Here is a 110,874-nt window from a genome sequence, read left to right on the forward strand (position 1 = left end):
AAGTTCTGTGGATGTCAAGACCAGGTAAGGTTCTTCGCGTTGCATCGAATTAAACCACATGCTCCACCGCTTGTGCGGGCCCCCGTCAATTCATTTGAGTTTTAACCTTGCGGCCGTACTCCCCAGGCGGTCGATTTAACGCGTTAGCTCCGGAAGCCACGCCTCAAGGGCACAACCTCCAAATCGACATCGTTTACGGCGTGGACTACCAGGGTATCTAATCCTGTTTGCTCCCCACGCTTTCGCACCTGAGCGTCAGTCTTTGTCCAGGGGGCCGCCTTCGCCACCGGTATTCCTCCAGATCTCTACGCATTTCACCGCTACACCTGGAATTCTACCCCCCTCTACAAGACTCTAGCCTGCCAGTTTCGAATGCAGTTCCCAGGTTGAGCCCGGGGATTTCACATCCGACTTGACAGACCGCCTGCGTGCGCTTTACGCCCAGTAATTCCGATTAACGCTTGCACCCTCCGTATTACCGCGGCTGCTGGCACGGAGTTAGCCGGTGCTTCTTCTGCGGGTAACGTCAATCGACAAGGTTATTAACCTTATCGCCTTCCTCCCCGCTGAAAGTGCTTTACAACCCGAAGGCCTTCTTCACACACGCGGCATGGCTGCATCAGGCTTGCGCCCATTGTGCAATATTCCCCACTGCTGCCTCCCGTAGGAGTCTGGACCGTGTCTCAGTTCCAGTGTGGCTGGTCATCCTCTCAGACCAGCTAGGGATCGTCGCCTAGGTGAGCCGTTACCCCACCTACTAGCTAATCCCATCTGGGCACATCTGATGGCATGAGGCCCGAAGGTCCCCCACTTTGGTCTTGCGACATTATGCGGTATTAGCTACCGTTTCCAGTAGTTATCCCCCTCCATCAGGCAGTTTCCCAGACATTACTCACCCGTCCGCCGCTCGTCACCCGAGAGCAAGCTCTCTGTGCTACCGCTCGACTTGCATGTGTTAGGCCTGCCGCCAGCGTTCAATCTGAGCCATGATCAAACTCTTCAATTTAAGTTTGATGCTCAAAGAATTAAACTTCGTAATGAATTACGTGTTCACTCTTGAGACTTGGTATTCATTTTTCGTCCGAGGACGTTAAGAATCCATGTCACTTTGAGTGCCCACACAGATTGTCTGATAAATTGTTAAAGAGCAGTTGCGACGCGCTTTAGCGCTCTGTCGCGAGGTCCCGTATAATACGTTTTCCTCATTCAGAGTCAAGCGCTTATTTTGCTTTTCTCTGTCGGTTTTCAACGTTGCTTTCGCTGTTGAATCCTACTGTCCCGGCGGCTTGCTTGCCGTTGTTCCGTGTCAGTGGAGGCGCATTATAGGGGGTAATTCTGAAGTGACAAGGATAAATTCAAAAAAAGAATTCAACCGCTCACTTTTCAACCAAATCAGGTGTTGAGCTTTAATTCTTGCCTGGTTTTTAAACAAAAACGAGCCCGCTGGGCCCGTTTTTGTCGTTTTGTGACTTACTGCACTGCCACGATACGGTCGTCTTTCACTACCAGCTCGACGGTTTTACCCGGAATCAGCTCACCAGAAAGGATCTGCTGGGCTAACGGGTTCTCAATCTGCTGCTGAATAGCGCGTTTCAGTGGCCGCGCGCCGTATACCGGATCGTACCCGTTGGCGCTTAGCAGCTTCAGCGCCTCATCGGACATCCGCACTTCATATCCGCGCTCTTCCAGACGTTTATACAGACGCTGCAGCTGGATCTGGGCAATAGAAGCAATGTGTTTCTCACCCAGCGGATGGAAGACCACCACTTCATCGATACGGTTGATGAACTCCGGACGGAAGTTCTGGCTGACCACTCCCAGCACCAGGTCTTTCATATGTCCGTAATCCAGCTCGCCGAACCGTTCCTGAATCAGATCAGAACCGAGGTTCGAGGTCATGATGACCACCGTATTACGGAAGTCGACCGTTCTCCCCTGCCCATCAGTGAGGCGCCCGTCGTCGAGTACCTGCAGCAGAATGTTGAACACATCCGGGTGCGCTTTTTCCACTTCATCCAGCAGGATGACGGAATAAGGACGACGGCGCACCGCCTCGGTCAGGTAACCGCCCTCTTCATAACCGACGTATCCCGGAGGCGCACCGACCAGACGCGAGACGGAGTGTTTCTCCATAAACTCGGACATATCGATACGCACCATCGCGTCGTCGCTGTCGAACATAAAGTTAGCCAGCGTTTTACACAGCTCGGTTTTACCGACCCCGGTCGGACCGAGGAACAGGAATGAACCAATCGGTCGGTTCGGATCGGATAGCCCAGCGCGGCTGCGGCGAATAGCGTTAGATACCGCTTCAACCGCCTCATCCTGGCCAATTACCCGATGATGCAGTTCCTGCTCCATACGCAGCAGTTTGTCACGCTCGCTTTCCATCATGCGGGAGACAGGGATACCGGTCCAGCGGGCCAGCACTTCGGCGATTTCAGCATCCGTCACTTTATTACGCAGCAGACGCATGGTTTTCCCTTCGGACTGAGTGGCTGCCGCCAGCTGTTTCTCCAGTTCCGGAATTTTGCCGTACTGCAGCTCAGACATCCGCGCCAGGTCACCGACGCGACGCGCCTGTTCGATGGCGATTTTCGCCTGCTCCAGCTCGGCTTTGATGGTCTGAGTGCCGGAGAGGGACGCTTTTTCCGCTTTCCACTCTTCTTCCAGCACCGAGTACTGCCGTTCTTTATCCGCCAGCTCCTCGTTGAGCATATCAAGGCGCTTCAGACTCGCCTCATCAGACTCTTTCTTCAGCGCCTGCTGCTCCAGTTTCAACTGGATGATACGGCGATCGAGACGGTCCAGCTCTTCCGGCTTCGAGTCGATCTGCATACGGATGCTGGACGCCGCCTCATCGATAAGGTCGATGGCTTTATCCGGCAGCTGACGGTCGGCAATGTAACGATGCGACAAGGTCGCCGCCGCCACGATTGCCGGGTCAGTGATCTGCACGTGGTGGTGCAGTTCATAACGTTCTTTCAGGCCGCGCAGAATAGCGATGGTATCTTCTACCGATGGCTCGGCGACGAACACTTTCTGGAAGCGGCGCTCCAGCGCAGCGTCTTTTTCAATGTACTGACGGTATTCGTCAAGCGTCGTCGCCCCGACGCAGTGCAGTTCACCACGCGCCAGCGCCGGCTTCAGCATGTTGCCTGCATCCATCGCGCCATCGGCTTTACCCGCGCCAACCATGGTATGCAGTTCATCGATAAACAGAATGACGTTGCCTTCCTGTTTCGACAGGTCGGTCAGCACGCCTTTCAGACGCTCTTCAAACTCACCGCGGTACTTCGCCCCGGCCACCAGCGCGCCCATATCCAGCGCCAGCACCCGGCGGCCTTTCAGCCCTTCCGGCACTTCGCCGTTGACGATACGCTGCGCCAGGCCTTCGACGATAGCGGTTTTACCCACCCCGGGTTCACCAATCAGCACCGGATTGTTTTTGGTACGGCGCTGCAGTACCTGAATGGTACGGCGGATCTCTTCATCACGGCCGATAACCGGGTCCAGCTTGCCCTGCTCGGCACGCTCGGTGAGATCGACGGTAAATTTCTTCAATGCCTGACGTTGGTCTTCGGCACCCTGATCGTTCACGCTTTCACCTCCGCGCATTTGTTCAATCGCCTGGGTCACGTTGGCGGTTGTTGCTCCGGCGGATTTTAAAAGGTCGGTCAGCGTACCGCGTGATTCAAGCGCCGCCAGAACAAACAGTTCTGACGAAATAAAATTGTCCTTTTTCTTTTGCGCCAGCTTGTCGCAAAGGTTCAGGATCCGCACTAAATCCTGAGAAGGTTGCACATCGCCGCCGGTGCCTTCCACCTGCGGTAAACGGCTCAGAGCCTGTTCGATGTCAGTGCGCAGTTTCCCGGCATTCACGCCCGCCGAGGTTAATAAAGGACGTACCGATCCCCCTTCCTGATTCAGCAAGGCGCTCATTAAATGAAGAGGTTCGATGAATTGGTTGTCGTGCCCGAGTGCGAGCGACTGGGCATCGGCAAGAGCAAGCTGGAATTTATTGGTAAGACGATCCAGACGCATAACTCCTCCCATAACAGGTCAAATTTGCTACTGGAGATTAAATGAGGTCATCCCTCAATTATTCAAGGTTAAAGACCTGAACTATGCGAAAAATAAGTTTGCCTTCTGGATCGTCTTGATTCTCTAGGTTATATCAGCCAAATGAAACTTGCCATACGACCGGTGGTCTTGTCGCGCCGGTAAGAGAAAAAATCATCCTTTTCGCTTAGCGTGCAGCGATCGCCGCCGAAAATCTGCTCAACGCCGACGTTTGCCAGACGCTGCCGAGCCAGTTGGTAGATATCAGCAAAATATTTTTCGCCTGCCGGACGAAAAGCACGGTGCGCATTCTCATCCTTCGCCATAAAAGCGTCGCGAACTTCTGGCCCCACCTCAAACGCCTGCGGACCGATGGCGGGCCCCAGCCACGCCATAATGTTTTCGGCTTTATCGGCGAAACGGGCGACCGTCTCTTCCAGAACCCCTTCGCATAAGCCGCGCCATCCCGCATGCGCCGCGGCGACTTCGGTACCGGCGCGGTTACAGAAGAGGACCGGCAGGCAGTCAGCGGTCATCACCGCGCAGACAGTCCCTGTCGTACGGCTATAAGAGGCATCCGCGCGTTTCGACGGATAGGGTCCGCCGTCCAGCGTGAGCACATCGGTACCATGAACCTGCTCCAGCCAAACCGGGTAAGACGGCAAGCCGCCGGCGGCAAACATCCGCCGCCGGTTTTCTTCGACATGCTGCAGATTGTCGCCGCAATGGGCGCCCAGATTGAGCGAGTCATAGGGCGGCAGACTCACGCCGCCGATGCGGGTAGAACTACAGGCCGCCACGCTGCCGGGCATTGGCCACTGCGGTACAATCAGTTTAGTCATAACCAGTCAATATCGTCCTTATGGGCTTCAAAATCGGCGCGCATCGCCTCGATGAGCTCGACCATATCTTGTGGGATGGGCGCATGCCACTCCATTTCAATACCGGTAATCGGATGGTACAGACGCAGCATGGTGGCGTGCAGCGCCTGGCGGTCGAATTTACGCAGCGCGGTGATGAATTCCTCCGACGCGCCCTTCGGCGGACGCGGGCGGCCGCCATACACCTGGTCGCCTACCAGCGGATGGGTAATATGCGACATATGCACGCGGATCTGATGCGTACGCCCGGTTTCCAGACGCAGGCGCAGACGGGTATGAATGCGGAAATGTTCCATAATGCGGTAGTGGGTCACCGCCGGCTTGCCCATAGGGTGCACCGCCATATGGGTACGCTTGGTCGGGTGACGGCTGATCGGCTCTTCCACCGTACCGCCGGCGGTCATATGACCGATCGCCACCGCTTCGTACTCACGGGTGATCTCGCGCAGCTGCAGCGACTCCACCAGCCGGGTTTGCGCTGGAATGGTTTTCGCCACCACCATCAGACCGGTGGTGTCTTTATCCAGACGGTGGACGATACCCGCACGCGGCACATCGGCAATAGGCGGATAGTAGTGCAGCAGCGCATTCAGCACAGTACCGTCGGGGTTGCCCGCGCCAGGATGTACAACCAGATCGCGCGGTTTGTTGATCACGAGGATGTCGTCATCTTCGTAAACGATATTGAGCGGAATATCCTGCGGCTGGAAGCGCGCCTCTTCTTCGATTTCCACATCGATAGCGATGCGTTCTCCCCCCAGCACTTTTTCTTTCGGTTTATCGCCAATGGCGCCATTGACTAATACGCGTTGGTCGAGGATCCATTCTTTTATCCGCGATCGCGAATAATCAGGGAACAATTCGGCCAAAGCCTGATCTAAGCGTTGACCGAGTTGATTTTCGGTCACCGTTGCGGTGAGTTGTACTCGTTGTGCCATATACAGCTTCTTCGTTTAACGTTGGGTTTTACGGCTTTGCCGTTTAATATAGTGTGCTATTGTAGCTGGTCTTAATCGGGAGCAGGAACAGAGATTCTCCCGCATAAACATTTTGAGGAAGTCAAAACGTCATGACGCGCATGAAATACCTGGTGGCAGCCGCCACACTGAGCCTGGCTTTGGTGGGTTGCTCCGGCTCTAAGGAAGAGGTGCCTGATAATCCGCCGAATGAAATCTACGCGACCGCCCAGCAAAAACTGCAGGACGGTAACTGGAAACAGGCGATAACGCAACTGGAAGCGTTGGATAACCGTTATCCATTCGGCCCTTATTCCCAACAGGTACAGCTGGATCTGATTTATGCGTATTACAAAAACGCCGATCTGCCGCTGGCTCAGGCCGCCATCGATCGCTTCATGCGCTTGAACCCCACCCATCCGAACATCGACTACGTCATCTATATGCGCGGCCTGACCAACATGGCTCTGGATGACAGCGCCCTGCAGGGCTTCTTCGGCGTCGATCGTTCCGACCGCGATCCGCAGCACGCGCGCGATGCCTTCAATGACTTCTCCAAACTGGTACGTGGCTACCCGAACAGCCAGTATGCCACTGACGCCTATAAGCGCATGGTGTTCCTGAAAGATCGCCTGGCGAAGTATGAGCTGTCGGTGGTGGATTACTACACCGACCGCGGCGCATGGGTTGCCGTCGTTAACCGCGTGGAAGGTATGATGCGTAACTATCCGGATACCCAGGCCACCCGCGATGCCCTGCCGAAGATGGAAAACGCCTATCGTCAAATGCAGATGAACGCTCAGGCGGACAAAGTCGCGAAGATTATCGCCGCGAACAGCAAGAATACCTGAGCCTGATTCATAGATCGCAAACGGCAGCCACTGGCTGCCGTTTTTTTATCCATTACCCTGGCTAGCTGAAGCGGTTTAGCGCCGGGTTAACTCATCAAATATGGCCTGCTTTGTCGGGTTCGACAAGTAAAATCTCATCTCTTCCTGCCCTGTCTCACAAAATGAATTCGTTGACAAAAAGTGACAATAAAATGTGATTTAGATCACACATTTTGACATTGGGAAAGGTATGCTGGATTCACCAAGACGGGAAAGACAAGAGGTAAAATTTATGACAATGAACATTACCAGTAAACAAATGGAAATTACTCCGGCAATCCGCCAGCATGTCGCAGACCGTCTCGCCAAACTGGATAAGTGGCAAACTCATTTAATTAACCCGCACATCATTCTGTCTAAGGAGCCGCAGGGTTTTATCGCTGACGCAACCATTAACACGCCAAACGGTCATCTGGTTGCCAGTGCGCGTCATGAAGATATGTACGCCGCCATTAACGAATTGATCAACAAGCTGGAACGGCAGCTCAATAAAGTGCAACACAAAGGGGAAGCCCGCCGCGCCGCGACGTCGGTGAAAGAGGCAGGCTTTGTGGAAGAAGAAGAGTAATCCTTAACTTAAGTTGTGTCATGCCACGCGCCTTCGGGCGCGTTTTTTATTGACAGAGTGAAAACAGTACAGGTACTGTAATCCCCACTACTTAAAGGAATTCATCATGAAACTCGTCCCGTTCTTCTTCGCATTCTTTTTTACCTTCCCCTGACCGGGAGGCAATTCGTCGTATAAGAAAGAATGCGAAGACGAACAATAAGGCCTCCCACCCGGGAGGCCTTTTTTATTTGATAACAACAAAGGCAACATCTATGACCGAGGAAAACCCATTACTGGCGCTGCGCGACAAGATAAGCGCGCTGGATGAGAAACTGCTTGCTCTGCTGGCGGAGCGTCGCGGGCTGGCTGTTGAGGTTGGTAAAGCCAAACTGGCCTCCCATCGTCCGGTGCGTGATATTGACCGCGAACGCGATCTGCTGGAGCGTCTGATGACCCTCGGCAAGCGTCATAATCTGGATGCACACTACATCACCCGCCTGTTCCAGCTGATTATCGAAGACTCTGTTCTGACCCAGCAAACCCTGTTGCAGCAGCACTTGAATAAAATTAACCCGCATTCGGCTCGCGTGGCGTTCCTCGGTCCCAAAGGCTCTTATTCGCATCTGGCGGCGCGTCAGTACGCCGCTCGCCACTTTGAGCAGTTTATTGAAAGCGGCTGCGCGAAGTTCGCCGATATTTTTAATCAGGTGGAGACCGGTCAGGCCGATTACGCCGTAGTGCCGATTGAAAACACCAGCTCCGGCGGGATCAACGACGTCTACGATCTGCTGCAGCACACCAGCCTGTCGATCGTTGGCGAACTGACGATCCCTATCGATCATTGCGTACTGGTCAGCACCTCGACGGATGCCGATAAAATTCAGACCGTCTACAGCCATCCGCAGCCGTTCCAGCAGTGTAGCCAGTATCTGAGTCGCTACCCGCACTGGAAGATTGAATATACCGAGAGCACCTCAGCGGCGATGGAAAAAGTCGCGCAGGCGAACTCCCCGGCCGTCGCGGCACTGGGCAGCGAAGCGGGCGGCGCCCTGTACGGTCTGCAGGTGCTGGAGCACTGCCAGGCCAACCAGACGCAGAACATTACGCGCTTCCTCGTTCTGGCGCGCAAAGCGGTGAACGTCTCCGATCAGGTTCCGGCGAAGACCACGCTGTTAATGGCGACCGGTCAGCAGGCGGGCGCCCTGGTGGAGGCCTTACTGGTGCTGCGCAATCACAATCTGATCATGACCAAACTGGAGTCTCGCCCAATCCATGGCAATCCATGGGAAGAGATGTTTTATCTCGATATTCAGGCAAACCTGGACTCGCTGCCCATGCGCAAGGCGCTGAAGGAGCTGGCGGAGATCACCCGCTCCATGAAGGTTCTCGGTTGCTACCCCAGCGAAAACGTCGTGCCGGTGGATCCGGTTTAGCGTTCGCGGAACGGCAATTTCTTCATCCCTGCCACCGCCACCGGCAGGGTGAAGATAGCGCCGGACAGCGGATACTGCGCCAGCTCATCGTCCGCCATGTTTTCCCGGGTGGTGGTGATGTAGAGCGTTTTCATATCCGCCCCGCCAAAGCAGACCATCGTCGGGCAACGTACCGGCATCGGGTAGGACTCTAGCTCCTCGCCCTGCGGAGAAAAACGGGCGATCCGCCAGCCGTCAAACATTGCGCTCCAGTAACATCCCTCCACGTCAATCGCCGCCCCGTCCGGGATCCCTTCGCCCGGCAGAAAACGGCGAAAGACTTCGCGCCGGCCAGGCTCACCCTGCTCATCCAGCGGCGTACGGTAAATCACGGCGTTAGGCGTATCGGAGGTATACATCCAGCGCCGGTCGGCGCTAAACGCCAGACCGTTGGCGCCATGGATGTCGCACTGGATCACCGTCGGTTTCAGGTCGTTATCGACCCGCATCAGCAGCGCGCCGTTGTAATCCCCCGGGCCCCAGAAGGTGCCGGCATAAAAGCGCCCGTCGCGATCGGTCCCGCCGTCGTTAAACCGCGCCAGTTCCGGGTTGCTCGGGTTATCGCAGACTTTCCGCCGCAGCAGACCGTGGGCGTCGGTCAGCCAGATACCGCTGCGCAATGCAACGATAAAACCGCCCTTCTCGCGCAGGGAAAAACAGCCGACCTCCTCCGGAAACTGCAGCACCTGGTGTTCGCCGCTGCGGGTATCGTAGCGGTGAATTTCACATTCCATGATATCGGCCCAGTAGAGGGCCTGCTCTGCCTCACTCCAGGTCGGGCATTCCGGCAGGTATCCGGTGTAGTCAAACAGCGGTTGTGGTTCAGCCATCGTTATCATCCCTATAAAAAAAGCCAGCGGTCGCTGGCTTTATTGTATACATCTTTTTCGCTTTACTGCCGATTATCGTTCGCCTGACGCAGCAGCGTGCGGCTCTCGCTCTGGAAACGCTGGGCGTAATCGCCAAACCAGTGTTCGACTTTACGGAAGCTATCGATAAACGCCTGCTTATCGCCCTGCTCCAGCAGACCGATCGCCTCGCCAAACCGCTGGTAGTAGCGCTTAATCAGCGCCAGGTTGTTTTCCGAGGACATAATAATGTCGGCGTAGAGCTGCGGATCCTGGGCAAACAGACGGCCCACCATCGCCAGCTCCAGCCGGTAAATGGGTGACGAGAGCGCCAGCAACTGCTCAAGGCGCACATTCTCTTCCGCCAGATGCAGACCATAGGCGAAGGTGGCAAAGTGGCGCAGCGCCTGAATAAAGGCCATGTTCTGATCGTGCTCCACCGCGCTGATGCGATGCAGGCGCGCGCCCCAGACCTGAATTTGCTCGAGGAACCACTGATAGGCCTCCGGCTGGCGGCCATCGCAATAGACCACCACCTGCTTGGCAAGGCTGCCGCTGTCCGGACCGAACATCGGGTGCAGGCCGAGTACCGGGCCCTGATGCGCCGCCAGCATCGCCTGCAGCGGCTCTGCTTTAACCGAGGCAAGGTCGACCAGAATGCAATCCGCCGGCAGCGGCGGCAGCCTGGCGATCGTCTCCACGGTGGTGTGAATCGGCACGCTGACAATGACCATACCGGCATCGGCGACGATATCCGTCGCCCGCGCCCAGTCCTCTTTTTCCAGAATGCGCACCTGGTAGCCGGACAGCGTTAACATCTTCTCAAACAGACGCCCCATCTGCCCGCCGCCGCCGACGATCACCACCGGCCGCAGATTTGGGTAAAGGGTTTTGAAGCCTTTGTCGTTTTCGCTGGAATAGGATTCCCGCATCACGCGACGCAGAACGTCCTCGATCAGATCCGGCGGAACGCCGAGCGCAGCCGCCTCTTCACGCCGGGAGGCGAGCATCGCCGCCTCGCGTTCCGGGACGTAAATCGGCAGGCCATACTGGCTCTTCACCTCGCCGACTTCGGCCACCAGTTCCAGGCGCTTAGCCAGCAGGCTAAGCAACGCTTTATCCACTTCATCAATTTGATCGCGTAACGCGGTCAGTTCAGCAACCATACTTTCCTCTTACACCAAACGGGCCGCCAGGTGGCCGCGGAGATCCTTATCCAGTTCACGCAACAGCGCATCGGTGGTTTCCCAGCTGATGCAGGCATCCGTTACCGAAACGCCGTATTTCATCGCCTCACGCGGCTGTTCAGAGGACTGATTGCCCTCGTGGATATTACTCTCGATCATCAGGCCGATAATGGAGCGATTGCCATCTTTGATCTGCGCGACAACGGATTCAGCCACGGCCGGCTGGCGGCGGAAATCTTTATTGGAGTTCCCATGACTGCAATCTACCATCAGCGACGGCTTCAGTCCCGCCTGCGCCATCTCTTTTTCACATTTCTCCACATCTTCCGGACCGTAGTTCGGCGCCTTACCGCCGCGGAGGATCACATGGCCGTTCGGGTTACCCTGCGTTTGCAGCAGGCAGACCTGCCCGGCCTGGTTGATACCGACGAATCGGTGCGGCATCGCCGCGGCGCGCATGGCGTTGATAGCCGTGGCCAGGCTACCGTCGGTGCCATTTTTAAAGCCTACCGGCATGGAAAGACCAGAGGCCATTTCGCGGTGCGTCTGAGATTCCGTGGTTCGCGCGCCGATGGCGGACCAGCTGAACAGATCCCCAAGGTACTGCGGGCTGTTGGGATCCAGCGCTTCCGTCGCCAGCGGCAGTCCCATATTCACAAGCTCGACCAGCAGACGACGCGCAATCTTCAGGCCGCCTTCAACATCAAACGAACCATCCATATGCGGATCGTTAATCAGCCCCTTCCAGCCGACGGTGGTACGGGGTTTTTCAAAATAGACGCGCATCACCAGGTAGAGGCTATCGCTGACCTCTGCGGCAAGGGCTTTAAACCGACGAGCATATTCGATCGCCGCTTCCGGATCGTGAATGGAGCAAGGACCGCAGACCACCAGCAGGCGCGGATCGCGACCGGCGATGATATTGGAGATGGTTTCACGGGCGTGCGCGATCTGCGCTTCCTGTTCAACGCTCAGGGGGAATTCCGCCTTCAGTTGCTCCGGGGTCATTAATACATGTTCGTCGGTAATATGTACGTTGTTCAGCGCGTCTTTTTGCATGATTGCGATCCTGTGTAGCTCGTTTGCGATAAGGGTTGCCTCAGCGGGCATGACGTAACGATACCATACGAAGTAAAGAATTCAATCCATATTCCGTAAATTTTACTTTACAGTGATAAATTAATTGGCCATTACCACGGCATTAACCGTACAATAATATTTACAGATGGTGAAATCGCGCCAAAATTGCTCGCCAGCGCCATCGGCATTACGAAAAATCCTGGTGAGATTTGTCCCAAAGCAAAGGGCGCATCTAATGACGGGTTTTGCTATCAGTGGTATTCTTCGCCGGGCATCGGCAGCGGCTATTCCCGCGCTATGGCGAATTTGACGGAAGCGTTAATGACAGTATTACACCGTCTTTTATTGACTGTATTTTTTCTCATCGCGGTATCTCCTGTTTTTGCTGCCGGACCTTCAGAACATGTTCGCGCTATTGTTTCCGGGATCGTGACCTACACCCGTTGGCCGTCATTAACAGGGGCGCCGAAGCTATGCATTTTTGCCTCATCACGCTTCACCCATAGCCTGGCTCATGAAGCGCCGGATGCATTGCCTTATCAACCGGTGATAGTACGTAATAGTGAAGAAGCGTTAAAAACGACCTGCGATGGTTTTTATTTTGGCAGCGAAACGCCGACCCAACAGTCGGAATTAACTCGCCGCTATGGCTCGAGGCCGCTGTTACTCATCGCAGAACAAAATACGGATTGCTCAATTGGTAGCGCGTTTTGCCTGATCATCAACGACGACAGGGTCCGCTTCTCCGTTAATCTGGACGTTCTGACGCACAGCGGGGTTCGGGTTAACCCGGACGTCCTGATGCTTGCCCGGAAGAAACCACATGAATAAGGACTTTTCACAGACATCGCGCCCGACGTTCAAACGCGCGCTGCGTCGCATTAGCGTGATAAGCGTGGTGATCTCCATGACGCTGGTCTGGCTGCTGCTGAGCACGGCCTCTATTTTCACGCTCAAGCAGTACGCGCAGAAAAATCTTGAGCTCACTGCCGCGACCATGGGCCGCAGCCTCGAAGCCGCCCTGGTGTTTGGCGACAGCGCGGCAGCAGAGGAGACCCTCGCTTCGCTGGGGAAGCAAGGGCAGATTTCCCAGGCGATCGTGCTCAACGGCCAGAAGCAGCACTTCGCCGCCTGGCGCCACGAACCGCTGGCCAACAAAGAACAAGTGAGCGGCCTTATCAGTAAATGGCTGTTTCCGGAGCCCACGGTGCAGCCCATCTGGCACCAGGGGAAACAAATCGGCGAGCTGCGACTGACCGCGCTTGACGAACTGATTAGCCACTTTCTCGGCATCTCGATTCTGGTACTGACCGGCAGCATTCTGCTCGCCTCGTTCATCGGCCTGCTGCTGACCCACTCCCTGCACCGGGGGATCGTCGCCGCCCTGCAGAGCATCACCGAGGTCGTGCATGATATTCGCGAAAACCGCCACTTCTCGCGGCGGGTGCCGGAGGAGCGTATCGAGGAGTTCCATCTGTTTGCCCAGGACTTTAACAGTCTGCTGGGGGAGATGGAGGACTGGCAGCGCCAGTTGCAGGCCAAAAATGCTCAGCTGTTGCGCAGCTCGTTACACGATCCGTTGACCGGTCTGGCTAACCGCGCCGCCTTTCGCAACGCGCTCGCCGAGCTGATGAAAAATGAAGTGGATCACCAGACCTCAGCGTTACTGTTTCTCGATGGCGATAACTTCAAATTGATCAATGACAACTGGGGACATGCGGCGGGCGATAAAGTGCTGATGGAAGTCGCCAGCCGCCTGATGACTTTCGCCGGTAAACGCCATCTGGCGTGGCGTCTTGGCGGCGACGAGTTTGCCGTTCTGCTGCGCGAGGTGCGCTCGGAAGCAGAAGTCCAGGCCCTGTGCCAGGCGCTGTCAGAACAATTTCTTCCGCCATTCAACCTGCACAATGGCCATAGCGCCACGCTCTCGCTGAGCGTCGGTTATGCCCTGGCGTGGGAACACGCCACGGCGGAATCACTGCAAGAACTTGCCGATCAGAATATGTATCGGATGAAAAACCAACGTATCCAGCAGATGCTGAAATAATAAAGGACGCATTATGATCAGGAAATATTTCGCCCCCGCCCTGATGGCGGCGGCGCTTTTGACAGGTTGCCAGGCTCCTCAGGGAAAATTTACCCCCGAGCAGGTGGCGGCGATGAAATCTTATGGCTTCACTGAAAGCAATGGCGATTGGTCCCTGGGCTTATCCGATAGCATCCTGTTTGATAAGAATGACTACCGACTACGTCCCGACAGCCGCCAGCAGATCACCCAAATGGCCTCGCGGCTGGCGACAACCGGGATTACACATAGCCGCCTTGAAGGCCACACCGATAATTATGGTGAGGATAGTTATAACGAAGCCCTGTCGCTTAAGCGGGCCAACAGCGTAGCCGATGCCTGGGCGGAAGGCGCCCATATCCCGCGCAGTAATTTAGTCACCCGCGGCCTTGGCAAAAAATACCCGATCGCCAGCAACGATACCGCGGCCGGGCGCGCTGAAAACCGCCGGGTCACGGTGGTCATCAGCACGCCGTAGACGTCCGCTTAATCGCTGGACTTCGCTATCCTCATTGCCGTTGCCGCGCGCCAGCGCAGGTAGTCAACGGCAATGAACAGCACCAGGCTGATCCCCATCAACGGCATGGCCAGCCCCAGGGCTAACGCTATCCCCAGCACCAGCCCACGGGCAGGCCAGGCGAGCGACAGCCATGCCTGCAGCAGGGAAAGCGCCGGATCCCAGAGGGCCTGTGGCGGACGGCGTATCCACCACAGCCGGTACCCCACGCCGATGGTTACGCACAGCGCGCAACCAAACCCCACCAGCAGCAGCTGATTCGCCAGACCAAAGAGGATCCCCATATGGAAATCGACGCCCCAGCGGGTAAGCTTCGCCATCAGCGGAAAGTCGGCAAAATGGGTGCGATCCACCACCTGCATCGTGGCGCCATCGATCGCCACCGCGTCCACCTGCGTCGGCCAGCGGCGGTCGATCTCATTCACCGTCCAGGCGCGTTCGTCTGACACCGGCGGACGGATCTCCAGCCGGCTGGCGTTCAGCCCCGCCTGACGGGCCACCGCCAGCGCCTGGTCAAACTGCGCTGGCTGATGCTGGTTCATGGCCATCGCCTCCCTATGATGCCCGGCATGGGGATCGTGCGCCATCGGCGCCTCACCGTGCAGCAGGGTATTGACCTGCGGCGTCCACCAGCCGAAAGCCGCCCGCATTTTATCCACGTTGCCGCCGGCCCATTGCGACCAGGTCAGGCCGGTGGCGGAGAAGAGCAGCATGCCCAGCAGTAAGCACCAGCCCAGCGTCACGTGCAGCCGACGATGATTCTGCAGGGCGTTATTGAGCCGCCGTTTTGGACGCGTCATCGCCCACAGGGCAACGCCCCCCAGCGCGGCCACCCACATCCATGAGGCAGCCAGTTCGCTGTAGAGCCGCCCGCTGTCGCCCAGCAGCAGCGAACGATGCGCATAGTCAATCCACTGCCGCAGCGGCAGGATGCCGCTGGTGCCGTAGACCGTCATATCGCCCTTCACCCGCAGCGCGATCGGATCGACAAAAATGGCCCGGGATTCCGACTCCCCGAGACTCGGATCGGCAAACATAATGCGGGTGGTCTCGCCCACCGCGGAGGCCGGACGTACCGCCAGCAGCCGCAGATTACCCTGGGTCGCTTCTTCTGCCACCGCAATCTGGGCGCTGAGCGGCTGCGGGGTGCCTTCGGGAAGGCCATACAGCGCATCGTGATAGAGCCAGTTTTCCAGCTGCGGCGTCGCCACGTACAGCGTGCCGGTCAGGGCAGCGACAAAGATAAACGGTCCGATAAACAGCCCGATATAGAAATGGAGGCGACGCAGCAGGTTCAGCCATGCCGCGCGCGAGGTGCAGGTTGTCATACTTTTCCTTTTTCAAAGCAAAAATAGGTCGTTGCGCAGTGCGCAGATTCATTTTTATTAAAGGGAAAAAGCAGACAGCCGCGGCGGGGCGCGGGTTTCGGGGTAAAGCCAGGGAAAGTAGCGCCAGTGTTTTAATACCGGCCGAGAAGCCGGCAGGCGAATGCGCCGCAGGAGCATGGCGACGAACAGCGCCAGCGCGAAAAGCAGACCCGGGACATGGGCTAACAGCACGCAATAGCCGCACGCTTCGGCATGATCCAGCGGCAGTTCGTGTCCGGTATGCGTAGCGCCGTCTGCGCTATGCGTCATCGCCATCTCGTGGCCAGGCATCTGCGCCATACTCGCTGGCGAGCTGTCCATCATCATGGCGTGGTGCATGCCGGGCATGGCGCTCATGGGGTCTTTTTGCAGGGAGACGGAGATCAGGGGAGCCACGACGATCAGCAGGATCGCCAACAGCGCCAGCCAGGCGGCTCGCCGTTTAGGTGTCGTTTGCTGAAAACTGTTGCTGACCACCGCCCCTCCGAATAGAGGGCGTATTGTAAATGATTTACATCACGATGGTTACAACAAAGATAAAAAAGGGCCGGCCCTGAGGCCAGCCCTTTTTGTCAGGATGTCGCGAAAGCGAATCTTAGTTAAGACGCTCTTTGATACGAGCAGACTTACCAGTGCGCTCACGCAGGTAGTACAGTTTAGCTTTACGTACAGCACCACGACGTTTAACAGCAATGCTGTCAACTACCGGAGAGTGAGTCTGGAAGACACGCTCAACGCCTTCGCCGTTGGAAATTTTGCGAACAGTGAATGCAGAGTGCAGACCGCGGTTACGAATAGCGATAACCACGCCCTCGAATGCCTGCAGACGTTTTTTGGAACCTTCAACAACCCATACTTTCACTTCCACGGTATCACCCGGACGGAAGGAAGGTACGTCCTGCTTCATCTGTTCTTGTTCAAGTTGCTTAATAATGTTGCTCATAATTTAATCTCTTATCCTGGGTAAACTGATATTGGGGGCTCACGCCTGCCCATCATGTTTATGCTGCTGTTGCGCGTGTTCAGTTTTGAACTCCGCCAGCAGCTTTGCTTGCTCTTCAGTCAGAGCCAGGTTTTCCAGAAGTTCAGGTCTTCTAAGCCAGGTTCGGCCCAGCGACTGCTTCAGACGCCAGCGACGTATCTCAGCATGGTTTCCCGACAGCAATACTGGCGGTACTTCCATCTCTTCTAACACTTCAGGACGGGTATAGTGGGGACAATCCAGCAACCCATCAGCAAAGGAATCTTCCGTTGCTGATGCTTCATGGCCCAGTACCCCCGGAATAAACCGGGAAACGGAGTCAATCAGCGTCATTGCCGGTAACTCACCACCGCTGAGAACGTAATCGCCGATTGACCATTCTTCGTCAATTTCGGTTTGGATTACGCGCTCGTCTATCCCTTCGTAGCGACCGCACACCAGAATCAGTTTCTGATTCGTTGCCAGTTCGCTGACGCCCGCTTGATCAAGCTTGCGTCCCTGAGGTGACAGATAAATCACCTTCGCGCCTTCACCTGCCGCGGCTTTTGCTGCATGAATGGCATCCCGTAAGGGTTGCACCATCATTAGCATCCCCGGTCCGCCGCCGTAAGGACGATCGTCCACGGTACGGTGCCGGTCATGCGTGAAGTCGCGAGGACTCCAGCTTTCGATGCTCAGCAGGCCATTTTTTACTGCCCGGCCAGTTACCCCGTAATCGGTAATTGCGCGGAACATTTCAGGAAACAGGCTAATTATGCCAATCCACATAGCGCCGTCTTTTACCGTTTATCCGGAGAATTTAAAAACCAGGATCCCAATCTACTTCGATAGTACGCGTAGTGAGATCGACTTTCTTGATAACCTGCCCATCGAGGAACGGAACCAACCGCTCCTTGATACCAAATGCATCTTTCAGGTTTGCCTTGATGACGAGCACGTCATTAGACCCGGTTTCCATCATATCGATGACTTTACCGAGGCTATAGCCTTCCGTTGTCACTACCTGGCAGCCCATCAGGTCTTTCCAGTAGTAGTCACCCTCTTCCAGCTCCGGCAACTGCGATGAATCCACGATAATTTCGCAATTAGTCAGTAGATTCGCGGCATCACGATCGTCAACGCCTTTCAGCTTGATGATGATGTCCTGATTGTGGTGGCGCCAGCTTTCCAGCTCAACGACCTGCCACTGACCCGCCTTCTGGATTAACCAGGGCTGATAGTCAAAAATGCTTTCGGCGTCTTCGGTGGAGGAAAACACTCTGAGCCAACCACGGATACCGTAGGAAGAACCCATTTTCCCCAATACGATCGGATCAACAGGTGCTTGTGCGGTGTGTTGCTTGCTCATCATGACCACCGTGACAGATTAAGCTGCTTTGTTAGCGGCTTTGATCAGCGCGGCAACGCGATCGGAAACAGTAGCGCCCTGGCCAACCCAGTGAGCGATACGATCCAGATCCAGGCGAGTCTCTTCTTCCGCACCGTTAGCGATCGGGTTGAAGAAACCAACGCGCTCGATGAAGCGACCGTTGCGTGCATTACGGCTGTCGGTGACAACAACCTGGTAGAACGGACGCTTTTTAGCGCCGTGACGTGCTAAACGAATAGTTACCATAACATCCTCTTGTGTGAATAAAACAACCGGGCCCCATCGAGGAACGGAGCCCGGTGTCATATTAAAAGCCCGAAAATTTTACTGATTTCTGTGCAAAAATCAATTCAAAACTACATACGCTAAATAATTCGAGTTGCAGGACAAAACGCGAAAGCGTTTTGAACAGCGCTTGCGCTGGCCCCGAAGGGGTGAGGCCGAATGGCCGAATCACGCGGCAAGTGAGTAAATCCCCGGGAGCGTACACAAGTACGTGACCGGGGTGAACGAACGCAGCCAACGCATCTGCGGCTTGAATTATGACGCGTATTAGCGGCCCGGGAAGCCTGGAGGCATCATCCCTTTCATCCCGCGCATCATCTTCATCATGCCGCCTTTCGACTTCATCTTCTTCATCATGCGCTGCATGTCGTCGAACTGCTTGAGCAGACGGTTCACATCCTGCACCTGCATTCCGCAGCCGGCGGCGATACGGCGCTTACGTGAACCTTTGATGATTTCCGGCTTGGCGCGCTCTTTCAGGGTCATCGAGTTGATGATCGCTTCCATACGCACCAGCACTTTGTCATCCATTTGCGCTTTCACGTTGTCCGGGATCTGGCCCATACCCGGCAGCTTGCCCATCAGGCTGGCCATGCCGCCCATGTTTTTCATCTGGCGCAGCTGCTCAAGGAAGTCGGTGAGATCGAAACCGTCGCCTTTCTTCAGCTTGGAGGCCAGCTTCTCGGCCTGCGCGCGGTCGACTTTGCTCTCGATATCTTCGATCAGCGACAGCACGTCGCCCATGCCGAGGATGCGGGAGGCGACGCGGTCCGGATGGAACGGCTCCAGCGCTTCGGTTTTCTCGCCGACGCCGAGGAATTTAATCGGCTTGCCGGTAATATGGCGAATCGACAGCGCCGCGCCGCCGCGGGCGTCGCCGTCCACTTTGGTCAGCACCACGCCGGTCAGCGGCAGCGCTTCGTTAAAGGCTTTGGCGGTATTCGCCGCATCCTGGCCGGTCATCGCATCGACGACGAACAGGGTTTCAACCGGATTAATGGCGGCGTGGACGTGCTTAATTTCGTCCATCATCGCTTCGTCAACGTGCAGACGACCGGCGGTATCCACCAGCAGCACGTCGTAGAATTTGAGCTTCGCTTCTTTCAGCGCCGCGTTGACGATATCAACCGGCTTCTGGCCGACGTCGGACGGGAAGAAGTCGACGCCGACCTGCTCGGCCAGGGTCTCCAGCTGTTTGATCGCCGCCGGGCGGTAAACGTCCGCGGAAACCACCAGCACTTTCTTCTTGTGCTTCTCGCGCAGGAATTTCCCCAGCTTACCGACGCTGGTGGTTTTACCGGCGCCCTGCAGGCCCGCCATCAGCACCACCGCCGGCGGCTGCGCCGCCAGGTCGAGGGTCTGGTTCTCTTCGCCCATCGCCGCCACCAGCTCGTTGCGGACGATTTTGACGAACTCCTGACCCGGGGTCAGGCTTTTATTGACTTCATGGCCGACCGCGCTCTCTTTGACGCGGCTGATGAAATCACGTACCACCGGAAGCGCAACGTCCGCTTCCAGCAGCGCCATGCGCACTTCGCGCAGGGTGTCTTTAATATTGTCTTCTGTAAGGCGTCCGCGGCCGCTAATGTTGCGCAGCGTACGCGACAAACGATCGGTTAAATTATCAAACATTGTCTCTCGCCTGAGGTGGAAACGGTCGGTCGCCGCAGCGACACACAAAACGAATGTGGCGGAGTATAACACGACATCAATCTGAATGTGCTGCAACGGTTGGAGCAGAGGCCTGCTGACGTTATACTGCTTCTCTTTCTTATTTATCCAACAGCCGACACCTATGCCTGTTTTTGCTCTACTCGCCCTTGTCGCCTACTCTGTCAGCCTCGCGCTGATTATCCCCGGCTTGCTGCAAAAAAACAGCAGCTGGCGGCGAATGGCGATTTTATCAGCGACTATCGCGTTGATCTGCCATGCTTTTGCGCTGGAAGCACGGATATTCCCCGGCGGCGAGAGCGGGCAAAACCTCAGCTTACTGAACGTCGGGTCGCTGGTGAGCCTGATGATCTGTACGGTCATGACTATCGTGGCCTCGCGCAATCGCGGCTGGCTGCTGCTGCCTATCGTCTATGCCTTCGCGCTGATCAATCTGGCCTTCGCCACCTTCGTGCCTAACGAATATATCACCCACCTGGAAACCACCCCGGGGATGCTGGTGCATATCGGCCTGTCGCTCTTCTCCTACGCCACGCTGATCATTGCCGCGCTGTATGCGCTACAGCTGGCGTGGATCGACTACCAGTTAAAGAACAAAAAGCTGGCCTTCAGTAGCGAAATGCCGCCGCTGATGAGCATTGAGCGCAAAATGTTCCACATCACCCAGGTCGGCGTGGTGCTGCTGACCCTGACGCTGTGTAGCGGTCTGTTCTATATGCACAATCTGTTCAGCAGCGAAAACATTGATAAAGCGGTGCTGTCGATTATTGCGTGGTTCGTCTATATCGTCCTGCTGTGGGGCCACTATCATGAAGGGTGGCGCGGACGTCGTGTGGTCTGGTTCAGCGTCGCTGGCGCCGGTCTGCTGACGCTGGCCTATTTTGGTAGCCGCGTGCTGCAACAGTTCGTGAGCTAAGTCTTTTAAGGAATCCTACGTGGAACATATCTCCACCACCACGCTGATCATAACGCTGATCGTCATGGTGATTATCTCTGCCTATTTCTCCGGTTCCGAAACCGGCATGATGACGCTGAACCGCTATCGGCTGCGTCATATGGCGAAACAAGGCAACCGCCCCGCCAAGCGCGTGGAGAAGCTGCTGCGCAAGCCGGACCGCCTGATTAGCCTTGTGCTTATCGGCAATAACCTCGTCAACATTCTCGCCTCGGCGCTGGGCACCATCGTCGGCATGCGCCTCTACGGCGATGCCGGCGTCGCGATCGCCACCGGCGTGCTCACCTTTGTGGTGCTGGTGTTTGCCGAAGTCCTGCCGAAAACCATCGCCGCCCTCTATCCGGAAAAGGTCGCCTACCCCAGCAGCTTCCTGTTGGCGCCCCTGCAGGTGCTGATGATGCCCCTGGTGTGGCTGCTGAATACCATCACCCGCATGCTGATGCGCATGATGGGCATCCGCACCGATACCGTCATCAGCAGCGCCCTGAGTAAAGATGAACTGCGCACGATTGTGAATGAATCCCGTTCACAAATCTCACGACGCAATCAGGATATGCTGCTGTCGGTGCTGGACCTGGAGAAGGTCAGCGTTAACGACATCATGGTGCCGCGCAATGAGATTGTCGGCATCGACATCAATGACGACTGGAAATCTATTGTCCGCCAGCTGACCCACTCCCCACACGGCCGCATTGTGCTCTACCGCGATTCGCTGGATGATGCCATCAGCATGCTGCGCGTCCGTGAAGCCTACCGCCTGATGACGGAGAAGAAAGAGTTCACAAAAGAGATCATGCTGCGGGCGGCAGATGAGATCTACTTTGTTCCGGAAGGGACGCCGCTCAGCACCCAGCTGGTGAAATTTCAGCGCAATAAAAAGAAAGTCGGCCTGGTGGTTAATGAATACGGCGATATTCAGGGGCTGGTTACCGTTGAAGATATTCTTGAAGAGATTGTCGGCGACTTCACCACCTCCATGTCACCCACCCTGGCGGAGGAAGTGACCCCGCTCAACGACGGTACGGTGATAATCGACGGCAGCGCCAACGTTCGCGAGATCAACAAAGCGTTCAACTGGAACCTGCCGGAAGATGAAGCGCGCACCATCAACGGTATCATCCTTGAAGCGCTGGAAGAGATCCCGGTCCCGGGCACCCGCGTGCGCATTGAGCAGTATGATATTGATATCCTCGACGTGCAGGACAACATGATCAAACAGGTGAAAGTGATGCCGGTGAAATCATTACGCGAGAGCGTCGCGGAGTAGCGCGAGCGAAGGAATTAACATCACGGTGGGCTGCGGCCCGCCGTTTTTTTTCTCGCGCCGGGAGCGATGGCATAAAAAACGGCCGCCCGCGGGCAGCCGTTGAGCAAGGCAGCAAACGTTATTTCGCTTTTGCTACCGTCACCATCGCGGCGCGAATGGTGCGGCCGTTCAGGGTGTAACCTTTCTGCATCACGGCCAGCACGTTGCCCGCCGCCACGTCTTCAGACTCGACCATCGCAATGGCCTGGTGGACGTTCGGATCCAGCGGAACGTTGGTGTCGGCGATCACTTCCACGCCAAACTTACGCACTACGTCCAGCATAGATTTGAGGGTCAGTTCGATCCCTTCCACCATCGGCGCCAGCTCCGGGTTAGCCTTGTCGGCCACTTCCAGCGCGCGGTCCAGGCTGTCGATCACCGGCAGCAGTTCATTGACGAATTTTTCCAGCGCGAATTTGTGCGCTTTCTCGATATCCTGCTCGGTACGACGACGCAGGTTATCTTCGTCGGCTTTGGCACGCAGCATCACTTCACGTTCACGTTTCTGCGCTTCAGCCAGCTGGGCTTCCAGATTCGCAATTTTTTCATCGCGCGGATCCACCTGCTCAGCCGAAACTTCAGGCTCTACCGCCTCAACGTCGTCGTGCTGCTCCGTGATAATTTCTTCCGGGGCTTGCCCCTCAGGCGTTTTCTGTTCTTTACTACTCATGAATTTCTCCGCGTTTTTTTCGCATTCATCTCGCTAACTTCGCTTATTATGGGGATCAGTTTCCGGGTTTCAAGGGAAGCGGACAGATTGTCACTATTTCATTTAACGCAAGGACATCCAGATCATGAAGAACCATTTCAAGTGTATCGGCATTGTGGGACATCCTCGTCACCCCACCGCCCTGACCACACATGAAATGCTCTGGCGCTGGCTGTGCAGCAAAGGGTATGAAGTGCTGGTTGAACAGCAGATCGCCCATGAACTTCAGCTCAGCAACGTGAAAACCGGCACGCTGGCGGAGATTGGCCAACAGGCCGACCTCGCGGTGGTAGTGGGCGGCGACGGCAATATGCTCGGCGCGGCGCGGACCCTGGCCCGTTACGACATTAACGTCATCGGCATTAACCGCGGCAACCTCGGCTTTCTCACCGACCTTGACCCGGACAACGCCCTGCAGCAGCTCGCCGACGTGCTGGAAGGCCACTACATCGCCGAGAAACGCTTTCTGCTGGAGGCCCAGGTGTGCCAGCAGGATTGCCAGAAACGCATCAGCACCGCCATCAACGAAGTGGTGCTGCACCCCGGCAAAGTGGCGCATATGATTGAGTTCGAAGTCTATATTGATGAAGTCTTTGCCTTCTCCCAGCGCTCTGATGGCCTGATAATCTCCACCCCGACCGGCTCCACCGCTTATTCATTGTCGGCCGGCGGCCCGATCCTCACGCCGTCGCTGGACGCTATCACCCTGGTGCCGATGTTCCCGCACACCCTCTCGGCGCGACCACTGGTGATCAACGGCGACAGCACCATCCGCCTGCGCTTCTCTCACCGCTGCAGCGATCTGGAGATCAGCTGCGACAGCCAGATTGCCCTGCCGATCCAGGATGGCGAAGACGTTCTCATTCGCCGCTGTGATTATCACCTCAATCTGATTCACCCTAAAGATTACAGCTATTTCAATACATTAAGCACCAAGCTCGGCTGGTCGAAAAAATTGTTCTGATTTACATCGCTGCCTCTTTACTGGATAAAAAACCAGTCTATACTGTACGAAAACACAGTATTGGTTTTTCATACAGGAAGGCAGCTATGTTGGCGCAACTCACCATCAGTAATTTTGCTATCGTTCGTGAACTGGAAATTGATTTCCACAGCGGCATGACCGCCATCACCGGGGAAACCGGCGCCGGGAAATCCATTGCCATCGACGCGCTGGGGCTGTGCCTCGGCGGCAGAGCGGAAGCCGACATGGTGCGTCGCGGCGCCACCCGTGCCGACCTGTGCGCGCGCTTCGCGCTGAAAGATACCCCGGCCGCCCAGCGCTGGCTGGAAGAGAACCAGCTGGAGAGCGGGCGTGAGTGTTTACTTCGCCGGGTGATCAGCGCCGACGGCCGCTCGCGCGGCTTCATCAACGGCACCGCCGTCCCGCTCTCGCAGCTGCGCGAGCTGGGCCAGCTGCTGATCCAGATCCACGGCCAGCATGCGCACCAGCTGTTGACCAAACCCGAACACCAGAAAACGCTGCTCGACGGCTATACCGGTGAGTATGCGCTCACTCAGCGCATGGCAGAGCACTATCGCCAGTGGCACCAGAGCTGCCGCGAGCTGGCCCAGCATCAGCAGCAGAGCCAGGAGCGCGCCGCCCGCGCCGATCTGCTGCAGTACCAGCTTAAAGAGCTGAACGAATTTAACCCGCTGGCGGGAGAGTTTGAGCAGATTGACGAAGAGTACAAACGCCTGGCCAACAGCGGTCAGTTGCTCAGCACCTGTCAGCACGCCCTGACGGTACTGGCGGACGGCGAAGAAGCCAACCTGCAGAGCCAGCTTTATACCGCGAAGCAGCTGGTCAGCGAGCTGGTGGGTATGGACAGCAAGCTTTCCGGCGTGCTGGATATGCTGGAAGAGGCGGCCATTCAGCTCAGCGAGGCCAGCGATGAGCTGCGCCACTATCACGACCGTCTGGACCTCGATCCTAATCGTCTGTTCGAACTTGAGCAGCGGATTTCCCGGCAAATCGCGCTGGCGCGTAAACATCAGGTGATGCCGGAAGAGCTGCCGGCGGTTTATCAGGCGATGCTCGAAGAGCAGCGCCTGCTGGACGACAGCGCCGGCTCGCTGGAATCCCTCAGCCAGCAGGTGGTCGAACATCATCAGCAGGCGCTGGAGACCGCGCGCCAGCTGCACGCCCTGCGCCAGGCCAGCGCCGACGAGCTAACCCAGCTTATCACCGAGAGTATGCACTCACTTTCTATGCCGCACGGGGTCTTCGCGATTGAGGTCGCTTTTGATGAACGCCATCTCACCGCCGACGGCGCCGATCATATTGAGTTCCGCGTCACCACTAACCCGGGTCAGCCGCTGCAGCCGATCGCGAAAGTGGCCTCTGGCGGCGAATTGTCGCGTATTGCGCTGGCGATTCAGGTGATCACCGCACGTAAAATGGAAACCCCGGCGCTGATCTTCGACGAAGTGGACGTCGGCATCAGCGGCCCGACCGCAGCGGTGGTCGGCAAGCTGCTGCGCCAGCTGGGCGAGTCCACGCAGGTGATGTGCGTTACCCACCTGCCGCAGGTCGCAGGCTGCGGCCACCATCATTTCTTTGTCTGCAAAGAGACCGATGGCGAGATGACCGAAACCCATATGCAGCCGCTGGATAAGCGTGCTCGTCTGCAGGAGCTGGCTCGCCTGCTGGGCGGCAGCGAGGTCACGCGCAACACCCTGGCGAACGCGAAAGAGTTGCTTGCGGCGTAAACTTTTTGATTTTCACAGGGTCATAGTGAACAGCAAATTGCCTGCTGACCGCAGCCGGAGGTTTCCATCGGCGCGAAGGTCTATTATTATCGGCATATTACAGATGAGCCACGTACTGCTCGGGCCCAAAAAGGAATCAAATCACTATGCGCTGTAAAACGCTGACTGCTGCCGCAGCGGTTCTTCTTATGTTGACCGCAGGCTGTTCCACTCTGGAACGAGTGGTTTACCGTCCTGACATCAACCAGGGTAACTATCTGGCACCTAACGATGTAGCAAAAATACGTGTCGGTATGACGCAACAGCAGGTTGCTTATGCTCTCGGAACGCCAATGATGTCGGATCCGTTCGGCACCAACACCTGGTTCTATGTATTCCGTCAGGAGCCGGGCCACGAGAAAGTGACTCAGCAGACCCTGACCCTGACCTTCAACAATGGCGGCGTGTTAACCAACATTGATAACAAGCCCGCGCTGACCAGTCAGTAAGGCCCGGAAAAGCAAAAAGCGCTCAATGAGCGCTTTTTTTATGGCCGATAGCGGGTCTGCTGCTGCCGGTTACTTCGCGGCGTTTTTCTCCGCCCGCTGGCGACGCAGCTCTTTCGGATCTGCGATCAGCGGGCGATAGATTTCCACCCGGTCGCCGTCATGGACTTCGTCGTGCAGCTTAACCGGACGACTGTAAATACCCAGCTTGTTTTTCGCCAGATCGATGTCATCACGCAGCGCCAGCAGGCCGCTGGCGACAATCGCCTGCTCGACCGTCGCCCCCTCGTCCAGGGTGACCCGCTGCAGGTACTGCTTTTCAGGCAGCGCGTAAGCGACCTCAACACGAATATTAGCTGGCACTGTAGACCTCTTTGGCGCGCGAGGTGAACGCCTGCACCATGTTGGCGGCCAGTTCCTTAAAGACCCGGCCAAAGGCCATCTCAATCAGCTTATTGGTAAACTCAAAATCGAGATGGAACTCGATTTTGCACGCCTCCGGGCTCAGCGGAATAAACTTCCAGCCGCCAATCAGCTTCTTGAACGGGCCATCCACCAGGCTCATCAAAATACTCTGGTTGCTGGTCAGTGTATTCCGGGTCGTGAAGGTCTTACTGATGCCGGCTTTGGACACATCAACCGCCGCCGTCATTTGCGTCGGCCCGAATTCCAGCACGCGGCTACCGGTGCAGCCTGGCAGAAAATCAGGATAGGACTTCACATCGTTTACCAGTTGATACATCTGTTCCGCGCTGAAAGGCACCAGCGCAGTACGGCTAATCTGAGGCATAGCAGGTTCCACATTTAAACACAGTGCAAATAATATCATTTATCTGCTGCTAAAAAAAACGCTGTGCCGCAACTCGTGCTAAGATGCGCAGTACACCTCGCAGGATGCGATCGAGGTAACTGTGTATAAGACGATGACTTCAGGACATTATGACTAAGAAAAAAGCCCACAAACCTGGATCAGCCACCATTGCGCTGAATAAACGCGCCCGTCACGAATACTTTATCGAAGATGAATACGAGGCTGGTCTCGCCCTGCAGGGCTGGGAAGTCAAATCCCTGCGCGCAGGCAAAGCCAACATCGGCGATAGCTATGTCATCCTGAAGGATGGCGAAGCCTTCCTGTTCGGCGCCAACTTTACGCCCATGGCCGTGGCTTCCACCCACTATGTCTGCGACCCGACGCGCACCCGTAAGCTGCTGCTCAACCAGCGCGAACTCGATACGCTGTACGGCCGCATTAACCGCGAAGGTTACACTGTTGTCGCCCTGTCGCTGTACTGGAAGAATGCCTGGTGCAAAGTGAAAATCGGCGTCGCCAAAGGTAAGAAACAGCACGACAAGCGTACCGATCTGAAAGATCGTGAATGGGCGCTGGATAAGGCGCGTATTATGAAGCACGCCGGACGCTAACCCCCTCCCCTGAGGGCCAGCTCTCGCTGGCCCTTACGCTATATCCTTGTTGATGCTGCTTTTTCGTCCACCCCTGCTGAAAGAATCCTGCGTTATGGGGCTGGTAACGACATTCACAAATCTGTTATACTTGACCTACACATTGGGGCTGATTCTGGATTCGACGGGATTTGCGAAACCCAAGGTGCATGCCGAGGGGCGGTTGGCCTCGTAAAAAGCCGCAAAAAATAGTCGCAAACGACGAAAACTACGCTTTAGCAGCTTAATAACCTGCTCTGAGCCCTCTCTCCCTAGCTTCCGCTCTTAAGACGGGGATCAAAGAGAGGTCAAACCCAAAAGAGATCGCGTGGATGCCCTGCCTGGGGTTGAAGCGTTAAATCTAATCAGGCTAGTTTGTTAGTGGCGTGTCTGTCCGCAGCTGGCAAGCGAATGTAAAGACTGACTAAGCATGTAGTGCCGAGGATGTAGGAATTTCGGACGCGGGTTCAACTCCCGCCAGCTCCACCAAATAAAACAAAGGGTTACGTGAAAACGTAGCCCTTTTTTTTTGGACTGTGGCGGCAAAATGGCGGCAGACATTTATCCATGCAAAGGACTACTGATTTGAAAAAATTTCTTTTGATGCTGTTACTCTTGACTTCATGTAACGCTTTCGCCGACAAGATCCCGGACTCGATAGAAAATTTAATTGCTGTATTTGACACAAGGACGCATAGCCTGGAAAGCGGAGTACTCTCGATCAAATACAGCAAACAGAAGTTGCACCCTGATGCAGCTGATGCAATGTTTGAAGGCATTTGCAATGACCTATCAATGCATAAGTGGAAACCCGAAACAATTAAGAAGATTAGGTTACTCAACGTCTCACTTGATCAAGGTTTTGAGATAGATGCTGGCGGTGCTGAATGTAAAAACACGGGCAAGATGACTTTTGATGAAGCGCGGGCTTACAGGCAAAGCTTTATCAAACCTATTCCGTAAACCCTCTTCGATTTGTAGGTTAAAAGCTCAAAAATTCATATGCCCCTGCCCGCTTGTTGCCGGATGCGGCGGGGCGTTATCAATTACACCTGGCGTCATGATGAACCTCACGACGGTTTCGTGAGTAATAAACGTAGCACCGCAATTGATGTTCTGGCACTGACAATACCGCTCTTTTGTCTGGTCTGTTACTCGAAAGCTACTTCGTGTATGCGCCGCATGTCCGCATTTTGGGCAATTCATCATTTCCGTTTCTCCGCCGCCTCTGAAGTCGCGTTAATAATACACAACATCAATATAGAGAACCAACTATTCAATATTGAGATCATCTATTTTCACTTCCAGTTCGATGCTGGTCGTGAATCCGCTATCCGGGTTGACCGTGTGCGTTAACGTTGTGATAGTCCATTCCGCATCATCAATGGGCTGTTTAAAACCGCTGACCTTAACGGGCATTTCCGTATAGAGATCCGCGCGGCCTTCTGCCAGCTGAAGAGAAAATGACGCCACACCGCGCTGCAGCCGCTCCCAGTTCATTTTTGCAGCCCGTTCTGCATTACTGCGGTTCGCATAGGTACGGTTCAGAACCAGCACATTCTCATCCGTTCCGACCAGGTAATCCCCCTGCTTTGCTTCCGGCTCTTTGGGTTTTGTCGTCCTCCGGCGGCGCTTCACCTTTGCAGTTTCTTTCTTTTCCGGTTCCCGGGTATGCAGCCAGTGAGCGATAACACCCGTATATGCTCCCCTGTCAGCCAGGCTAAACCGGTGACTGTCTCCGTCCTTACGGGTAATAGTGATGACCGGCAACGGTTTACCACTTGCTGTTTTCCCCTGCCCCTGCCGGATAAATAGCAGATTACCGTCCTTGACTGAGGCAATCGCGCCATACTGCCGCGCCAGCTTCATTAAAAAGCTGGCGTCGCTTTCGTTGGTCTGGTCCAGGTGATCCAGCGCCATCGCAGCAACATCATTTCCTATAGCAACTTTAAGGCTGTGCCGTGCGGCAATGTCTTTCACCACATCGCCCACTGTCGTTTTGTGCCAGGACTTCTCACGCCGGACATTCAGCGTTTCCCTGAAATCAGCACTACGGGCACGGATTGTCAGCCTGTCCGGGCTGCCGCTATGCTCTATTTCGTCAACGGTAAACTTACCTTTTGAGTACAGCGGCTCGCCTTTCCATCCCAGCGCCAGAGAAATCACTGCGCCACGACGCGGCATAATTACCAGGCCGTCGGCGTCGTCCAGCTCCAGATCAAGCTGGTCAGCTTCAAATCCGCGGTTGTCGGTCAGTGTCATACCCAGCAGACGTTTATCCAGCGTCTGCGTGGCATCTTTACCTTCAATCACGATCCGAAAGGCCGGGGTCTTGCTTCCGAGGTTGAGTAAATCAGCCATCTCGCTCACTGCAGCAACCCTCCTACCGTGGATCTGATGTTCCCTACTGCGGCGGCGGCAGAATCCTGCAGACTGCTAAGCTGATCGCTCAGACTGCCGAACATTTCAGACAGGGACTCATCCACCCGTTTAAGCCCCAGCGAAAACTCTATTTTCCTGGCTTCCCCACTGGCGAAAAATTCCGTTTTCGTCTGGTTAAGGCTCTCAATCACATACATGCCGTAGATAGTCCCACCCCCCTCGATCAGCGGCCACGCCTTCCCCTGCTCTGCCATCAGCTCCAGCGCCAGCAACGACAACCGGCCGCCGGTCACTTCCGGCATGAGGACGCCGGAGAGCGTCAGCTGATCGTTATCTGGCCCCAAAAATTGCGTTGTCGGACGGCGATTAACGCGGTTGTTGGTCACATGGCGCCAGTTCCGCTGATACTGCAGTTGCTGATAGGGAACCGTGCGCAGCTGAAACACAAACAAGCCCAGGACCATCATCATGAATCGTACCCCCCTTGATCACTGAAATTGCTGCGGGCCTTCGCCTTCATGCGTCGCTCGCGCACATCAAGCTGCCGTGCAACTTCCTGCGCAATATCCTGCGCGCTCTGACCGGGCAGAGCCTGGATAATAATTTGCGCATGGGTTTCAAACTGGAATACAGGCTGGCTGCCTGCTGGCTTATCAGTTACAGGACAGTATGAAGCTGCCGGCAGACTCATGGGATGAAGCGGGGCGGCCTCTGCTGGCATTGCTCCCCCCATCATTCCGGCGATTACGGACGCCAGCGCGGCCGTTCTCCTGCGGCTGGTCACATAGGCCGGACCGTTAATCAGCTCCGGGCCATTCTCGCCAGCAATACCCACCTGCCCACGTGGAATATAACCACCGCTGTCATACATCCCCGCGAAAAATCCTGGGGTCTTTTTCTGCGGTGAGGCGCCCTGCGAATTATCGCCGCCGGTCATCCAGTCCGGGAGATAGCTTTTGACCGATGCCAGCTTGCTCTTAAGCGTTTCCCATTTCTCATTGATACCACTCAGGATGCCGTCAATAATCGCCCCGCCCACCTCTTTAAATTTTGCGGGCAGCGCGGCAACATCACTCAGAATTTCATCCCATTTGCTGCTTATGGTCTGCTTAATCACAGCCCAGGCTACTGACACCCCTGACGTGATGGCATCCCAGAGTGCTTTAAACTTCGGCCCCAGCGTTTCCCAGTTCTGCCAGATATAGATGGCTCCCATCGCAATCAGGCCAACTATCGCCAGAAGGGGGTTAGCCATCATCAACCGGCCTAACCAGATGACCGCCTGGCCTGCACCGCCAATTACTCTTGTGACCAGACCAAACGCAGAAGCAAATTTCAGCTGGAGAATGCCAGCACTTACCCGCACTATCGCCATAGGACCCAAAATGGATGCCAGGGCCAGTGACACCACACCCGCTGCGGTAGCTACCACGGCAAATACGGCCGCAATTTTAAATAGCGCCGCCGTCAGTTGCGGATGACGCTTCACAAAACCATCCAGCGCGGACGCCAGATTACCCAGCCAGTCCGCAATATTTTTCAGCACCGGCGCGACGGTTTCACCGATGCTCGCCATGGCGTTGGTAAAGGAGCCGCCAGCTGCTTCCCATTTGTTGCCCAGGGTATTAAGCGATGCATCGACGCGCTCGCGCAGGGTTGCCTGATTCTCCAGCTTCGCTACTGTTTCACGATAACCATCAATACCTTTTTGGATCATGATATCCAACGCCTGCAGCGTTTCTGAATCATTGCCAAACAGGTCTTTTTTTGTTGCCATCTGCTTTTCGGGAGTAAGTTTGCTCAGCTTACTTAGCTGGACATACATATTTTCCAGCCCACCAAATCCTCCCTTACCATCAGAAAAATTAAACTTAATGCCGGTCCCTTTTAGATCATCATTAACAGCTTTAATTTTCTTTGCATCTAGGGCAGCCTGGAATATTTTCCGGTACGCATTCCCAGCAGACTCCCCGGCCATACTTGCCTGGTCAGCCATAACCAGCAGGGGGGCAAAGGTTTTAGCTGCATCTATCCCTTTCTTATTTAGAATACTCATCGCGCTACTAATTTTTGAAAAACCCTGCAGCATATTCCCGGGGTCTACGCCCGCATAAAAACCACGCTGGATAAGATCCATCAGGCTCATCATGTCTTTTTCGGTGGTCTGCGTAGCGTCCTGCAATTTTGCGGCAAACTCTGCGGCCTCCGTCGGCGCCATCTGCAGCTGCACGCCAAGGTAAGCCGCCGACTCACCCAGCCCGCCCAGGATAACCTGCGCTGACATCCCCTGACGTCGTAACATGGTCATCATGTTCTGAAAATCTGCCGTAGTACCGGGCAACCGGTCCCCCAGGGCTATCGCCAGCTTGTTCAGCTTCAGGAACTCAGGCGCCACCTTTCCGCCTGGCCCCATCATTGAGCCTGCCAGCTGGTTAGCGGCGTTCTCTGATTCCGAGTAGGCGCGAATGGGCGCCAGCAAGGTCGCGCCCGTTGTCACCCCGGCCGCCATCATCCCGGCCCCGTTCCCCGCCAGGCTGTTACGCACGTCGCGCATCTTGTCAGCTTTGGCCCTGATCGCATTCAGCTTGCGCTGGCGCTCTCCCACATCCCGCAAGCGCCGCTCCTGCTCTGCAAGCTGCTGGTTATAGCGATCCGTTTCGCGGGTAATTCTGGCCGTTTCACGGGCACCGCCGCCCGCAGAGATGCCAAGGCGGTACAGCTCCGCCCTGGTTGCTGCCATCTGCCGCGTTTCCTGCTGCTGCTTTTGTTCCAGGCGTGATACGGCGCGCCATTGCGCCTCAAGCGCCTGCGTCTGTTTTTTCGTGGGGGATTCGAGCGCTGCCAGCTCGCGCGTCATCATCTGCGCACGCAGCCTCGCCTGGTCCAGCTCGTTGCTGGTCCGGTTCAGGCTCTGTGAGAGTTGATCAAAAGATTTTAACTGGCTCCCCGCGTCGTTAAGCCGTTTAAGCTGATCACGGGTCTGCCGGATGCCGGAGGCCAGCTTCTTCGAGCCAGCCAGCGCATTTTTTAAAGGGCGGGTGAGTTTATCAACCGCATTCAGAACCACCTGCAGGCGCAGGTTTTTATCACTCATCGCTGGCCCCGCTACGCATTATCGCTCTGTGCCGCCACTCCAGCACTTCCGTCAGCGGCATAACGTCAGTGACGGACGGCGGCCAGTGAAAGATCGTGGCGATATCCGCCACCAGGTCATCTACCGTCAGGCTGTCGGCAAATCGGCAAGTGCCGACTTCGGCAACAAAAAAAGGACCACCTCGACAGACATCGCGGCCAGGTCTGCCGGGTCGAGGTCCGCCATTTCCTGCGGGGTCAGCGTTGGCGTGGAGATGCGGGGGATCACGGTCATCATAGAGGCCACGTCCATTTCCATTACCGCCTGCAGTCGCGTACCGCGCAGCGCGCCGGATTGCGGCTTACGCAGCACAATTTCCGTAATCGTGGTATCACCGCGCTTAATCGGGCTATCCAGTTTCACCGTTGCTTCTGTTTTCTCACTCATGCTCTTTTCCTGTTATGGGTTGGCTGGCGCGACCTCGCACGCCAGTAAAAAATTACAGACCGATGGCGTTACGGTGTTCTTCCATCAGGTCAACACCATCAACAACTTCAATCATGTTGATCGCATCGACCTCATAGAGCACTTCACCGTTAATGGTCAGCTTCGCGTAACAGTTAACGCTGCTGACTTTGGTGGAATTGCTCTCGCCGGTTTTCCACTCGCCGGAATCCACCTCTTTGTGGCGCCCACGGACGACCAGCTCAACGGCCTGCACTTCGCCGGTGTCGTCGCGCTGAATAGACCCGGTAAAGCGCAGCTGTACGCCGTCCACCGTGGCTTTGCCCATCTGTTTAAACAGAAGCGCCTCCGTACCGCCGATGGTCATTTCCGTATCCAGCGCGCCATCATCCAGCCCCAGATCAATACCGACTGAACCGGGCATGCCGCCGCCGCGGTAGTTTTCCAGCTTGCGGGTGAATTTCGGCAGGGTGACGGATTCAGCAATGCCCATCCAGTTGTTACCGGCGTTAAAAATATTCAGGTGTTTTAACTTGCGTGGTAAGGCCATGGGTCCCCCTTATGCGCTTACGCGGGTGGTGAAATCCACCAGGTAACGGTCAGTGATGCGCTGGCGCAGCATCAGGTTTTCCAGTGGCGGCACTGGCGTATAGTCGTAGTCGATCCAGAGTTTCCCGGCTTTCAGCGTGTCTTTGTCATTCACACTGTCATCAATCCAGCAATCACCGCCGATGAGGTAGCCCTGATTTACCAGGCTGCGCATTTTGGCGCGGATACCTTCGATAATGTCGCGAGCCAGCGAAGGGTTAAGCGGCATGTCCACCGCCCACATATGCGCCTCCGCCATGGTGTCTGCCAGTACCTGCGCGGTACGGGTGTAGTTTTCAAACTGGAATAACGGGTTATCGCTGAGGCAGCGGGAACCCCAGAAGCGGAAACCATCCTTGCGGATCAAGGTGGTGACGTCGTTCTGGTTCAGCAGTCCGGCATCGGTTGCCGGGTCCTGCAGATCCCAGAACACATCCGCAGACAAGCCGGTTACGCCGTTGACGCCCACGTTAGAAAGGGTTTTGTGCCAGCCGGTCTGCTCGTCGATTTTTGCACGCAGACCCAGCGCGCGGGCAGTGGCGTAAGCAGTCGCATCCGCCTGCAGCACCGTGTCAAAGTTGATGAAATCAGGCCAGATCAACATCCCTTCTCGCTGACTGAAATTTTCGCGGTAGGCAATCGCTTCTTCCACGGTTTTACAACCGTAGGCAGACAGATACGCAAAACCGCGCAGGCTCTGCGCCACGCTTAACAGCTCAGTGGAAACAGCCTGCGTGTCATGGCCCGGCACGCCCAGAATGCGCGGCTTCACGCCCAGCTGCGACTGCGCCGAAAGCAGCGCTTTGATGCCCGTTTTCTTACCGTCAGCGGTTACACCGCCGATAATATTGGAGGTGGTTTCCGCTTCGGTTTCGCCCTGGGCAACACGAACCACAACGGTGACGGGTTTTGCCTGGTCGGCGATGGCGTCCAGTGAGCGGGCCAGCGTGCCGGACTCGCCCGCTTTGCCGCTGACGGTCAGTACATCGGTAAGCAGGACCGGCTTATTGAGCGGGAACACAGAGGCATCGGCATCATCGCCGGTGCATACCATGCCCACAATCGCCGTGCTCACCGTCGTGATAGAGCGGGTGCCGTCGTTAACCTCAACAACACGCACGCCGTGGTGATAGTCTTGTGCCATGAATGAATCTCCTGTTTAGGGGTTCACCCATGGTAGGGAAATCATTCACCGCAAGCCGTTGATGGCCGTTGTACCGTCAATGGCACAACCGCAGACAGAAAAAGCCCCTTATCGGGGCAGACTGATACCGGGGTTTATCAGGCAACGCGGCTCCAGCACATCAGCAGTGTGTGGGCCTCAACCACGCTGATTGATTTCCCTTCACCGAGGTTATCGGTTTTGCCAGTGGTTGTGTGTTTGTGGGCTGGCAAGTCCACAATATGGCTATGATCGTCCACCTCATCCGTATAATTTCGTGTGCGTCGGCTGTCGTTATCCGAACCGACAATATAATTATCATCCCAGACCTCACCAGGGGCGAGCATACCACCTTTGTGTTTATGCCGTCCGGCCCCCCTCGTTGTCAGCTCCTGCGCGGGTAGTTCACTGGTTTCGCCACTGACACCAACCTGCACGGCGGGCAGGTTAGCCCGCTGGAGGGTGAAAGTATCACTGCCGCCGATCTGCCCGACGTCCGAACCGTCAGCCTTGCCGATGCGTATCGTTTTATTCTCTCCGGTGTAAACCCATTGCGACCAAGGCCAGCGCTCGTTAGGGTTCAGGTCAGAGTTAAATAATCGCGTGGTCCCGACGGGATTATCTTCTTCCCACGCGTTTCTTACCGCTGCCGTCACAGCAATTCCGATCGCAGCTTTTATCGCCGCAGGGGTTGCTGCCACACTGACACTGTCGCTATCTGTGGCGCTACTCAGCCTCACAAACCCCTTTTCCTCCAGCGTTGCGTCCGGGTGATTCCTGGATTTAGCATGCCCGCTTAACTGACTATCGGTGTAATCTTTGACTTCATTACTGACGGCAATGATGTCCTCAGTTGTGGCAAGTACAATGTCGGAATCAACAACCAGTCGAATATCATCGGTGCTACTTACGGCCAGCCAGATACGCACCACGGTGAATCGGCCTGATCCTTCATCCAGAAGGGGTTTGTATGTTTCCGGGACGCTGGCCATCGCCAGGCACGCCCCAGACTCATCAAAAAGAGCGGCTTCACGGATGGTAAATCCTCCCGCCTCAGGGGGGATAATCATCTCGGCGGAAATAACATTTTTGTCTGCATCCTGTACTTTCAGCCTGTTTAGTTGAGATCTGAACACCTCATTCACCAGGGCGCCCCTGGTTTTATCTACCAAAGGCAATATGCCGTTACCATCACCCACGGCCATCTCCGAAAACCCGACTTTTTCTCCACTGACTGCAGCGGCCGCCAGCTTCTCCAGTCCTGTCTCAGTAAAATATGCAGTGTATTTTCTTGCCATTAATCTTCTCCTGCACCGGCAAAATCAGACAGAGCCATGATTTGCGAGCGCGCCTGACTTAATACGTCCTCATCAGCGCTCGTATTAATTGTGACCGGGTATTCCCCATAAAACTGCATGGCGGATTCGCTAATTCCGGCATGGAGACGCGCCCAGCTCCCCGAAGCCATAACGCTGACACCCTCAACGCGGAAAAATAAATCCATTTCGCGGTTTTCCACGCCCAGGCAGCATCCTGATTCGGTGACCTGACTGACCGCGATTGTTTTTTTCATTCTGAATATCATATTTATTCCGCCCTGAGTGAGATTTGCCGTACCGAGGCTGATGCATAGCCACTGTTTATTTTTGCCTTATTACCTGCCGCACTCACGGATAGCCGGTATCCGGCGGTTCCCGAACCGGAATACATCATTCGGCCGGTATAACCGGCGGTATTACTGATTTTTAATGTGTCAGTGATGGTGCGACTGTCAAATAAACACTGTATTTCCAGTGAATTACCTGCCCTGACGTAAAAGTTATCGAAGCTTGTTTCGGTGGTATTAATGGCCCCCGTCCAGAGCGTCAGATAGTTGATACGCTCTCCCGATGCCCGATAGAACTGGCAACCGGTCATGAGGGCATAACGCGCCAGATTTTTGGCAATGTCATATCCGGCATTCACGGCACCATCGAAATCCGCCATGATGCTCACTCCATGTAAATCTGTCACATGGTTGTCATCGCTGTTACGAACCGGCAGACCTGACGGGCATCGGACCGTACCACCCTGCATCTTCATGTGTATGGTTCCATTAGCAACCTGGCCCAGGTAGCTGTAATCAATGTACTGAAAATCGCAGCCATAAAATTCATATGTACCCCGCTGGGTAAGATTCAGCGGTGGGGCGTTTTCACCCTTTCTGGAATTCATGGCATTGAACACGACAACGCGGGGATTATGCGCCACACCCGCACCTTTAAATGCCATCCTTGCCACATCGATATTGTGAAATTCAATTTGCGATGTGTAGCCTGCTGACAGCGTCGGCGCGGCATTGCTGCTAATGCGCTCATAGTCCTGACGAAAATTTTTAAAATCGATGGCGAAGCCGATGTTGTCGCTGGTATCACCGCACAGATAATCACAGTTCTCAATAAGAACCTTACGCGGGAAATAAACCAGACCATCTGTATTGCTGGAAAAGATACTGTCAAATCGTGACCCTTCCAGGCGTTTACCCCAGCGAATATTTCTGAGGGTAACCGTTTTGAACATCCATGGCGTGACCGGTGAACCATCAGGGACACCGCCAGTGCCGTCAGAGTTTGCACGGATAAAAGCCGAGCGATTACCTGGATCGCCATTGATAACCAACCCGTCAATTTCAAGATGGCAGTCATTAAAGCCTCCCTGATCGTCACGTCCTTTAATAACGCCAGCATCTTCCTGTCCTGATTCAAGAGTAATGGTGGAATCCCTGATAGAAAGCACGTCACCAACACCACAGATACTCAGGGCAAAATTGCCAAGATGACTGCGGAAAATATGACATGAGCCCCAGAAAGGGTTATGAAAATCGATGCGGTTAAAATCCACATTATCAAATGTCACGTCCTGGCAGTTTTCCCCGGCAGTCGCCCCCCACCCTTCTCCCTGAGAAACGGAGTCACTGATATGCAGCCCGGAGACGTTATTATAATTCAGGGTGTAACTGTAAATGCGTGAGCCTGATGCATTGTATGAATCATTAGGCCAGGGAGAATAGACATTCCTGAACCTAACTTTATATCCGCCATCTATGGACAAATCTACGGCACTGCCATTATCAGTCAGGGGGCGGTTGATAACTGTCGGGTTTTCAATAGTTGCCCGGCTGATATCATAAAAAAACAGATTAATTGTATGCGGCTGATTTCTCATATCGAAACAGCCTGGCGAAATAAACAACTCGCCATCACTGACAGGCAAGGCATAAACCGAATCCACCGATGCGGGCATGGGATACTTAAGCGCCCGGTCTAGTTTTCCTTTTTTGGAAACCCGGCTCATGGCAATCCATGCTTTATTTTTCCCCCTTCCTGAATACAGGACTACGGAGGATGATTTAAAAATAACAAAGTGATTATCCAGCGTGGTATCACTGACCAGCCCGGTCAGTTTTGAACTTTGCGCATCGCGGCTTCGCCAGTCTGTGCCGTTGATTTTAGACAATAACAGTGCGCCAGCTTCAGTTGATGCATCATATACCACAGAGTTTTTTTTCTGGGTGAAAGCAAGTTTGCCACTGAAATTCTCGGGCACCCATTTCACACCTGAGAAATTACAGCTACCATAAAAAACAATATCTTTATTGCCACTCAACCTGAACGTTCTGTTCTGACGCTGTTTCAGAGTGAAGCCATATTTTTTCTGAAGCTCACTAATTTCCAGTAATGCGGCAGTCACATCAGCCCCATCTTCGAGGCCAAATGAATCAAGAGAATACCAGTCCAGAACATCGCCCACACTACCGGCAACGGGCATATGCATCAATCGGGTACCGTCAGGAGAAGCCATCCCCTGACGCAACGCTGCATCTGAGGTGTAAGCCCATCCTCCCGCTCCCGTTCCACCAGTTATTTCCGGCGTCGAGCCGGGTGGGACAACTTTCGGAAAGTCTCCTGTCCAGACCATCCTATAATTACCGTACAATATTTCTTCTCTCGGAGAGGTGAGCGTCCCTCCTTCCAGAAAGGTTTTAACCGCCTCGACTTTTCCCGACAGGTCAATATTGTCATATTTTTCTTTCAAATAACGGGTGCGGTTTGCCAGTTGTTTAATCGGGCGGTTAGCGACGCCATCCTGACCTCCGGACACACGCTCTGTTCGGCCAATCAGCTGAATATCATCTTCCCATGATGGTGATTCAAAAATATTAGTCATGGTCTTTACCTGTAATTAAAATTCCCATCGTGGAAAATCACCCCGTTATAGAGGAAATCACCCTCTGGCTGATATCCCTCTGGATAAACACTAATGATTTCTCCACATCCCGAAGATGTTCCGACGGAAACCGGCCCCAGCGTTACCGATGCAATATTCATCTGTGAAATATGGCGACTGACGGGTTTGGCGTCGTTAATCAGGCGATTCAGTTCATCAAGCATTGGCCTGGTAATACCAATCTCACCAATATCCACCTCAAGCCTGAATGTCCCAGCAGGGTCAGCCACACGCCACCACTCTTCAAGAGTTAATGAATACCCCATTTTCTCAGTAACGCGCCTGATGGTGGCAACTGTTCCTTTGCGTTGATGTAGCCAGAACGCCTCACTGATAACGGCTCGTTTCTCCGCTTCTCTCCAGTTCTCATCCCAGCTGTCCACCGAAAAGGCCCACGCCAGATAAGGCAGAAACTTTGCCGGGCATTTCCACGGATTCCACAGGTCACGCAGCGGCACGTTTAAATCACTGATACCTGAACAGGCTTGCGCCAGCCTGCGCTCCAGCGCAGACGACCCCGGCGGTAACAGGCTGTTACTCATCAGAGCCACCAATTTCTGCTTTAAAATCGGTGCAATATGACGCCTGCGTTTTATCTAACACCATGTCCACCAGGGGTTTCATCAGCTCAACGCGCTGGACGCCCTGAACATGCAGAGCGGCATAGATCGCAGACAGCCGCAAATCACGCCCCAGGCGACGCTGCTCGTTGATGTACGCCGTACCCTGCGCTTTCGCGGCCGCCAGGATGGGTTCCTTTGCCGGGCCGGGATAGACATAAAGAACCGCATCAATTTCATAGGGGACAATCTCAGCAGATCGGACACTCACCCGATCCGCCACCGGCCGCACAGCCTCATCATTCAGGGCCTCACCGACGACCTGCAGTAAATCTTCCGGCGCAGTACCATCGCCGTCGCGGGCCAGAATAGTCACCACGACTTCCGCCGGTGACGGGCTGAAAGCCGATGCATCCGCCACCCGACCATCAGAGCTAAGCGCGTGATATTCATAGGCGCCGACTGGCCCGGCAACGCTCATCCCCTCAAAGGCCGCCGGAATGCGCTGGCGATAATCCGCGTCAGATTCCATTACTGCCTCCGTGGGCGGCGTTGTGGTGTCATCTGCAGCCGTAATCACCCGGCGCTGTACGTTGTTATTCGCGCCTAAATTGTCCAGGTCATCCCCGCCGGAATAGGCCACCATCACGGCTTTAGCCGCCTCGTTAATCCGCTGGCGCAGCAGCAGCTCCCGGTACACATTTTCCTGCAGCATTTTCACCACCGGCTCAGATTCAAGCGCTAAAGTGCGGGCCACGGCCTCCTGCTCTTCTGCCGGAAATAACGCGACAAATTCAGCCTTGCGCTCAGACAGCAGGGTTTCAAAATCCGGCACATCCACAATTTGCGGCGGCGGCAGCTGGGAAAGGTCAATAACGGCCATTGTCTGCTCCTGTCGATACGGAAAGGGACACGGGCACGCCGTCATTACGCTGGCCTGCCAGCTCAATAACCATTGCGCCATCCATGCTGCTGCTGTTAACCGTGATGGTGTCCAGCTGCAGCCGCGGCTCCCAGCGCCGCAGCGCCACATACACCGCAGCCATGATCTGCAGGCGCAGCGCCGGGTTTTGCGGCTGGTCAATGAGCGCTGAAAGCAGGGAACCATACTCCCGTCGCGCAAGCCGGCTACCTTGCGGGGTCAGCAAAATGTCACGCACCGACTGACGCAGGTGGTCAGTTTCCGTAATGGCTCTGCCGGTATCGCGGCTCATCCCGATATAGAGCGTCAAAATGGGCCTCCCGTCGTTCCGCCACTGTCGCCAGGGTGTTTATGCTTATCAGCAACGACGCCGTTTGACGTCATCGCGCCGCCGCCGTGGTTCACATCGCCATTCAGGATCACATTGCTGTTAATACGGGTGGTGTCAGCCTCGATCACAAACTCACCGGTTTTGCAGGAGACAACCTGCGAAGACTCAATCAGCACGCTTTTCACGCCGCGAATAATCCAGCGCCCGGTGGCGGGGTCGTATTCGAACCAGCCGCCATCCTCGTATGCGGTCACGTCCGCACTTTCAGAGTCTGACGGCGGCGGGCAGGCGTTGGAGTAGATGGCCGGAAGCGCAAAGGCTGTCTGCAGATTGCCGCCCAGGCTGAACAGCACCACCTGCTCCCCTGGAGACGGGCACCACCAGGTGCGGGATTTACCTGCACGGTAGGTCAGCCAGTTAATCCAGTTGGTTTCGAGGTCGCCTGTTTTCACCCGGCACAGCCAGCCGTCCCGGTCCACTTCGGTCACAATGCCGGTGCGGATCAGATTGGTGATAAGGCGCATGATTTCGGTAAGTTGTACGTTCATATGGCTCATTCTTTCACGCCTTAAGCGATAAAATCGTCCATTCCAAATTGTATGAACACTGAGACAATGCTATGTTTTCAAAAAACTTTGATGGGATGACACGAAAATGGATGAAAACAATCAACCAGAAAAACATACTGACAAGCCAGCTAACTCAGATAAATGGAAACTTTGTGATTTATTAAACCCTTTTATCGAAGTCTTTAAGATTTTTACTTCAAAGGATGAAAAGGCAGTTGAAAATGCAGCTGAAAGCTTTCAAATGCGAATTCAGAAATGGATATTCCTTACATTAAGTCTATTACTTTTAGCCAAAGGTTTTTTTGAAGTATTACAAACCCTATCGTTCCTAGAGCAACCTATTGTGCTAAACATTCCACCATTTAAAGAACCTCTCATTTTTTATAAAGACCATGGTTTAGCAGGTGGATTATTAAGAATAAAAGCACTTGTATTCATTGCCAATGCTCTAGCCCTTTCGTGCGGATTCCAATTAGCATATATGCTTGTAACTAAAGGACCTGATGAAGCTGTTGAACCCATTATGCTAGGTATTGCATCTGCTATTCTCCTCATTCTTTCTGATAGTTCACCAAGTGCATGGGGACAAGGAAAATCTTTAGCAATTTTCCTTTTGATAATTAGCATTCCAATTTTATATTGGTCATCAAGAAAAATGAAACAAGATAGAGACATTGACAAAGAGAACAAAAAAAAGGAGAAAGAAAAAAATGAATCACAATCCGGCCCCATGTGATATCCATAAAAATCAACTAGGCCCTGATAAATAGTCAAATAATTTTCCTTGAATTAACATATCAGTTTCATGGTTCATACCTAATAAACGGCGTTTTGCATAGCGCACCTCCATCCCTTTCCTGCTGACCCGATCACGCAAGCCATAGTGATGCACGCGGGCTATGCGCTGCACCCGGCTCTCAAACTCGACGCTGGCCGCGTCCTGGCTGGCGAGGGCTTTCTGGTATTTTGTGGTGCGGAGTTTTGCAAACATCTGCCGACGGATGCGGCCCTGTTTCGTTCTGGCCGTCACGCGACGCGGCTCGTAAGCCGTCCCGTCGGGGTTGCGCTGCATCCTGATATTTTTCTGCTGGCTGCGGCGCAGCTGCTGCGCCAGCTCCCGCATCATGCGCTTACGTGTGGCAGGCTCCAGACCCGCCAAGAGCGCATCTAACCAGGCGTCAACTTCCTGCAGCTCAGCCACGGCTCACCGCCCACATTTCGTCCGGTTCGTCCGGTTCCGGCACCGCTTCGACGCTGGACACGTCACCGTCAGCGCTGACTATCACACGCTCTGTCAGTTGCAGATTCAGGCTGATATCACAGATATCATTGCGTAAAATATCGACTTCAAAGGAAAGCAACTTTTCCCGCAGTTCCGGGTTATGAATGGCATCCGGCTGATTCTCCATGAGCCAGGCCACCACCGGCGCCATCAATAACCCCTGATCGCCGCTGAAATCCACAATCACCACATTCAGGGTGTAACGATATTCCCATGAAAGTGACGCTGCCCCGGTTGCCACCACCGATCCGTTATCAACGAACAAATGCAGCTTATCCGGGTTATCGCGAACATATGGCACCGCGTTATTCAGGGCGCGGCGTAAAGATTGAGGCTTGTTCACTGTTTCGCTCCTGACAGGAAATTATCGTGTCCACTTTGTCGGCGCAGGCCGCCCAGGCCGCCTCCGCTTCATCCAGCGCGGTCAGCAGATGACCGTTAGTGCGTGCCGCCGACTTTTCCAGGCGGCACTGCGTCACTCTGGGACAACCATTCACGGTAAGCAGCACCTCCGGCGAGGGCTGGACGTTCGCGCATCCTGATAACGTCAGCAGGCAGAAGAGTGTCAGCCCAGCGGCGTAAATCCTCATTTTCACGTTTTAACTCCTCAATTCTGCGCTGACGACTTCGCAGCAGCGCGTTTGTACTTTCTGCCGCCGCGTAAAGCCTTGCCTGTTCCCGGTTATTGGTTTCGGACAGGATGGACAAGGCGATCAGCTGGCTGTTAGTTTTTGCCAGTTTTTCGCCTGTCGTTTTCAGAACCCGCCCTTGCCGCTCGATGGTCTGGCTGGCCTCCTTCATCCGCCATGACTGCCAGCCCAACGCAGCCAGTACCAGTGCCAGAATTATCACCAGTGTCCGCGTCATATGGTTACGCTCCTTTTAAGCACCAGGACAGCTCCCGCGCGCGGCGGTTGTCCAGCCCCGGATTAAATACGCCTTTGACGTATACCCAGCGCGGCAACTGATAGCAGGCATCGCGCCAGCGCTTCTGATTGATAAACTTCACCATGGTTGAACCGCAGGCATTGCCGGTTCCCACGTTGAAGGCCAGCGATACCAGCGCGTCATAGACGTTCTGCGGTACGCTCACCAGGACACAGCGATCCAGCGCCTTCTCCACCCTTAAAATGTTGGTGATGAAACTCCCGGCGGCCTGCCGTTCCGTGATGGTCTTCCCCGGCACCACGCCGGACGTATTGCCAATGCCATCGGTCCACACCCCCGCATCACACTGATACGGCTGCAGGCGACAACCCTCGTAATCGGCTATCAGCTTCAACCCTTCCACTGAGGTATGAAGTTGCTGAAAGCCCGGCAGGGTGGCGGCAATCGCCAGCACCGCCCCTACCAGACAGCGTTTAACGGTTGAAGGATTCATATTCCCCCTGTGTAATTTTTCCGCCGCGCAGCAGCTGGTAGGTTTTGTGTTTGTAGTACCAGTTGATGGCCAGCATCAGCACGCCAATCAACACACCGCCCACTGTCGACACATCCTTAAGCGATAAATCTCCCATCCATGCCAGCAGTACAGCGATGCAGTACGTGATGAAGGCGCTGATCCGTTCAAGCGTCATATTTCAGTCCCATAACTGGACGGTCTGCACCGTGGAAGTGGTGGCAATATCCGGCAGCTCCACCTGCAGCCCGTGTGGTAAGAACGGGCCGTGCTCAGCCAGCCCCGGATTTGCCTGCAGTACCTGCTCCGTGACGCCCTGCGTGCGTCCGTAATGACGCCAGCAAAGCGCGTCCACCGTGTCACCCTGGTACGCACGCACTTTCATCAGATCAGCTCCACCGTACAGTGAGGCGCATCCTGCACCCGACTAATTGCCCAGCGCGCATCACGCCACAGATCGCCGCTGGCCTCCGCCAGCTCATCCCCCCTTTTCACACCGGAGGCCGTGGCGTCGTAGTCCTGGTAACGCTCATTCACCTGCGCGCGTGCCCAGCAATAAACGGCGTTGTGGTAGTGGTGAATGCGTTCGCTTTTACCGTCCAGCAAGTCCGCCGGTACATCGGCCAGCGTCATAAATCCCAGCGCCTGCTGGCGCTTGCGGAAGTCGTACAGCTCCGCATTGACCTCTGACATCGCAGACCGGATGAGTTGTCCGAGACGGGGTGACGTCACCGTGCCATCCGTCCGCATCACGCTGCGAAACTCTGATAAATCAACATCGGGCCAGAACGGCGTATTTTTGATAATTTCCGCCTGTTCCGGCGCCTGCTCAGGCGCAACAAACTTCATGCGGGCTTTCTCCTGAAATAGTGGGCGGTGGACGGGGTTTTGATGTGGCAAAAGCCTTTCGCCACCCCGTGCCGCCCGTGCGCGGGGCACGTTCCGTTAACGGCTGTCATTGCGCAATCTGCGCTCCAGCTGCTGTTTTTCTTTTTTGACGCCACAGCGTGGATCAAGCTGCAGCGCATGATTGATGTGATTCAGGGCGGAGGCCGGGCTGGTTTCGGTCAGTACAGCGCCAATCGCTTTATGCAGGCGTGCCCGTGACTGGTCTGGCATATCCTGGCCGTCTGTCAGCTCCAGTGTCTGCAGTAACAACCCGGCATCGAAAGATTCACCTGCCAGCAGGGCGGCCTGCGCAGCGTCTGCCATTTCCTCTGCCAGCACCGTCTGGACGTTACGGTTTCCGATGGGCATCACCCATCCGTGCCGCAGCGCATGACGCCCTGCATCCAGCGCACCGGCATAATCACCGGCATCGATACGCCAGAGCATTACAAACATCACCACGTCATCCTGCCGGGCACCATCAGCAGCCAGCACCCCCTCCACCCAGGCGGAATAACGGGGCAGCAGCTCCACTTTGATTTGGGCTTTCTTCACGGTGGACTGGATACCTTTCAGCCGGCGGCGGTCCTCCGCCAGCTGCATCAGCATCAGGTCATACCCCGTCGCGTGGCGAACATTGCCGCCCTGTCGGGCGGCCTGTTCAGCCTGGACGCGCAGGCGGTGCTGCCGTGCGGGACTCAGGCTCATGCGTTATGCCCCCTCGCCTTCCGGTACAGCTGGCGCGCTGAAATCCCCCATCTGGATGTTTTCGACCAGCGCCGCGCAGCGGTAATCCTCAACCACATACGCTTCATTGACGGACTCGAAATTCTCGATCCGGTCACGTTTCGGGTTATCGATAACAGAACGACGGCGGGTATCTTCCTGCCAGTAAATTGACAGGTTATCCAGGCGGGTGATCAGCAGTGCATTCGCAGGGAAATACGGCGCGCGTACAGCCTGCAGGCCACCCATGCGTTTCTGGCTGATGATCAGATCAGCGGCCAGCTTCTCCGTGTTCTCCTGGTCTTTGTTAACCAGCGGGAAATACTTGTCAGACAGCAGCTCACGGCCACAGACCACCACCAGATCATCATCATCCTGATACACCGGGTCGATCAGCTCGTTGACCGCATCCATCACCACGGCATCCAGGTTGGCATAATCGCCACCCTTACCAACCTTCACGGCGCCTTTGGTGGTCACGCCTTCTTTGGTTTCGCTGCCCATGACATGATCCGGCGCATCTTCGCGGATTTTTTGCAGCCAGCCCTTATTTACGTCCTGCAGCATCGGGTTGGCTTCGCGGTCAGAGGTTTTGGCACGCTTCACGCCGTTGAACCCGATCATGATGCGGTCCAGAGCCTGGCGCTTCACGATGGCGTTACGAATCCGTACCTGGAAATCCTGGAATTTTGCCCACAGGTCCAGCTTTGCGTAGGTCAGCACCGTATCAAAGTTGGTCTGTTCGCATTTGTATTCCACGTCCGCCATTACTGTCGGGTCAGTTGGTTCGCGCTCTTTGGTGGTGGTATCCGTGGTACCGGCAATTGTGCTACCGACACCCAGACCCAGCAGCTGGCCTGACTGCTCATCCACCGGGGTGATGTTAATCAGTGTCAGAAAGGCAGCGGACTGCTGGATCTGGTCTTCCAGCGTCTGCTGTACCGACGGCTCAACGGTGAATTTGCTGGAAAGTTCTTCCACTTCCACGTTGTTCAGGCGTGCCAGCTGCTGCAGGTAGGCGTTAAAGGCAAAACGGGTTTTCTTTTTCATCGGTTCTTATGCTCCATCAGCAATTGGTCAGTGTGCCTGCCGGTGCGTTTCCGCCTGGCGCGCGCTGGCGATAATCTTTGCGGCTGTCTTCCTGGCTCAGCCGCTGCTCCAGTTCAGCAAAAGCGGTCTGCTGTTCCTGTAGGGAGGCTTCCAGCTCAGCAATGCGCGTATCCTGCGCAGACAGGGAGTGTTCAGTGCGTTCGCTCAGGTTTTGCTGTTCAGTAGCAATCAGCTCAACCGCGCGATGCACGTCAGAAAAACGTGCTTCATCGTTCTGTTCTTTTTTGGTGAACATCGCGGCAACGCGGGAAAACAGGGAGGGTTTATCGTCCTGGACTTCTTCCCACTCGATCAGCGTTTCTTCGGCGGCGGTAAAGAGGTTTTCAGGGTTTTGCTTGCGGCCTGCCAGGGGGTTACTTCTGGCGCTGGCGCTAAACTGCAGCATTTCAGTACCGAGGCTTGCGGGATCATCCGTCGCCGCCAGGCCAACCAGGTAGGCTTTGCCGGTATCGGCAAAACTGGTATTGACCTCCATCGAGGTAAACAGCTTTTGCAGATTACGGGTATACGCCACCAGGTCCTCTGACGGGGTGATCCACGCATACAGGGCCAGCTTCCCTTTCAGCGGGCCGTCTGCAATCTCCTCTGCCTCCAGCTTATCCACGGTCCCGAAACGGCGGAAAGGGCTATCAGGGGTGTAACCCTTGATGTGCTCCAGATTAATCAACGCGGTATACACCTGCGGGTCATAGCTCGCCGCCATCTGTTCCAGCCAGGCGCGCTCAATATTGCGCCCGTCTGTCGTTGCCCCTTCCACACCGATGCGGAAGCGCTTTGCTTTTACAGCCATGTGACCGACTCCATCAAATAACTCTGTGAGGCCTTATGGTTGCTGTGATGGAGGGGGTGAAACAACGCGCGGACCTTGTGCGGTAAACCATACAAAGGCCAGCCGGGGAAAGGCGCCAGGCAAGGCCGTATGTTTGTGCCATGGAAACGATGACCCCCGCAGACCTCGATCCCCGCAGGCAGGCATTACTGCTGTATTTTCAGGGATACCGCGTAGCCCGCATTGCTGAAATGCTGGGCGAAAAAGTTGCAACCGTTCACAGCTGGAAAAAGCGCGACAAGTGGGGCGAATATGGCCCACTCGATCAGATGCAGCTCACCACTGCCGCCCGCTATTGCCAGCTCATCATGAAGGAGCACAAGGAAGGGAAAGACTTTAAAGAAATAGACCTGCTGGCCCGCCAGTCAGAACGACACGCCCGCATCGGTAAATTTAACAACGGCGGTAATGAGGCGGACCTTAACCCCAACGTGCAAAACCGCAACCGCGGCCCCCGCAAGACACCAGAAAAGAACCTGTTTACTGACGAACAGATCGAAAAGCTGGAAGAAATTTTCCGCAACGGAATGTTTGAATATCAGCGCCACTGGTGGGAAGCAGGAATTAAGCACCGCATCCGCAACGTGCTTAAATCGCGCCAGATCGGCGCTACGTATTATTTCGCGCGTGAAGCGCTGATGGACGCCCTGATGACAGGGCGAAACCAGATTTTCCTGTCAGCCAGTAAAGCCCAGGCGCATGTTTTTAAGCAGTACATCATCGAGTTTGCCAAAGAAGTCGACGTAGAATTAAAAGGCGATCCCATGGTGCTGCCAAACGGCGCCACGCTGTATTTTCTCGGGACCAACGCCCGCACCGCACAGAGCTACCACGGCAACCTGTATCTTGATGAGTATTTCTGGATCCCGAAATTTCAGGAGCTACGTAAAGTCGCCTCCGGCATGGCGCTGCACAAGAAATGGCGCCAGACCTATTTCTCCACGCCTTCCAGCCTGACGCACAGCGCTTACCCGTTCTGGTCCGGCGCCCTGTTCAATCGCGGGCGGGCAAAAGCTGATCGCGTTGATATCGACCTGACCCACTCAGCCCTTGCTGCCGGTCTGCTTTGCGCTGACGGTCAGTTCAGACAGATCGTGACGGTGGAGGACGCCGTGCGCGGTGGCTGCAACCTGTTCGACCTCGACCAGCTGCGCCTGGAGTACAGCCCCGATGAGTACCAGAACCTGCTGATGTGTGAATTCATCGACGATCTCGCCTCCGTTTTCCCCCTGGCTGACCTGCAGGCCTGCATGGTGGACAGCTGGGAAATCTGGGAAGACTTTCAGGCGCTGGCCCTGCGTCCGTTCGGCTGGCGCGAAGTCTGGATCGGCTATGACCCGTCGAAAGGTACCCAGAACGGCGACAGCGCTGGCTGCGTAGTCATTGCCCCGCCGACGGTGCCCGGCGGTAAGTTCCGCATCCTTGAGCGTCACCAGTGGCGCGGAATGGACTTCCGCGCCCAGGCAGAAGCCATCCGCAAACTGACTCAGCAGTATAACGTGACCTACATCGGCATTGACTCCACCGGCGTCGGTCACGGTGTTTATGAAAACGTAAAAGGCTTTTTCCCTGCCGTGCGGGAGTTTGTCTATAACCCCAACGTCAAAAACGCCCTGGTGCTCAAGGCATACGACATTATCAGCCACCGCCGTCTGGAGTTTGACGCCGGGCATACCGACATTGCGCAGTCATTTATGGCTATCCGCCGCGCCACCACCGCCAGCGGAAACCGCCCTACCTACGAAGCCAGCCGCAGCGAAGAAGCCAGCCACGCCGATCTGGCCTGGGCAACGATGCACGCACTGTTTAACGAACCGCTGCAGGGCGAAGCCGCCAATACCAGCAACATTGTGGAGATTTTTTAATGACTGAGAATACCGCACAGGATGTGATGCCACCTGACGTACAACCCAATGATGCAGCGACTACCCAGGCGTTCAGCTTTGGCGATCCCATTCCGGTACTGGACCGCCGCGAACTTCTGGACTACGTAGAATGTGTGCAAATGGACCGCTGGTATGAGCCGCCGGTGAGCTTTGACGGGCTGGCGCGGACCTATCGCGCCGCTGTACATCACAGCTCACCGATTGCCGTTAAGCGTGACATTCTCAGTAGTACCTACATCCCCCACCTCCTGCTCAGCCAGCAGGCTTTTGCCCGTTTCGTCCAGGACTATCTTGTGTTCGGTAACGCCTATCTGGAAAAACGGACGAACAGGCTGGGCGGCGTCCTGTCACTGGAGCCATCACTGGCGAAGTACACCCGGCGCGGGATTGACCTTGATACTTACTGGTTCGTGCAGTACGGCATGACCACCCAGCCTTATGAGTTCACCAAAGGGAGCATCTTTCACCTGATGGAGCCGGACATTAACCAGGAAATCTACGGGCTGCCCGGTTATCTCTCTGCCATCCCGTCAACCCTGCTGAACGAGTCTGCGACTCTATTCCGCCGTAAGTATTACATTAACGGTAGCCATGCCGGCTTCATCATGTACATGACAGACGCAGCACAGAATCAGGAGGACGTGAACAACATCCGCCAGGCTATGAAAAGCGCCAAAGGGCCGGGCAACTTCCGCAACCTGTTTATGTATTCGCCCAACGGTAAAAAGGACGGCATCCAGATCATCCCGCTGTCGGAGGTCGCGGCGAAAGATGAGTTTCTGAACATCAAGAATGTGAGCCGCGATGACATGATGGCAGCACACCGCGTACCGCCGCAGATGATGGGGATTATGCCTAGTAATGTTGGGGGATTTGGCGATGTCGAGAAGGCTAGTAAGGTGTTTGTGCGCAATGAACTCATGCCGCTGCAAAGGCGTTTCGAAGAACTGAATGACTGGCTTGGCGAGGATGTCATAAAGTTTTCTTCTTATGAGTTATCAGAATAAAAAAACATAAGCCACCTCAAGTGGCTTTTTTTCTGACTAAAAAATGATATGTTTGAGTTTTACTTTATATTAGAAATATATAAATGAAAGAAGAAAGAACCCTAGAATTTTATGAGAAGCTTTATTTTTCAGAGATAGAAAATAAAGACAAAATACACACGCGTGCTCAGGCAATCTTTGGTTTCACCGTAATAACAGCAACAATATTGACTTACCTTGTAAAAAACACATCATATGAAGAACATCCCGTTTTCGCTACAATTTCGACAGTCTTTACTTTAGTTTCATTTGCTTTGCTTTTTTGGTCATCATTGCTTCTAAAGAATGTGATGTGGGGTAATGAATTTCAGTATTGCCCGACACCGAATGTATTGTATGAACATCATAAGGCGCTTATCGACTATGAGGTTATTTATAGAAAATATTGCGACGATAACGAGATTGAATATGATGATAGTCATAATCCAGACCGCAAGCTTTGGGAATACATCACTACAGAGCTTAGAGAATGCGCAAGCTGGAATACTGAAAAGAATGAACTGAGGTCAAGCAACCTTTTTGAATCGACCAAATACCTAGTTTGGTCATGGATTCCTCTAATCATAGGAGTTATGCTTTTCTTAGGTGCCGATCTGGATGCAGCCTCACCCAGAAAAGACAATAAACCCAATTACCTAATTGTCCCTCTAGAAAATGTCAGGAGAATTTGATGAGTAACATTAGGAATGATCAAAAACCACCACCGCCACCACCTCCAACTCCTCCATTAAGACGTTCTGTGATGGAAGATGATTCTAAATCGAAGGAACATCGAAAAAATATTAAGGATAAACATGGCTGAAACCAAGAAAATAGCAACGCAAAAACCGCCACCGCCACCGCCTCCCGCCAAGCCACCATCAAGGATGGTGCGAGAAAGTTATGGTGATCCAACAACCGAGTCTAAAAGGATTACTAGCAATGAAAAAAAATGATAAGGCAAAGGCACCGCCGCCGCCTCCTCCTCCTCCTCCTCCTCCGAGCAAGCCTCCTTCACGCTTGGCTTTTGATCACAATGATAAAAAGCAGAAAAAGTAGCTCTGTTTTTTGAGCCAACCAGAGCGCCACAGCACCATCCTGCGGGCGCTCTTTTTTTGACCCTCCGACCTGACCCGGCATTACCGAAGCTCCAGCGGCCCTGACATTGCGCCGCATTCTGACCACCAGTCCCCCTCCGCGCGCGCTCGTATCCCCGCCACGCCTGCCCGCTTTGTGTAGTGGTTTTCATGCACCTGCATGAGAAAAGAAAAAGCCCGCCAATACTGGCGGGTCGGAGCTAAAACGATCCTGTAACGATCATGCGGATTCATGCGGCATAGGCATGCACGTTCATTATGTTCTGGTAACGGTATGGGGGAAAAAATTTTTTAGCTTGCCCTGTAGACATCTGCGACTAGTCCCTCAGTATATCCTCATTGGTATCTTTCCGATTATCCTGATTTCCCGATTATCCTTATTAGGGAGACTTTTCCGCCTGGAGGCTATGAGACATTTTCACCCCCTACCCTAGAGACATATGCAACTAGTGGTGAATGCTATAACTTACTGCAATAAGGGTATAAAGTGTGATTATTGAAAACACGGAGAACTTAGATGAATATAGTTACAAGCGATAATGAAAGCAACGACCAAGCTACAGTTTCAAGCAGCCCAGCCAAAGCAAAGTCTGGCCGGGTAGCCGATGAAAAATGGGGAAAAGAAGTGATGAAGGCCGGGTTCTGCATAATCCCATCACTTTTACTACGCTGCCAGCAACGCTTAGGTCTAAACCCTTCCCAACTCGCAGTTCTGTTGCAACTGGCAGATTTTTGGTGGGAGGCAGGCCGAAAACCATACCCAAGCAAGCAAGCGCTATCTGACAGATTAGGGCTAAGTACACGCCAAATTCAACGATATATGGCAGAACTTGAGCAGGCTGGTTTACTCGTCAGGATCGTTCGTTCTGCGGATGATAATGGAAAACTCAGTAACGAATACGATCTGTCAGGATTGGTTAAAAAGCTCCGTGAACTCGCGCCCGAAGTTTTGAAAGCCAAAGAAGATACCAAGCAGGTAACACGCAAAGGTGGATTAAAGAAATGATGGGCGTAAAAAAACCCGCTAAGCGGGTTTCTTTAGTACTGCTGTATTCTTGTGTCCCGGGAGGAGGCTTTCGCCCGCAAGGCCCGTGGCTCTCGGGAAAGATTGTATACGCCTGGAGGGTAGGATGTCAATTATGACTCAAGAGGACATGGAATCCGTTCGTTTTGCACTATCACACGCCCGCATGTCTACCTACGAGGCTGCAATGGCGCATGATTACATGTCAGCACTCAGACTGTACGCCTGGAATGCCCAAGTGTCCGCAGCATTGTTTGCGTCTATACAAATCTGCGAAGTGGTTATTCGCAATGCTGTATCAGATGCTCTGGAAGAAATTTACGGTCAACGGTGGGCTTGGAATGCAACATTCATTAAAAGTTTACCTTTTCGCAGAAGGCAGGAATTAGAAACAGCGAGAGAAGGCTTACAAACGGTGGGCCAAGTTATTCCGGAATTAAGCTTTTATTTCTGGCAGCAAATGTTCACGAACCGACACTTTGGGCGAATCTGGGATAACCACATTGAGCGCATTTTCCCTAATATGGATAAAAAAATGGCAAAACAGCTTAAGCGTATCCATATCCATGATGAACTTGAGCATATTAGGAATCTGCGTAATCGAATAGCTCACCATGAACCGATTTTTCGGAGTGATCTTGAAGCTGACTTCAAAAGGATTGTTAACTTGGTGATGATGAAGTGCTCCACGTCCTCGCAATGGCTGGTGCAAAACAACTTATTCACTACTATCTATTCGCAAAAACCTTAGTCGCATATGCCAATCGACACTCTCCGTTGCAGGCTCGGAATCACCCATCCTAGTCTGAGCCCATGCATTTAATCAAAGAGGGAGTAATTCGCGTCAAATTCATCGCTTCGCTGCTCTATCATGATGACTTCCATCAAAAAGCCCAGACCGTCATACAACAAAACGGGAAATTCCAGCTCAAGCCAGAAGCAGTCCTCATAGGTGCGGCCTAACCCCCCCCCCCGCCGCACTCCTTGGGACGCTGAAAAAAGACCCAGCCGCCAGGGATATAATGCGGAAGAAGCTCACCACGATAAACCACCTGATAATTACTGTCCTTCCCACCCATGGCTAACGCCTCGCGGATCTCGTTGTTCAACCCTGCAGGCGCTAAAAGCCAGTTTTATCGCCTGCCGGGTTTTGGTTAATGCGCTTAATGCGTCCAGCTGTCGTCCTCCCAGACCTGCTGCATTATTTCCATTACGCGCGTTTTATCTTCATCCAGTTTTAACCCGCTTAACTCGATGCCATTGGCGCTGCCTTTTCGAATGCGGATCGTGGTTTTGGGATACAGAGGGCACAGGTTGCGGTAAAGCTCATTTTCAAGAGCTACCAGTGTCGCAGGGCTAATTTTCTGTTCTTTATCAATCATTATTTCGACACGCATAGAGATTCCCCTTAACTGGAAACGTCCATTGACCGGCCATATTCATGGTTACGTATTTTCGCCATTAATTCATCAGTCAGCTCTGAGACCCACTGGATAGCAAGCCGCTTCTCTTCATCGCTGCACTCACTAGCCGCTACAAGCTTGATAAAAAAATCAATACGCTGGAGCTTCAACGACTCCAAAAGATAGTCCTGCATTTTTCCCTCCGATCCTCACTACAGGATATGTAATGCCACATCCCTACATACGGACAACAAATACTGTATATACATACAGTATAATACGTTTTTTAAGTTGTAAAATACTTTTTATCATTCAATCAGATGTGTCCGATGTAGCAGAAAAAAGGCGAAAAATGCGCCCCCATCATCAGTACCACTGGCGCCATTTATCATCTTCCTGCAGCCTTTGGTTCCGGTAAAAGACACGCAGACCGGCACCGGATGGAATACTGCCACCGCGCAGAAGCAGATTGATCTCCGCCTCCGAACCATCAAAGCCTCTCGATTTAAGTTCATACTCCAGCTGCAGGCGCTGCTGATTATCCACATCCTGCCTGTACCCTTTCCGGCGCTTAGGCTTAACCATGCGAAGCCGTGCGTTTAGCTCCCTCAGCTCCTTTTTAGTCATGCTATGGAGATGATCCTGCAGCTCCCGCTCATCCATACCTGTAATATCCGGTAAATCCGGTCCGCTTCCTGCCCCGTTTTCGTTCATTTTTTCCACAGGGGGACAGTTATTGCCACGAGTCCAAGGGGCGCAAGCGCCCTGGTCGGCTGGCGCCTCCTGAACGTCAACGGCCTTACGAACCATTTTCCACTTCATCGCATGCGTGCAAATCCGGCCCTCAATAATCGGGGACCAGATGCCATAAATACGGATGCCGTGATCGCCATAGGCTGATGGCTCGTCATTGAGTTCATAAGCCGTGCGGACCAGGTGATGTTTACGCGGAACCAGTACGCCGCCCTGTTTCATGATGTAGGTGGCAAAACACCCGGCATCGGCTGCCGCCAGCACGGCATCCAGACGCGGGTTATCCAGTACCGGCGCACCTGCTTTTTTATCGGCCTGCTGTCGCGCGGCCTGGCCTGCCAGCAAACGCAGCTCGCGATAAGCCTGGCGGCCCGGTATACCGAAAAAGCGGAATTGCTGGACGCGATGCAGCGAAGCCCAGGCATTGACATGTTCGGCATTGTCCCGCAGTGATCTGCCGGTTTCTTTGCTGATTTCATTACCCAGGCCGCGGCCGTCGATGTTCTTACTGATGTACTTCGCGATGTAGCTGGTAGGCGTCCCCTTGCGCGGGTTGATCAGCTCAGATTTAAAGCGAGGGCCGGTATTATTTCCCAGCTCCTCGCGGTCCTCACGGATGGCAAATTTACGCAGCAGCGCAGTGATGGACTTGCGGTCTTTTTTGCGGATGAAGCAAAGCAGGTGCCAGTGCACGGTGCCGTCATGGTGTGGCTCAGCAACGCGGACGCCATACCAACGCAGCCCGGCTTTGTGCATCGCCTTGCGGAAAGCGGCGAACGTATGCACCAGATAGTCGCTGCTCTGCCGGACCGTTGCACTGGTCCATTTCGGGTTTGGCCTGCCGTTATTGAGCGTTGCGTGAAAGCGTGACGGGCAGGTGATGGTATAAAACACCGCGCAGTCTCCGCGCATTTCCGCGATTAACTCCAGCCCCTTAACACAGGCCATCATTTCATTACGACGGTGCGCCGGATTGCTGCTACTGGCGTTTACCACGTCTTCCATATCCAGCGTATCGCCCTGCTCATTGGTCAGCTCATGCGAGCGGAAGAACTCCAGCGATTTGCGGCGCTGTTCGCGTTTATGGATCACGGCCTCATAGCTGACATACGGGGACGCCTTTTTGTTAACCAGGCAGACGGCGCGCAGCTGTTCTTCCCGCCATTCACACCGCATCTGCCACAGCTTGCGATACCACCAGTCAGCACAGAGCATACGGGCAAGCGAACCCGGAATAAGTTCGTATGGTACCGGGTTACGGCGGTGCTTTTTGCGGCGCAGCTGCTCGAAGGCAGGCGGGATAACATCAAGGCGCATGGCCTCAGCGGCCACCCTTTCCCATGACCGGCGGATCTCTTCTGGCGTAACGTCTTCATCCGTAAACAGCTCACCGCAGGCAGCATCCAGACACATGCTCATGTGTGCCGCCACCAGGGTAGATAACCGCTTAACCTGCTCCTGGTTCATTTCCGGCAGAACCAGCAGGCCCTCCAGCCCGTCGTGGCTCGCCATAAACCGGAATGACGCAGAAACCTGGCTGGCACGCACGCGCTCCAGGCGTTCAAGGCACGACCTGATGGTTTCACGTAGATAGCGGGAATATGCCTTCGGCTTTCCCAGGCCCTCGAAATATTTAATGCGCTCAAGCAGTGGCTTGCTGATATGTGATGGTTCAGCGCTTACGTCTGCCAGAATCACCAGATCGGGATTAAACCGCTGCTGCTCGCGGGCCATTTTGGCACGGCTGATCAGCCGGTCCTGCTCCATTTCACGCTGAACAGGATCACGGGCTTCATTGTAGAAATAGCGTTCCCAGACCTCATCGCTCATCGCCTCACGGCGCAGCTGCTCCTGCTCGTTGTCGCTGGCGTAGAGGGCGATCAGGTTTGAAAGCGCAGACACCGGCGCAACTTCCGCCGGGTCCACATACGGGTTAACCGCTTTTTTCGGGGCATTCCAGACAAAAGCAGTGGCGGCATCATCTGCACCGCCGTAGTTTTTAACGTCGTGATGGCTCACACAAATACTCTCTTTGGAAAGTTTCGTAAGACGCACTCACGACTGGATACGCTGCCAGATCAAACCCGGACCAGATCAGAGGTTGAGAAACAGCGATAATTTCAGTTGCAGACTTACCATCACCACCGGCAACGCCCATACTGCGTTTTGCGTTAATACGGTGGCGGGTAAAACTCTGGTAAATCGAGTTCGTCAGCTCGGTTTCACTGTTCGACACAACAACCTGATGGCCTGCTGATGCCAGTACATCAAGAGTCGTCGCCAGGCGACGCTGTTCAAGCTCATTGAAACCATCAGTGTGATAATCGGTAAATGTACCGTCATAAGGTGGGTCGCAATAAATCACATCACCTACTTTGACCATTGCTAAAGTTTCCTCATAGCTGGCACAAATGAAGGTGGCGCGTTTTGCTTTCTCTGCAAATGCTCTGATTTCGTCTTCCGGGAAATATGGTTTTTTATAATTCCCGTATGGAACGTTAAATTCACCTTTCCTATTATAACGGCACAATCCACGATAACAGTGGCGATTTAGATAAAGGAAAAATACAGCTTTCCAGAAATCGGTGATTTCAGACGAATGATTAAAGTCCTGACGGATGTTGTAATAAGACTCTGCGCTATTTGTGCCTAAAAAGAAATGTTTTGCATTTGAAATGAACTTCTCACAGTCAAATGCAATCTGCTTATAAAGATTAATCAGGTCTGAATTAATATCCGCGACAAGATAATGAGGATACTCTGTCGCCATCATCACAGCGCAGGAACCCGCGAAAGGTTCAACCAGTCGCGGGCCTGCAGGCAGGTGCTTTTTCAGCTCATGCATGACGGCGGTTTTATTGCCCGCCCATTTCAGGATGGTGCTCATACAGCACCCCCATTGTAGTGTTTGCCTTTCAGCTCTGCGATTTCCTTACAGGTGACGCAGCACTGCACGCCGGGAAGCGCACGGCGGCGAGCGGGCGGGATTGGCGCATCACATTCGATGCATAAAACGCGGGAAACGCCCGGCGCTTTACTGCGGGCGGTGTGGATGTGCCGCTGGCGTTCTTCTTCAACGCGCTGCTGTACGAGGTCCATAGAATCAGACATTAGTGGATCTCCTGCGCTTCGTTCTGGATGTTTTCCGCAGTAACGCGCAGCAGCTCCGCCGCCTCAACGTGAGTAAGCTGGCGCGATGTGATGTGACACGCCAGGCTATCAAGGCGGGCGGCCATTGCCGCAGCACGTGCACGGCGTTCTTCCATGCGGGCCTCTGTCAGTATCTGGTTAAGACCTGCATCATCCGGGCCGATTTTGTTGGAACGGGTTTCTATATTTCGCATTGTTGTTTCTCCTGAATTTTGGCAAAAGAATGCCCGGCGGGTTTACGCCATTAATTTCTGTTACTGGTTAATTCGGCATGGTTAGCCGCTTTGGAAATAAGCTCACCACTGCACGAAAATGGTTCATTGCTTTTATCAGCTCCCGCTTTTCGTCAGTCGTCAGCTTATTCATATTGACGTTATGACGATCCGCCGGAATCTTAGCCATAAAGAATATGGCGGCTAAGGCACGCTCATTCTGTTTATGGTTAATATCTCGCTGGTCCCGCATATCGCTAATAAAACGCTCCAGTTCAGGTTCTATATTCAAGCCGAACACTTTCGCCCTAAGCTCTGCAATATGATTCAGGCCATCCAGCCGATGCCCCGGACTTAGTGGAACAGTCGCAGAATCGCCTTCAATAGCCATGGTTTCCCCTGTTTAGTAGTACGCAGTTCAGCCAGCAGCGCATCCTGCGAGCGGCACGGATGCCAGCGCTTGCCATCCTTCCCCATGATCCAGCCATGCCCGAAATGAGGTGATGGGCTTTGCTTAACGAGCAGCGATGCGAGTGATGGTTGTTTAGTCAACATAGCCACCTCAGATCAAACCAAACGAGGCACCCAGGCCAGTGACTGTATCAATGGTGCTGGCCATCGCCGGGCTTGCCTGCAGGCGCGCCTGCAACGTCACTGCGGTTAATGCCATCAGTCGAGTAACTGAATTGATGCTATCAACAATCTGGCGGCGCCCTGCCGTTGTGTGCGCTTCGCCGGAAACAGCGCCAGCAGCTACGCGGCCGATTTCTGCCGTGGCTTTCAGTACGTAGTCCGGCATTTTCTCCCGAGCGACTTCGTTTAGCGGCACGCACGGCAGGCAGTGGATCTGCGCCAGGAAACCATCAACCAATGCGGAATCCTCGGTCAGATCAGTAAGCAGCCAGATTTCCGGTGCGGTAAGTTGGTGCGGCTGGTCAGGGTTTAGCTTATTACGCAGTGTCTGGACATTCATTCCCGCGCGTTCTGCCAGTTTCGCCATGTTATGACGCAGCGCGAAAGCCCGGCAGGCCTCTTCAAAATGTGGATGTTTGGAAATCCTGAAATCAAACATGTTCGTCGCTCCAAAAGTTCTCATAATTGGACTTACTGACCAACGATGATGCGGAAGTTGGAGTGACCAAGGGACTCACGAACCTGATCGGTTTTGTACATCAGGTAACGCAAACTTACACGACCTTTATTTTTTTCTTTCTTTACCATGTACTTAGCGAGTTTTCCATGGTGGATTTTTTGATAAACAGAACCGCGTGAAATACCTTCCCATTCCGCGAACTCTGCAGGAGTTGCCATCTCTTTTGGTACACGAATTGAAATATCTGTGCTCATAGTGCAGTATCTCTTGGTTTGGTTTCGTTTTATCTCGTTTTATTTGGTTGAGGTTTGTTTTTCTAACCTCGATCGAATACTAAGATCACATTTTATATACGTCAAGGGTTTTGCTTATGAGATCTATCAAGGTTGGCAATGACAGCGGAGGACGTGAAGCAATCAATAGGCTGATTAAGGCTTATAAATTCAACTCTCGACAGCAACTATGCGACCATCTTTCTGTTTCAAAAAGCACTATGGCAAACAGATATTTAAGGGATAGTTTTCCCGCGGAATGGGTTATACAGTGCGCTCTTGAAACTGGGGTTTCGCTACTTTGGTTAGCTACCGGGCAGGGAGATAAAAATGATAATAATGCTCAGGAAAATAGTTTTGGTTTTGTGAACCACTCCCACATCAAACCGTTATCCGAGGTAGTAGCACCTGAAATTGACAAGGCCACATTGGATGGTGGAGCTTTAGTTGACCATGGAAAAGTCATACTAGATAACAGCCTGATCCCTCACAACATAGCTAATCCGTGGCTCATCCATACGGATGATGGTTCCTATCTCGTTGACCGTAGCGGCACTCCGCCAGTAAACGGTACATGGCTCGTCGATATCGATGGGATAAAAACGATGGCAAAGCTTGCACGAATCCCCGGTAATCGATTAGTTGTCCAGCAGGGCGAATCATCTTTTGAGTGCAGCCTTGATGATATTGAGGTCGTAGGCCGGGCAGTTAAAGTCATAAAGAGCATCTGAACATGACCATCAGAAAACAGCCGAACGGAAAGTGGTTGTGCGAGTGCTATCCGAACGGGCGGGACGGCAAGCGCGTGCGCAAGCAATTTGCGACAAAGGGCGAGGCTATAGCATTCGAAAATTTCACCATGCATGAAGTGAACAAAAAGCCGTGGCTGGGTGAAAAGGAAGATCGGCGGCGTTTGTCAGAATTGATTGAGCAGTGGCACTCCCTTTATGGCCAGACGCTCGCAGACCCCAAGCGCCTGATGGCGAAACTCAACATTATTTGTAACGGCCTAGGCGATCCCATCGCATCGGAGCTAACAGCCGGTGACTTTACCAGATATCGAGAAGCACGATTAAAAGGTGAGATACGAAACGAAGACGGCACGCTAATGTCGCCAGTAAAGCCCCGCACGGTAAACCTGGAACAGCGTAACTTATCATCCGTTTTTGGCACCTTGAAAAAGCTGGGCCACTGGTCAGCGCCTAACCCGCTCGCCGGGCTGCCTACATTCAAAATTGCAGAGGGAGAACTGGCATTCCTGGCCCCGGACGAAATTAAACGCCTGCTTGATGCCTGCGCTGACTCTCAAAGCCCCAGCTTGTTGAGTATTGCAAAAATATGCTTGGCCACCGGCGCGCGGTGGAGTGAAGCCGAAAACCTGCAGGGCCATCAGTTATCTAAATACCGGATCACCTATACCAAAACCAAAGGCAAGAAAAACCGAACCGTACCGATATCTCAGGATCTGTATGACGAACTCCCCAAAAACAGAGGGAAGTTGTTCACTCCATGTAGAAAAGCGTTCGAGCGCGCAGTGAAGCGGGCTGGCATCGTTCTGCCAGAGGGACAATGTACACACGTACTACGTCATACATTCGCTAGTTACTTTATGATGAATGGTGGAAACATACTTGTTCTTAAAGATATTCTCGGTCATACCGATATAAAAATGACTATGATTTATGCGCATTTTGCACCTGAACATTTAGAAGATGCAGTAACTAAAAACCCTTTAGCTATTTTATCGAGATATAATCATGATCAGAAATAAAGATAATATCAGCGATGGTATTAATATTTTTTTAGACATGCATAAAACAGATTTTTTAAGACCTCCTTTTACAATCAAAAAAGATATAATTACTGAATATAGAGATATTTGCGATAGGTATTTAAAATTTTTAGAATCTCATATTTCTGAAATGAATAATGGTTTCGCGAGAAAATTATCAAGAAGATTGGAAAAAACAAAAATTATATCAATTGGTATAACTGAGTGCTTACAACATTTTTTATCAGGGGATATAAAGACTGCATATGATAGTTTCGACTCAATATTTAATGATACTACAATATCAAAATACATACAAAACATATCAATTCCATTAAATGAAATTTGCAACAAAATGACCCCGCTTTTTCGAGTTAGAAAATCAGACTCACCTCTCATTACACGTGAAGAAATGTTTCATATCCCATTTAAACTACGGCACCTTGTAAATGCTCAACGATACTCGGTTGCCGGATTGCCCTGCCTTTACTTGGGTTCTTCATTATATATATGCTGGCAAGAAATGGACAAACCTGATTTTAATAAATTATATTTATCATCATTTTCTTCAAACGATGATAATGCTAAAGTTCTGAACTTTGCATCTGATATACTTTTTGGGAAACTTAGAGCATTACATATACCGAAGCATTTGCAGTACTCTGAAATTAGTATCATTACACAGTTATCTTACTTGACGTTGTATCCATTGATAATAGCTTGTAGCTTTATAAAAAAAGCAAAAAACGCATCATTCAACCAAGAATACATAATACCAAATTTGCTTATGCAATGGATTAGTCGAAGAAACAGATCTAATGTAATGGGTATAGCATATCGGTCAACAAAAATTAAAAGAACAACACAAAACAAAAGATCGATAAATGTTGTATTACCTCCCAAAATAACCTATTCACAAACATTGTCTCATGATTTTTGCCCCAAATTATCGTCAATGTTTGAATTAACCCAACCTATTTCCTGGCAAGTTTTAAAAACCCTTGATTATGATGTAATTGACAATGAAGATTCGGCAAGACAACAAGCCATACATAAATTAAAACGGAGAGAACATTTTTATGGAATAGAAAATTTTGATGAGGAACTTTTTGATTCTTTCTATCCCTTAACTGATTTTTTCAAGCTCGAGAACTCAATTGACAAATTATTTGAATACTCCTTCCTAGATGGCGACAGAATGGCGGCAGAGGACTGAAACAACATCAAACGCGTTAACACCTCATAAATCTAACCACGTGATATAAAAGGAAAATAACTGTTTTCATTGTAATGTAAATAGGATGTAGGAATTTCGGACGCGGGTTCAACTCCCGCCAGCTCCACCAAAATTCTCCATCGGTGATTACCAGAGTCATCCGATGAAGTCCTAAGAGCCCGCACGGCGCAAGCCCTGCGGGCTTTTTTGTGCCTTGAATTTATCCCGCGAAGTCTGATGCCAACTAATTAAATCCGAACCTTTTAGGCACCTTGTTAGGCACCTCATAAAGCTATATTGTTTTTGAGGTGCCTAAAACTATGGAAACCCGGCAATGGCAAGACAAACCAAACCTCTATCCGTTAAGGAAATCGAATCTGCTAAACCCAAAGAAGCGGACTACGTTCTCTATGATGGCGATGGCCTTGAGCTACTCATCAAATCCAGCGGGAGTAAAATCTGGCAGTTTCGCTACATTCGCCCTGTCACCAAGAAACGAGCAAAGAAGAGCATAGGCCCCTACCCGTCAGTTACCCTTGCCGATGCCAGAAACTACCGAGCAGAGTCCCGCTCACTCCTAACTAAACAGATCGATCCGCAGGAACATCAGCAAGAACAATTGCGCAGTTCGCTGGAAGCCAAAACAAATACTTTCCAGCTCGTAGCTGAACGTTGGTGGAATGTGAAGAAAGCTAGTGTGACAGAGGACTATGCGGAAGATATCTGGCGCTCTCTTGAAAGAGATGTCTTTCCTGCGATTGGCGACGTTAGCGTTACAGATATTAAAGCTCATACACTGGTTCAGGCCGTGCAACCGGTTCAGGCCAGAGGAGCACTGGAAACCGTTCGTCGCCTGTGCCAGCGCATTAATGAGGTCATGATCTATGCCCAAAACACAGGACTGATTGATGCTGTTCCCAGCGTTAATATCGGTAAAGCCTTCGAGAAACCTCAGAAAAAGAACATGCCCAGCATTCGACCGGATCAGCTACCTCAACTGATGCAGACAATGCGAACAGCCAGCATTAGCCTCTCAACACGCTGCCTGTTCATGTGGCAACTTCTTACTATTACCCGCCCTGCCGAAGCGGCTGAAGCTCGCTGGGATGAAATAGATCTGGAAGCACGAGAATGGAAAATCCCCGCATTAAGGATGAAAATGAACCGTGACCATACCGTCCCACTGTCAGATGAAGCATTGGTTGTTCTGGAGATGATGAAGCCGTTGAGAGGAAATCGAGAATTTATCTTTCCTAGCCGCATCAAGCCAAACCAGCCGATGAACAGCCAGACAGTTAACGCATCGCTGAAACGCGCAGGTTTTGGTGGGGTGCTCGTTTCACACGGTCTTAGATCTATTGCCAGTACAGCCCTCAACGAGCAAGGCTTTCCGCCTGATGTTATTGAAGCTGCACTGGCCCACGTGGATAAGAATGAGGTTCGTCGCGCTTATAATCGCAGCGATTATCTGGAACAGCGGCGACCTATGATGCAATGGTGGGCTGACTTCGTGATGGCTGCAGATCGCGGAACTATCATTGAGGTGGGGATAAAAAGAATGCGGCTCGTTGGGTAGAAAACATACGATGATGTTAAGTTATAGTTTAGTTAAAATGCCGCCTTCTGTGAAGGCGGCATTGATTCCATCTTTAAAAGCGAGTTGCTTATAGGTGGATGCTTACCGGTTTCGGCTGTTTAAATGTACTCCTTCACCACAATGCCAATGTCCATATGGGTAAAATCAATCCACGCGGTTATTTTTCATGTTCTTTTTTAAAGAACTATCCAATACGTCTCGTAAATCATCATATCTCTTACACCATGTTAATATGGCATTATCAAGATTATCGGTTTTCAAATTTATTTTGTGTTTTTTAACAAAAACCTCAAGTTGATCTACAACGGCACCGATTGCTGCAGTTTTAGTTTTCCATCCTTCTGCCGGGCAGTTTATTTTAAGCAACCGCTTCAACTCATCCCGTGCGGGTGCTAAAGCCGAGCCAGTAGCCTCTCCTCCCTTCTTTCCATGATCTTGCTTTTTCTTTAACGCCAATTCAGCAGTCTCTACACGGTCAGCGTATAGCCCAGCCCCCTGCCAGACTCCACCACAACCAGCTGCTCTTGCCATAAATAGCAATCCTTCACGCCGGTGCCCAGAGGAATAACAATACTGCCCCCAGTGGTAAAAGAAGAATGCAATGGCAAGATACGTTCCAAACTTTCCATTCCATTGTGCAGAAAAATTAGCATCGTAAAGCATGCATTCAAAATCATCATCCAGGATGTGGCAGCCTTCCTCCTTGAATTTATTAATTTTTTCTTTTGCTTTACTCTCGCACCGGTCACGGAGTTCATTGTAACTACTGACATCATCATCACTACCGCTGTAGCACGATATAAAACGCTCAGCTTCGCTCTTTACTGAATCAAAAATGCCATCCAGAACACTATCGTCTGTCATCCCAACCTCTCTTAAAACGTCACATTCCACAGTTTTTTTTTACTTTTGGTACATATCTGGATCCCATTTTGCCCTCTCGGTAAAGTTAGCCCCATCCATACAGGGCCAACAAGGAACAAATCGGTATGAACACTCAACAAATTAAAATCCTGCGTATGTCTAGTGTTGTCAACAAGATAGGCGTAGCCCGTTCTACCATCTACGACTGGATTAACCCCAAGTCACCACGATATGACGCCACATTCCCTAAACAACGTCGCCTAGGCATGCAATCTGTCGGCTGGCTTGAGTCTGAACTGGATGATTGGTTGCTGAAACGTCGTCTGGCATCATCAACTACTATTGCCGAACGACCATAAATGCAGCGTTATCTGCTGCCCACTTAGCAATGCCACGTGATGAAAAGAGTACTAACAATTAATTTATTATTAAACCACTAGTATATTTCAGATTCATTTGAGACATAAACATCTTAATTACTAACGATATATTAAAAAATACCATCAATTATGATCATGATTAATGAGTGGCTATTTATTTATCATGCAACATGATTAACTATGATAAGAGTCTTATTATGGCTATTTGTAAAAGAAATAACTGTACGCTCTCAATTGGTGAATTACCTGATGAGCGTAAATTCCGCTTATGTTCTGTACATTATCAGGGTAAGCTTTCTAATGCAGCTAAAAGAGCGCAAAGGTGGAATCTGACGTGTCAGTACCCGCCCTGTGGTATTAGCCTGTCTGGTACTCGCAATCAACGGTATTGTTGTATTGGGCATCGTAATAAAGATAGAAGGCTCATAGATGACGATGCCATTGTCAGTCTGGTAAAACATTCTTACTGGATCAACGTAGAGTCCAAGCTAAAGAATAATCCCCTCGGGCTGGGAAGTATCACCAGCCCTGATGACATTGCTGATCTCATCCGGTTGTACCAGCGCAAAGCAGACTACCAGAAAGCTTACAATACTCTAAATGGGCAAAGGGTTATTGATTCACAGGGGCAGGTTATTAAACGCCTGATACCCTGGCTGGAGCTGGAGTTATGTCACATATATCCGAATTCCAAAGGGGGGGCCAATACAGCGGATAACATCATTATTGCCCCTGCGTTGATTAACAGGATGATGAAGGACACTATTCCCGTGAGCAAAACCCGAGGAATGTTCAGCGGCATAAAAGCGGCAGGTTCTCCCCTGCCTGTAAAATCGACGTTATTAAAGGCGCTCACGATGCAATATGGTCAGGATGAAATACAGGAAGCGCTAGCCTCTGTAAAACATGTGACCTTTGCAGATCTGAGTGTACCACGCAGGCTGTTTGGTACGGACATTTATGCTTATCCACCATTACTGAAACTTTTAAACGATCAGGCAATGCGCTTGGGTCTCTGGCGTTTGAGGGAGTCCATTAATTCTATTGAAAGCAGTCACTGGCTGTCTGCAGGTCCTGCAAATGAGTTATTTGCTGCTGCTGCTTTTCATGCCATGTTAAATGGGGATAAGGATGACTTAATTGAGGTATTTTCAAGTCTGCACGAAGACATAATTGAACGAGCTAGGAATAAAGAAAAATTAAACCATGATTATTATCAAAACATTCTGGAACGGTATGTATCCCGTTATTTCCAAATAGACTTACACAATCAGGAGTCATGTATTTTATTTTACAATTCATTTTTCACAGTGCCGCCTTTGGACAAACATGGGGTTTTAATCATACCACATCACTTCTAATGGTAAGTTGCGTACTAGCATCTGGCACCTTACCTGGGACAGCTAAAGTCAGCTAAATCCGGCTTTTTTTCAACTGAAAAATGGACAAAACCGGCCTGTTGTTAACGCAAAGAGGTCAGATTTAACATATTAGAAAGGTGGCATCATCATACACTTTGCCACCTTTCCTATTACGTTCCAAACGGATACCTTCCTGAAGCCTTACTCAGCAAGACCTCTCTTTTATACTTCAATCACTTCTCCACAAATAAGCTATAGTACTAAAATTAAAATTGTCGTTAGCCATCAAAGTTGAAGGCATCGATTACCAAACACTACGAAACAACACGCAGCAAAAGAAACAAATGTAAGCTCATTAATATTTGGGAAATATATAATCACCCTAAAGCAGCAAAAAAACAAACTCACTAGCCATTATCGTTATATTGATAACACTCAGGCACGATAAAAATCGTTATAGCTGTTTGGTTCCTCCCATATTTTTCCAGCCACACCCTGTCCGTATATATTTCTATAGAGCATATATTAACCATTTTTGACGACACATCCGTGCAATAGCCCCTTTTACAGTGTGACCTCACATCACACTGACTGAGGATAGATAATGGTTGTCTACCGTAATGACCCTGATTTGAATCTGCTGGGCCAATGCAGCAATGAAGAACTGCAATTGCTGATTTCCATCCTGACCACTGACCCACGAGACGGCGGCACTCGTTGGACAGAGAGTCTTACCGGAACCCCGGAGTTTCGTCTGCTGGCACCAGACCATCGCCGCTACTGGCAACTGATAGCCGCTGAGCTTCAGCGTTACGGCGCGAATACCCTGGCGAGTCTGGTCCGGCTGGGGCAAGGCGTGACCTATCGGGAAATTCTCGTTGATGTCTGTGACAAGCTTGATGTGAATTACAACCAGAAAAGTACTACCGAAACCATTGAGCTTGCTCTGTTGATGAAGGTTCTGGAAAAAAGCTTGGATCAGATGTCACCAGAAGAGCTGGCTGCTTTCTCCCACAATATGCATCTGGATCTGACAAACCCCACGCCACAACTCATTCTTATCGCCGTTCAGGCCGCCATCCGGACTTCCTCGCTGGCTGCGCTCGAGCTGGCAACGATGTTGTCTGCTAGTGTCATCACCTCCCTGGGCGGTATTGCCACTTGGGGAACTGTTGTGGTCGCTTCACGTGCTCTTTCCGTTCTGGCTGGTCCTCTTGCCATCGCCCTGAGTTCAGCGTGGATGATTTCCGACATCGCCGGTCCGGCTTATCGGGTCACGATACCCGCATGCATCATCGTGTCCTGGCTGAGACAGCAGCACCTTTCCCGTTAACATCTTTTTACTTAACCACCAGCCCGACAGGGCTGCTATTTGCGCAGGAAGCATCCCTCATGTCTGAACAGGAACAACGCTATGACCGCCTGGCAAGCCGTCTCGCCATACTGGTCAGCCGCCTCTTTATGGGAGAAACGCTCAGTGTCAGGCAACTTGCTCAGGAGTTTGGCGTCTCTGAGCGTACCGTGCAGCGCGACCTGCGTGAACGCCTGCGCTATATCGACACGGAATATTCCGGGGGTAATTTTCGCCTGCGGGATGCACGGGGCCCCTTTCGCACTAACTGCGACATTATCCGCTTTGCCCAGATAACCCAGGTGGCACATTACTTTCCGGCACTTGACCCTAAATTGTTATCGGTCTTGCTCGACAGCGGCCAAGACTCCCCCTGCATTATCTGGAATACGCCACCCCGTCAGGCTCCGGCGTTGTTTGGCGGTTTTCAGGTCATTATCCAGGCCATCATCAGCAGTCGCCGCATTCATTTTCTGCACCACGGACACCATCAGTCCGCCGTTGCCCCTTACCGGCTTATCTGTCTGGAAGGCGAGTGGTACCTGACGGCAATAACTGGCGAGCGGATTCAGGTATTTACCCTTTCAGCCATCACCGATGTGGTTATGACCATCGGGGGCTTCACCAGAAGCAATCATATCCGGCGAATTTTTGAAGACCCGCGATTTATTCAGGCCCTGCCGCATTTTCAGTACATCAGCAGGCTCATCCGGGAATGAACCCGCATGTTCATTCGTCAGCACCGCAGTTTTACTAACAGAAGGAGTTCGTCTTGAAAAATGTATCACTCAGCATCCTGGTATTGGCTGGCAGTCTGATGCCGGTTATGGCGCTGGCATCTGGCAGTCAGGGGACCTGGACCCGGGGTTGGGGACAGGGTGTATCAGAGTTTGTTATCAAAGGGAAAGGTCAGTCACAACTGTCTATGAGTTGCGAGGATTATGGCTCGCAACCGGCCACGGTCATATTTACTGACGCAAGCGGACATCAGGTCAGTATGGATGAAGATAAAAGCCTTCAGGTCAGTATCGATGGTGGGGCACTTATTGATATCAGCGAATCTGGCAGTCGCGTGGGCGGTAATAACCTGGCGCTGGCCTGGGCTCAGTTACGTAATGGCAAACAGGTCTCAGTGACAGGAGACGGTGTTAAGCCTGCCACATTCACGCTGGCCGGTGCGGCTAAGGTACTACCGGCATTCGGGACACACGGCTGCGTGGGTAAAGATGCACTCTAGCCTGTATCTGAATTTAACGGCTGTTGATGACGTTATTTTTATAAGGAACAGATTATGAAATTTAAATATATGCTGGTATCCGCACTGCTTGCATTGTCAGCCCAGGCGCTGGCAGCGCCCGCGCCGCCCATCAAAGTGGAGACCAGTAATCAGGTTCATCCTGCCGGAACACGCTATGTCACGGTCGTGGTCACCTCGCTGGATGACAGTATCAAAGTTGAAAAGATAGATGTGAACCGGGGTAACTGTCGTATCGACAACCAGAAGTACCTGTCTTCAAAAAATAAGGAAACCATTCTGCCTGCCACCCTTCGCTACGGGCAGTCCGTCAGAGTGAATTTTTATAATAACTGCGTGGCTTCGGAAGTTGTCGTCACCACGGATAAGGGGGGATGGCGTTACACCTACCACTGAACCACTTTCCTGTATCAGCTTCCTCAAATAAATCTTCATTCCACCAAGGGACTGCCGTCAGGCAGTCCGGAGCAAACCCAATGACCTTTCTGAAAATGCTGGTGATGGCCCTGAGCCAAGCTCTGACCTGGTGCGGCGGGCATCAGGCCCGGCAGTATATTGAAATTCGCCTGCGTCAAGCAGGCTACGATGACAGCAGTATTGATACAGCCCGGGAAGCGGTCACGTTGCTGGTCACTGCACTTATCACCGCCCTGATGGCGCAGATACTGAATATTCTGGATACGCTGTAGTCCCGTCCGTCATATCCGTTCATTGAGAACAACACATCCAGCCCCTGCCTCCTTACGGAGCAGGGGCTTTTGCTTTTATGCCATCAGAGTAATCAGATGAGGAATCAACTATGCGATTAGCCAGCCGTTTTGGCCGGGTGAACCAGATTCGCCGCGACCGCCCCTTAACCCACGAAGAACTGATGCAGCATGTCCCCAGCGTCTTCGGGGAAGACAAGCACGACTCCAGAAGCGAAAAGTACACCTACATACCCACGATCACCCTGCTGGAGAACCTTAAACGCGAAGGGTTCAAGCCATTCTTTGCCTGCCAGTCACGAGTGCGCGACCAGAGCCGACGGGAACATACAAAGCATATGCTCCGGCTGCGTCGTGCCGGTCAGATAAACGGCCAGCAGGTGCCGGAAATCATCATTCTGAATTCTCACGATGGCGCATCGAGTTTTCAGTTGCTGCCGGGGATATTCAGAAGTGTCTGCACCAATTCGCTCGTTTGCGGACAATCGTTTGGCGAGATCCGCGTGCCACACCGGGGGGATGTTGTCGGGAAGGTGATTGAAGGGGCTTATGAGGTTCTCAGCGTCTTTGACCGGGTGGAAGAAAAACGTGACGCCATGCAGTCCCTGCAACTCCCGTCACCCGCACAGCATGCACTGGCTAAAGCGGCGCTGACATACCGTTTTGGGGAAGAGTATCAGCCTGTGACTGAATCGCAAATTCTTGCACCCCGTCGCTGGCAGGACGAGAGAGATGACCTGTGGACCACCTACCAGCGCATTCAGGAAAACCTGCTGAAAGGCGGACTAAGTGGCCGTACCGCTCAGGGTAAACACACCCATACACGCGCAGTAAACGGGATTGATGGCGACGTTAAATTAAACCGCGCGCTCTGGGTGATGGCGGAGAACATGCTGAACCTGTTGGACCGGTAATCACCCGCGCCCCGCCACAGAAATCAATCCCCGGCCCAAGACCTTCATTCGACATCTCCATGCATAAGGAAAATTAACATGACCGACATAATTAATATTAACGATAACAATCAGCGACCTCTGCAGGCTGGCGATGACGGTTCTGCACCGGCACTGACAGCCATGTCCGTAGCGGACGAACAGCGTGTGGAATTCTGGCCGCAGCACTTTGGCAACATCCCGCAGTGGATAACCCTTGAACCGCAGGTCTTTGCGTGGATGGATCGGTTCTGCGCTGACTACAGCGGCGGTATCTGGAGTTTTTATTCTCTCAGCAACGGCGGAGCCTTCATGGCTCCGGAAACGGACAGCGATGCCTTCTGGTCGCTGTTTAACGCCATGAATGGCAATGCCGCAGACATGAGCGCCGAAGCTGCAGGGATTGCGGTCTGTCTTATCGCTTACAGTCATCACGCATGCCGCACAGAATGCGATGCCATGACGGAACATTACTGGCGTCTGCGTGACTATGCGCTCAATCACCCGGAATGCAACGCCATCATGTGCATTACCGACTGAGCGTCCCGCTATGCCGTATGAACTGTCTCTTAATGCCCTGTGGGATGCGCTGGGGAAAACAACGGTCAGGGATGAGGACGGAGAGGTTGTGACCGACGAACCCTTCCTGCATTTCCCGGCAGGTACCCCTCTCTTCCATATCTGGGCATGGTTCGAATCCCTGCACAACGAGTTCGTCGTTGCCGTGAAACTGTACAACACATCCGTCCCGGATACGTCAACAGACAGGAAAAGCAAATGAATACCACCACGTGTCCCCCTGACCGCGGGGGAATATCTCCCGTCGCACAGCGCACTATCAGACGCGCACTGACCCTGCTGGAACGCCAGTTACGCAAACCCGGCGAGGCATTCACCTCCAGTCAGGCGGTCCGCGACTGGCTCCGTCTGCAGCTCACCACGCTGGAGCGTGAAGTCTTCATGGCACTCTTCCTCGATAACCAGCATCGTCTTATTGCCCATGAAACGCTCTTCACCGGCACCATCAACCATACGCAGGTACATCCCCGTGAAGTGATAAAGGCCGCACTGAAATACAACGCGGCTGCCATCGTGCTTTCACATAATCATCCGTCAGGTTATGCGGAACCTGGCCATGCCGACCGGCTGCTCACTGACCATCTGAAACAGGCACTTAAACTCGTGGATATCTGCCTGCTGGACCACCTGGTCGTGGGAGGCATGGACATCGTCTCGTTTGCCGAGCGTGGCTGGCTTTAGGGAGAGAATAATGATGAGAATCATCAGTAAACGTCAGGCAATGGCGATATACCGCCAGCATTCTGAGTCCCGGCTGTTTCGCTTCTGTACCGGGAAATATAAGTGGTCCGGCAGTATCTGCCATTACCACGGCAGGGAAGTGCAGGATATCCGGGGTGTGCTGGCCGTGTTTGCTGAACGCCGACAGGACCGCAACGGTCCGTATGTGATCCTGCGCAGCGTCACCCTGAACTGACTCACTGTTAAGGAGTTCTTACATGCAGAAAACAACCAGTGTAATCAACCATAACATCGCGGAACCCTGGTGGGGCCTCAGACGCAACGTCACGCCGTGTTTTGGTGCCCGGCTAGTACAGGAGGGTAACCACCTGCATTACCTTGCTGACCGCGCCAGCATCGCCGGGACATTTAATGACGCAGATTTACGCCATCTGGACCAGGCATTTCCGGTACTCATGAAGCAGATGGAGCTGATGCTGACCAGCAACGAACTCACGCCCCACATTCAGCGCTGCATCACGCTCCACGCAAAAGGGCTGATATGTGAGGCTGATACGCTCGGCTCCTGTGGCTATTTGTATATCGTAATTTATCCGACATCAGCAACAACCGCATAAATCCCAAACGCTTTTCCTTAATCAAACCAGCCAACAAAGAATGCAAACCATGCAAATACATTCCCTGTCCCTTCAAAGGGCTGCCTCGCCACGTCTGTCGTCAGTCGAAATCTGGCGAAAATTACTGAAGTATCTGCTGAAACAACACTACGGTCTGATGCTGAACGACACACCGTTTGGCAACGGCGAAGTGATCCAGAAGCACATTGATGCGGGAATTTCACAGTGTGACGCGGTGAATTTTATCGTGGAAAAGTACAACCTGGTGCGTACTGACCGTCACGGCTTCAGCGTGAAAGAGCAGTCTCCATTTATCGGCAGCATTGATATGCTCCGCGCCCGGAACGCTACCGGGCCGATGACCCGCAAGGGATATAAAACCGTTACTGACATCACAGGCGGCAGATTCAGCGGAGAGAGATAATGACGTTAGCCCTGATCGTTGACGACGGCACCGTCAGCGATCAGTCCCTCAGGCGCCAGTACAACGACTGGCGCTTCTATCAGATCTCCATCAGCTGATACAGATGTTCGCTCAGACAACGCGTATGGCGGTAACACCTTAACGGAGATATCTGTCTGCAGTAGAAGAGGGTGCGGCAGGACGCCACCAGAACATCAGGGGCCGTATCATCTGCCAGGAGAGAGCTTAATTCCGGGGCGTTCAGTAAAATGAAACACTTCTCCGGGAGTATGCCACCGGCATTCCCTTTCGGAAAATAACCGCCCAGATACAGTAAGACGGCCAGCAGGCGAAACTGCCGGGTGAGTACCGCTTCAGTGTCCCGGTAATGTGCGGCTATCCACAGGCATTCCCGCAGCATAAATCGCCGGGTCCGTTGGGTGAGGTCACCGCCTTTGTCATACCAGCGTTCGACGATATCCCTGGCAGAGCGAATGGAGTCATTACCCGTTGTCGCAGTTTGCCACGACCGTGCCAGAAGCGTTGAGATATCCATGGATTAACGTCGCGCCTGCGAAACGGCTGCGGGAGTATTGCGGACACCAGGCAGATAAATATTGCGAACCAGCTTCAGGAGGAAAAAAACATCGCTCAGGTTGCTCACGCCGGGTACCAGATGGCGAAAGGCTATCCGCACACGAAAACGCGCCCGGACCGCCTGCCGGTCATTCACCCTGCGCCGGTACAGGCCCAGAAAGTGACGGCTTTCCACCAGCGCATGCCTGACCAGCGCTCGTCTGACAGACCGGTACTGCGTCTGTGTACTGAGTGCCAGAATATCTGCAATTACGTCGGTATAACTGACAGCCCGGATATCGTAATAATCCGGGCTGTGCGTGATTGACGCCGGGTTATTCACCCACAGGTAATCCTGTCTGTCAGAGAAATAAAACCGGCCATCTGCGGCGGCAAGCTGTATTGTCCAGAGAATGTCCTTGTGACTTTTCCCTTCCTGGAGTCGCAGGTCATGCTCGCGAATGTACGCTGAACGGATTATCTGCAGCCACAGATAATGCGGCCATTCTCTCTGACTGACGCAATGGCGTATCCACTGCTGACCCGTCAGCGTCTGACCGTAAGGCTGTCTGCGGTGAACGGTATGCCGCAGATGTCCGGCGCTGTCTGTATGCCGGGCATTGAAAAGGACGACATCGGCCTGTGCTTCGCGGGCTGTGCGTAGCCGCTCCTGCAGAAAATCTGCCGCAACCCGGTCATCCGCATCCAGGAACACCACCCATTCACCACGGTGAATCGCCAGTGCAGTATTACGGGCAGCATACACGCCCCGATTTTCCTGACGAATGAGAATAAGCCGTTCATCTGTAATGGCGCTGAGTACCGTCCATGTGTCGTCGGTGGAGCCATCATCCACAACAATGATTTCATTACTGAGCGTTGTTTCGCCAAGCAGTGTCTGGACCAGAACCCCGATACTGTCAGCCGCATTGAAGGCAGGAATGATGACGCTGATATCGATGTTGATTTTCATTGAACAAAGGGAATGTAAGCAGAGGGAAACTTAAGAGCTGTCACCCCATCAGGGGCAATAACCTGCCGGGTAAGAAACATTATCAGGAAGAGCGTTCCGGTGATTTTCGTACTGAGGGGGATACCACTCGTTTTTCTCTGATTTCCTGGTTAACCACCATCAGACAGTCATCGCAGAATTCTTTATCCAGCCCGAAAATCCGGTCCAGAACGCCTCTTTTCTTGTTACATCTGGCACATCTTTTCATTCCATCACCTGCTGTCGCATTCCCATGCCGTGCCCGCAGGACAAAAGAAAGTCGCCCGCCAGAAGACAGGAAATAAATTAATAAACAATACGTTAAATGAGTTTTTGGGAATTTATCACAGGCACTACCGGGCCGGATAATTCATTTTGCAGATCAATTTTTACTAATCGATCGGTTTAATCGATCATCTTTTTCACTCTGCTTTACACGCCACCCACGTTCCTGCTCTCTTTACAGGTGCGATCAGTTTTTTGAACTACTGGAAAGGATGCACTACCAGTTGGATAGTCAAACCATTCCCGATAACTGGCACTATGTGTAATAGAAAATCTACAAAATTTATTAATGCTTTGAATGGCTGCTATAAGCGAACAGCGGAAATTGGCAGTTGAGTTGCCGCTGGTATTACTAGTATTGCCGTGTTTTAATTAATGGGGAGCAGGTCAAATCGTGAGTTTCCATCGGCAAAACCTCATTTTTTGATGAGGCGAAAGTTATGGCGATATTTGGTTTATAAATGGAGTTGGGTTCCTGGTGAGGGGCAAAGAGTTGAATAGATGCCCCGTTAATGGCTTCAGGATTAAAAAATAAGCGCCGTGTGAATTTGGTGCTCCGGTGGAAATATTGATTTTAATAGTTGATATAAGCTATTAGTAAATTTAGTGCTACGTTCGCTTAAGTCAACATATAACGGTTTGTCAACCCTTCCGTTTTTGTCTTTTATGTCCTCAAGAATATCTCTTTTATCTCTACTACTTAGACATAAAAGGAAGTATTCATACTCGCTGAAGATTTCATTTATCGTTTCACTACTAAAATTCTTATCTGAACTTTCGTTCGCTATATTGAAAACCCTCTCTAAGGGTGAACTTTCAAGTAAGGATGATAAATAAGAAACTCGATCTTCAATTCCAAGATTTTGATCACTAGCTGTAGCGATAGTCATTATTCCTGCAAAGTATAGTAGTTTTCTGGAGAATCTTAGCTTTATATTTCTTGTTCCCCATGACTTTCCATCAGCATCTACTTTGTGCTGAAAGTCAGTAGTTATAGTTCTATAATATCTAATTATATCGTTCAATAGATATTTGTCGATTTTCCCATCACTTGATGAATTTAAATACTTATTAATAAGTGTTTTTTTATAGCTATCGAAAAGCAATTCATTATAAATAGCTTTTCCTTCTAATAAAAATAACATACGCCTTGTTAAAGATTGATTTGTATCCTGATTTCCACCAATGTTTGCAAGGATGTTATCGAAGACATCGACTGCTTCAGCACCGAAAGTACCAGTATCACCTGCCTCTTTTTTAATATATTTATTTATACATTCTTCTATTTCTTTCTTTTTTCCTAGCATAAACTCTTTCGTTGACAATTTATCACAAAATATAAAAAGGTCCATATCAGACTCTACTGATGCTTCAAGTCTGCCAAAGGATCCTGTTGTTATAATTGTGAACTCTAAATCCTTATGCACTTCAAACATCGAATCCAAATCTTGCTTAAGTTTTGATAATATATCTTTACTATAGGAAATTGATGACTCTATAGTTGTGTGTTTTTCCACTAAGTCATTGTAAGACATGCTATTTTCTCCACTTCAATTAAAAATTTACTTCCCGGTAAATGTTAAGTTCATCATTATCAATTGTTTTTTTATATTTGCTATTTATATATCTTTTTTTAATATTTTCTTCATGTAACACCACTTCATATTTTCTTGTTGTATACTCTAAATCATGACCTTTTATACAAGATGGCATATCATTATTTTTTAATGCTGATAGCCATTTGAACAAGATTGAGTACTTACCTCTCCAGCTCTTTTCTTCCGCAAAAAGATCTTTGTGTTCAATTTTGTTGTATTCAATAAAGAAAATCTGGCTTACTTTGTCAGACAAGATTCCATGTTTTGTATTTATGAAATTTTTGTAAACAAATTGCTTCGTTCTCCAGAAATCGTCCAAAGTTTGCAATCTTTTTGATTTGCTTATGCAAGCATTATCTATAAATGCAGCTTTAGCAATAGATATCCTGTTTAAAACATTGCTTTGATTTATTCCTTTATATTCAACGCATCTTATAATACCATCTATTGTGTCGGCATTTATTTTACTATTGAATATATCTGCACCATCGACTTTTGTTTCAAAATTAAGAAGGCTTATAATAAAATTGATATCAAAATTCTTAGAGAGAACGTCTTTTAATCCGCTATCCTTCCAAGCACTGCCATTAATAATATTTTCGCCAATTTCATGGTGTCCATACCCAAAGTGCTTTTGGATGTAAGGCTCAGCACTGTGTGATAGTGGTATATGACCTATATCATGAAGTAATGCTGCAGCCACGATATGCTCTTTTAGCTCGTGGCTATAATTTCGTTCGGTTGCAATGTAATTAGCTATTCCTGCAACAAATAATGAATGAGATGCTCTATTTCTATCTATGTTAGGTAGATAATTTCTTTCACTATAATCAATGGCACCTAAAAAGGATATATCAAATAGCCGCTTAAAAGCAGCTGTATGAATTATACCTAACAATGTTTCGGACTTTTGCAGATCTTTAACCCAATATCCGATACTTTCTTTTTCAATGTCATAATCATTGCCAGGGATGTTAAAAAACTGTTTCATACACTCCCTCTAAAATCACCTGTGAAAAGTTCACTTTAACATCTAATCGCCCCTTTTGCGTACTAAATCTAAGCATGAATGCACATTATCACTTGAAATCATCCGTACTGTTAAAAGACAAAACGCCTCTTCTATGTGTCTTCCCCTATATGTATCAAATAGTTACACTCTATAAATGTGTGGTAGAAAGCTAAAATGAAAGATAACAAGCCACTGTATTGGCTCAAAGCAGCCTAAGTTTGTCTGTAGTGGTGTACCGATTTTGGCCACATAAGCAGAACTGAAAAATGTCCGCTCCTGGCCCGGAGCGGACAGAAATCAAGGTCACAAGGTCCGCTGTGAGCGAGGAACGGACCTTAGTGTTTCAAACGGTTGCACAGTGGTAAGGCCTGTAGTCAGGTGCTTACAGGCGCGCCGCATTTGGTAGTGTGGTTTACAGCACCATTTTCAGGGCTGATATTAGGAAACCGACCGGTTCATTTGGTGGAATATCCTGGAGAGCGGCCCGCATGCGTCTGCGCCCTCAGCTCTTAGGCTGCGTGAACGTTTATTGCTTCAAGAGGGAATGGAGGAAACATGGGGGTTAAATTTCGCACCTGATGATGTGTGTCATACCTGCTATAGCCCTGTTTGTACTAATGTAATATTGACTCTTTATCGTACGAGTGGTAATGATTTGTTACATTCATAATTTAACAGGCAGTTTATGACTCTTCTGGTGACGGCTGAATGTGTTGACGATCTGTTAAAAGATGTCCATCAGGCGATCCTGACTGACGGACTCTGGAATACTCCCACTAAAGGAGCAAATATTGAGATTCTGGGAGCCTACCTGATTCTCACCGATCCTCGCCGCAGAATAAGCAGGACAGAATCCCGCGGTAAAATTATCAGCTGTCTGGGGGAATTGCTGTGGTACCTCTCAGCACGGAACGATCTCGATTTCATCCAGCACTTCATACCTCGCTACGTAAAATACGCTGAATCCGACGGCAGAATACATGGGGGATATGGTCCGAGATTATTTAGTATGCACGGGCTGTATAATCAGCTGGAAAATGTCATCAGTCTGCTGCAGGAGAAAAGAACCACTCGACGCGCACTGATACAACTGTTTGATGCCTCAGATCTGGTTACGGATAATCCAGAACAGACAGAATATGCCGATATTCCGTGCACGATATCGTTGCAATTTATTGTCAGACAAGACGCACTGCATCTTTTTGTCTGTATGCGCTCTAACGATGCCTTTATGGGCTTACCCCATGATGTGTTCGCCTTCACGATGTTACAGGAACTGGTCGCCCGCCTCACCGGGTGCAAACTGGGGCATTATCATCACTTCGTCTCAAGCCTCCATATCTATAAAGAACATTTTGAACAAGTAAAAGCGCTACAGCAAGAAGGCTTTATGAGTACCTTGCCGGTGATGGGTGATATGCCTGAAATTCAATCCTTAAAGGACATTACAGTCATCCTTGAAGCAGAAAAGGCTCTGCGGGAGAACAAGGAATTTGATATCGATACCATGCCCCTAAGTGACTACTGGAAGGATTTGCTGCGCGTGATAAAGACCCATTTTTTGTTGCGTTCACATACGTCGGCACACGATGAGCTGGCCCGCCGGGAGCTGACTGCACTGAATAATCAGGAATACCGATTTATTTTTGACGGGAAAATATAATGAACAGACACAGTCAGGCCAGCCAGTTGGTCGCCGCTCTTCAAAACTTCAGTCGCGATGAACATCCCCTGAACGGACTAAGTTCTCCGGCTCACTATAATGTATTAGCCTTTCAGATTATCGACAGTATTCGCCGCATTCGCTATATGGCAACTCTGACATCACGAACCGATTATATGGATCCGCTAAGAAAAGAGCCAAACTCAGATTTATTTGATCCTCTTCGTGCTGCGTGTTTGCATCTGCGTGACAACAACTATGACGAAGCCTGCTGGCTGGTTTTCCTAGCCACGCATTTTGGCCGGAGTAATAAAACTGGCTGGGTTTTGTGCCGCGATATTTACAGTGGACTGGGTACCCAGACGTGGACATGGGATGCCATAACGGATGACTTTGATGCTTTTGAACATTGGTTTGCCAGCGTTTCTGATGAGCTGACTCTACACAGCAGTCTCAGGCAGTATGGTAACCACCGCAAATATGAAACGAAAAAATATCATTCACGTCGTTCTATACCTATCGTTTTTCGTTCTTATCTCGGATTCATCGGTGCGACATACAGCCACGAGGCCCGGTTTGCAGAAGCAAGGAGTCTCGCGGCTACACCTGCTACTCTTTTCGAATTGCTATATTCAGGCCTGAATGCGGTGGTTTCATTCGGACGAACCGCCCGATTTGATTATCTGACTATGCTAAGAAAAACCGGGCTCATCGAGGCAGAACCGGGGCATGCTTTTTTGAAGGGAGCTACCGGCCCTCTCCAGGGAAGTCGGCTACTGTTCAGTAACAGCCGGAGCGCCGGTGACAGACTAGAGACTCTGAATGATAAACTGGCAGAGCTTGCCGAAATTATCCCTGCACCTTATCTCAGGATGCAGGTCATTGAAGACGCACTGTGTAACTGGCAGAAGTCACCTGATCGCTACGTCTATTTTGGCGGATGAACTTATACAATATCTTCTTTACTGAATCTCACCTTAAGCCGGTTAAGGTGAGAAAAAGGAATGTTGCCCTCATGTTGTAAGTACCCGAGTACAATCCCTTTTGATACACCCATTTTCCTGGCTGTGCGGACGATGTCCCTCCAGTGGCGAACACCATAGCGCCTGAGTTGCTGCCTGTATTCTTCCGGAATGAGGACGTCTACCGCAAACGTATCGGCTTCTTTTTCCTCTTCTGTCGTCAGGCCTTCTTTACCTTCCGCACGGACCCGCACTGCCTCATGCAGAATGAGATGCCCGATCTCATGAAACAACGTAAACCAGAAATGGTCATCGGTGAGATAGCGGAAACTCATGACAAGCGTGGCGCGGTCTGGAGTGAAAAAGCAGGTGGCACCACTGGCCCGACATCCCCTGGGCGTTGGCAGCACGATTAGCGAAACCCCAGCAGTCGCGAGAAGCCGGCGAATATGGGGGATAAAAATACCCATATCAGGTTCGTTTGTTGCTCTCCGAAGTTCCGGCAAAAGCGCCTGCAGCGCCTTTTTATTCCATTCTGCGCAGACCTGTTTTGCACTCAGCTGTTCTGCCCGGGTCAGCCATACCAGATCGGCGACAGGCTCAGTCGTCAGATTCAGTGATTTACGAAAGGCGACCAGTGGAGCATCAGAATGTATTTTGTGAAAAAACTCACTCACGGAGTGTATACCGAAGAACGACAGACAGTGCTGGAATTTACTTTCCCGCGTTGTGGTTTTCGGGATCCAGCCAAACTCCATCATATCTCGTACGGGCAATGATTCCAGCCAGTCGCTGTTCACTTTCTGGATATGTTCTATTTGCTGGCGATAAGCATCTTCGCGCCTAATCCAGAAATCCGTCGATACGCTGAACAGATCTTCGAGTTTGTCGGCCAGGGACGGATTCAGTCGGAGTTTCCCTTCAAGAAGTTGCTGACCCCGATCAAGGGACAAACCTATCTTCTTACTCAGCTCCTCATCAGAAATCCCGTGTTCATCCATCAGATCTATAATCGTATCACCGGGTGGAGATACCCAGTCAGGCTGGAAGTCCTGCGTTACCATCATTTCACATCACCTATGAACACTAACCGTATCCGGCTGACCTGGGACCAGTCAATCGTATTGTCCTGATTTTTGGGCTGAACCGTATTCCCACAAACAAATCCCATTTTTTTATCACCGAAAAGGGTAATTGTAATACACTCTTCCCCTTCCTCAAAGCATACCTCCGGCGAACCGACGGGCAACGCTAATATGTTGTCCGCCACGGCGATATCGGAAAGGCGTGCGCGTAGCTTGGATGCCAGTTTTTCACCAAGGTTCTCATTTGCATTGTGCATACTCTCACAAAGAGCTCTTAACTTTTTGCTTTGAAAGGTAATGAACAAGGTTATCCACTTTTAATTTTTCTCATTGCTACGTTTATAGCAAACTTACCGTTCAATCACAAAATGCGATGCGCCATCGCAATGGACTCAGCATATATTTAATGTTAATGATAGCGCTTAAAATGACGGATACGTAGCGGGAATCATGAAAGATAAACATCAAGAAACCGAAGCACTGAAAGATGTGTTAGCTGAAATGCAACGGCAGGATGACAAATGGGGAGCAGACCGCAATCTGGATCCTTTCATCTGGGGTGCCATCCTTGGGGAGGAAGTGGGAGAGTTTCATCAGGCCGTTCTCCATGACCGTTTTGGGGGAAAAGCAGCCGGTACCAGCAGAGAAGAAGCGGTGCAGATTGCTGCGGTCGCGCTGCAAATCATTGAATATTACGATCGCGTAAAAACCCGCTGATCACCGACCATTGTCCTCTTGGCATCGCCTCGTATTTTTTCTGCGCTCCTTGACCTCGAGGAATGAGTGTCATCTTCTTAAGACGAGTCTGGACGTCATGCTTGAACCACAGGACGCTGCCCTGTGCCAGAACAGTCGCGCCTAAAGCCAGCATGCCATCATATGGACCGCAAGCCTTTACTGAAGATGGCGCTCCGGCCCCAGAAAGACTTTTGGTTTTCGGTCATTCGGTCCTAGGCATTCTCAATTCTCTGCAGACACTCATTGCACAAATCAGTCCAGGCTTCTGCGGAGCCCATCCTGTTGATCAGGGCGTAACTGTCGATCATAACCAGGTCATTGATTTTTTTTTCGAAGAAGGGCCTCCTCGTGCAAGGGCAGTGAGCAATATCCATTGCGATCTCACCTCATCTATAAAGTTTTCAAGGCCACTTATCATCGCATCAAATGACTGCTTCCTAGGTGGTCAGTTAAGGCAACCAACTTAGTGGCACGACGTAGGCCGCAATGGCCGTCACAACCATTACTCCGTCCAGCAGCGTGCCCAACGCTATGTAAGAGGAGTACGAATGCGTCTCACAAACCACTGGATTATCCACGATAAGATCTCAATTGACACGGTAGCTCAACGACTCGGCTATGCCTCACAGGCAGGGTTTAGAAGAGCTTTAAGCGCATCAATGGATATCCACCGGGCGCTATGAGGCAACGTTCAGCGAGAAGCATTAATAAAGTAAATGATTGAACGTTATATCTATCATTTTCTGGATTCGCTGCAGGGGGGCCGCGCATACCCTGAATCACTTAAAAGTGTAACTCTCAGGGTTCGAACGACTATATCTGGCACATAGCGGCCAGAGTTGGGGTGGGCTGGTCCGCTCTAAGCGAGGAGAGGAAATCGCAGTCGTTGTCACAATAGATGAGGGTCAACTTAAGTTGTGTTCTGTTACTCAATGGTGAGCAGGTCAAGTCTGTTTTTCAGTGTGACGACTCAACTAGATATCACCACACACAGTCGCAATCTCGTATTCTTTTCTCATCAAAGGGAGAAAAAACTTTTAGGCACCCAAATAGGCACCTAAGAAAAGTTGAACTAGCAGTTATTCAATTAAATTCAATTTATTACACAACCAATTCAGACTCCGCCAGCCCACCAAAATTCTCCATCGGTGATTACCAGAGTCATCCGATGAAGTCCTAAGAGCCCGCACGGCGCAAGCCCTGCGGGCTTTTTTGTGCCTTCAATTTGTCCCGCAAAATCTCAAGCAAACTAATTTAATCTGAACTTTTTAGGCCCATTGATAGGCCCAACGAAAAGCTCTATTGTTTTCGTTGGGCCTAAAAGCATGGAGACGACTCATGGCAAGACGAACCAAGCCGTTAACCGATACGGAAACCAAAGCCACCAAACCTAAAGATGCCGATTACCAGCTATATGACGGCGACGGGCTTACTCTATTAATAAAGTCCAGTGGTAGTAAGCTCTGGCAGTTCCGCTACTATCGACCTCTGACCAAACAGCGAACTAAACAGAGCTTCGGTGCCTACCCTTTTTGACCTGCTCCCCGTTGATTAATACACCACGATGTTAGTAATGTCTTCATAAGCCACATGAGGACATCCCCATGAAGAAGCGTTTTTCCGACGAACAGATCATCAGTATCCTCCACGAAGCTGAAGCCGGGGTTTCTGTCCGTGAGCTCTGCCGTAAGCACGCCATTTCCGATGCCACCTTTTATACCTGGCGCAAGAAGTATGGCGGTATGGAGGTGCCCGAGGTTAAGCGCCTGAAATCGCTTGAGGAAGAGAACGCAAGACTCAAGAAGCTACTTGCCGAAGCCATGTTGGATAAGGAGGCACTTCAGGTGGCTCCGGGGCGAAAGTACTGACGACAGGCCAGAAGCGGGAAGTCGTTGAGTTTATGTGTGATGCGACCGGTCTGTCGCAACGTCGTGCCTGCAGGCTTACAGGTTTGTCCCTGTCGACCTGCCGCTATGAGGCTCAGCGTCCGGCAACTGATGCGCATTTATCAGGGCGCATCACTGAGCTGGCACTGGAGCGCAGGCGTTTTGGCTACCGCCGCATCTGGCAGCTGCTGCGTCGGGAGGGCCTTCACGTCAATCACAAGCAGGTATAACGTATTACCACCTTAATGGACTGAGCGTAAAACGCAGACGACGCCGTAAAGGACTGGCGACCGAGCGGTTTCCGCTTCTGTGGCCGGATGCGCCGAACCTGACATGGTCGATGGATTTCATTATGGACGCACTGGCCAACGGTCACAGGATCAAGTGCCTGACCTGTGTGGATGATTTCACAAAGGAGTGTCTGACGATCACCGCCGCTTTCGCGATTTCAGGTGATTAGCTCGCGCATATTCTGGACAACATCGCACTATTTCGGGGCTACCCGGCGACAATAAGAACCGATCAGGGCCCCGAATTTACCTGCAGCGAACTGGATCAATGGGCCTTTGAACATAGTGTTGAGTTACGCTTAATCCAGCCGGGCAAGCCAACTTAGAACGGATTTATAGAGAGTTTCAACGGTCGCTTTCGGGATGAATACCTGAATGAGAACTGGTTCAGCGAAGTTCTTCATGCCCGGAAAATTATTCATGACTGGCGGCATGACTATAACGAGTCCAATCCTCATTCATCGCTGAATTACCAGATGACATCTGAATTTGCAGCAGGCTGGCGAAACAGGAAACATGAAGAAAAATCAACCTGAAGGTTATATCTAATACTGGAGGCAGATCAATAAAACGAAACACCAGCAGGCAGATGATTTCCCAGATAAAAGCAACAGCCATTCAGGTTACAGCCTGGAATTGCGATCATTTATCCCCAGAGATATCTATAGATTTAATTTTTTCAATAGCAACAACATTTCCAGACATCGCTTCATTGAGAACTTGTACAGCAGAACTAGCATCGCGGTTCTTAATGGACATGTAGACCTTAATATGAGCCTCCACGCTCTCAAGAGTAATACCCAGTGCACGGTTGAGCTCTTCAAGATAATAGTAATAGATATCTTTAATTGAGCTCATAACATTGTAAAAGACACTATTATGAGAGGCCTTGACAATGGCCAGATGGAACTCGTAATCCGCTTCTGAATACTTTTTATAGTCACCCTTGTTGATCAGCATATTGTTCAATGCTTCTTCGAGCTGACGAATATCGTCTTCGGTAGCGTTCAAGACCGCGAGTTCCACACATTTAAATTCCACGGTTTGGCGGAAAATCATCATATCGTGAAATTCTTCGCGACTCAGGTGCATGATTGGACGGGGCTCGTTACTCAACATGTGTGGAGTGAAGTTTTCGCTCACGTAGCTGCCGCTACCCTGCCGTGTCACCACTATCCCAAGATCACGAAAACGCTGTACCGCACTACGTACACTGACACGGCTAACGTTAAATGAGGCAGTTAGCTCCGCTTCCGAAGGTAAACGACTACCTGGCGCCCAGCTGCCGTCCAGCAGCTTGCTGCATATCTGATCATAAATTTCATTTACAACATTTTGTTTTTGAATGGATTTTATGCTCAAGATGGGTATCCGTTAAGATGTCGCTGAAGTAATTTATTGTATAACACTTCACTTTTAAGAACAAAGCGCCCGGCTGGGCGCTTTTCACCGTTAATCGAAACGAATGAGCACCTTAGCAGAGACATTTTTGTCTGTGGCGGTAATCAATGCGTCTTCAATTTGCTGGGGCGGGAACTCGGCGCTGATAAGCGGGCGAGGATCGACACGACCATCTTCCAGCCAGCGTACCGCGGTGATGAACTCACCGATAAAACGGAATGACCCGACCCAATTGAGTTCTTTAACCAGCATCGGAGACACTGGCCAGCTTACCGGGCTGGCGCCCATCCCCACCTGAACGATGGTGCCTGCAGGGCGGGTGAAATCGACGGTGGATGTCACGGCAATCGGCGCGCCAGAGGCCTCAAACACGACATCAAAATAGCCTTTATGCTGCTGATAATAGACAACCTGTTCTTCAACCCGCGGATCCATCACCGCAGTGGCCCCCATCTGTCGAGCCAGTTCCAGGCAGCGAGGGCTGAGATCGGACGCCACCACTTCAGATGCTCCTGCACTGCGCGCCGCCGCGACGATCAGACAACCAATGGGGCCTGCGCCAATCACCAGTACGCGTTTGCCGGTCAACTGGCCCGCCTTTTTTACTGCATGAATAGCGACCGCCAGCGGTTCCGAAAAGGCCATCACGTTTGCAGGCACGCGCCTATCGTAAGGAATACATTGCTCCGGTTTTACCACCACGTATTCAGAAAAACCGCCATTCACATGTGGATTGAACTGCGCGCTGCCCATAAAGCACATGGAGCCGCACAGATTTTGATGGCCGGAAAGGCACATCTCGCACTGATTGCAGGGGCTGGACGGGTTCACAGCAACCGTCTGGCCAACTTTCAGCTCGCTGCCTGCTGGCACTTTGCTGATCACGCCAACAAACTCATGGCCAATCACCATCGGATGCTTGAGGACAGACATCCCCGCGCGGCCATGCTGATAGTAGTGGATATCAGAGCCACAGATGCCGCCGCAAGCGACCTTCACGACGACATCATATTCATCATGCTCGATTTCACGTGATTCATAGCGTACGTCTTTTTCCGCATGGGCCAGACAAGCGTTACAGGTTATTTTTCCCATTTTGATGATGACCTCATTATTTGTTGGCAGTTGCCGGATTAATGGTATTCTTATCCACGGTGTCGGCATTCTTTTTTTCAGGCAGGATCACTTCAATCTTTCCCACCAAGAATATGTAGGCTAATAAGCCCAGTCCGGCGACGCCTGCGATATACCACATGGCGTACTGGAAGTTTTGCGTGCGCTGGAGAATAACCCCAATAACAATTGGGCTAACGATCCCAGAAAGGTTCCCGCAAATATTTAAAAAGCCGCCCATCGTGCCGAGGAAATTACGAGGAATCACATCGCTCCAGACCACCCAACCCAGGTTTGAAAAGGCGTTAGCAAAGAACGCAACAGACAGAATGATAATCGCAATAACCGGCTGGTTTTCAAAGAAATTGACCAGACCGATAATCATGGTGACGCATAGGCCAGCCATAACGGGTAATTTTCGTGCCAACGTTCGGGATTTTCCTTTTTTCAGCAGCATGTCGCTTAGCGTACCGCCACAAAGCACCCCCAGCATCGCCATAATATAGGGAAGCATAGCACCCACCCCGGCTTTTGAAATAGAGAGATGCAGCCCTTTTTCCAGGTAAACAATAAACCAGGTCAGGAAAAAATAGAGTGTAGACGAGCAGGCAAACTGGGTGATGAACAGGCCCCAAATCGTTTTTTTGCTGAGGAAGAACTTAATATCTTGCCAGCTGATTTTTGCACTCACGGAGGATTGGTTCGCCGAACCATAGCCGCCGCCTGCTTTGATATAATCCAGTTCTGCCTGGTTCACAGCGGTGCTGTGCTGTGGATCGCGGTAATACATAAGCCAGTAGATGCCAAACAGAATCCCGGCGCCCCCGGACAGATAAAACGACATTTCCCAACCGTAATTAGCCACAATAAAGGCGAGGGCAGGTGTCAGCAGCGCGAGACCAAGGTATTGTGCACTGGAATAAATCGCGGTCGCACGGGCTCGCTCATGGTCTGGGAACCAGGTTGCGATTATTTTCGTGTTAGACGGGAAGGACGGTGCTTCGGCAACACCAATTAATGCGCGGCAGGCCAGAAGCATGGCAAATGAAGCGGTTGCCGTCGCGAATAAATGGTGTGAGGCGAACCCCATCATAAAGGTAAAAATACTCCACAGAATAATTGCACCACCGTAAAGAATACGTGAGCCAATGCGATCAAGAACATAGCCGACAGGAATTTGACTGGCGGCGTAGGCCCAGGTAAACATGGAGAAAAGCAAACCCAGTTGTGTTGGCGTCAGACTGAAATCATTCTGGATATTCGAACCAGCAACGGCAAGATTGGCGCGATCCATATAATTAATTGCAGTCACAATAAACAGCAATGTGAGAATAAAGAGTCGTTGTCTTGAAGCCTTCATAATGATACCTGTGTTATATCGGCATGCATCGGGGTGAACACATGCCATCAATTTTAAAGGCGAGTAGGTAGAGTACGGGCGGCTTATAACACGGCGAGCCAGCCACCATCGACGTAAATAATCTGCCCGTTGATATAATCGGATGCTCTGGATGATAAGAAGACGGCCGTGCCGATAAGCTCATCCGGACGACCCCAGCGCTGAGAGGGGTTGCTGCTTTTCACCCAGGCGTCGAACTGTTTGTCTTCGATAAGTGCAGTGTTCATATCCGTCAGAATGTAGCCCGGCCCAATGGCGTTGGTCTGGATATTAAACTGTGCCCATTCTGCGGCCATCGAGCAGGTGAGCATTTTGATACCGCCTTTTGCCGCCGTGTACGGGGCAACGGTCGGTCGTGCAGCCTGGCTGGTAAGCGAGCCAATATTAATGATTTTGCCGCCACTGTTACGGGCCATCATCCGTTTTGCCGCCGCGCGGGACACCAGAAATGCGCTGGTCAGGTTAGTGTCGATCACCTTCTGCCAGTTTTCCAGCTCCAGTTCGACCATCGGTTTACGGTACTGAATACCGGCGTTATTGATCAGGATATCCACACTGATCCCTTCTGCATCGAGTTTGCTAAAAGCCGCCTCAATCGCCTGTTCATCGGTGACGTCAAAAGCCACGCCTTGTGCGTCGTAACCCTTGCTTGTCAGTGTATCCACGGATTCGGCCAGCAGTGTGTCGCGAATATCATTCAGGATGACCCGTGCGCCTGCAGCGGCAAGGCCCTCTGCGTAGGCAAAGCCCAGTCCGCGTGCAGAACCCGTCACCAGCGCCGTTTTCCCGGTTAAATCAAATAAAGCGTTCATGTTGTTTCCTCATTCGTTTGATTTGTATGACGACTGTCTTTTTTAAGGTTGAATTTTCATCCTGACAAAATCAACAGTTCACCTATGAATTTGCAACAAGGATCACAAACAGCTCCACTTTGCGATCATGTTATTAATATTAAATGATTGAATTATAAGTATTTTTTTAATTTTAAGTGAACGCAATTTGATCGCTATCACAGAATGGCACTCTAAGCGATCCTTTGTAAAAGAAGCGTGATATAACAGCACCAAGTTGTAGGACAACTTACAAATATGCACCATGTCATCCACAACGGTATGACATGCGGTAAATTCGCTGAGTTGAGGAGAGAAAGTGAGTAACCTGAAAATCACTAACGTGAAAACGATTCTGACGGCGCCGGGCGGCATTGATTTGGCGGTCGTTAAGATAGAAACCAATGAGCCGGGGCTGTATGGGCTGGGATGCGCGACCTTTACGCAGCGTATCTTCGCGGTAAAAAACGCGATCGATGAGTACATGGCGCCTTTTCTGATTGGCAAAGATCCGACCCGTATTGAGGACATCTGGCAGTCAGGCGCGGTGAGCGGTTACTGGCGCAATGGCCCGATCATGAACAATGCATTGTCCGGCGTGGACATGGCGCTGTGGGATATCAAAGGTAAGCTGGCGGGGATGCCGGTTTATGATCTGCTGGGCGGCAAATGCCGTGATGGGATCCCATTGTACTGTCACACTGACGGTGGCGATGAAGTTGAAGTGGAAGATAACATCCGCGCCAGAATGGAAGAAGGCTACCAGTACGTTCGCTGCCAGATGGGAATGTATGGTGGTGCGGGGACCGATGACCTCAAACTGATCGCCACGCAGCTGGCACGTGCGAAGAACATTCAGCCGAAACGTTCACCGCGCAGCAAAACGCCTGGCATCTACTTTGACCCGGACGCCTACGCCAAAAGCGTTCCGCGTCTGTTCGACCACCTGCGTAACAAGCTCGGTTTTGGCATCGAATTTATTCATGATGTCCATGAGCGCGTCACCCCGGTGGCCGCCATTAACCTTGCAAAGACACTGGAACAATATCAATTGTTTTATCTCGAAGACCCAGTCGCGCCGGAAAATATCGACTGGTTGAAAATGCTGCGCCAGCAGTCTTCCACGCCAATATCCATGGGCGAACTGTTTGTCAATGTTAATGAGTGGAAACCGCTCATCGACAACAAACTGATCGACTACATTCGTTGTCATGTGAGCACCATCGGCGGCATCACGCCGGCGAAGAAACTCGCTGTCTATAGCGAACTGAACGGCGTGCGTACCGCGTGGCACGGTCCTGGTGATATTTCACCAGTCGGGGTCTGCGCCAATATGCATCTGGATCTGAGTTCACCGAACTTCGGCATTCAGGAATACACGCCCATGAACGACGCGCTGCGTGATGTCTTCCCGGGTTGCCCGGAGATTGACCTCGGCTATGCCTACCTGAACGATAAGCCTGGCTTGGGTATCGACATTGATGAAGCCGAGGCGGCGAAATACCCGTGCGAGGGGGGGATCCCTTCCTGGACAATGGCGCGCACACCTGACGGCACGGCTTCAAGACCGTAAATAATAAAGACCCGGCTTAAATTTGCCGGGTCTTTATTACAGCTAGCCACTCAAAATAATGAGTCCGACGAATCACCATAAAAATCCAACGCATAAATACTCCTTTCCCTATCAATACCGTCACCACTCTTTTTGCGCCTTCCCTTCTAAGCAACCTATAAACATCCCCAACAGAATTTATCTACTCCTGCACTAATTACGCCGCTGCCAGCCCATCGGTGATTACCAGAGTCATCCGATGAAGTCCTAAGAGCCCGCACGGCGCAAGCCCTGCGGGTTTTTTTGTTACCTGTGCGGTCATATTTTCTGTATCAATCTCGAGCATCATCTATGCTTGTTTTGCACCACGATGCCATAACGTAAAAAACCATGGTGCAAAAACATACCTAACCAATTGAAATACCAAACTAATACCGAGTAGCAACTACGCGATGGCGACGGGCTGGCGTTGTTGATTAAGCCATTCGGCAGAAAGATCTGGTTCTTCAAATACACTCCCCCGGCGCAGAAAAAAAGGGCCACCATCAGCATTGGACCCCACCCCGCTTGGTGCCAAATGCCAACGCTGCAGCCATAATGTCACCATTGCGTGATGTAACAGATGCGACTGATGGTTATCTTCGTCAGGTACGTGATGGTTCTAAAGACAAAGAAAGGCGAATCATGGGCAGATTTCAAGGTAAACGCATCCTTATCACTGGCGGTACCAGCGGTATGGGATTTGCAGGCGCACTGCGCATTGTTAGTGAGGGCGGCAATGTTGCCATTACGGGCCTCAATGATGAAAGGCTGAAGCGCGCCCGTAGTCTACTGCCTGAATCATCTCTCATTCTGAAAAACGATGCAGCCAGCGAAGCAGATATAAGCGTTCTTCAGGCAGCGATAAGCGGCTGGGGTTCACTCGACGGACTATGGCTTAATGCTGGCTTCGCAGAAGTAGGTGCTCCGGAATCGGTGACAGCGGATGCTTTTAACCGCATGATGAATGCTAACGTCCGCGGCCCGATGCTGCAGCTTGCCGCTCTTTCTGGATCCCTCAATTCAGGCGCGTCTGTTCTTGTCACCTCATCTTCATCTGTATATGAAGGTGCGGCAATGACCAGCCTCTATGCAGCAACGAAAGGCGCAGTTGTCGCAATGGTTAAAAGCTGGGCCTCTGCGCTGGCTGTGCGGGGTATTCGCGCCAATACGCTGGTACCGGGTCCGATCGAAACGAACTTTAGACATTTCATGCCGGAAGAGTCGCGTCAGCAGTTTGAGGATTTTGTTGTCAGCCAGGTCCCCCTCGGCCGGGCAGGAACCGCGGAAGAAGCCTCTGCTGTCGCACTTTTCCTGCTTTCTGATGATGCATCCTATGTCACCGGCAGTCAGTACGCGGTAGATGGCGGGCTGGTGCATTACTAGATATGGCAACACCGGCATCATTTCCTGATACAGATCCTCAAACCCCCACTGTAGAAGTGGGGAAAATAACGGCCCCTGCTTACATCAATAAACAATCCGTTACTCCAGAATCGTCCATTTTTCGCTTAAAACAGCCCGGCAACATCCGAACGCAACGAACAGATTCAATGTGCAATATCTCCCGTTACCCAGACTGCCCATCAAACCGGTGAACACCAAAATGGTTCATTTGAAAGGATAAACGTGGTATTCAGGCATGGCGGGCGCGTGAAGAATCACTGACTGTTGATGCAGCGATGACATATCAGGCCAGCGACAGCAGTGTTATGTCCCTACCGCAATCTCAACTGGGCGGGGCGTTTATTCGGATGAGAAGGACTCACTCGGGGAGGGAGGCAATAATGGCAGATTCAGAACGCGATAAACCAGCTGCCTTGTCATTAAATATCGGCAGTAAAATAAGACGACTACGGCAGTCCCGGGGGATTTCGTTAAACGATCTGTCTAAATTGTCAGGGGTTTCAAAGGGAGCGTTATCCAAACTGGAATCAGGATCTTCCAGTCCCCGAGTTGATACGCTGGACGCTATCGCCACCGCGTTACGTTTACCGGTCGGCGATTTGCTAAGCGGCAGCAGGATGTATCCCCGCTTTGAAAAATATCGCCCTGTGCCGGGCGATTATTCGCAAATGATGAAATTCCGCATCGGCCCCGGCAATACCTCCGAGATATGGTTGCTGCAAATGGAACCGCGGGTCACCATCCACAGCCCCGGACATTCAGAGGGGGCGCATGAACATATTCTGGTACACAGCGGAACTCTGCGCCTGCGCTTGAGCCAGTATGAAGTCATCACCCTGGAGCCCGGGGATTTTTATGCCTTCTCTGCAGAGATTGCGCACACGTACAGCGCAACGGAAACGGCGGTTAGCGCGACGGTGGTGATGACTCACCTCGAGCCCGGTTAACTCCGCCGCGCCATTATCGGACCTGGAGACCTGAGATATGGCGCCGGCGTTTCGGGCATCTGTTCACTTAAAGAAACAAAAACGGTCCGCTGAATGCCTGAGGGAAAATTATTTTAAAAATAAAATTAATTAAATTCAGTCGATTGATTGCGAACTGATAAATATCTTCCCCCGTCATCGGGAAACCCGTTGTTCAGTTTGCGGGTTAACTGTATTGTTATTTCGAACAGCAGAGCCGGCCTGCTTGCGCTGTATTTTCCCACAAAGCAAAGCAGGCGTAATAGCCGGAAAGCTGGCCATAATACGGTCACTTTCCTGATGATCCTGGCGTCTTTTTATTAGCGATCAATATCGCCTAACCCGGCTGTGCGCCGTGCGGCCCAATGCCTGCTCTTTTTTTATGACGAAATCAACCCACCCGCATTAAATATGTGTGACGGAGAAGATGAATGCGTAAAGTTAATTTAAAAGACAGTTTTGCTCTGTTCAGCGATTACTGGAGCCCGAAAATTGTCGGCGAAATGAATAACGAATATGTCAAACTGGCTAAATTATCCGGAAAATTTGACTGGCATCATCATGAACAGGAGGACGAGCTTTTTCTTGTGGTCAGCGGCCGCTTGCGAATGGGCTTAAGAACAGGCGATATCATTCTTGATGCCGGTGAGTTTATTATTGTGCCGAAAGGAACTGAGCATTGTCCTGAAGCGTTAACCGAAGAGTGCTGCGTCGTTTTACTGGAGCCAAAATCGACCCTGAATACGGGTAATATCGTCAATGAACGTACCGTGCGTGAACTGGATAAACTCTAATCGTCTGGCGGTGCGGAACAAACCGGGCCAGGGGAAGTTTTAGCGTTACCGGTTACCCGGCCCCCCTCTCAGGATAAGCCCCCCCCACGACATCTCGCGCCCCCCTTACACACTCCGGCCGCGTCAGCGGCCGGAGGGATAGATTTACTCCTTGTCAGAATAGGCGTCCAGCATGGCAAAGACCGCCCACCGCGCCGCATCGTCTGCAATATTGTCAGGCAGCGCATCAGCCCGCAGATTGACATAAGCGTCGGCAGCCCTTCGGATGGCAATCCCGACAGAGTGACGATCGTGCGTTGCCAGAGTGGAAGTCAGCAGGCCATCGGGATCAATGCCGAGGGCTTCTATTCGGCGAACCCCGCGTTGCGGTAGATTGGCGCGACGGAACAGCATCGGTCCCAGCACTTGTTCGCGGAAGAAGGACAGCATCCCCAGCGCTTCGAAGAGTTCGCCCCTGCCCAGTTTAACCCCGGCATAATGCAGCCAGATCCAGGCTCGGGACTCAAACCACTCCGGCGTCATGTTCGGCCAGTAAGCGCTAAATTTTGCCAGCTGGCGCTTGAGAGCATCGCTATCACGGGTAAATAGCACGGCAGGCTCCTCAACGCGCTGAGTGAGCATGTCCAGGGTGATAAATTTGAGATCGACATGCAGAAGTTGCGGGCCAAACAGACAGATCAGCAGGCGAGGCTCGCCGACGTGTTCCCCGGTGAAAGCATGTAGCAGATGGCCGAGGGTTCCGGCGAACGCCATACGCTGAGCCATGATTTCGTCATAATAGAGAGGGTCGACCACCACCACGAAATCGAGATCGGAGTATTGATCAAACCCGCCATGGATAAACGAGCCGCCGGCGAGAAGGGCGAGGATCCGCGGGTCAGACTGTAATTTAAGCTTCAGTTGCTCTGCAAAACTTCTGTGTAAATCGGGGAGCGTATTAAACATACTTTTTCCTGTTCACAAAAAAGACAAAGCATTACAGAATATCGAGTGATTGATCGGCAGACCAGATATTTCTGCAGGAGCCCTGCGCTCCCATGAGGGGCTCCCGAAACGATACTCCCCTCAAACCACCTCGCTCATCCACTCAGCAAACGCCCGAACGGCGGGAGAGAGAAAGCGCTGGTGCGGATAGAGCAACGTGACGGGTACCGGGGGCGGCTGCCAGTCCGCCAGCACTTCCACCAGCCTCCCCTCCCGCAGGTGGTCAGCAATGATATTCTCCGCCAGCTGCGCCAGCCCAAATCCTGCCAGGCACATTTTTATATAAAGCCCCGTTTCATTCACCGCGGCGGTGCCGCTGACGGGTACAGAAAAAGTCTCGCCGTGGCGAAGGAAGCGGAACTCATCGGCCCGCCTCGCCTGGCCGGAGAAATAATGCACGGCCCGGTGCTGAGAGAGCGCCTCCGGTGATGGCGGCACGCCATATTCCCTGAGATAGTCCGGTGACCCGCAGGTGACCCAGCGAAAGCGGCCCAGAGGCCGGGCCACCAGGCTGGAGTTGTTCAGCTCTCCCGTGCGTATCACGCAGTCGACGCCTTCCTGAATGAGATCGACCTGCCGATCGCTGACCCCGATCATCAGGTAGATATCAGGGTAACGTCGGTAAAAGTCTTGCAGATGGGGCATGACGATGAAATGCGCGATGCCCGCGGGCATATCAACCCGCAGGCGCCCCTGAGGCCGCGCGACAGACTCGCTCAGGCTGGATTCGCTATGTTCGATGAGGGCGAGAATTTCCCGGCACTGCGCCAGATACTGCATCCCTTCCGGAGTCAGGCTCACCCGCCTTGTGGTCCGGTTCAGCAGCCGCACCTTCAGGTATTTCTCAAGGTTTTTAATGGTACTGGTGACAGTGGAGGCCGGCAGGGAAAGGGTTTCCGCGGCACGCACGAAGCTCCCTGCCTCCGCGACGCGCATAAACATCTGCATAGCCTGGATACGATCCACCTTCTTTCTCCCCTGTAGCGAGCAGCCTACCGACAGGCGGCATGATTATTCGTTGATTATGAATAATGAAAACAATTTACGCATCTTTTTGCGCTTAATCGCCTGGCGTATCGTTGCGCTGTGGATATAGCGCGAGGGGCCAAAAATGACCATGCCCTCAATAAATATCCAGAGAATCACCACGTTAAATAACACGCATAAAGGAAAAATAATGTCCGTTCAGCCTGTCGAATTACGTAAGGCGTATCGTTTATTGCAGGTCGGGTCCACCACCATGATTTCCGCAAAATATGATGGCGTCGAAAATGTCATGTCAGCCGCCTGGGTTGGGCTGGCAGGCGAGCGAAAAGTGGTGGCCTATATCGGCCCCCAGGCCTTCACTCGTCAGCTGGTGGAAAAGAGCGGCTATTTCGTCGTGCAGATCCCCGTAGTCAGCCAGATGGCAACCGTCCTCTACGCTGGCGGGCGCAGCTATGCCGACGCGCCGGATAAAAACGACACCATCCCCTTCTTTTATCAGCCGGGGTTCGATCTCCCCCTTGTCGCCGGCTGCGCGGGCTGGCTGGTGTGCAAAGTGATGCCTTACCCGGACATCCAGCAACAGCACAATCTGTTTATGGGCGACATCGTCGCCGCCTGGAGCGATGACCGGGTATTCCGCAACGGACACTGGATCTTTGATGATGCGCCGGACGAGCTGCGGACCGTTCACTATGTCGCAGGCGGGCAGTTCTATGCCATCGGCAAAGGCAGCAAATTCGATCATGGACCGGGTAAGGACTGACCCTCCCCGGTCATGAGCATCACTGACGAGATGTCTGCGCAGCAGAGCGGCTGATACTCCGGCGCCAGACGCCGGGTGCCTGGCCATATTGGCGCTTGAAACTGCGGTTGAAGGACTGCTGGGAGTCAAAGCCGAGGGCGATCGCCACGTTGAGGATCGGCTCGTTGCTGTGGGCTAAGCGTTCGACCGATTTTTGCAGCTTTTGCGCCCGGATATACTCCCCGAGGGGGTGCCCGGTGTGTTCTTTGAAGATCCGCTGCAGGTGCCACTTCGAATAGCCGGCTCGCCGGGCAATGGTATCAATATCCAGACGGCTATCAAGATGGTTGTCGATCCAGTCGATCAGATCCTGAATGATGGCGCCAGTGTTCATCATATTTCCCCCTCGCGGCCGGTTAAAAGCATCTTTAGCAGTTGCATTAAAAGGTGGCCTGGTTTTACACAAAATGCAAGTTTTATTGTTGCATTTAAAACCCTGCCAGGATCGCGCCTTTTTTCTCCGGTGAGGATCGCACATAAAGTGCAACAATTATTCTTGCACTTAGTTAAGCGCCTTCCTACAATCGCCGCGATAGTGTATTCGAAATTGTTACAATTTTGTGGCGATGATCGACACAAATGGCCTTAAGCCAGCCCGGACAAAGGAAGTGGCGCAGCCTCTCAGGCTGCGTCTTGCCCGGCGGCTACAATGACTGGAATAAAAATAATGAGCCTGCAAAAAACCTGGGGAAATATTCACCTGACCGCGCTCGGCGCGATGATGCTCTCCTTTCTGCTCGTCGGCTGCGACGACAGCGTCGCGCAAAACGCCGCGCCGCCCGCGCCTGCCGTCAGCGCCGCTAAGGTGTTGGTGAAGTCGATCAGTCAGTGGGATAGTTTCAACGGTCGCATTGAAGCGGTGGAGAGCGTTCAGCTCCGCCCCCGCGTCTCGGGATATATTGATAAAGTGAATTACACCGACGGCCAGGAGGTGAAAAAGGGCCAGGTGCTGTTCACGATAGACGACAGAACCTATCGCGCCGCGCTGGAGCAGGCGCAGGCGACGCTGGCGAGAGCCAAAACGCAGGCCAGCCTGGCGCAAAGCGAGGCGAACCGCACCGATAAATTAGTTCATACCAACCTCGTCTCCCGTGAAGAGTGGGAGCAGCGCCGGTCAGCCGCGGTACAGGCGCAGGCCGATATTCGCGCCGCGCAGGCGGCGGTGGATGCCGCGCAGCTTAACCTCGACTTCACCAAAGTGACCGCCCCTATCGACGGCCGCGCCAGCCGCGCGCTGATCACCAGCGGCAACCTGGTCACGGCGGGCGACACCGCCAGCGTGCTCACCACCCTGGTCTCGCAGAAGACGGTGTACGTCTACTTTGACGTCGACGAGTCAACCTACCTCCACTATCAAAATCTCGCCCGCCGCGGGCAAGGCGCGTCCAGCGATAATCAGGCGCTCCCGGTGGAGATTGGCCTGGTTGGCGAGGAGGGCTACCCCCATCAGGGCAAAGTGGATTTTCTCGATAATCAGTTAACGCCGAGCACCGGCACCATCCGCATGCGCGCCCTGCTGGATAACTCGCAGCGGCTGTTCACGCCGGGTCTGTTTGCCCGCGTGCGTCTGCCGGGCAGCGCGGCGTTCCAGGCTACGCTTATCGACGACAAAGCGGTGCTCACCGATCAGGATCGTAAATATGTCTATATCGTTGATAAAGATGGCAAAGCGCAGCGACGTGATATCACGCCGGGGCGGCTGGCCGACGGTTTACGCGTCGTGAAGCAGGGTCTGAAGCCTGGGGATAGCGTCATCGTCGACGGCTTACAAAAAGTGTTTATGCCGGGTATGCCGGTTAACGCCAAAACCGTTGCCATGACCCCCAGCGCCGCCCTCAACTGATCCCTAATCAGAGAATCCAAGACATGGACTTTTCCCGCTTTTTTATCGACAGGCCAATTTTCGCCGCGGTGCTGTCGATTTTAATTTTTATCACCGGGTTAATCGCCATCCCGCTGCTGCCGGTGAGCGAATATCCTGACGTCGTGCCCCCCAGCGTGCAGGTGCGCGCGGAGTATCCCGGCGCCAACCCGAAAGTGATTGCCGAGACCGTGGCGACGCCGCTGGAGGAAGCGATCAACGGCGTTGAAAACATGATGTACATGAAATCGGTCGCCGGCTCCGACGGCGTGCTGGTGACCACCGTGACCTTCCGCCCGGGTACCGACCCGGATCAGGCGCAGGTTCAGGTGCAGAACCGGGTCGCGCAGGCGGAGGCGCGTCTGCCGGAGGATGTGCGCCGTCTGGGGATCACCACCCAGAAACAGTCCCCGACGCTGACCCTGGTGGTGCATCTGTTTTCGCCAAACGGTAAGTACGACTCGCTGTATATGCGCAACTACGCCACGCTGAAGGTGAAGGATGAGCTGGCGCGCCTGCCCGGCGTCGGCCAGATCCAGATATTTGGTTCCGGCGAATATGCGATGCGCGTCTGGTTGGATCCCAATAAGGTGGCGGCGCGCGGGCTGACCGCCTCGGACGTGGTCACGGCGATGCAGGAGCAAAACGTCCAGGTCTCCGCCGGGCAGCTTGGCGCCGAGCCGCTGCCGCAGGAGAGCGACTTCCTGATCTCGATTAACGCCCAGGGCCGTCTGCATACCGAAGAAGAGTTTGGCAATATCATTCTGAAAACAGCGCAGGACGGCTCGCTGGTCCGCCTGCGCGACGTGGCGCGCATCGAGATGGGTTCCGGTAGCTATGCGCTGCGCTCCCAGCTCAACAACAAGGACGCGGTCGGGATCGGTATCTTCCAGTCCCCGGGGGCTAACGCCATCGATTTGTCGAACGCCGTGCGCGCCAAAATGGCCGAGCTGGCCACCCGCTTCCCGGAAGATATGAAGTGGGCGGCGCCGTACGACCCAACGGTGTTCGTGCGCGACTCCATCCGCGCGGTGGTGCAGACGCTGCTGGAGGCGGTGGTGCTGGTGGTGCTGGTGGTGATCCTGTTCCTGCAGACCTGGCGCGCGTCGATTATCCCGCTGATCGCAGTGCCGGTATCGGTGGTCGGTACCTTCAGCATTCTCTATCTGCTGGGCTTCTCGCTGAATACCCTGAGCCTGTTCGGGCTGGTACTGGCGATTGGTATCGTGGTGGATGACGCCATCGTGGTGGTGGAAAACGTCGAGCGCAATATCGAAGAGGGGCTTGCGCCGCTTGCCGCGGCGCATCAGGCGATGCGAGAGGTCTCCGGGCCGATCATCGCTATTGCGCTGGTGCTGTGCGCGGTTTTCGTGCCGATGGCGTTTCTCTCGGGCGTGACCGGTCAGTTCTACAAGCAGTTTGCGGTGACCATCGCCATCTCCACGGTGATCTCGGCCATCAACTCGCTGACGCTCTCCCCGGCGCTGGCGGCCCTGCTGTTAAAGCCGCACGGCGCGAAAAAAGACCTCCCTACCCGGCTGATCGATCGTCTGTTCGGCTGGATTTTCCGTCCGTTTAACCGCTTTTTCCTGCGCAGCTCGAACGGCTATCAGGGGCTGGTGAGCAAAACCCTCGGCCGCCGTGGCGCGGTGTTTGTGGTGTACCTGCTGCTGCTCTGCGCCGCAGGGGTGATGTTTAAAGTCGTCCCCGGCGGGTTTATTCCCACCCAGGACAAACTGTACCTGATTGGCGGCGTGAAGATGCCGGAAGGTTCGTCGCTGGCGCGCACCGATGCGGTGATCCGCAAAATGAGCGAGATCGGGATGAATACCGAAGGGGTCGATTATGCGGTCGCCTTCCCCGGTCTTAACGCGCTGCAGTTCACCAACACGCCGAATACCGGGACGGTCTTTTTTGGCCTGAAACCGTTCGACCAGCGCAAACACTCGGCGGCGGAAATTAACGCGGAGATTAACGCCAAAATCGCGCAAATCCAGCAGGGATTTGGCTTCTCCATCCTGCCGCCGCCGATTTTAGGACTGGGTCAGGGCTCCGGCTACTCCCTTTACATCCAGGATCGCGGTGGGCTGGGCTATGGCGCGCTGCAAAGCGCGGTGAATGCCATGTCCGGGACGATTATGCAGACGCCGGGAATGCACTTCCCGATCTCGACCTACCAGGCTAACGTGCCGCAGCTGGATGTCCAGGTCGATCGCGATAAGGCGAAAGCGCAGGGGGTATCGCTGACCGATCTGTTCGGCACGCTGCAGACCTATCTCGGCTCGTCCTATGTCAATGACTTTAACCAGTTCGGGCGTACCTGGCGCGTGATGGCCCAGGCTGACGGGCCGTACCGCGAGAGCGTGGAAGATATCGCCAATCTGCGCACCCGCAATAATCAGGGCGAAATGGTGCCGATCGGCAGTATGGTGAATATCAGTACCACCTACGGGCCGGATCCGGTGATCCGCTACAACGGTTATCCGGCAGCGGACCTGATTGGCGATGCCGATCCGCGCGTCCTCTCCTCCTCGCAGGCGATGACGCTGCTGGATGCCATGTCTAAACAGGTGCTGCCGAATGGAATGAATATTGAATGGACGGATCTGAGCTTCCAGCAGGCCACCCAGGGCAATACGGCGCTGATCGTCTTCCCGGTGGCGGTGCTGCTGGCGTTCCTCGTGCTGGCGGCGCTGTATGAAAGCTGGACCCTGCCGCTGGCGGTGATCCTTATCGTGCCGATGACGATGCTCTCCGCGCTGTTTGGCGTCTGGCTGACCGGGGGCGATAACAACGTCTTCGTGCAGGTGGGGCTGGTGGTCCTGATGGGCCTGGCCTGTAAAAACGCCATTCTGATCGTCGAGTTTGCCCGCGAGCTGGAGATTCAGGGCAAAGGCATCATGGAAGCCGCGCTGGAGGCGTGCCGCCTGCGACTGCGCCCGATTGTCATGACCTCCATCGCCTTTATCGCCGGGACCATTCCGCTGATCCTCGGCCACGGCGCAGGGGCGGAAGTCCGCGGCGTCACCGGGATCACGGTGTTCTCCGGGATGCTGGGGGTGACGCTGTTCGGTCTGTTCCTGACGCCGGTGTTTTACGTGACGCTACGGAAACTGGTGACCCGCAGTAAGCCGGTCGAGGAGGATCTGCCCGCCTAGCCTGCGGCAAATAACAAAAAACCGCCTTCAGCTGAAGGCGGTTTTTTTTCGTCAGGACCAGGATTAATGCGCTTTTTTAAAGCGGGCGATCATTTCCGGTACCGGGTCGCAGCCGCTGGTATCGGCGTTTTTAAGCGCCTCCAGCGCGCTGGCCACGGTATGGCGAGCGAGGACGTTTAGCGAAGCCTGCTCCGCTTCGTCAGCGACCGATTTGAAGTACCAGCAGGCGTTGGCGCTGACCACGCAGCGGGCCGGGACGTCAGGGCGCGACGCCCACAGTTTTTTATCTTCGATAACGGAAAGATAGATATCACGCAGAGTGATTTTGTCCGCCGGGCGGCCAAGATGAATAGAGCCGTTGCGGCCAAGCGTGGAGACAATGATGCCGTCACGGGTGAGCGGAACCATTAATTTGCGGATAAAGCTCGGGTTGGCTTCCAGGCCGTAGGCCAGAATCGCACTCGTCGAACGTTCACCCATCTGCTCCGCCATTGCTACGCTGAGAACCATCTGCAAAGCTGTCGGGAAGCGGTAATCTAACATGGTATTGTCCTGGGTTGCGGTGAATCTTGTTCTTTTTGGCACCGCAGAGGTGAGTAATCAATGAACAACAATATAACAAATACGGGAATTTTTTTGAAGCAATCTGCGGTTAGCCTGCGAAGTAAATTTTCCTATTTCCTCTGCACAGACGGGCTGAGAAACCGCGCTCTTCCGAAGCGGTTTGACTGGACGGCAATCTCCTCAGCGCTCCCCGGTGGCTGCCCCGTGGTATAGAAATCCGCTGCCATAACGGCAGCGGATCCGGCGGGAGGTTACGCCGTTAACTCCAGCTCGGTTTCAAAGGTGGTCACCGGCACAAACGGCAGATAGGAGATCCGCAGCCTCTCGGCCACCTTCAGGCGATGCCAGCCGGCCGGCAGGCCGCCGGGTTTGAGCACCGTGATGGTCGCCTTTTCACCGAAGTTCCACCGGTCGTCGTAGACGCTCTCCAGCTCGTCGAGCGTCCACTCCCGGCCGCGCAGCGCCAGGCGGATCGCCTGCCGCGGGATGGCTTCGCCGTTGAGGGTCACGGCGATATCTTCCACCATCGACAAACCCAGACCGCGGTAGTAAGGCAGACGGGCCAAAAAGCGCACGCCGATAATTTCCCCGTCGCGGGTGACGTTGCCGAAACCTTCGCGGCAGATAATATGCTGATCAAACATGATAATGCTCCTTACTGACCCAGCAGCGCCGGGGGTGGGGTTTCATCTAACAGGCGACAGAACATCAGCTGCTGGCGGCGGACCTGCTCCAGGCTGTCCACCTCCTGCGCATCTTCCACCCAGCGGTTGCCTTCATACTCGGAGCACACATACCCCTCATAGCCGCCCTTCTGCAGCACGCGGAAGATCTCATCGTAGGGAATTGACCATTCGCTTATCTCGTCGGTCATTTCGTAGAATTTGGCATGAATGTTGTGGATCCGCGGCATAAAATCGAGCATCCGCTTCGGCTCGAACGCCGCGTTGTGGCGCAGCGTTTCCGCCATCGCCAGCTGCGGGCCCGGCCCCCATTTTTGCATCACATCCAGGATCACGTATTCGCTGAGCGTCCGCTCCTCATAGGCTTTCTCGATAAAATCCGCCGCCGCCTGCGGGCAACCGTTACGAATAAAGCGCTCTTTCCACACCCGCGGGAAGCGGGCTAAAAACATCCCCATATCCGGCAGGAAGCCCAGCGCCCGGGTGTTGGCTTTTTCATAGGCTTCAGCATGGCGAATAATCCACGGATGGTCGAAATGCAGCGGGGCGTGCACCTCCAGCAGAATGGTGATCCCTTTGTCTTCCGCATAAGGCGCCGCCGCCACCAGCACCTCCGGCGCCACGGAAACCAGAGAGCGGATAAAGCGCATGCCCAGCCGGGCGGCAAAATCGATGTCGTTTTGCACGCTGCGCACCTGCTCGTCAAACGGCATCGGCCGGTCTTTATAGCGTTTATAGTCGAGCATAAAGTCATGGCACACCGGCACCGTGTCATGGCGCTGCATCAGACGGTGCCAGTCGGCGATCGCCGCCTCCGGCATGCCGCATTCCGGCCAGCCGGCGAAGGTCTGTTCGCCGACGACTTCAATGCCGCGGGCGCCGAACGCCGCGCAGTGACCGATCGCCTGATCGAGGGACATCTTGCCGAGATAGGTCTCATTCTGAAAGCTGTACAGACTGACGCCGCGTTTTATTTTCTGAGTCATAAAAGTACCAGGTAAGTTGGTTAACAGGATAAGCCGGTCGCTTCGCGGGCGCGGGCCACCGAGGCCGCTGCGGGCAGCGACGGTTTATACTCCAGGCCAATGGCCCCGTTGTAGCCCAGGCGTTGCAGCCGGGCGATCACTTCTGGCCACTCGCCGCTGCGCGGATCCGGTTCGTTACGTTCCGGCGCCTGCGCTATCTGCACGTGTCCCACCCGGTGCATTCTGCCGCCGAGCACCTCCTCCATCTCCTCTTCCATCACCAGCGAGTGATAGACGTCAAACAGCAGCTGCAGCCGCGGGCTGTCGACCGCCTCGATAATGTCCAGCGCCAGCCGGGTGTCGTTTAAGAACATCCCCGGATGATCGATGCGGGTGTTGAGCGGCTCCAGCAGCAGAGTGACCCCGGCGGCTTCCGCCAGCGTCGCCGCCTGGCGCAGGATGTGGATCGCCTGCGCCTGCTGTTCGGCGATCGCCACCCCTTCGCGGCTGAAGCCGGAGGCCACCACCAGCGGCGGCGACCCCAGCTGGCGCGAGGCCGCCAGGCTGTCGCTCACCGCCGCCAGAAACTGCTCATGCTCCGCCGGATCCACCAGGCTGCGCCGGGGCTCCACCACGAAGCTCGACAGCCTCACGCCGGTCTCCTCCAGCGCCTGCGCCAGCGCCGCCAGCGGTTTATCACGCCAGAGATGAAACTCAACGTGGCTGAATCCCTGCGCTTTCGCCGCCCGGACCCGATCGCTGAAATCGGGATACTCTTCACGAAACAGCCATTCAATACATGCGGACAAATACATCCGACCCCCTTCTCTACTTGCCAGATCAAAACAAACAAAATTAGAATAAGAATTCTTATTCTGTTTCGGAGCGGCAGTGTGACGCCTTCCCTTCTGGCTTCGCGGTCAACAGCAGGATCTGACGCGGCATAACCAGAATGAGTGCTCTAATTCTAATCTCTGGTTGCTATAAATTGTCAACATTATTTAACAAGTTTTTAACCAAATCTGAAGGTACATCATGCTCAATAACGCTTCGGCGGCCGCGGTTCAGGCGCCTCCCTATACCAGCGAGCGGCAGCGCACGCTGGCCACGCTGGTGGTTTCGATAGCGCTGGTGCTGGAGATCATCGACGTCTCGATCATTAATGTCGCCATCCCGGTGGTACAGCGGGATCTGCTCGCCAGCCCGCGGCAAATTGAATGGGTGGTCACCGGCTACCTGTTCTTTTTCTCCATTCTGCTGCTCACCGGCGGTCGGCTCGGCGATCTGTATGGCTACCGGCGGCTGTTTATCAGCGGACTGCTGGCGTTTGGCGCTGCGTCGGCCGGCTGCGGACTGGCCGCCAGCCCGGAGATGCTGGTGGCGATGCGTATTGCGCAGGGGGCCAGCGGGGCGATGATGGGCCCGCAAATCCTCTCCCTGATGCAGGTTCTGTATCGCCCGCACGAACGTTTCCGGGTGATGAGTATTTTCGGCCTGCTCGGCGGCGCCGCCGGGATCCTCGGCCCGGTGCTCGGCGGGATCATCATCGAAAGCAATCTGTTCGGCCTCAGCTGGCGGCCGATCTTTTTGATCAACGTGCCGGTGATCGTCGTCGCCGTGATACTGGCCTGGCGGGCGCTGCCGGCGGTGCGCAGCCCAGCGGCCAAAGGTATCGATCCGCTGGGTACCCTGCTGGCGGTGGTGGGCGGCGGCGCGCTGCTGCTCACCCTGATCGAAGGCCCCGCCCTGCGCTGGCCGCTATGGATGGCGCTGCCGCCGCTGCTGTCGCTCATCACGGTGGCCCTCCTCTGGCGACATCTGCTGGGCCGTGAACGCCGGGGCGGCACGCTGTTGTTACCCCCCGCGGTGCTGCGCGACCGCTTCTTTCGCGCCGGGATCGTCATCACCCTGCTCTATCAGCTGACCACCGCCTCGCTGCTGCTGGCCACCGCGCTGGTGCTGCAGAGCGGGCTGGGCTTCAGCCCGTTCCATACCGCCCTGCTGCACATCCCCTTCGCCCTCGGGGCGATGTTTTCCATCGCCGTCGCCGGCCGCCGGCTATCGCCTCGTCTTGGGCGTAACGTGACGCTGGTCGGGGTGGCCGTGCAGATGAGCGGCCTGCTGCTGATGGGCTACGGGATCGCCGCGGCGCCGGGGACGCTGCCGCTGACCGCGCTGGGTCTCGGGTTCGGCCTGTGCGGCTGTGGGATGGGGCTTATCTCCGCCCCGCTGCCGGCCTTTGCCATGGCGGCGATCCCGGTGGCCCACGCCGGCGCGGCGTCGGGATTATTTCGCACCGGCCAGCAGTTTGGCGCCGCCCTCGGCATGGCGACCCTTGGCGGCTTCTATCTGGCGCAAAGCGCCTCCGCGCCGGACGCCTGGCGCGGGGCATTTATCACCCTGCTGACCCTTGGCGCCCTGATCCTGCTGGCGATTGCCGCCCTCAGCCGCCTGCTGCCCGTCTCGGTGCTTCCCCCGCCAGGGAAGCCATGACCTATCGCGTCCGGCAATGGCTGCTATCATGAGGAACCATTTATCAGGACGCACAAAGCTGTAGTACCTATTTTCTGTACACCTGCAACGGGCATCCGCCCGGAGAACAACAAAGGCAAGGACTGATATGGATGAGAACATCGATGTACTGATTATTGGCAGCGGCCCGGTAGGCGCCGCTTTCGCGCGGCGGATTGCCGACCGCCGCGCCGCGCGGATCCTGGTGGTGGAAGCCGGCGAAGCGCTGACGCCCGCCACCGGGGTTAATATCCGCAACCTGGCGCCAGCGCAGCGGGAAACGGCCTACGACCGCGCCCGGGCGTTTCCGCTGGCCGCCCTGCCGGAAAACCTGCCGGCAGACGCCCTGCAGGCGCGGCCCGGCACCCATCTTCTCGACCCGACGGCGCCCCACAGCGGCATGCCGGCCGCCGCGCTCTCCACTAACCTCGGCGGCATGGGCGTCCACTGGACCTGCGCCTGTCCGCGACCGGGCGGCAGCGAAGTCATTCCCTTTCTCGATCCCCGGGAGATGGCCGACGCCTGGGAGTCGGCAGAGCATTATCTGCAGGTGACTCGCGAAGGATTTCCGGCCACCGCCATCGGCCGGCAAATCGTCGATGCCCTTAATCAGCACTTCGCCAGCGACCGTCCGCCGGCGCGGCTGGCGCAGCCTATGCCGCTGGCCTGCGCCGCGACGCCGGAGGGCAAGCCGCGCTGGTCCGGCGTCGACGCGGTGCTCGGCGAGCTGGCGGAGGAAGAGACCCGCCGCCAGCGCGGGGTGGAGATCCGCACCGCCACCCTGTGCACGCGGATCCTCAGCGAGGACGGCGTCGCCCGCGGGGCGGAGCTGCGCGATCTGCGTACCGGCGAACAGTATGTGGTGACGGCCAAAGCGGTAGTGGTCGCCGCCGATGCGCTGCGTACGCCGCAGCTGCTGTACGCCTCGGGCATCCGTCCGCGGGCGCTGGGGCGCTGGCTCAACGATCAGCCGCAGGTGATCGCCCTGATTGAAGTGGACGCCCCGCCGGCCGCCGTCGCGCCGACCTCCCCGGTGCGCGACGGACGGGACAATGTCTCCGGCGTCACCTGGCTGCCGTTCCATGAGCCCGATTTTCCGTTCCACGGTCAACTGATGCAGATGGATACTTCGCCGATCGCCTTTGCCCAGCCGTCGGGTACCCCGGCGAAGCCGGTGGTGGGCCTGGGGCTGTTCCTCGCCAAGGAGCTGCGCGAGGAGGATCGGATCGTCTTCAGTGATGAAACCGACGCCGTAGGGCTGCCGAAAATGCAGCTGAACTATCAGTTAACCGACGGCGATCGCCGCCGTTTACAGCAGGCGGTGGCAGTGACTGAACGCGTCGGCGCCGCGCTGGGCCGCGTGGCGCCCGGCGGGGAGGCCATGATCCTGCCGGCGGGCACCTCGCTGCATTACCAGGGAACCTGTCGCCTGGGAGAAGCGAACGACGGCAACAGCGTGGCCGACCGCCGCTCGCGGGTCTGGGGTTTTCACAATCTGTACGTCGGCGGCAACGGCGCGATCCCCACCTCAACCGCCTGCAACCCGACGCTGACCAGCGTCGCGCTGGCGATCCTCGCCGCTGACGATATCGTGGCGCGGCTGCTGTAGCGCCTCTGGCTCACCGGGGCACAAGCGGCCCCGCTCCCCGCGAAAGGCGACACCGGTCGCCTTTTTATTGCCGCAAAAACCATACAAAACCAATGGTATTTTTGTTTGTGATGGATCACATACGTAATCACAATTTTTCCCCGCGCCGTTCCTGCTCCTACTCTTAAATCCGCGGCTATTCCCGCCGCCACCTGTATCCCTGACCTGCATACTAAAAAACCGCGCCGCCGCCAACGACAGGCGACCCGCGCGATAAAAGGAGAACGTCGTGAGCCATAGTCTGAATCCGCCCCACGCGCCGCAAGCCGGCGCGATCCAGGGCATCATCATCGCCCTGACCGCCTTTCTGCCCATCCTGGCGATCGTTTCCCTGGCGCCGGCGGTCCCGACGCTGATCCAGCACTTCGCCGGCGTGCCTTATGTCGAAACCCTGGTGCCGCTGATGCTCACCGCGCCCGGTCTGGTGATCGCTATCGCCGGGCCCTGCACCGGCTGGCTGGCGGATAAATTTGGCCGCCGCAAACTGCTGCTCAGCGCCACGCTGCTGTATGGCATCTGCGGCACAATGCCGCTGTACATCACCTCCCTGACCGGCATCTTTTGCAGCCGCCTCGGCGTCGGGCTGGCGGAGGCGGTGGTATTGACCATCGCTAACACCATGCTGATCGATTACTTTGACGACAAACAGCGCCGCTTCTGGCTGACGGTGCAGGGGGTGATTGGCCCGGCGCTGGCGGTGCTGGTGCTGGCCAGCTCCGGCTATCTGACCGCCCTGCGCTGGAACGGCGCCTTTATGATCTACTTTGTCGCCATCCTGCTGTTTCTGGCGATGTACTTCTGGATGTTCGAACCCGCTCAGGCGGCCCGTCCGCAGCACGCCGCCCAGGCGGCGCAGCATAATCCGTTTCCGTGGCCGCGAGTGATCGCCCTCAGCGTGCTCACCTTTGTCTGCGCCATCATTTATTACGTGTACACCATCAACGGCGCCAACGCCTTTCATACCCTGCAAAACGCCAGCCCGCAGCGTATCGGCCTGATTATGTCGCTGGTCAGCCTCGCCGTGCCGGTCGGTTCGCTGCTGTTCGGTCTGGTCTCCCGCCGCTATACGCCGGAGCGCGTGCTCGCCATCATGCTCTGCCTGATGGGGATCGGAATGCTGGTGGTGGGCGAATCGCGGACGCTGATCGCCATGGGGATCGGCTCCGCCATCCAGCAGCTGGGTGCCGGCATGGCGATTAATGCGATGATTTACTGGGTAGGATCGTTGATTCCGCCCGCCTACTGCGGCCGGGCGATGGGCGCCTGGTCCGGGGCCTTCTTCGCGGGCATGTTCGTCAGCCCGATTATCGTCGGCGCGATCCGCCTGCGGGCCGGGAACGATGTGCTGAGCGCCTTCCTGACGCTCGGCATCGCGGCGCTGGTGCTGGCCGCCGCGATATTTCTTTATACCTTCTCCCGCCATAGCCAGCGCCTGCGTCAGCACAAGCAGGCCAGCGCCTGGCAGTTAGCGAAGTAAAATCCCGCGGCTTAGCCGGCCTCGACGGGGGTAACCAGATAGCTCAGACACATCATGCCCAGATGGCGTTTGAGCTGTTCCCAGTCGCCCTCGCCGGCGGCTTCTGCCGCCGACCCCAGGCCGAGGAAGCGCGCCAGCGCGGCATACGAAACCGTAAAGCAGAAGCGGGCGGCCTGCTCTGGCTCCGGGTGGCGGATCTCCGCCGCGGCATCGAGCAGCTGGTCGATAAAGGTCTGCTCGTTTTTCTGGTAAGCGGCTTTACCAATCCCCGCCACGCGCTCATCATCCGCCCGCGCCATAAACGGCCGCAGGATCCCGGCATGGCGGCGCAGATACTCCGCCTGGACATCCATCAGCGCCGGAAGCCGCTGGCGCAGCGGCAGATTGCGCGCGTGCAGCTGCTGGATCAGCTGCTGCCATTCGGCGTCCAGCTCCTGCATCACCTCCATCATGACGGCGATAAACAGATCTTCTTTGCCGCCGAAGCGGGCATAGATCGAGCCGACAGAAACGCCCGAGCGTTTACTGATTTCAGCAATGGTCAGCAGCTCAAAGGTGCCTTCATGCAGGATTTCACGGCTGGCGGCCATCAGCCGCTCCAGCGCCACCCGGCTCCGGTCCTGTTTCGGCTGGCGCATCGCGGGAAGATCGGTCATCGCAGTTCTCACCTCTTTATCC

122 protein-coding genes, 1 rRNA gene, 1 other RNA gene, 5 pseudogenes and 1 other annotated feature are annotated in these 110,874 nt (G+C 53.3%); of the genes and pseudogenes, 56 read left to right on the forward strand and 73 right to left on the reverse strand.

Annotation, left to right across the window (positions count from 1 at the left end):
* The 4 genes from ABLV52_RS16935 to rluD all read right to left on the reverse strand — a co-directional run.
* Positions 1-1,006 (reverse strand): 16S ribosomal RNA (locus ABLV52_RS16935); the annotation flags it as partial.
* Positions 1,007-1,470: 464 nt separating this feature from the next.
* Complete coding sequence (gene clpB / locus ABLV52_RS16940) at positions 1,471-4,044, reverse strand: ATP-dependent chaperone ClpB (protein WP_004206837.1); 2,574 nt, start codon at positions 4,042-4,044, stop codon at positions 1,471-1,473.
* Positions 4,045-4,172: 128 nt separating this feature from the next.
* Positions 4,173-4,904, reverse strand: a complete 732-nt coding sequence (yfiH, locus tag ABLV52_RS16945) for a purine nucleoside phosphorylase YfiH (RefSeq protein ID WP_348890653.1) — start codon at positions 4,902-4,904, stop codon at positions 4,173-4,175.
* Entirely contained in the window at positions 4,901-5,881 is a 981-nt protein-coding gene (rluD, locus tag ABLV52_RS16950) for a 23S rRNA pseudouridine(1911/1915/1917) synthase RluD (protein WP_023290681.1), read from the reverse strand. Before rluD ends, yfiH begins: the two co-directional genes overlap by 4 nt.
* Positions 5,882-6,012: 131 nt before the next feature.
* Here rluD and bamD point away from each other — a divergent pair, with 131 nt between their 5' ends.
* The 4 genes from bamD to pheA all read left to right on the forward strand — a co-directional run bounded on the left by bamD (position 6,013) and on the right by pheA (position 8,772).
* Positions 6,013-6,750, forward strand: coding sequence for an outer membrane protein assembly factor BamD (bamD, locus tag ABLV52_RS16955; protein WP_004145664.1), 738 nt, complete (start codon positions 6,013-6,015; stop codon positions 6,748-6,750).
* A gap of 271 nt (positions 6,751-7,021) precedes the next feature.
* Entirely contained in the window at positions 7,022-7,357 is a 336-nt protein-coding gene (gene raiA / locus ABLV52_RS16960) for a ribosome-associated translation inhibitor RaiA (protein WP_002914111.1), read from the forward strand.
* 105 nt (positions 7,358-7,462) lie between these two features.
* Positions 7,463-7,587 (forward strand) — a sequence feature (Phe leader region).
* Positions 7,464-7,511 (forward strand): pheA operon leader peptide PheL, encoded by a 48-nt coding sequence (gene pheL, locus ABLV52_RS16965; RefSeq protein WP_100250063.1) that lies wholly within the window; start codon positions 7,464-7,466, stop codon positions 7,509-7,511. It overlaps the preceding feature by 48 nt.
* A gap of 24 nt (positions 7,588-7,611) precedes the next feature.
* Positions 7,612-8,772, forward strand: coding sequence for a bifunctional chorismate mutase/prephenate dehydratase (gene pheA / locus ABLV52_RS16970; RefSeq protein ID WP_023290682.1), 1,161 nt, complete (start codon positions 7,612-7,614; stop codon positions 8,770-8,772).
* Here the strand turns inward: pheA and ABLV52_RS16975 are convergent.
* The 3 genes from ABLV52_RS16975 to aroF form a co-directional block, all read right to left on the reverse strand.
* Positions 8,769-9,641 carry an SMP-30/gluconolactonase/LRE family protein gene (locus tag ABLV52_RS16975; protein ID WP_044524403.1) on the reverse strand — a complete coding sequence of 291 codons (873 nt, stop codon included), beginning with the start codon at positions 9,639-9,641 and terminating at the stop codon, positions 8,769-8,771. The genes pheA and ABLV52_RS16975 overlap by 4 nt on opposite strands.
* Before the next feature lie 62 nt (positions 9,642-9,703).
* Positions 9,704-10,825, reverse strand: a complete 1,122-nt coding sequence (gene tyrA / locus ABLV52_RS16980) for a bifunctional chorismate mutase/prephenate dehydrogenase (protein WP_004206843.1) — start codon at positions 10,823-10,825, stop codon at positions 9,704-9,706.
* Positions 10,826-10,834: 9 nt separating this feature from the next.
* A complete protein-coding gene (gene aroF, locus ABLV52_RS16985; protein ID WP_023290684.1) occupies positions 10,835-11,905 on the reverse strand; it encodes a 3-deoxy-7-phosphoheptulonate synthase AroF in 1,071 nt (356 codons plus the stop codon).
* A gap of 342 nt (positions 11,906-12,247) precedes the next feature.
* Here aroF and ABLV52_RS16990 point away from each other — a divergent pair, with 342 nt between their 5' ends.
* The 3 genes from ABLV52_RS16990 to ABLV52_RS17000 are packed head-to-tail and all read left to right on the forward strand — an operon-like array spanning position 12,248 to position 14,469.
* Positions 12,248-12,757 carry a YfiR family protein gene (locus tag ABLV52_RS16990; RefSeq protein WP_023290685.1) on the forward strand — a complete coding sequence of 170 codons (510 nt, stop codon included), beginning with the start codon at positions 12,248-12,250 and terminating at the stop codon, positions 12,755-12,757.
* Positions 12,750-13,973, forward strand: a complete 1,224-nt coding sequence (dgcN, locus tag ABLV52_RS16995) for a diguanylate cyclase DgcN (RefSeq protein WP_023290686.1) — start codon at positions 12,750-12,752, stop codon at positions 13,971-13,973. The genes ABLV52_RS16990 and dgcN overlap by 8 nt, the downstream gene beginning before the upstream one ends.
* Positions 13,974-13,986: 13 nt before the next feature.
* Positions 13,987-14,469, forward strand: coding sequence for an OmpA family protein (locus tag ABLV52_RS17000; RefSeq protein ID WP_023290687.1), 483 nt, complete (start codon positions 13,987-13,989; stop codon positions 14,467-14,469).
* Positions 14,470-14,477: 8 nt separating this feature from the next.
* Here ABLV52_RS17000 and ABLV52_RS17005 read toward each other — a convergent pair whose 3' ends face one another.
* From ABLV52_RS17005 to ffh, 7 genes are all read right to left on the reverse strand, one after another.
* Entirely contained in the window at positions 14,478-15,836 is a 1,359-nt protein-coding gene (locus ABLV52_RS17005) for a PepSY-associated TM helix domain-containing protein (protein ID WP_348890654.1), read from the reverse strand.
* Positions 15,837-15,893: 57 nt separating this feature from the next.
* On the reverse strand, positions 15,894-16,352 hold the full coding sequence (locus tag ABLV52_RS17010; protein ID WP_032453748.1) for a DUF2946 domain-containing protein: 459 nt from the start codon (positions 16,350-16,352) through the stop codon (positions 15,894-15,896).
* 118 nt (positions 16,353-16,470) lie between these two features.
* The gene (rplS, locus tag ABLV52_RS17015) at positions 16,471-16,818 is read right to left on the reverse strand and encodes a 50S ribosomal protein L19 (protein WP_002914145.1); all 348 of its coding nucleotides are present in this window, start codon (positions 16,816-16,818) and stop codon (positions 16,471-16,473) included.
* A gap of 39 nt (positions 16,819-16,857) precedes the next feature.
* Positions 16,858-17,625: a tRNA (guanosine(37)-N1)-methyltransferase TrmD gene (gene trmD / locus ABLV52_RS17020; RefSeq protein ID WP_002914147.1), complete on the reverse strand. Its 768-nt coding sequence runs from the start codon at positions 17,623-17,625 to the stop codon at positions 16,858-16,860.
* Positions 17,626-17,656: 31 nt separating this feature from the next.
* On the reverse strand, positions 17,657-18,205 hold the full coding sequence (gene rimM, locus ABLV52_RS17025) for a ribosome maturation factor RimM (RefSeq protein WP_004150977.1): 549 nt from the start codon (positions 18,203-18,205) through the stop codon (positions 17,657-17,659).
* Between the two features lie 18 nt (positions 18,206-18,223).
* Entirely contained in the window at positions 18,224-18,472 is a 249-nt protein-coding gene (gene rpsP, locus ABLV52_RS17030; RefSeq protein ID WP_002914149.1) for a 30S ribosomal protein S16, read from the reverse strand.
* Positions 18,473-18,778: 306 nt separating this feature from the next.
* Positions 18,779-20,143: a signal recognition particle protein gene (gene ffh, locus ABLV52_RS17035; protein WP_002914152.1), complete on the reverse strand. Its 1,365-nt coding sequence runs from the start codon at positions 20,141-20,143 to the stop codon at positions 18,779-18,781.
* Positions 20,144-20,306: 163 nt separating this feature from the next.
* Here ffh and ABLV52_RS17040 point away from each other — a divergent pair, with 163 nt between their 5' ends.
* Together ABLV52_RS17040 and ABLV52_RS17045 are read left to right on the forward strand one after the other, a co-directional pair.
* Positions 20,307-21,098 carry an inner membrane protein YpjD gene (locus tag ABLV52_RS17040; protein ID WP_002914153.1) on the forward strand — a complete coding sequence of 264 codons (792 nt, stop codon included), beginning with the start codon at positions 20,307-20,309 and terminating at the stop codon, positions 21,096-21,098.
* 19 nt (positions 21,099-21,117) lie between these two features.
* The gene (locus ABLV52_RS17045; protein ID WP_023290690.1) at positions 21,118-22,404 is read left to right on the forward strand and encodes an HlyC/CorC family transporter; all 1,287 of its coding nucleotides are present in this window, start codon (positions 21,118-21,120) and stop codon (positions 22,402-22,404) included.
* A 118-nt stretch (positions 22,405-22,522) separates the two neighbouring features.
* On the opposite strand, the gene grpE is transcribed toward ABLV52_RS17045, so the two are convergent.
* A complete protein-coding gene (gene grpE / locus ABLV52_RS17050) occupies positions 22,523-23,113 on the reverse strand; it encodes a nucleotide exchange factor GrpE (RefSeq protein ID WP_004174800.1) in 591 nt (196 codons plus the stop codon).
* Positions 23,114-23,237: 124 nt separating this feature from the next.
* Here grpE and nadK point away from each other — a divergent pair, with 124 nt between their 5' ends.
* From nadK to bamE, 3 genes are all read left to right on the forward strand, one after another.
* Positions 23,238-24,116, forward strand: coding sequence for an NAD(+) kinase (gene nadK / locus ABLV52_RS17055; protein ID WP_002914158.1), 879 nt, complete (start codon positions 23,238-23,240; stop codon positions 24,114-24,116).
* 86 nt (positions 24,117-24,202) lie between these two features.
* Entirely contained in the window at positions 24,203-25,864 is a 1,662-nt protein-coding gene (recN, locus tag ABLV52_RS17060; protein WP_048335031.1) for a DNA repair protein RecN, read from the forward strand.
* Positions 25,865-26,010: 146 nt separating this feature from the next.
* Entirely contained in the window at positions 26,011-26,352 is a 342-nt protein-coding gene (gene bamE, locus ABLV52_RS17065) for an outer membrane protein assembly factor BamE (protein WP_004206850.1), read from the forward strand.
* Between the two features lie 69 nt (positions 26,353-26,421).
* Here bamE and ABLV52_RS17070 read toward each other — a convergent pair whose 3' ends face one another.
* Positions 26,422-26,712 carry an RnfH family protein gene (locus ABLV52_RS17070; protein ID WP_049013859.1) on the reverse strand — a complete coding sequence of 97 codons (291 nt, stop codon included), beginning with the start codon at positions 26,710-26,712 and terminating at the stop codon, positions 26,422-26,424.
* Positions 26,702-27,139 carry a type II toxin-antitoxin system RatA family toxin gene (locus tag ABLV52_RS17075; RefSeq protein WP_008806099.1) on the reverse strand — a complete coding sequence of 146 codons (438 nt, stop codon included), beginning with the start codon at positions 27,137-27,139 and terminating at the stop codon, positions 26,702-26,704. Before ABLV52_RS17075 ends, ABLV52_RS17070 begins: the two co-directional genes overlap by 11 nt.
* Before the next feature lie 149 nt (positions 27,140-27,288).
* On the opposite strand from ABLV52_RS17075, the gene smpB reads away from it, so the two are divergent.
* The 3 genes from smpB to ABLV52_RS17090 all read left to right on the forward strand — a co-directional run bounded on the left by smpB (position 27,289) and on the right by ABLV52_RS17090 (position 28,752).
* Positions 27,289-27,771 carry an SsrA-binding protein SmpB gene (gene smpB, locus ABLV52_RS17080; RefSeq protein WP_002914164.1) on the forward strand — a complete coding sequence of 161 codons (483 nt, stop codon included), beginning with the start codon at positions 27,289-27,291 and terminating at the stop codon, positions 27,769-27,771.
* A gap of 144 nt (positions 27,772-27,915) precedes the next feature.
* Positions 27,916-28,278: a transfer-messenger RNA gene (gene ssrA, locus ABLV52_RS17085) on the forward strand.
* A 96-nt stretch (positions 28,279-28,374) separates the two neighbouring features.
* The gene (locus ABLV52_RS17090) at positions 28,375-28,752 is read left to right on the forward strand and encodes a hypothetical protein (RefSeq protein ID WP_348890656.1); all 378 of its coding nucleotides are present in this window, start codon (positions 28,375-28,377) and stop codon (positions 28,750-28,752) included.
* A gap of 27 nt (positions 28,753-28,779) precedes the next feature.
* On the opposite strand, the gene ABLV52_RS17095 is transcribed toward ABLV52_RS17090, so the two are convergent.
* From ABLV52_RS17095 to ABLV52_RS17170, 16 genes and pseudogenes are all read right to left on the reverse strand, one after another.
* Positions 28,780-28,998 carry an ogr/Delta-like zinc finger family protein gene (locus tag ABLV52_RS17095; RefSeq protein ID WP_022631378.1) on the reverse strand — a complete coding sequence of 73 codons (219 nt, stop codon included), beginning with the start codon at positions 28,996-28,998 and terminating at the stop codon, positions 28,780-28,782.
* 63 nt (positions 28,999-29,061) lie between these two features.
* Positions 29,062-30,159, reverse strand: a complete 1,098-nt coding sequence (locus ABLV52_RS17100) for a phage late control D family protein (protein WP_004206854.1) — start codon at positions 30,157-30,159, stop codon at positions 29,062-29,064.
* The gene (locus ABLV52_RS17105) at positions 30,156-30,641 is read right to left on the reverse strand and encodes a phage tail protein (protein WP_004185683.1); all 486 of its coding nucleotides are present in this window, start codon (positions 30,639-30,641) and stop codon (positions 30,156-30,158) included. Before ABLV52_RS17105 ends, ABLV52_RS17100 begins: the two co-directional genes overlap by 4 nt.
* Complete coding sequence (locus ABLV52_RS17110) at positions 30,638-33,031, reverse strand: phage tail tape measure protein (RefSeq protein ID WP_348890703.1); 2,394 nt, start codon at positions 33,029-33,031, stop codon at positions 30,638-30,640. Before ABLV52_RS17110 ends, ABLV52_RS17105 begins: the two co-directional genes overlap by 4 nt.
* Positions 33,032-33,143: 112 nt before the next feature.
* Positions 33,144-33,265, reverse strand: a pseudogene (locus tag ABLV52_RS17115) (hypothetical protein).
* The gene (locus tag ABLV52_RS17120) at positions 33,258-33,377 is read right to left on the reverse strand and encodes a GpE family phage tail protein (protein WP_002896220.1); all 120 of its coding nucleotides are present in this window, start codon (positions 33,375-33,377) and stop codon (positions 33,258-33,260) included. Before ABLV52_RS17120 ends, ABLV52_RS17115 begins: the two are co-directional and overlap by 8 nt.
* 14 nt (positions 33,378-33,391) lie before the next feature.
* A complete protein-coding gene (locus ABLV52_RS17125) occupies positions 33,392-33,691 on the reverse strand; it encodes a phage tail assembly protein (RefSeq protein ID WP_004144716.1) in 300 nt (99 codons plus the stop codon).
* Positions 33,692-33,743: 52 nt separating this feature from the next.
* Complete coding sequence (locus tag ABLV52_RS17130) at positions 33,744-34,259, reverse strand: phage major tail tube protein (RefSeq protein ID WP_002896201.1); 516 nt, start codon at positions 34,257-34,259, stop codon at positions 33,744-33,746.
* Positions 34,260-34,268: 9 nt separating this feature from the next.
* Positions 34,269-35,441 carry a phage tail sheath protein gene (locus tag ABLV52_RS17135; protein ID WP_101988172.1) on the reverse strand — a complete coding sequence of 391 codons (1,173 nt, stop codon included), beginning with the start codon at positions 35,439-35,441 and terminating at the stop codon, positions 34,269-34,271.
* A 137-nt stretch (positions 35,442-35,578) separates the two neighbouring features.
* Positions 35,579-36,757: a phage tail protein gene (locus tag ABLV52_RS17140; RefSeq protein ID WP_101988173.1), complete on the reverse strand. Its 1,179-nt coding sequence runs from the start codon at positions 36,755-36,757 to the stop codon at positions 35,579-35,581.
* Complete coding sequence (locus ABLV52_RS17145; RefSeq protein ID WP_142243187.1) at positions 36,757-37,032, reverse strand: hypothetical protein; 276 nt, start codon at positions 37,030-37,032, stop codon at positions 36,757-36,759. Before ABLV52_RS17145 ends, ABLV52_RS17140 begins: the two co-directional genes overlap by 1 nt.
* Before the next feature lie 14 nt (positions 37,033-37,046).
* The gene (locus ABLV52_RS17150) at positions 37,047-39,665 is read right to left on the reverse strand and encodes a hypothetical protein (protein ID WP_186542408.1); all 2,619 of its coding nucleotides are present in this window, start codon (positions 39,663-39,665) and stop codon (positions 37,047-37,049) included.
* Positions 39,666-39,670: 5 nt separating this feature from the next.
* Positions 39,671-40,267: a phage tail protein I gene (locus tag ABLV52_RS17155; protein WP_101988174.1), complete on the reverse strand. Its 597-nt coding sequence runs from the start codon at positions 40,265-40,267 to the stop codon at positions 39,671-39,673.
* Complete coding sequence (locus ABLV52_RS17160) at positions 40,260-41,168, reverse strand: baseplate assembly protein (protein ID WP_101988175.1); 909 nt, start codon at positions 41,166-41,168, stop codon at positions 40,260-40,262. The genes ABLV52_RS17155 and ABLV52_RS17160 overlap by 8 nt, the downstream gene beginning before the upstream one ends.
* A complete protein-coding gene (locus ABLV52_RS17165; RefSeq protein ID WP_004174325.1) occupies positions 41,155-41,517 on the reverse strand; it encodes a GPW/gp25 family protein in 363 nt (120 codons plus the stop codon). The genes ABLV52_RS17160 and ABLV52_RS17165 overlap by 14 nt, the downstream gene beginning before the upstream one ends.
* Entirely contained in the window at positions 41,514-42,086 is a 573-nt protein-coding gene (locus ABLV52_RS17170) for a phage baseplate assembly protein V (RefSeq protein WP_348890658.1), read from the reverse strand. Before ABLV52_RS17170 ends, ABLV52_RS17165 begins: the two co-directional genes overlap by 4 nt.
* A gap of 106 nt (positions 42,087-42,192) precedes the next feature.
* Between ABLV52_RS17170 and ABLV52_RS17175 the strand changes: the two genes are divergently transcribed.
* Positions 42,193-42,843 (forward strand): hypothetical protein, encoded by a 651-nt coding sequence (locus tag ABLV52_RS17175; protein ID WP_348890659.1) that lies wholly within the window; start codon positions 42,193-42,195, stop codon positions 42,841-42,843.
* A 12-nt stretch (positions 42,844-42,855) separates the two neighbouring features.
* Here ABLV52_RS17175 and ABLV52_RS17180 read toward each other — a convergent pair whose 3' ends face one another.
* The 11 genes from ABLV52_RS17180 to ABLV52_RS17230 form a co-directional block, all read right to left on the reverse strand.
* On the reverse strand, positions 42,856-43,308 hold the full coding sequence (locus ABLV52_RS17180; RefSeq protein ID WP_348890660.1) for a phage virion morphogenesis protein: 453 nt from the start codon (positions 43,306-43,308) through the stop codon (positions 42,856-42,858).
* Positions 43,301-43,732, reverse strand: a complete 432-nt coding sequence (locus ABLV52_RS17185; protein ID WP_002896172.1) for a phage tail protein — start codon at positions 43,730-43,732, stop codon at positions 43,301-43,303. Before ABLV52_RS17185 ends, ABLV52_RS17180 begins: the two co-directional genes overlap by 8 nt.
* Positions 43,695-43,943 carry an Rz1-like lysis system protein LysC gene (lysC, locus tag ABLV52_RS17190; RefSeq protein WP_223847808.1) on the reverse strand — a complete coding sequence of 83 codons (249 nt, stop codon included), beginning with the start codon at positions 43,941-43,943 and terminating at the stop codon, positions 43,695-43,697. The genes ABLV52_RS17185 and lysC overlap by 38 nt, the downstream gene beginning before the upstream one ends.
* Positions 43,828-44,256, reverse strand: a complete 429-nt coding sequence (gene lysB, locus ABLV52_RS17195) for an Rz-like lysis system protein LysB (protein WP_348890661.1) — start codon at positions 44,254-44,256, stop codon at positions 43,828-43,830. Before lysB ends, lysC begins: the two co-directional genes overlap by 116 nt.
* Positions 44,257-44,260: 4 nt before the next feature.
* Positions 44,261-44,770 (reverse strand): lysozyme, encoded by a 510-nt coding sequence (locus ABLV52_RS17200; RefSeq protein ID WP_100157469.1) that lies wholly within the window; start codon positions 44,768-44,770, stop codon positions 44,261-44,263.
* On the reverse strand, positions 44,751-44,966 hold the full coding sequence (locus ABLV52_RS17205; RefSeq protein WP_004144702.1) for an HP1 family phage holin: 216 nt from the start codon (positions 44,964-44,966) through the stop codon (positions 44,751-44,753). Before ABLV52_RS17205 ends, ABLV52_RS17200 begins: the two co-directional genes overlap by 20 nt.
* Before the next feature lie 3 nt (positions 44,967-44,969).
* Positions 44,970-45,173, reverse strand: a complete 204-nt coding sequence (locus tag ABLV52_RS17210; protein WP_004144701.1) for a tail protein X — start codon at positions 45,171-45,173, stop codon at positions 44,970-44,972.
* Entirely contained in the window at positions 45,173-45,637 is a 465-nt protein-coding gene (locus tag ABLV52_RS17215; RefSeq protein ID WP_019704961.1) for a head completion/stabilization protein, read from the reverse strand. The genes ABLV52_RS17210 and ABLV52_RS17215 overlap by 1 nt, the downstream gene beginning before the upstream one ends.
* Before the next feature lie 96 nt (positions 45,638-45,733).
* Positions 45,734-46,384, reverse strand: a complete 651-nt coding sequence (locus ABLV52_RS17220; RefSeq protein ID WP_004174300.1) for a terminase endonuclease subunit — start codon at positions 46,382-46,384, stop codon at positions 45,734-45,736.
* 3 nt (positions 46,385-46,387) lie between these two features.
* On the reverse strand, positions 46,388-47,452 hold the full coding sequence (locus ABLV52_RS17225; protein ID WP_004174298.1) for a phage major capsid protein, P2 family: 1,065 nt from the start codon (positions 47,450-47,452) through the stop codon (positions 46,388-46,390).
* Between the two features lie 16 nt (positions 47,453-47,468).
* Positions 47,469-48,302 (reverse strand): GPO family capsid scaffolding protein, encoded by an 834-nt coding sequence (locus ABLV52_RS17230; protein ID WP_004174295.1) that lies wholly within the window; start codon positions 48,300-48,302, stop codon positions 47,469-47,471.
* Between the two features lie 140 nt (positions 48,303-48,442).
* On the opposite strand from ABLV52_RS17230, the gene ABLV52_RS17235 reads away from it, so the two are divergent.
* From ABLV52_RS17235 to ABLV52_RS17260, 6 genes are all read left to right on the forward strand, one after another.
* The gene (locus tag ABLV52_RS17235; RefSeq protein ID WP_186962247.1) at positions 48,443-50,206 is read left to right on the forward strand and encodes a terminase family protein; all 1,764 of its coding nucleotides are present in this window, start codon (positions 48,443-48,445) and stop codon (positions 50,204-50,206) included.
* A gap of 26 nt (positions 50,207-50,232) precedes the next feature.
* Positions 50,233-51,234, forward strand: coding sequence for a phage portal protein (locus ABLV52_RS17240; RefSeq protein ID WP_348890705.1), 1,002 nt, complete (start codon positions 50,233-50,235; stop codon positions 51,232-51,234).
* Positions 51,235-51,317: 83 nt separating this feature from the next.
* Positions 51,318-51,944 carry a hypothetical protein gene (locus tag ABLV52_RS17245; RefSeq protein WP_179192463.1) on the forward strand — a complete coding sequence of 209 codons (627 nt, stop codon included), beginning with the start codon at positions 51,318-51,320 and terminating at the stop codon, positions 51,942-51,944.
* Positions 51,945-52,067: 123 nt separating this feature from the next.
* On the forward strand, positions 52,068-52,208 hold the full coding sequence (locus tag ABLV52_RS17250; RefSeq protein ID WP_157843420.1) for a hypothetical protein: 141 nt from the start codon (positions 52,068-52,070) through the stop codon (positions 52,206-52,208).
* Between the two features lie 658 nt (positions 52,209-52,866).
* Positions 52,867-53,355, forward strand: a complete 489-nt coding sequence (locus tag ABLV52_RS17255) for a helix-turn-helix domain-containing protein (RefSeq protein WP_086531359.1) — start codon at positions 52,867-52,869, stop codon at positions 53,353-53,355.
* Between the two features lie 124 nt (positions 53,356-53,479).
* Positions 53,480-54,124 carry an Abi family protein gene (locus tag ABLV52_RS17260; protein ID WP_200891391.1) on the forward strand — a complete coding sequence of 215 codons (645 nt, stop codon included), beginning with the start codon at positions 53,480-53,482 and terminating at the stop codon, positions 54,122-54,124.
* A 68-nt stretch (positions 54,125-54,192) separates the two neighbouring features.
* Here ABLV52_RS17260 and ABLV52_RS17265 read toward each other — a convergent pair.
* From ABLV52_RS17265 to ABLV52_RS17315, 11 genes and pseudogenes are all read right to left on the reverse strand, one after another.
* Positions 54,193-54,452, reverse strand: a pseudogene (locus ABLV52_RS17265) (hypothetical protein).
* Between the two features lie 84 nt (positions 54,453-54,536).
* Positions 54,537-54,770, reverse strand: a complete 234-nt coding sequence (locus ABLV52_RS17270; protein ID WP_045387395.1) for a DinI-like family protein — start codon at positions 54,768-54,770, stop codon at positions 54,537-54,539.
* Positions 54,771-54,781: 11 nt separating this feature from the next.
* Positions 54,782-54,970, reverse strand: coding sequence for a hypothetical protein (locus ABLV52_RS17275; RefSeq protein ID WP_045387397.1), 189 nt, complete (start codon positions 54,968-54,970; stop codon positions 54,782-54,784).
* A 172-nt stretch (positions 54,971-55,142) separates the two neighbouring features.
* The gene (locus ABLV52_RS17280; RefSeq protein WP_348890662.1) at positions 55,143-57,548 is read right to left on the reverse strand and encodes a replication endonuclease; all 2,406 of its coding nucleotides are present in this window, start codon (positions 57,546-57,548) and stop codon (positions 55,143-55,145) included.
* A complete protein-coding gene (locus ABLV52_RS17285; RefSeq protein WP_348890663.1) occupies positions 57,529-58,416 on the reverse strand; it encodes a DNA adenine methylase in 888 nt (295 codons plus the stop codon). The genes ABLV52_RS17280 and ABLV52_RS17285 overlap by 20 nt, the downstream gene beginning before the upstream one ends.
* Entirely contained in the window at positions 58,413-58,640 is a 228-nt protein-coding gene (locus tag ABLV52_RS17290; protein WP_023305022.1) for a TraR/DksA family transcriptional regulator, read from the reverse strand. Before ABLV52_RS17290 ends, ABLV52_RS17285 begins: the two co-directional genes overlap by 4 nt.
* Complete coding sequence (locus ABLV52_RS17295; RefSeq protein WP_348890665.1) at positions 58,640-58,873, reverse strand: DUF2732 family protein; 234 nt, start codon at positions 58,871-58,873, stop codon at positions 58,640-58,642. Before ABLV52_RS17295 ends, ABLV52_RS17290 begins: the two co-directional genes overlap by 1 nt.
* 67 nt (positions 58,874-58,940) lie before the next feature.
* Positions 58,941-59,282 carry a DUF5347 domain-containing protein gene (locus ABLV52_RS17300; protein ID WP_101816934.1) on the reverse strand — a complete coding sequence of 114 codons (342 nt, stop codon included), beginning with the start codon at positions 59,280-59,282 and terminating at the stop codon, positions 58,941-58,943.
* Positions 59,246-59,446: a phage filamentation protein Fil family protein gene (locus tag ABLV52_RS17305; RefSeq protein ID WP_004174277.1), complete on the reverse strand. Its 201-nt coding sequence runs from the start codon at positions 59,444-59,446 to the stop codon at positions 59,246-59,248. The genes ABLV52_RS17300 and ABLV52_RS17305 overlap by 37 nt, the downstream gene beginning before the upstream one ends.
* A 7-nt stretch (positions 59,447-59,453) precedes the next feature.
* Positions 59,454-59,963, reverse strand: coding sequence for a phage regulatory CII family protein (locus ABLV52_RS17310; protein WP_004174275.1), 510 nt, complete (start codon positions 59,961-59,963; stop codon positions 59,454-59,456).
* Between the two features lie 32 nt (positions 59,964-59,995).
* Positions 59,996-60,238, reverse strand: a complete 243-nt coding sequence (locus tag ABLV52_RS17315; protein WP_032438893.1) for a Rha family transcriptional regulator — start codon at positions 60,236-60,238, stop codon at positions 59,996-59,998.
* A gap of 116 nt (positions 60,239-60,354) precedes the next feature.
* On the opposite strand from ABLV52_RS17315, the gene ABLV52_RS17320 reads away from it, so the two are divergent.
* From ABLV52_RS17320 to ABLV52_RS17335, 4 genes are all read left to right on the forward strand, one after another.
* A complete protein-coding gene (locus ABLV52_RS17320; protein WP_194445044.1) occupies positions 60,355-60,987 on the forward strand; it encodes a phage repressor protein CI in 633 nt (210 codons plus the stop codon).
* A 2-nt stretch (positions 60,988-60,989) separates the two neighbouring features.
* Complete coding sequence (locus ABLV52_RS17325) at positions 60,990-62,027, forward strand: site-specific integrase (protein ID WP_348890667.1); 1,038 nt, start codon at positions 60,990-60,992, stop codon at positions 62,025-62,027.
* Entirely contained in the window at positions 62,014-63,243 is a 1,230-nt protein-coding gene (locus ABLV52_RS17330; protein ID WP_101988194.1) for a hypothetical protein, read from the forward strand. Before ABLV52_RS17325 ends, ABLV52_RS17330 begins: the two co-directional genes overlap by 14 nt.
* Before the next feature lie 334 nt (positions 63,244-63,577).
* Entirely contained in the window at positions 63,578-64,819 is a 1,242-nt protein-coding gene (locus tag ABLV52_RS17335) for an integrase (RefSeq protein WP_348890668.1), read from the forward strand.
* Positions 64,820-64,984: 165 nt separating this feature from the next.
* Here the strand turns inward: ABLV52_RS17335 and ABLV52_RS17340 are convergent, their stop codons facing one another.
* Positions 64,985-65,704, reverse strand: a complete 720-nt coding sequence (locus ABLV52_RS17340) for a hypothetical protein (RefSeq protein WP_348890670.1) — start codon at positions 65,702-65,704, stop codon at positions 64,985-64,987.
* A 125-nt stretch (positions 65,705-65,829) separates the two neighbouring features.
* Here ABLV52_RS17340 and ABLV52_RS17345 point away from each other — a divergent pair, with 125 nt between their 5' ends.
* The 14 genes from ABLV52_RS17345 (at position 65,830) to ABLV52_RS17410 (ending at position 73,991) form a co-directional block, all read left to right on the forward strand.
* The gene (locus ABLV52_RS17345; RefSeq protein ID WP_348890671.1) at positions 65,830-66,063 is read left to right on the forward strand and encodes an AlpA family phage regulatory protein; all 234 of its coding nucleotides are present in this window, start codon (positions 65,830-65,832) and stop codon (positions 66,061-66,063) included.
* 167 nt (positions 66,064-66,230) lie between these two features.
* Positions 66,231-67,445 (forward strand): hypothetical protein, encoded by a 1,215-nt coding sequence (locus tag ABLV52_RS17350; RefSeq protein WP_348890672.1) that lies wholly within the window; start codon positions 66,231-66,233, stop codon positions 67,443-67,445.
* Between the two features lie 604 nt (positions 67,446-68,049).
* Entirely contained in the window at positions 68,050-68,778 is a 729-nt protein-coding gene (locus tag ABLV52_RS17355) for a DUF3944 domain-containing protein (RefSeq protein WP_348890673.1), read from the forward strand.
* Positions 68,779-68,837: 59 nt separating this feature from the next.
* Complete coding sequence (locus ABLV52_RS17360) at positions 68,838-69,515, forward strand: WYL domain-containing protein (protein WP_045901451.1); 678 nt, start codon at positions 68,838-68,840, stop codon at positions 69,513-69,515.
* Positions 69,516-69,613: 98 nt separating this feature from the next.
* Positions 69,614-70,033, forward strand: coding sequence for a hypothetical protein (locus ABLV52_RS17365; protein ID WP_348890706.1), 420 nt, complete (start codon positions 69,614-69,616; stop codon positions 70,031-70,033).
* Between the two features lie 54 nt (positions 70,034-70,087).
* Positions 70,088-70,447 carry a hypothetical protein gene (locus ABLV52_RS17370; protein WP_348890674.1) on the forward strand — a complete coding sequence of 120 codons (360 nt, stop codon included), beginning with the start codon at positions 70,088-70,090 and terminating at the stop codon, positions 70,445-70,447.
* A gap of 80 nt (positions 70,448-70,527) precedes the next feature.
* Positions 70,528-70,740, forward strand: a complete 213-nt coding sequence (locus ABLV52_RS17375) for a hypothetical protein (RefSeq protein ID WP_348890675.1) — start codon at positions 70,528-70,530, stop codon at positions 70,738-70,740.
* Between the two features lie 110 nt (positions 70,741-70,850).
* Complete coding sequence (locus ABLV52_RS17380) at positions 70,851-71,672, forward strand: DUF932 domain-containing protein (protein ID WP_200093046.1); 822 nt, start codon at positions 70,851-70,853, stop codon at positions 71,670-71,672.
* A gap of 162 nt (positions 71,673-71,834) precedes the next feature.
* A complete protein-coding gene (locus ABLV52_RS17385) occupies positions 71,835-72,230 on the forward strand; it encodes an antirestriction protein (RefSeq protein ID WP_162881977.1) in 396 nt (131 codons plus the stop codon).
* A 10-nt stretch (positions 72,231-72,240) separates the two neighbouring features.
* Positions 72,241-72,471 (forward strand): hypothetical protein, encoded by a 231-nt coding sequence (locus ABLV52_RS17390; RefSeq protein ID WP_126765052.1) that lies wholly within the window; start codon positions 72,241-72,243, stop codon positions 72,469-72,471.
* Entirely contained in the window at positions 72,468-72,950 is a 483-nt protein-coding gene (gene radC, locus ABLV52_RS17395) for a DNA repair protein RadC (RefSeq protein WP_197800808.1), read from the forward strand. The genes ABLV52_RS17390 and radC overlap by 4 nt, the downstream gene beginning before the upstream one ends.
* Before the next feature lie 13 nt (positions 72,951-72,963).
* Positions 72,964-73,185, forward strand: coding sequence for a DUF987 domain-containing protein (locus ABLV52_RS17400; RefSeq protein WP_111965524.1), 222 nt, complete (start codon positions 72,964-72,966; stop codon positions 73,183-73,185).
* A 22-nt stretch (positions 73,186-73,207) separates the two neighbouring features.
* Positions 73,208-73,567, forward strand: coding sequence for a type IV toxin-antitoxin system YeeU family antitoxin (locus ABLV52_RS17405; RefSeq protein ID WP_126765048.1), 360 nt, complete (start codon positions 73,208-73,210; stop codon positions 73,565-73,567).
* Positions 73,568-73,616: 49 nt separating this feature from the next.
* Entirely contained in the window at positions 73,617-73,991 is a 375-nt protein-coding gene (locus ABLV52_RS17410; protein WP_318784678.1) for a TA system toxin CbtA family protein, read from the forward strand.
* A gap of 538 nt (positions 73,992-74,529) precedes the next feature.
* Here ABLV52_RS17410 and ABLV52_RS17415 read toward each other — a convergent pair.
* The 3 genes from ABLV52_RS17415 to ABLV52_RS17425 form a co-directional block, all read right to left on the reverse strand.
* On the reverse strand, positions 74,530-75,519 hold the full coding sequence (locus ABLV52_RS17415) for a glycosyltransferase (protein ID WP_348890677.1): 990 nt from the start codon (positions 75,517-75,519) through the stop codon (positions 74,530-74,532).
* 827 nt (positions 75,520-76,346) lie between these two features.
* Positions 76,347-77,357 (reverse strand): hypothetical protein, encoded by a 1,011-nt coding sequence (locus ABLV52_RS17420; protein ID WP_348890679.1) that lies wholly within the window; start codon positions 77,355-77,357, stop codon positions 76,347-76,349.
* Between the two features lie 19 nt (positions 77,358-77,376).
* Complete coding sequence (locus ABLV52_RS17425) at positions 77,377-78,411, reverse strand: HD domain-containing protein (protein WP_348890680.1); 1,035 nt, start codon at positions 78,409-78,411, stop codon at positions 77,377-77,379.
* A 706-nt stretch (positions 78,412-79,117) separates the two neighbouring features.
* Here ABLV52_RS17425 and ABLV52_RS17430 point away from each other — a divergent pair.
* Positions 79,118-80,095 carry a thymidylate synthase gene (locus ABLV52_RS17430; RefSeq protein WP_032755307.1) on the forward strand — a complete coding sequence of 326 codons (978 nt, stop codon included), beginning with the start codon at positions 79,118-79,120 and terminating at the stop codon, positions 80,093-80,095.
* Positions 80,095-81,039, forward strand: a complete 945-nt coding sequence (locus ABLV52_RS17435) for a hypothetical protein (RefSeq protein ID WP_032755309.1) — start codon at positions 80,095-80,097, stop codon at positions 81,037-81,039. Before ABLV52_RS17430 ends, ABLV52_RS17435 begins: the two co-directional genes overlap by 1 nt.
* Before the next feature lie 2 nt (positions 81,040-81,041).
* Here the strand turns inward: ABLV52_RS17435 and ABLV52_RS17440 are convergent, their stop codons facing one another.
* A complete protein-coding gene (locus tag ABLV52_RS17440; protein WP_348890681.1) occupies positions 81,042-82,124 on the reverse strand; it encodes an ImmA/IrrE family metallo-endopeptidase in 1,083 nt (360 codons plus the stop codon).
* Complete coding sequence (locus tag ABLV52_RS17445; protein ID WP_032755313.1) at positions 82,121-82,447, reverse strand: hypothetical protein; 327 nt, start codon at positions 82,445-82,447, stop codon at positions 82,121-82,123. Before ABLV52_RS17445 ends, ABLV52_RS17440 begins: the two co-directional genes overlap by 4 nt.
* A gap of 145 nt (positions 82,448-82,592) precedes the next feature.
* On the opposite strand from ABLV52_RS17445, the gene ABLV52_RS17450 reads away from it, so the two are divergent.
* The 3 genes and pseudogenes from ABLV52_RS17450 to ABLV52_RS17460 all read left to right on the forward strand — a co-directional run bounded on the left by ABLV52_RS17450 (position 82,593) and on the right by ABLV52_RS17460 (position 85,592).
* Positions 82,593-82,859 (forward strand): MazG-like family protein, encoded by a 267-nt coding sequence (locus ABLV52_RS17450; protein ID WP_032755314.1) that lies wholly within the window; start codon positions 82,593-82,595, stop codon positions 82,857-82,859.
* Positions 82,860-84,218: 1,359 nt separating this feature from the next.
* Positions 84,219-84,410, forward strand: a pseudogene (locus ABLV52_RS17455) (integrase arm-type DNA-binding domain-containing protein); the annotation flags it as partial.
* A 74-nt stretch (positions 84,411-84,484) separates the two neighbouring features.
* Positions 84,485-85,592: pseudogene (locus ABLV52_RS17460) on the forward strand (IS3 family transposase).
* A gap of 106 nt (positions 85,593-85,698) precedes the next feature.
* Here ABLV52_RS17460 and ABLV52_RS17465 read toward each other — a convergent pair.
* From ABLV52_RS17465 to ABLV52_RS17480, 4 genes are all read right to left on the reverse strand, one after another.
* The gene (locus tag ABLV52_RS17465; RefSeq protein WP_048325388.1) at positions 85,699-86,418 is read right to left on the reverse strand and encodes a FadR/GntR family transcriptional regulator; all 720 of its coding nucleotides are present in this window, start codon (positions 86,416-86,418) and stop codon (positions 85,699-85,701) included.
* A 90-nt stretch (positions 86,419-86,508) separates the two neighbouring features.
* Complete coding sequence (gene idnD, locus ABLV52_RS17470; RefSeq protein WP_348890707.1) at positions 86,509-87,552, reverse strand: L-idonate 5-dehydrogenase; 1,044 nt, start codon at positions 87,550-87,552, stop codon at positions 86,509-86,511.
* A 16-nt stretch (positions 87,553-87,568) separates the two neighbouring features.
* Positions 87,569-88,930, reverse strand: coding sequence for an MFS transporter (locus tag ABLV52_RS17475; RefSeq protein ID WP_064157700.1), 1,362 nt, complete (start codon positions 88,928-88,930; stop codon positions 87,569-87,571).
* 83 nt (positions 88,931-89,013) lie between these two features.
* Positions 89,014-89,781, reverse strand: a complete 768-nt coding sequence (locus ABLV52_RS17480; protein ID WP_048325394.1) for an SDR family oxidoreductase — start codon at positions 89,779-89,781, stop codon at positions 89,014-89,016.
* Positions 89,782-90,118: 337 nt separating this feature from the next.
* Between ABLV52_RS17480 and ABLV52_RS17485 the strand changes: the two genes are divergently transcribed.
* From ABLV52_RS17485 to ABLV52_RS17505, 5 genes and pseudogenes are all read left to right on the forward strand, one after another.
* Positions 90,119-91,372, forward strand: coding sequence for an enolase C-terminal domain-like protein (locus tag ABLV52_RS17485; RefSeq protein WP_048325396.1), 1,254 nt, complete (start codon positions 90,119-90,121; stop codon positions 91,370-91,372).
* Between the two features lie 382 nt (positions 91,373-91,754).
* A pseudogene (locus ABLV52_RS17490) lies at positions 91,755-91,916 on the forward strand (integrase arm-type DNA-binding domain-containing protein); the annotation flags it as partial.
* A 119-nt stretch (positions 91,917-92,035) separates the two neighbouring features.
* A complete protein-coding gene (locus tag ABLV52_RS17495) occupies positions 92,036-92,776 on the forward strand; it encodes an SDR family oxidoreductase (protein WP_048335038.1) in 741 nt (246 codons plus the stop codon).
* Positions 92,777-93,177: 401 nt separating this feature from the next.
* On the forward strand, positions 93,178-93,744 hold the full coding sequence (locus tag ABLV52_RS17500) for an XRE family transcriptional regulator (protein ID WP_048298702.1): 567 nt from the start codon (positions 93,178-93,180) through the stop codon (positions 93,742-93,744).
* A 449-nt stretch (positions 93,745-94,193) separates the two neighbouring features.
* Positions 94,194-94,556 (forward strand): cupin domain-containing protein, encoded by a 363-nt coding sequence (locus tag ABLV52_RS17505; RefSeq protein ID WP_023290697.1) that lies wholly within the window; start codon positions 94,194-94,196, stop codon positions 94,554-94,556.
* A gap of 144 nt (positions 94,557-94,700) precedes the next feature.
* Here ABLV52_RS17505 and ABLV52_RS17510 read toward each other — a convergent pair whose 3' ends face one another.
* Both ABLV52_RS17510 and ABLV52_RS17515 read right to left on the reverse strand, forming a co-directional pair.
* Positions 94,701-95,501 carry a hypothetical protein gene (locus tag ABLV52_RS17510; RefSeq protein ID WP_102004649.1) on the reverse strand — a complete coding sequence of 267 codons (801 nt, stop codon included), beginning with the start codon at positions 95,499-95,501 and terminating at the stop codon, positions 94,701-94,703.
* Positions 95,502-95,621: 120 nt separating this feature from the next.
* Positions 95,622-96,506, reverse strand: coding sequence for a LysR family transcriptional regulator (locus tag ABLV52_RS17515; RefSeq protein ID WP_101862095.1), 885 nt, complete (start codon positions 96,504-96,506; stop codon positions 95,622-95,624).
* Between the two features lie 211 nt (positions 96,507-96,717).
* On the opposite strand from ABLV52_RS17515, the gene ABLV52_RS17520 reads away from it, so the two are divergent.
* The gene (locus ABLV52_RS17520) at positions 96,718-97,290 is read left to right on the forward strand and encodes a flavin reductase (RefSeq protein WP_044524415.1); all 573 of its coding nucleotides are present in this window, start codon (positions 96,718-96,720) and stop codon (positions 97,288-97,290) included.
* A 19-nt stretch (positions 97,291-97,309) separates the two neighbouring features.
* Here the strand turns inward: ABLV52_RS17520 and ABLV52_RS17525 are convergent, their stop codons facing one another.
* On the reverse strand, positions 97,310-97,663 hold the full coding sequence (locus tag ABLV52_RS17525; RefSeq protein ID WP_348890708.1) for a helix-turn-helix domain-containing protein: 354 nt from the start codon (positions 97,661-97,663) through the stop codon (positions 97,310-97,312).
* 333 nt (positions 97,664-97,996) lie between these two features.
* Here ABLV52_RS17525 and oqxA point away from each other — a divergent pair, with 333 nt between their 5' ends.
* Entirely contained in the window at positions 97,997-99,172 is a 1,176-nt protein-coding gene (oqxA, locus tag ABLV52_RS17530; RefSeq protein WP_044524416.1) for a multidrug efflux RND transporter periplasmic adaptor subunit OqxA, read from the forward strand.
* Positions 99,173-99,195: 23 nt separating this feature from the next.
* Entirely contained in the window at positions 99,196-102,348 is a 3,153-nt protein-coding gene (gene oqxB / locus ABLV52_RS17535) for a multidrug efflux RND transporter permease subunit OqxB (RefSeq protein ID WP_044524417.1), read from the forward strand.
* A 63-nt stretch (positions 102,349-102,411) separates the two neighbouring features.
* On the opposite strand, the gene ABLV52_RS17540 is transcribed toward oqxB, so the two are convergent.
* From ABLV52_RS17540 to ABLV52_RS17555, 4 genes are all read right to left on the reverse strand, one after another.
* A complete protein-coding gene (locus tag ABLV52_RS17540; protein ID WP_023290703.1) occupies positions 102,412-102,891 on the reverse strand; it encodes an Rrf2 family transcriptional regulator in 480 nt (159 codons plus the stop codon).
* A 272-nt stretch (positions 102,892-103,163) separates the two neighbouring features.
* Positions 103,164-103,556, reverse strand: coding sequence for a DUF6379 domain-containing protein (locus ABLV52_RS17545; protein ID WP_050533619.1), 393 nt, complete (start codon positions 103,554-103,556; stop codon positions 103,164-103,166).
* Positions 103,557-103,567: 11 nt separating this feature from the next.
* A complete protein-coding gene (locus ABLV52_RS17550) occupies positions 103,568-104,581 on the reverse strand; it encodes a TIM barrel protein (protein ID WP_023290705.1) in 1,014 nt (337 codons plus the stop codon).
* A gap of 20 nt (positions 104,582-104,601) precedes the next feature.
* Positions 104,602-105,375 (reverse strand): TIM barrel protein, encoded by a 774-nt coding sequence (locus tag ABLV52_RS17555; RefSeq protein WP_050533618.1) that lies wholly within the window; start codon positions 105,373-105,375, stop codon positions 104,602-104,604.
* A gap of 220 nt (positions 105,376-105,595) precedes the next feature.
* Between ABLV52_RS17555 and ABLV52_RS17560 the strand changes: the two genes are divergently transcribed.
* From ABLV52_RS17560 to ABLV52_RS17570, 3 genes are all read left to right on the forward strand, one after another.
* Positions 105,596-107,053: an MFS transporter gene (locus tag ABLV52_RS17560; protein ID WP_044524423.1), complete on the forward strand. Its 1,458-nt coding sequence runs from the start codon at positions 105,596-105,598 to the stop codon at positions 107,051-107,053.
* Between the two features lie 127 nt (positions 107,054-107,180).
* The gene (locus tag ABLV52_RS17565) at positions 107,181-108,680 is read left to right on the forward strand and encodes a GMC oxidoreductase (RefSeq protein ID WP_044524424.1); all 1,500 of its coding nucleotides are present in this window, start codon (positions 107,181-107,183) and stop codon (positions 108,678-108,680) included.
* Between the two features lie 268 nt (positions 108,681-108,948).
* The gene (locus tag ABLV52_RS17570) at positions 108,949-110,196 is read left to right on the forward strand and encodes an MFS transporter (protein ID WP_023290709.1); all 1,248 of its coding nucleotides are present in this window, start codon (positions 108,949-108,951) and stop codon (positions 110,194-110,196) included.
* Positions 110,197-110,207: 11 nt separating this feature from the next.
* On the opposite strand, the gene ABLV52_RS17575 is transcribed toward ABLV52_RS17570, so the two are convergent.
* A complete protein-coding gene (locus tag ABLV52_RS17575; protein WP_012967405.1) occupies positions 110,208-110,852 on the reverse strand; it encodes a TetR/AcrR family transcriptional regulator in 645 nt (214 codons plus the stop codon).
* Positions 110,853-110,874: the final 22 nt, after the last annotated feature.

This window comes from Klebsiella sp. GB_Kp056 (genome assembly GCF_040064755.1).
Classification (GTDB): Bacteria; Pseudomonadota; Gammaproteobacteria; order Enterobacterales; family Enterobacteriaceae; genus Klebsiella; species Klebsiella quasipneumoniae.

Excerpts from the sequence above, each read along its gene's own strand:
- clpB (WP_004206837.1), bottom strand. The coding sequence starts at position 4,044 with ATGCGTCTGGATCGTCTTACCAATAAATTCCAGCTTGCTCTTGCCGAT.
- yfiH (WP_348890653.1), bottom strand. The coding sequence starts at position 4,904 with ATGACTAAACTGATTGTACCGCAGTGGCCAATGCCCGGCAGCGTGGCG.
- rluD (WP_023290681.1), bottom strand. The coding sequence starts at position 5,881 with ATGGCACAACGAGTACAACTCACCGCAACGGTGACCGAAAATCAACTC.
- bamD (WP_004145664.1), top strand. The coding sequence starts at position 6,013 with ATGACGCGCATGAAATACCTGGTGGCAGCCGCCACACTGAGCCTGGCT.
- raiA (WP_002914111.1), top strand. The coding sequence starts at position 7,022 with ATGACAATGAACATTACCAGTAAACAAATGGAAATTACTCCGGCAATC.
- pheA (WP_023290682.1), top strand. The coding sequence starts at position 7,612 with ATGACCGAGGAAAACCCATTACTGGCGCTGCGCGACAAGATAAGCGCG.
- ABLV52_RS16975 (WP_044524403.1), bottom strand. The coding sequence starts at position 9,641 with ATGGCTGAACCACAACCGCTGTTTGACTACACCGGATACCTGCCGGAA.
- tyrA (WP_004206843.1), bottom strand. The coding sequence starts at position 10,825 with ATGGTTGCTGAACTGACCGCGTTACGCGATCAAATTGATGAAGTGGAT.
- aroF (WP_023290684.1), bottom strand. The coding sequence starts at position 11,905 with ATGCAAAAAGACGCGCTGAACAACGTACATATTACCGACGAACATGTA.
- ABLV52_RS16990 (WP_023290685.1), top strand. The coding sequence starts at position 12,248 with ATGACAGTATTACACCGTCTTTTATTGACTGTATTTTTTCTCATCGCG.
- dgcN (WP_023290686.1), top strand. The coding sequence starts at position 12,750 with ATGAATAAGGACTTTTCACAGACATCGCGCCCGACGTTCAAACGCGCG.
- ABLV52_RS17000 (WP_023290687.1), top strand. The coding sequence starts at position 13,987 with ATGATCAGGAAATATTTCGCCCCCGCCCTGATGGCGGCGGCGCTTTTG.
- ABLV52_RS17005 (WP_348890654.1), bottom strand. The coding sequence starts at position 15,836 with ATGACAACCTGCACCTCGCGCGCGGCATGGCTGAACCTGCTGCGTCGC.
- rplS (WP_002914145.1), bottom strand. The coding sequence starts at position 16,818 with ATGAGCAACATTATTAAGCAACTTGAACAAGAACAGATGAAGCAGGAC.
- trmD (WP_002914147.1), bottom strand. The coding sequence starts at position 17,625 with ATGTGGATTGGCATAATTAGCCTGTTTCCTGAAATGTTCCGCGCAATT.
- rimM (WP_004150977.1), bottom strand. The coding sequence starts at position 18,205 with ATGAGCAAGCAACACACCGCACAAGCACCTGTTGATCCGATCGTATTG.
- rpsP (WP_002914149.1), bottom strand. The coding sequence starts at position 18,472 with ATGGTAACTATTCGTTTAGCACGTCACGGCGCTAAAAAGCGTCCGTTC.
- ffh (WP_002914152.1), bottom strand. The coding sequence starts at position 20,143 with ATGTTTGATAATTTAACCGATCGTTTGTCGCGTACGCTGCGCAACATT.
- ABLV52_RS17040 (WP_002914153.1), top strand. The coding sequence starts at position 20,307 with ATGCCTGTTTTTGCTCTACTCGCCCTTGTCGCCTACTCTGTCAGCCTC.
- grpE (WP_004174800.1), bottom strand. The coding sequence starts at position 23,113 with ATGAGTAGTAAAGAACAGAAAACGCCTGAGGGGCAAGCCCCGGAAGAA.
- nadK (WP_002914158.1), top strand. The coding sequence starts at position 23,238 with ATGAAGAACCATTTCAAGTGTATCGGCATTGTGGGACATCCTCGTCAC.
- recN (WP_048335031.1), top strand. The coding sequence starts at position 24,203 with ATGTTGGCGCAACTCACCATCAGTAATTTTGCTATCGTTCGTGAACTG.
- bamE (WP_004206850.1), top strand. The coding sequence starts at position 26,011 with ATGCGCTGTAAAACGCTGACTGCTGCCGCAGCGGTTCTTCTTATGTTG.
- ABLV52_RS17075 (WP_008806099.1), bottom strand. The coding sequence starts at position 27,139 with ATGCCTCAGATTAGCCGTACTGCGCTGGTGCCTTTCAGCGCGGAACAG.
- smpB (WP_002914164.1), top strand. The coding sequence starts at position 27,289 with ATGACTAAGAAAAAAGCCCACAAACCTGGATCAGCCACCATTGCGCTG.
- ABLV52_RS17095 (WP_022631378.1), bottom strand. The coding sequence starts at position 28,998 with ATGATGAATTGCCCAAAATGCGGACATGCGGCGCATACACGAAGTAGC.
- ABLV52_RS17105 (WP_004185683.1), bottom strand. The coding sequence starts at position 30,641 with ATGATGATGGTCCTGGGCTTGTTTGTGTTTCAGCTGCGCACGGTTCCC.
- ABLV52_RS17110 (WP_348890703.1), bottom strand. The coding sequence starts at position 33,031 with ATGATGACGCGCGAGCTGGCAGCGCTCGAATCCCCCACGAAAAAACAG.
- ABLV52_RS17125 (WP_004144716.1), bottom strand. The coding sequence starts at position 33,691 with ATGAGTGAGAAAACAGAAGCAACGGTGAAACTGGATAGCCCGATTAAG.
- ABLV52_RS17130 (WP_002896201.1), bottom strand. The coding sequence starts at position 34,259 with ATGGCCTTACCACGCAAGTTAAAACACCTGAATATTTTTAACGCCGGT.
- ABLV52_RS17135 (WP_101988172.1), bottom strand. The coding sequence starts at position 35,441 with ATGGCACAAGACTATCACCACGGCGTGCGTGTTGTTGAGGTTAACGAC.
- ABLV52_RS17140 (WP_101988173.1), bottom strand. The coding sequence starts at position 36,757 with ATGGCAAGAAAATACACTGCATATTTTACTGAGACAGGACTGGAGAAG.
- ABLV52_RS17145 (WP_142243187.1), bottom strand. The coding sequence starts at position 37,032 with ATGAAAAAAACAATCGCGGTCAGTCAGGTCACCGAATCAGGATGCTGC.
- ABLV52_RS17150 (WP_186542408.1), bottom strand. The coding sequence starts at position 39,665 with ATGACTAATATTTTTGAATCACCATCATGGGAAGATGATATTCAGCTG.
- ABLV52_RS17155 (WP_101988174.1), bottom strand. The coding sequence starts at position 40,267 with ATGAGTAACAGCCTGTTACCGCCGGGGTCGTCTGCGCTGGAGCGCAGG.
- ABLV52_RS17160 (WP_101988175.1), bottom strand. The coding sequence starts at position 41,168 with ATGGCCGTTATTGACCTTTCCCAGCTGCCGCCGCCGCAAATTGTGGAT.
- ABLV52_RS17170 (WP_348890658.1), bottom strand. The coding sequence starts at position 42,086 with ATGAACGTACAACTTACCGAAATCATGCGCCTTATCACCAATCTGATC.
- ABLV52_RS17175 (WP_348890659.1), top strand. The coding sequence starts at position 42,193 with ATGGATGAAAACAATCAACCAGAAAAACATACTGACAAGCCAGCTAAC.
- lysB (WP_348890661.1), bottom strand. The coding sequence starts at position 44,256 with ATGACGCGGACACTGGTGATAATTCTGGCACTGGTACTGGCTGCGTTG.
- ABLV52_RS17200 (WP_100157469.1), bottom strand. The coding sequence starts at position 44,770 with ATGAATCCTTCAACCGTTAAACGCTGTCTGGTAGGGGCGGTGCTGGCG.
- ABLV52_RS17205 (WP_004144702.1), bottom strand. The coding sequence starts at position 44,966 with ATGACGCTTGAACGGATCAGCGCCTTCATCACGTACTGCATCGCTGTA.
- ABLV52_RS17210 (WP_004144701.1), bottom strand. The coding sequence starts at position 45,173 with ATGAAAGTGCGTGCGTACCAGGGTGACACGGTGGACGCGCTTTGCTGG.
- ABLV52_RS17215 (WP_019704961.1), bottom strand. The coding sequence starts at position 45,637 with ATGAAGTTTGTTGCGCCTGAGCAGGCGCCGGAACAGGCGGAAATTATC.
- ABLV52_RS17220 (WP_004174300.1), bottom strand. The coding sequence starts at position 46,384 with ATGAGCCTGAGTCCCGCACGGCAGCACCGCCTGCGCGTCCAGGCTGAA.
- ABLV52_RS17225 (WP_004174298.1), bottom strand. The coding sequence starts at position 47,452 with ATGAAAAAGAAAACCCGTTTTGCCTTTAACGCCTACCTGCAGCAGCTG.
- ABLV52_RS17230 (WP_004174295.1), bottom strand. The coding sequence starts at position 48,302 with ATGGCTGTAAAAGCAAAGCGCTTCCGCATCGGTGTGGAAGGGGCAACG.
- ABLV52_RS17235 (WP_186962247.1), top strand. The coding sequence starts at position 48,443 with ATGGAAACGATGACCCCCGCAGACCTCGATCCCCGCAGGCAGGCATTA.
- ABLV52_RS17240 (WP_348890705.1), top strand. The coding sequence starts at position 50,233 with ATGCCACCTGACGTACAACCCAATGATGCAGCGACTACCCAGGCGTTC.
- ABLV52_RS17245 (WP_179192463.1), top strand. The coding sequence starts at position 51,318 with ATGAAAGAAGAAAGAACCCTAGAATTTTATGAGAAGCTTTATTTTTCA.
- ABLV52_RS17250 (WP_157843420.1), top strand. The coding sequence starts at position 52,068 with ATGGCTGAAACCAAGAAAATAGCAACGCAAAAACCGCCACCGCCACCG.
- ABLV52_RS17255 (WP_086531359.1), top strand. The coding sequence starts at position 52,867 with ATGAATATAGTTACAAGCGATAATGAAAGCAACGACCAAGCTACAGTT.
- ABLV52_RS17260 (WP_200891391.1), top strand. The coding sequence starts at position 53,480 with ATGTCAATTATGACTCAAGAGGACATGGAATCCGTTCGTTTTGCACTA.
- ABLV52_RS17270 (WP_045387395.1), bottom strand. The coding sequence starts at position 54,770 with ATGCGTGTCGAAATAATGATTGATAAAGAACAGAAAATTAGCCCTGCG.
- ABLV52_RS17275 (WP_045387397.1), bottom strand. The coding sequence starts at position 54,970 with ATGCAGGACTATCTTTTGGAGTCGTTGAAGCTCCAGCGTATTGATTTT.
- ABLV52_RS17285 (WP_348890663.1), bottom strand. The coding sequence starts at position 58,416 with ATGAGCACCATCCTGAAATGGGCGGGCAATAAAACCGCCGTCATGCAT.
- ABLV52_RS17290 (WP_023305022.1), bottom strand. The coding sequence starts at position 58,640 with ATGTCTGATTCTATGGACCTCGTACAGCAGCGCGTTGAAGAAGAACGC.
- ABLV52_RS17295 (WP_348890665.1), bottom strand. The coding sequence starts at position 58,873 with ATGCGAAATATAGAAACCCGTTCCAACAAAATCGGCCCGGATGATGCA.
- ABLV52_RS17300 (WP_101816934.1), bottom strand. The coding sequence starts at position 59,282 with ATGGCTATTGAAGGCGATTCTGCGACTGTTCCACTAAGTCCGGGGCAT.
- ABLV52_RS17305 (WP_004174277.1), bottom strand. The coding sequence starts at position 59,446 with ATGTTGACTAAACAACCATCACTCGCATCGCTGCTCGTTAAGCAAAGC.
- ABLV52_RS17310 (WP_004174275.1), bottom strand. The coding sequence starts at position 59,963 with ATGTTTGATTTCAGGATTTCCAAACATCCACATTTTGAAGAGGCCTGC.
- ABLV52_RS17315 (WP_032438893.1), bottom strand. The coding sequence starts at position 60,238 with ATGAGCACAGATATTTCAATTCGTGTACCAAAAGAGATGGCAACTCCT.
- ABLV52_RS17320 (WP_194445044.1), top strand. The coding sequence starts at position 60,355 with ATGAGATCTATCAAGGTTGGCAATGACAGCGGAGGACGTGAAGCAATC.
- ABLV52_RS17325 (WP_348890667.1), top strand. The coding sequence starts at position 60,990 with ATGACCATCAGAAAACAGCCGAACGGAAAGTGGTTGTGCGAGTGCTAT.
- ABLV52_RS17330 (WP_101988194.1), top strand. The coding sequence starts at position 62,014 with ATGATCAGAAATAAAGATAATATCAGCGATGGTATTAATATTTTTTTA.
- ABLV52_RS17335 (WP_348890668.1), top strand. The coding sequence starts at position 63,578 with ATGGCAAGACAAACCAAACCTCTATCCGTTAAGGAAATCGAATCTGCT.
- ABLV52_RS17340 (WP_348890670.1), bottom strand. The coding sequence starts at position 65,704 with ATGACAGACGATAGTGTTCTGGATGGCATTTTTGATTCAGTAAAGAGC.
- ABLV52_RS17345 (WP_348890671.1), top strand. The coding sequence starts at position 65,830 with ATGAACACTCAACAAATTAAAATCCTGCGTATGTCTAGTGTTGTCAAC.
- ABLV52_RS17355 (WP_348890673.1), top strand. The coding sequence starts at position 68,050 with ATGGTTGTCTACCGTAATGACCCTGATTTGAATCTGCTGGGCCAATGC.
- ABLV52_RS17360 (WP_045901451.1), top strand. The coding sequence starts at position 68,838 with ATGTCTGAACAGGAACAACGCTATGACCGCCTGGCAAGCCGTCTCGCC.
- ABLV52_RS17365 (WP_348890706.1), top strand. The coding sequence starts at position 69,614 with ATGCCGGTTATGGCGCTGGCATCTGGCAGTCAGGGGACCTGGACCCGG.
- ABLV52_RS17370 (WP_348890674.1), top strand. The coding sequence starts at position 70,088 with ATGAAATTTAAATATATGCTGGTATCCGCACTGCTTGCATTGTCAGCC.
- ABLV52_RS17375 (WP_348890675.1), top strand. The coding sequence starts at position 70,528 with ATGACCTTTCTGAAAATGCTGGTGATGGCCCTGAGCCAAGCTCTGACC.
- ABLV52_RS17380 (WP_200093046.1), top strand. The coding sequence starts at position 70,851 with ATGCGATTAGCCAGCCGTTTTGGCCGGGTGAACCAGATTCGCCGCGAC.
- ABLV52_RS17385 (WP_162881977.1), top strand. The coding sequence starts at position 71,835 with ATGTCCGTAGCGGACGAACAGCGTGTGGAATTCTGGCCGCAGCACTTT.
- ABLV52_RS17390 (WP_126765052.1), top strand. The coding sequence starts at position 72,241 with ATGCCGTATGAACTGTCTCTTAATGCCCTGTGGGATGCGCTGGGGAAA.
- radC (WP_197800808.1), top strand. The coding sequence starts at position 72,468 with ATGAATACCACCACGTGTCCCCCTGACCGCGGGGGAATATCTCCCGTC.
- ABLV52_RS17400 (WP_111965524.1), top strand. The coding sequence starts at position 72,964 with ATGAGAATCATCAGTAAACGTCAGGCAATGGCGATATACCGCCAGCAT.
- ABLV52_RS17405 (WP_126765048.1), top strand. The coding sequence starts at position 73,208 with ATGCAGAAAACAACCAGTGTAATCAACCATAACATCGCGGAACCCTGG.
- ABLV52_RS17410 (WP_318784678.1), top strand. The coding sequence starts at position 73,617 with ATGCAAATACATTCCCTGTCCCTTCAAAGGGCTGCCTCGCCACGTCTG.
- ABLV52_RS17415 (WP_348890677.1), bottom strand. The coding sequence starts at position 75,519 with ATGAAAATCAACATCGATATCAGCGTCATCATTCCTGCCTTCAATGCG.
- ABLV52_RS17420 (WP_348890679.1), bottom strand. The coding sequence starts at position 77,357 with ATGTCTTACAATGACTTAGTGGAAAAACACACAACTATAGAGTCATCA.
- ABLV52_RS17425 (WP_348890680.1), bottom strand. The coding sequence starts at position 78,411 with ATGAAACAGTTTTTTAACATCCCTGGCAATGATTATGACATTGAAAAA.
- ABLV52_RS17430 (WP_032755307.1), top strand. The coding sequence starts at position 79,118 with ATGACTCTTCTGGTGACGGCTGAATGTGTTGACGATCTGTTAAAAGAT.
- ABLV52_RS17435 (WP_032755309.1), top strand. The coding sequence starts at position 80,095 with ATGAACAGACACAGTCAGGCCAGCCAGTTGGTCGCCGCTCTTCAAAAC.
- ABLV52_RS17440 (WP_348890681.1), bottom strand. The coding sequence starts at position 82,124 with ATGATGGTAACGCAGGACTTCCAGCCTGACTGGGTATCTCCACCCGGT.
- ABLV52_RS17450 (WP_032755314.1), top strand. The coding sequence starts at position 82,593 with ATGAAAGATAAACATCAAGAAACCGAAGCACTGAAAGATGTGTTAGCT.
- idnD (WP_348890707.1), bottom strand. The coding sequence starts at position 87,552 with ATGGGAAAAATAACCTGTAACGCTTGTCTGGCCCATGCGGAAAAAGAC.
- ABLV52_RS17475 (WP_064157700.1), bottom strand. The coding sequence starts at position 88,930 with ATGAAGGCTTCAAGACAACGACTCTTTATTCTCACATTGCTGTTTATT.
- ABLV52_RS17480 (WP_048325394.1), bottom strand. The coding sequence starts at position 89,781 with ATGAACGCTTTATTTGATTTAACCGGGAAAACGGCGCTGGTGACGGGT.
- ABLV52_RS17495 (WP_048335038.1), top strand. The coding sequence starts at position 92,036 with ATGGGCAGATTTCAAGGTAAACGCATCCTTATCACTGGCGGTACCAGC.
- ABLV52_RS17500 (WP_048298702.1), top strand. The coding sequence starts at position 93,178 with ATGGCAGATTCAGAACGCGATAAACCAGCTGCCTTGTCATTAAATATC.
- ABLV52_RS17505 (WP_023290697.1), top strand. The coding sequence starts at position 94,194 with ATGCGTAAAGTTAATTTAAAAGACAGTTTTGCTCTGTTCAGCGATTAC.
- ABLV52_RS17510 (WP_102004649.1), bottom strand. The coding sequence starts at position 95,501 with ATGTTTAATACGCTCCCCGATTTACACAGAAGTTTTGCAGAGCAACTG.
- ABLV52_RS17520 (WP_044524415.1), top strand. The coding sequence starts at position 96,718 with ATGTCCGTTCAGCCTGTCGAATTACGTAAGGCGTATCGTTTATTGCAG.
- ABLV52_RS17525 (WP_348890708.1), bottom strand. The coding sequence starts at position 97,663 with ATGAACACTGGCGCCATCATTCAGGATCTGATCGACTGGATCGACAAC.
- oqxA (WP_044524416.1), top strand. The coding sequence starts at position 97,997 with ATGAGCCTGCAAAAAACCTGGGGAAATATTCACCTGACCGCGCTCGGC.
- oqxB (WP_044524417.1), top strand. The coding sequence starts at position 99,196 with ATGGACTTTTCCCGCTTTTTTATCGACAGGCCAATTTTCGCCGCGGTG.
- ABLV52_RS17540 (WP_023290703.1), bottom strand. The coding sequence starts at position 102,891 with ATGTTAGATTACCGCTTCCCGACAGCTTTGCAGATGGTTCTCAGCGTA.
- ABLV52_RS17545 (WP_050533619.1), bottom strand. The coding sequence starts at position 103,556 with ATGTTTGATCAGCATATTATCTGCCGCGAAGGTTTCGGCAACGTCACC.
- ABLV52_RS17550 (WP_023290705.1), bottom strand. The coding sequence starts at position 104,581 with ATGACTCAGAAAATAAAACGCGGCGTCAGTCTGTACAGCTTTCAGAAT.
- ABLV52_RS17555 (WP_050533618.1), bottom strand. The coding sequence starts at position 105,375 with ATGTATTTGTCCGCATGTATTGAATGGCTGTTTCGTGAAGAGTATCCC.
- ABLV52_RS17560 (WP_044524423.1), top strand. The coding sequence starts at position 105,596 with ATGCTCAATAACGCTTCGGCGGCCGCGGTTCAGGCGCCTCCCTATACC.
- ABLV52_RS17565 (WP_044524424.1), top strand. The coding sequence starts at position 107,181 with ATGGATGAGAACATCGATGTACTGATTATTGGCAGCGGCCCGGTAGGC.
- ABLV52_RS17575 (WP_012967405.1), bottom strand. The coding sequence starts at position 110,852 with ATGACCGATCTTCCCGCGATGCGCCAGCCGAAACAGGACCGGAGCCGG.